The organism is Paenibacillus sp. FSL H8-0282 (assembly GCF_037963825.1).
In the GTDB taxonomy this organism is placed as follows: Bacteria; Bacillota; Bacilli; order Paenibacillales; family Paenibacillaceae; genus Paenibacillus_AQ; species Paenibacillus_AQ odorifer.
In genome coordinates this window covers 2,710,556-2,825,898 of sequence record NZ_CP150146.1, presented here as the reverse complement: position 1 = coordinate 2,825,898, position 115,343 = coordinate 2,710,556, and the positions used below count along the sequence as shown (strand labels likewise).

General features: G+C 44.6%; 102 protein-coding genes and 1 pseudogene (2 of these 103 running past the window's edge). 21 read left to right on the top strand and 82 right to left on the bottom strand.

The annotated features are described in order from the left end of the window. From NST94_RS12240 to NST94_RS12205, 8 genes are all read right to left on the bottom strand, one after another. Nucleotides 1–867, bottom strand: the 5' portion of a protein-coding gene (locus tag NST94_RS12240; protein ID WP_076125939.1) for a fatty acid desaturase. Its footprint begins 198 nt before the window's first position; 867 of the gene's 1,065 nt are visible here — the first part of the coding sequence; its start codon is at nucleotides 865–867; the stop codon falls past the left edge of the window. Between the two features lie 143 nt (nucleotides 868–1,010). After that, complete coding sequence (locus NST94_RS12235; protein ID WP_076125937.1) at nucleotides 1,011–2,207, bottom strand: hypothetical protein; 1,197 nt, start codon at nucleotides 2,205–2,207, stop codon at nucleotides 1,011–1,013. A 14-nt stretch (nucleotides 2,208–2,221) separates the two neighbouring features. Beyond that, nucleotides 2,222–3,820, bottom strand: a complete 1,599-nt coding sequence (locus NST94_RS12230) for a response regulator (protein WP_076301826.1) — start codon at nucleotides 3,818–3,820, stop codon at nucleotides 2,222–2,224. A gap of 17 nt (nucleotides 3,821–3,837) precedes the next feature. Beyond that, entirely contained in the window at nucleotides 3,838–5,157 is a 1,320-nt protein-coding gene (locus NST94_RS12225) for an extracellular solute-binding protein (protein WP_076126209.1), read from the bottom strand. Between the two features lie 62 nt (nucleotides 5,158–5,219). Then, nucleotides 5,220–6,944, bottom strand: a complete 1,725-nt coding sequence (locus NST94_RS12220) for a sensor histidine kinase (RefSeq protein ID WP_076125934.1) — start codon at nucleotides 6,942–6,944, stop codon at nucleotides 5,220–5,222. Nucleotides 6,945–7,026: 82 nt separating this feature from the next. After that, complete coding sequence (locus NST94_RS12215; protein ID WP_038570403.1) at nucleotides 7,027–7,890, bottom strand: carbohydrate ABC transporter permease; 864 nt, start codon at nucleotides 7,888–7,890, stop codon at nucleotides 7,027–7,029. Then, nucleotides 7,887–8,840, bottom strand: coding sequence for a sugar ABC transporter permease (locus tag NST94_RS12210; RefSeq protein WP_036686279.1), 954 nt, complete (start codon nucleotides 8,838–8,840; stop codon nucleotides 7,887–7,889). The genes NST94_RS12215 and NST94_RS12210 overlap by 4 nt, the downstream gene beginning before the upstream one ends. A gap of 97 nt (nucleotides 8,841–8,937) precedes the next feature. Next, a complete protein-coding gene (locus tag NST94_RS12205) occupies nucleotides 8,938–10,296 on the bottom strand; it encodes an extracellular solute-binding protein (RefSeq protein WP_076301825.1) in 1,359 nt (452 codons plus the stop codon). A gap of 270 nt (nucleotides 10,297–10,566) precedes the next feature. Here NST94_RS12205 and NST94_RS12200 point away from each other — a divergent pair, with 270 nt between their 5' ends. Then, nucleotides 10,567–10,779 carry a hypothetical protein gene (locus tag NST94_RS12200; RefSeq protein WP_076125931.1) on the top strand — a complete coding sequence of 71 codons (213 nt, stop codon included), beginning with the start codon at nucleotides 10,567–10,569 and terminating at the stop codon, nucleotides 10,777–10,779. Nucleotides 10,780–10,857: 78 nt separating this feature from the next. Here the strand turns inward: NST94_RS12200 and NST94_RS12195 are convergent, their stop codons facing one another. From NST94_RS12195 to NST94_RS12185, 3 genes are all read right to left on the bottom strand, one after another. Next, complete coding sequence (locus tag NST94_RS12195) at nucleotides 10,858–11,019, bottom strand: hypothetical protein (protein WP_172628809.1); 162 nt, start codon at nucleotides 11,017–11,019, stop codon at nucleotides 10,858–10,860. Nucleotides 11,020–11,188: 169 nt separating this feature from the next. After that, complete coding sequence (locus tag NST94_RS12190) at nucleotides 11,189–11,782, bottom strand: TIGR00730 family Rossman fold protein (RefSeq protein ID WP_076125930.1); 594 nt, start codon at nucleotides 11,780–11,782, stop codon at nucleotides 11,189–11,191. Nucleotides 11,783–11,871: 89 nt separating this feature from the next. Continuing rightward, entirely contained in the window at nucleotides 11,872–13,374 is a 1,503-nt protein-coding gene (locus NST94_RS12185) for a hypothetical protein (RefSeq protein WP_280775660.1), read from the bottom strand. A gap of 251 nt (nucleotides 13,375–13,625) precedes the next feature. Between NST94_RS12185 and NST94_RS12180 the strand changes: the two genes are divergently transcribed. Next, nucleotides 13,626–14,297 (top strand): tetratricopeptide repeat protein, encoded by a 672-nt coding sequence (locus NST94_RS12180; protein ID WP_076218208.1) that lies wholly within the window; start codon nucleotides 13,626–13,628, stop codon nucleotides 14,295–14,297. A gap of 81 nt (nucleotides 14,298–14,378) precedes the next feature. Here the strand turns inward: NST94_RS12180 and NST94_RS12175 are convergent, their stop codons facing one another. From NST94_RS12175 to rpiA, 5 genes are all read right to left on the bottom strand, one after another. Next, nucleotides 14,379–17,540: an MMPL family transporter gene (locus tag NST94_RS12175; RefSeq protein ID WP_280752791.1), complete on the bottom strand. Its 3,162-nt coding sequence runs from the start codon at nucleotides 17,538–17,540 to the stop codon at nucleotides 14,379–14,381. Continuing rightward, the gene (locus NST94_RS12170) at nucleotides 17,537–17,992 is read right to left on the bottom strand and encodes a MarR family transcriptional regulator (protein WP_038570382.1); all 456 of its coding nucleotides are present in this window, start codon (nucleotides 17,990–17,992) and stop codon (nucleotides 17,537–17,539) included. Before NST94_RS12170 ends, NST94_RS12175 begins: the two co-directional genes overlap by 4 nt. A 171-nt stretch (nucleotides 17,993–18,163) precedes the next feature. Continuing rightward, nucleotides 18,164–18,604, bottom strand: a complete 441-nt coding sequence (locus NST94_RS12165; RefSeq protein WP_076189899.1) for a GNAT family N-acetyltransferase — start codon at nucleotides 18,602–18,604, stop codon at nucleotides 18,164–18,166. Between the two features lie 3 nt (nucleotides 18,605–18,607). Continuing rightward, nucleotides 18,608–19,084 (bottom strand): VanZ family protein, encoded by a 477-nt coding sequence (locus NST94_RS12160; protein WP_081387717.1) that lies wholly within the window; start codon nucleotides 19,082–19,084, stop codon nucleotides 18,608–18,610. Further along, entirely contained in the window at nucleotides 19,081–19,761 is a 681-nt protein-coding gene (rpiA, locus tag NST94_RS12155) for a ribose-5-phosphate isomerase RpiA (RefSeq protein ID WP_139329845.1), read from the bottom strand. Before rpiA ends, NST94_RS12160 begins: the two co-directional genes overlap by 4 nt. A gap of 81 nt (nucleotides 19,762–19,842) precedes the next feature. On the opposite strand from rpiA, the gene NST94_RS12150 reads away from it, so the two are divergent. After that, nucleotides 19,843–20,040, top strand: a complete 198-nt coding sequence (locus NST94_RS12150; protein ID WP_076189897.1) for a hypothetical protein — start codon at nucleotides 19,843–19,845, stop codon at nucleotides 20,038–20,040. Nucleotides 20,041–20,191: 151 nt separating this feature from the next. Here NST94_RS12150 and NST94_RS12145 read toward each other — a convergent pair whose 3' ends face one another. Further along, nucleotides 20,192–20,647: a hypothetical protein gene (locus NST94_RS12145; protein ID WP_076189896.1), complete on the bottom strand. Its 456-nt coding sequence runs from the start codon at nucleotides 20,645–20,647 to the stop codon at nucleotides 20,192–20,194. A gap of 230 nt (nucleotides 20,648–20,877) precedes the next feature. Here NST94_RS12145 and fsa point away from each other — a divergent pair, with 230 nt between their 5' ends. Beyond that, nucleotides 20,878–21,525, top strand: a complete 648-nt coding sequence (fsa, locus tag NST94_RS12140) for a fructose-6-phosphate aldolase (RefSeq protein ID WP_036686257.1) — start codon at nucleotides 20,878–20,880, stop codon at nucleotides 21,523–21,525. A gap of 56 nt (nucleotides 21,526–21,581) precedes the next feature. Here fsa and NST94_RS12135 read toward each other — a convergent pair whose 3' ends face one another. From NST94_RS12135 to NST94_RS12125, 3 genes are all read right to left on the bottom strand, one after another. Next, entirely contained in the window at nucleotides 21,582–22,895 is a 1,314-nt protein-coding gene (locus tag NST94_RS12135) for an MFS transporter (RefSeq protein WP_081383235.1), read from the bottom strand. 132 nt (nucleotides 22,896–23,027) lie between these two features. Then, on the bottom strand, nucleotides 23,028–25,379 hold the full coding sequence (helD, locus tag NST94_RS12130) for an RNA polymerase recycling motor HelD (protein WP_076183442.1): 2,352 nt from the start codon (nucleotides 25,377–25,379) through the stop codon (nucleotides 23,028–23,030). 219 nt (nucleotides 25,380–25,598) lie between these two features. Next, nucleotides 25,599–26,642 (bottom strand): aromatic acid exporter family protein, encoded by a 1,044-nt coding sequence (locus tag NST94_RS12125; RefSeq protein ID WP_076125912.1) that lies wholly within the window; start codon nucleotides 26,640–26,642, stop codon nucleotides 25,599–25,601. Between the two features lie 184 nt (nucleotides 26,643–26,826). Between NST94_RS12125 and NST94_RS12120 the strand changes: the two genes are divergently transcribed. Further along, nucleotides 26,827–27,330 (top strand): hypothetical protein, encoded by a 504-nt coding sequence (locus NST94_RS12120; protein ID WP_076183438.1) that lies wholly within the window; start codon nucleotides 26,827–26,829, stop codon nucleotides 27,328–27,330. A gap of 68 nt (nucleotides 27,331–27,398) precedes the next feature. Here NST94_RS12120 and NST94_RS12115 read toward each other — a convergent pair whose 3' ends face one another. After that, nucleotides 27,399–27,953 (bottom strand): phosphatase PAP2 family protein, encoded by a 555-nt coding sequence (locus NST94_RS12115; RefSeq protein ID WP_339282009.1) that lies wholly within the window; start codon nucleotides 27,951–27,953, stop codon nucleotides 27,399–27,401. 198 nt (nucleotides 27,954–28,151) lie between these two features. Between NST94_RS12115 and hfq the strand changes: the two genes are divergently transcribed. Then, nucleotides 28,152–28,373 carry an RNA chaperone Hfq gene (hfq, locus tag NST94_RS12110; protein ID WP_036686247.1) on the top strand — a complete coding sequence of 74 codons (222 nt, stop codon included), beginning with the start codon at nucleotides 28,152–28,154 and terminating at the stop codon, nucleotides 28,371–28,373. Nucleotides 28,374–28,509: 136 nt separating this feature from the next. Here the strand turns inward: hfq and NST94_RS12105 are convergent, their stop codons facing one another. After that, nucleotides 28,510–29,616, bottom strand: coding sequence for a lactonase family protein (locus NST94_RS12105; protein ID WP_076217722.1), 1,107 nt, complete (start codon nucleotides 29,614–29,616; stop codon nucleotides 28,510–28,512). 207 nt (nucleotides 29,617–29,823) lie between these two features. On the opposite strand from NST94_RS12105, the gene NST94_RS12100 reads away from it, so the two are divergent. Both NST94_RS12100 and NST94_RS12095 read left to right on the top strand, forming a co-directional pair. Then, complete coding sequence (locus NST94_RS12100) at nucleotides 29,824–30,159, top strand: hypothetical protein (RefSeq protein ID WP_036686243.1); 336 nt, start codon at nucleotides 29,824–29,826, stop codon at nucleotides 30,157–30,159. A 185-nt stretch (nucleotides 30,160–30,344) separates the two neighbouring features. Continuing rightward, entirely contained in the window at nucleotides 30,345–31,502 is a 1,158-nt protein-coding gene (locus NST94_RS12095) for a peptidylprolyl isomerase (protein WP_076125905.1), read from the top strand. An 84-nt stretch (nucleotides 31,503–31,586) separates the two neighbouring features. On the opposite strand, the gene NST94_RS12090 is transcribed toward NST94_RS12095, so the two are convergent. Beyond that, on the bottom strand, nucleotides 31,587–31,781 hold the full coding sequence (locus NST94_RS12090) for a hypothetical protein (RefSeq protein WP_036686240.1): 195 nt from the start codon (nucleotides 31,779–31,781) through the stop codon (nucleotides 31,587–31,589). Nucleotides 31,782–31,852: 71 nt separating this feature from the next. Beyond that, complete coding sequence (locus NST94_RS12085; RefSeq protein WP_076125903.1) at nucleotides 31,853–32,452, bottom strand: nitroreductase family protein; 600 nt, start codon at nucleotides 32,450–32,452, stop codon at nucleotides 31,853–31,855. A gap of 272 nt (nucleotides 32,453–32,724) precedes the next feature. Between NST94_RS12085 and NST94_RS12080 the strand changes: the two genes are divergently transcribed. Continuing rightward, nucleotides 32,725–34,122 carry a metallophosphoesterase gene (locus NST94_RS12080; RefSeq protein ID WP_076279784.1) on the top strand — a complete coding sequence of 466 codons (1,398 nt, stop codon included), beginning with the start codon at nucleotides 32,725–32,727 and terminating at the stop codon, nucleotides 34,120–34,122. 97 nt (nucleotides 34,123–34,219) lie between these two features. On the opposite strand, the gene NST94_RS12075 is transcribed toward NST94_RS12080, so the two are convergent. Both NST94_RS12075 and NST94_RS12070 read right to left on the bottom strand, forming a co-directional pair. Next, nucleotides 34,220–35,737, bottom strand: a complete 1,518-nt coding sequence (locus NST94_RS12075; RefSeq protein ID WP_076125900.1) for a copper amine oxidase N-terminal domain-containing protein — start codon at nucleotides 35,735–35,737, stop codon at nucleotides 34,220–34,222. Nucleotides 35,738–35,829: 92 nt separating this feature from the next. Further along, a complete protein-coding gene (locus tag NST94_RS12070) occupies nucleotides 35,830–36,498 on the bottom strand; it encodes a TraX family protein (RefSeq protein ID WP_076125898.1) in 669 nt (222 codons plus the stop codon). 473 nt (nucleotides 36,499–36,971) lie between these two features. Between NST94_RS12070 and thrS the strand changes: the two genes are divergently transcribed. After that, a complete protein-coding gene (gene thrS / locus NST94_RS12065; protein ID WP_339248367.1) occupies nucleotides 36,972–38,885 on the top strand; it encodes a threonine--tRNA ligase in 1,914 nt (637 codons plus the stop codon). An 80-nt stretch (nucleotides 38,886–38,965) separates the two neighbouring features. Here thrS and NST94_RS12060 read toward each other — a convergent pair whose 3' ends face one another. The 12 genes from NST94_RS12060 to NST94_RS12005 all read right to left on the bottom strand — a co-directional run bounded on the left by NST94_RS12060 (nucleotide 38,966) and on the right by NST94_RS12005 (nucleotide 52,768). Beyond that, entirely contained in the window at nucleotides 38,966–39,955 is a 990-nt protein-coding gene (locus tag NST94_RS12060; RefSeq protein ID WP_076183424.1) for an aldose 1-epimerase, read from the bottom strand. 84 nt (nucleotides 39,956–40,039) lie between these two features. After that, entirely contained in the window at nucleotides 40,040–40,756 is a 717-nt protein-coding gene (locus NST94_RS12055; RefSeq protein ID WP_036686231.1) for an MgtC/SapB family protein, read from the bottom strand. A 181-nt stretch (nucleotides 40,757–40,937) separates the two neighbouring features. After that, nucleotides 40,938–41,729: an SDR family NAD(P)-dependent oxidoreductase gene (locus tag NST94_RS12050; RefSeq protein WP_076105002.1), complete on the bottom strand. Its 792-nt coding sequence runs from the start codon at nucleotides 41,727–41,729 to the stop codon at nucleotides 40,938–40,940. A gap of 112 nt (nucleotides 41,730–41,841) precedes the next feature. After that, entirely contained in the window at nucleotides 41,842–42,954 is a 1,113-nt protein-coding gene (locus tag NST94_RS12045) for a rhamnogalacturonan acetylesterase (protein ID WP_339282008.1), read from the bottom strand. A 57-nt stretch (nucleotides 42,955–43,011) separates the two neighbouring features. Further along, complete coding sequence (locus tag NST94_RS12040) at nucleotides 43,012–43,851, bottom strand: carbohydrate ABC transporter permease (RefSeq protein WP_038570347.1); 840 nt, start codon at nucleotides 43,849–43,851, stop codon at nucleotides 43,012–43,014. A 3-nt stretch (nucleotides 43,852–43,854) separates the two neighbouring features. Further along, nucleotides 43,855–44,775, bottom strand: coding sequence for a sugar ABC transporter permease (locus NST94_RS12035; RefSeq protein ID WP_076105030.1), 921 nt, complete (start codon nucleotides 44,773–44,775; stop codon nucleotides 43,855–43,857). 143 nt (nucleotides 44,776–44,918) lie between these two features. Further along, on the bottom strand, nucleotides 44,919–46,247 hold the full coding sequence (locus NST94_RS12030; RefSeq protein ID WP_248548093.1) for an extracellular solute-binding protein: 1,329 nt from the start codon (nucleotides 46,245–46,247) through the stop codon (nucleotides 44,919–44,921). A gap of 127 nt (nucleotides 46,248–46,374) precedes the next feature. Further along, nucleotides 46,375–47,943 carry a response regulator gene (locus NST94_RS12025; RefSeq protein WP_339282007.1) on the bottom strand — a complete coding sequence of 523 codons (1,569 nt, stop codon included), beginning with the start codon at nucleotides 47,941–47,943 and terminating at the stop codon, nucleotides 46,375–46,377. Then, a complete protein-coding gene (locus tag NST94_RS12020) occupies nucleotides 47,936–49,702 on the bottom strand; it encodes a sensor histidine kinase (RefSeq protein ID WP_248548091.1) in 1,767 nt (588 codons plus the stop codon). Before NST94_RS12020 ends, NST94_RS12025 begins: the two co-directional genes overlap by 8 nt. 223 nt (nucleotides 49,703–49,925) lie before the next feature. Further along, nucleotides 49,926–50,720 (bottom strand): ABC transporter ATP-binding protein, encoded by a 795-nt coding sequence (locus tag NST94_RS12015; RefSeq protein ID WP_339282006.1) that lies wholly within the window; start codon nucleotides 50,718–50,720, stop codon nucleotides 49,926–49,928. Further along, entirely contained in the window at nucleotides 50,713–51,636 is a 924-nt protein-coding gene (locus NST94_RS12010; RefSeq protein WP_036686219.1) for an ABC transporter permease, read from the bottom strand. The genes NST94_RS12015 and NST94_RS12010 overlap by 8 nt, the downstream gene beginning before the upstream one ends. A 61-nt stretch (nucleotides 51,637–51,697) precedes the next feature. After that, nucleotides 51,698–52,768: an ABC transporter substrate-binding protein gene (locus NST94_RS12005; RefSeq protein ID WP_076125887.1), complete on the bottom strand. Its 1,071-nt coding sequence runs from the start codon at nucleotides 52,766–52,768 to the stop codon at nucleotides 51,698–51,700. A 324-nt stretch (nucleotides 52,769–53,092) separates the two neighbouring features. On the opposite strand from NST94_RS12005, the gene NST94_RS12000 reads away from it, so the two are divergent. Next, nucleotides 53,093–54,028, top strand: coding sequence for an NlpC/P60 family protein (locus NST94_RS12000; protein WP_076301815.1), 936 nt, complete (start codon nucleotides 53,093–53,095; stop codon nucleotides 54,026–54,028). Nucleotides 54,029–54,118: 90 nt separating this feature from the next. On the opposite strand, the gene NST94_RS11995 is transcribed toward NST94_RS12000, so the two are convergent. Both NST94_RS11995 and NST94_RS11990 read right to left on the bottom strand, forming a co-directional pair. Next, nucleotides 54,119–56,815 (bottom strand): calcium-translocating P-type ATPase, SERCA-type, encoded by a 2,697-nt coding sequence (locus NST94_RS11995; RefSeq protein WP_339282146.1) that lies wholly within the window; start codon nucleotides 56,813–56,815, stop codon nucleotides 54,119–54,121. Nucleotides 56,816–56,941: 126 nt separating this feature from the next. Further along, nucleotides 56,942–57,355, bottom strand: coding sequence for a DUF2500 domain-containing protein (locus tag NST94_RS11990; RefSeq protein WP_339282005.1), 414 nt, complete (start codon nucleotides 57,353–57,355; stop codon nucleotides 56,942–56,944). A gap of 185 nt (nucleotides 57,356–57,540) precedes the next feature. On the opposite strand from NST94_RS11990, the gene NST94_RS11985 reads away from it, so the two are divergent. Together NST94_RS11985 and NST94_RS11980 are read left to right on the top strand one after the other, a co-directional pair. Further along, nucleotides 57,541–57,903 carry a hypothetical protein gene (locus NST94_RS11985; RefSeq protein WP_076301813.1) on the top strand — a complete coding sequence of 121 codons (363 nt, stop codon included), beginning with the start codon at nucleotides 57,541–57,543 and terminating at the stop codon, nucleotides 57,901–57,903. 972 nt (nucleotides 57,904–58,875) lie between these two features. Beyond that, nucleotides 58,876–59,736 (top strand): YitT family protein, encoded by an 861-nt coding sequence (locus tag NST94_RS11980; RefSeq protein ID WP_076125880.1) that lies wholly within the window; start codon nucleotides 58,876–58,878, stop codon nucleotides 59,734–59,736. 1,417 nt (nucleotides 59,737–61,153) lie between these two features. Here NST94_RS11980 and NST94_RS11975 read toward each other — a convergent pair. The 4 genes from NST94_RS11975 to NST94_RS11960 form a co-directional block, all read right to left on the bottom strand. Then, a complete protein-coding gene (locus tag NST94_RS11975; protein ID WP_036686212.1) occupies nucleotides 61,154–61,441 on the bottom strand; it encodes a stage VI sporulation protein F in 288 nt (95 codons plus the stop codon). Between the two features lie 66 nt (nucleotides 61,442–61,507). After that, nucleotides 61,508–63,559, bottom strand: coding sequence for an ATP-dependent DNA helicase RecG (gene recG / locus NST94_RS11970; RefSeq protein ID WP_076280818.1), 2,052 nt, complete (start codon nucleotides 63,557–63,559; stop codon nucleotides 61,508–61,510). A 9-nt stretch (nucleotides 63,560–63,568) separates the two neighbouring features. Next, entirely contained in the window at nucleotides 63,569–64,432 is an 864-nt protein-coding gene (locus NST94_RS11965) for a DegV family protein (protein WP_036686209.1), read from the bottom strand. An 83-nt stretch (nucleotides 64,433–64,515) separates the two neighbouring features. Beyond that, entirely contained in the window at nucleotides 64,516–66,300 is a 1,785-nt protein-coding gene (locus tag NST94_RS11960) for a DAK2 domain-containing protein (RefSeq protein ID WP_076179560.1), read from the bottom strand. Nucleotides 66,301–66,490: 190 nt separating this feature from the next. Here NST94_RS11960 and rpmB point away from each other — a divergent pair, with 190 nt between their 5' ends. Beyond that, entirely contained in the window at nucleotides 66,491–66,679 is a 189-nt protein-coding gene (gene rpmB / locus NST94_RS11955; RefSeq protein ID WP_036686205.1) for a 50S ribosomal protein L28, read from the top strand. A 102-nt stretch (nucleotides 66,680–66,781) separates the two neighbouring features. Here the strand turns inward: rpmB and spoVM are convergent, their stop codons facing one another. From spoVM to NST94_RS11875, 16 genes are all read right to left on the bottom strand, one after another. Beyond that, complete coding sequence (gene spoVM / locus NST94_RS11950) at nucleotides 66,782–66,862, bottom strand: stage V sporulation protein SpoVM (RefSeq protein WP_020431362.1); 81 nt, start codon at nucleotides 66,860–66,862, stop codon at nucleotides 66,782–66,784. Between the two features lie 177 nt (nucleotides 66,863–67,039). Next, nucleotides 67,040–67,705 carry a ribulose-phosphate 3-epimerase gene (gene rpe, locus NST94_RS11945; RefSeq protein WP_076280357.1) on the bottom strand — a complete coding sequence of 222 codons (666 nt, stop codon included), beginning with the start codon at nucleotides 67,703–67,705 and terminating at the stop codon, nucleotides 67,040–67,042. A gap of 4 nt (nucleotides 67,706–67,709) precedes the next feature. After that, nucleotides 67,710–68,615: a ribosome small subunit-dependent GTPase A gene (gene rsgA, locus NST94_RS11940; protein WP_076129151.1), complete on the bottom strand. Its 906-nt coding sequence runs from the start codon at nucleotides 68,613–68,615 to the stop codon at nucleotides 67,710–67,712. A gap of 96 nt (nucleotides 68,616–68,711) precedes the next feature. Continuing rightward, nucleotides 68,712–70,958 carry a Stk1 family PASTA domain-containing Ser/Thr kinase gene (gene pknB / locus NST94_RS11935; RefSeq protein ID WP_076129150.1) on the bottom strand — a complete coding sequence of 749 codons (2,247 nt, stop codon included), beginning with the start codon at nucleotides 70,956–70,958 and terminating at the stop codon, nucleotides 68,712–68,714. Next, entirely contained in the window at nucleotides 70,958–71,731 is a 774-nt protein-coding gene (locus NST94_RS11930) for a Stp1/IreP family PP2C-type Ser/Thr phosphatase (protein WP_076129149.1), read from the bottom strand. Before NST94_RS11930 ends, pknB begins: the two co-directional genes overlap by 1 nt. A gap of 6 nt (nucleotides 71,732–71,737) precedes the next feature. Beyond that, a complete protein-coding gene (gene rlmN / locus NST94_RS11925; RefSeq protein ID WP_036686196.1) occupies nucleotides 71,738–72,778 on the bottom strand; it encodes a 23S rRNA (adenine(2503)-C(2))-methyltransferase RlmN in 1,041 nt (346 codons plus the stop codon). 151 nt (nucleotides 72,779–72,929) lie between these two features. Further along, nucleotides 72,930–74,261: a 16S rRNA (cytosine(967)-C(5))-methyltransferase RsmB gene (gene rsmB, locus NST94_RS11920; RefSeq protein WP_256715957.1), complete on the bottom strand. Its 1,332-nt coding sequence runs from the start codon at nucleotides 74,259–74,261 to the stop codon at nucleotides 72,930–72,932. A 137-nt stretch (nucleotides 74,262–74,398) separates the two neighbouring features. After that, nucleotides 74,399–75,334, bottom strand: a complete 936-nt coding sequence (gene fmt, locus NST94_RS11915) for a methionyl-tRNA formyltransferase (protein WP_076301809.1) — start codon at nucleotides 75,332–75,334, stop codon at nucleotides 74,399–74,401. Nucleotides 75,335–75,339: 5 nt separating this feature from the next. Further along, on the bottom strand, nucleotides 75,340–75,819 hold the full coding sequence (gene def / locus NST94_RS11910) for a peptide deformylase (protein ID WP_036686193.1): 480 nt from the start codon (nucleotides 75,817–75,819) through the stop codon (nucleotides 75,340–75,342). An 85-nt stretch (nucleotides 75,820–75,904) separates the two neighbouring features. Then, a complete protein-coding gene (gene priA, locus NST94_RS11905; protein WP_076275857.1) occupies nucleotides 75,905–78,436 on the bottom strand; it encodes a primosomal protein N' in 2,532 nt (843 codons plus the stop codon). Continuing rightward, nucleotides 78,436–79,671: a bifunctional phosphopantothenoylcysteine decarboxylase/phosphopantothenate--cysteine ligase CoaBC gene (coaBC, locus tag NST94_RS11900; RefSeq protein WP_280752782.1), complete on the bottom strand. Its 1,236-nt coding sequence runs from the start codon at nucleotides 79,669–79,671 to the stop codon at nucleotides 78,436–78,438. Before coaBC ends, priA begins: the two co-directional genes overlap by 1 nt. 216 nt (nucleotides 79,672–79,887) lie before the next feature. Continuing rightward, the gene (gene rpoZ / locus NST94_RS11895; RefSeq protein WP_036686188.1) at nucleotides 79,888–80,088 is read right to left on the bottom strand and encodes a DNA-directed RNA polymerase subunit omega; all 201 of its coding nucleotides are present in this window, start codon (nucleotides 80,086–80,088) and stop codon (nucleotides 79,888–79,890) included. A gap of 51 nt (nucleotides 80,089–80,139) precedes the next feature. Next, nucleotides 80,140–80,709 carry a guanylate kinase gene (gmk, locus tag NST94_RS11890; RefSeq protein WP_076129144.1) on the bottom strand — a complete coding sequence of 190 codons (570 nt, stop codon included), beginning with the start codon at nucleotides 80,707–80,709 and terminating at the stop codon, nucleotides 80,140–80,142. A 19-nt stretch (nucleotides 80,710–80,728) separates the two neighbouring features. Beyond that, nucleotides 80,729–80,989 carry a DUF370 domain-containing protein gene (locus NST94_RS11885; protein WP_006209218.1) on the bottom strand — a complete coding sequence of 87 codons (261 nt, stop codon included), beginning with the start codon at nucleotides 80,987–80,989 and terminating at the stop codon, nucleotides 80,729–80,731. A 48-nt stretch (nucleotides 80,990–81,037) separates the two neighbouring features. Continuing rightward, complete coding sequence (locus NST94_RS11880; protein ID WP_076129143.1) at nucleotides 81,038–81,931, bottom strand: YicC/YloC family endoribonuclease; 894 nt, start codon at nucleotides 81,929–81,931, stop codon at nucleotides 81,038–81,040. 38 nt (nucleotides 81,932–81,969) lie between these two features. Then, on the bottom strand, nucleotides 81,970–83,838 hold the full coding sequence (locus tag NST94_RS11875) for a bifunctional homocysteine S-methyltransferase/methylenetetrahydrofolate reductase (protein WP_339282145.1): 1,869 nt from the start codon (nucleotides 83,836–83,838) through the stop codon (nucleotides 81,970–81,972). A gap of 185 nt (nucleotides 83,839–84,023) precedes the next feature. Here NST94_RS11875 and NST94_RS11870 point away from each other — a divergent pair, with 185 nt between their 5' ends. Further along, nucleotides 84,024–84,281: a hypothetical protein gene (locus NST94_RS11870; protein ID WP_036686181.1), complete on the top strand. Its 258-nt coding sequence runs from the start codon at nucleotides 84,024–84,026 to the stop codon at nucleotides 84,279–84,281. On the opposite strand, the gene NST94_RS11865 is transcribed toward NST94_RS11870, so the two are convergent. From NST94_RS11865 to NST94_RS11845, 5 genes are all read right to left on the bottom strand, one after another. Then, nucleotides 84,254–85,354 (bottom strand): GerAB/ArcD/ProY family transporter, encoded by a 1,101-nt coding sequence (locus tag NST94_RS11865; protein ID WP_248548081.1) that lies wholly within the window; start codon nucleotides 85,352–85,354, stop codon nucleotides 84,254–84,256. The genes NST94_RS11870 and NST94_RS11865 overlap by 28 nt on opposite strands. Before the next feature lie 22 nt (nucleotides 85,355–85,376). Continuing rightward, the gene (locus tag NST94_RS11860; RefSeq protein WP_081387714.1) at nucleotides 85,377–86,663 is read right to left on the bottom strand and encodes a Ger(x)C family spore germination protein; all 1,287 of its coding nucleotides are present in this window, start codon (nucleotides 86,661–86,663) and stop codon (nucleotides 85,377–85,379) included. Then, nucleotides 86,581–88,242, bottom strand: a complete 1,662-nt coding sequence (locus tag NST94_RS11855) for a spore germination protein (protein ID WP_076310393.1) — start codon at nucleotides 88,240–88,242, stop codon at nucleotides 86,581–86,583. The genes NST94_RS11860 and NST94_RS11855 overlap by 83 nt, the downstream gene beginning before the upstream one ends. 146 nt (nucleotides 88,243–88,388) lie before the next feature. After that, complete coding sequence (gene dapF, locus NST94_RS11850; protein ID WP_076129138.1) at nucleotides 88,389–89,225, bottom strand: diaminopimelate epimerase; 837 nt, start codon at nucleotides 89,223–89,225, stop codon at nucleotides 88,389–88,391. Between the two features lie 137 nt (nucleotides 89,226–89,362). After that, nucleotides 89,363–92,179, bottom strand: coding sequence for a calcium-translocating P-type ATPase, SERCA-type (locus NST94_RS11845; RefSeq protein WP_076189874.1), 2,817 nt, complete (start codon nucleotides 92,177–92,179; stop codon nucleotides 89,363–89,365). Between the two features lie 291 nt (nucleotides 92,180–92,470). Between NST94_RS11845 and NST94_RS11840 the strand changes: the two genes are divergently transcribed. Next, nucleotides 92,471–94,360: an NFACT RNA binding domain-containing protein gene (locus NST94_RS11840; RefSeq protein WP_280752780.1), complete on the top strand. Its 1,890-nt coding sequence runs from the start codon at nucleotides 92,471–92,473 to the stop codon at nucleotides 94,358–94,360. Nucleotides 94,361–94,447: 87 nt separating this feature from the next. Here NST94_RS11840 and NST94_RS11835 read toward each other — a convergent pair whose 3' ends face one another. From NST94_RS11835 to NST94_RS11790, 10 genes and pseudogenes are all read right to left on the bottom strand, one after another. After that, entirely contained in the window at nucleotides 94,448–95,335 is an 888-nt protein-coding gene (locus tag NST94_RS11835; protein ID WP_339282144.1) for a PHP domain-containing protein, read from the bottom strand. A 72-nt stretch (nucleotides 95,336–95,407) separates the two neighbouring features. Next, nucleotides 95,408–95,860, bottom strand: a pseudogene (locus NST94_RS11830) (GNAT family N-acetyltransferase); the annotation flags it as partial. Between the two features lie 23 nt (nucleotides 95,861–95,883). After that, nucleotides 95,884–96,783, bottom strand: coding sequence for a selenium metabolism-associated LysR family transcriptional regulator (locus NST94_RS11825; RefSeq protein WP_076129135.1), 900 nt, complete (start codon nucleotides 96,781–96,783; stop codon nucleotides 95,884–95,886). Nucleotides 96,784–96,943: 160 nt separating this feature from the next. Beyond that, nucleotides 96,944–97,381, bottom strand: coding sequence for a hypothetical protein (locus tag NST94_RS11820; protein WP_076129159.1), 438 nt, complete (start codon nucleotides 97,379–97,381; stop codon nucleotides 96,944–96,946). Nucleotides 97,382–97,545: 164 nt separating this feature from the next. Then, the gene (locus tag NST94_RS11815) at nucleotides 97,546–97,809 is read right to left on the bottom strand and encodes a YlbG family protein (protein WP_036686170.1); all 264 of its coding nucleotides are present in this window, start codon (nucleotides 97,807–97,809) and stop codon (nucleotides 97,546–97,548) included. Between the two features lie 40 nt (nucleotides 97,810–97,849). Then, a complete protein-coding gene (locus NST94_RS11810) occupies nucleotides 97,850–98,287 on the bottom strand; it encodes a YlbF family regulator (protein WP_076129134.1) in 438 nt (145 codons plus the stop codon). A 20-nt stretch (nucleotides 98,288–98,307) separates the two neighbouring features. Beyond that, complete coding sequence (locus tag NST94_RS11805; RefSeq protein ID WP_339282004.1) at nucleotides 98,308–100,233, bottom strand: helicase-associated domain-containing protein; 1,926 nt, start codon at nucleotides 100,231–100,233, stop codon at nucleotides 98,308–98,310. Further along, on the bottom strand, nucleotides 100,230–101,942 hold the full coding sequence (locus NST94_RS11800; RefSeq protein WP_339173554.1) for a DNA repair helicase XPB: 1,713 nt from the start codon (nucleotides 101,940–101,942) through the stop codon (nucleotides 100,230–100,232). The genes NST94_RS11805 and NST94_RS11800 overlap by 4 nt, the downstream gene beginning before the upstream one ends. A gap of 119 nt (nucleotides 101,943–102,061) precedes the next feature. Beyond that, entirely contained in the window at nucleotides 102,062–102,493 is a 432-nt protein-coding gene (locus NST94_RS11795) for a CBS domain-containing protein (protein WP_076129131.1), read from the bottom strand. Between the two features lie 62 nt (nucleotides 102,494–102,555). Continuing rightward, nucleotides 102,556–103,737 (bottom strand): M20 family metallopeptidase, encoded by a 1,182-nt coding sequence (locus NST94_RS11790; RefSeq protein ID WP_339282003.1) that lies wholly within the window; start codon nucleotides 103,735–103,737, stop codon nucleotides 102,556–102,558. Between the two features lie 239 nt (nucleotides 103,738–103,976). On the opposite strand from NST94_RS11790, the gene NST94_RS11785 reads away from it, so the two are divergent. Further along, nucleotides 103,977–104,324, top strand: a complete 348-nt coding sequence (locus NST94_RS11785) for a YugN family protein (protein WP_036686159.1) — start codon at nucleotides 103,977–103,979, stop codon at nucleotides 104,322–104,324. Continuing rightward, entirely contained in the window at nucleotides 104,321–105,562 is a 1,242-nt protein-coding gene (ftsW, locus tag NST94_RS11780; RefSeq protein ID WP_081390640.1) for a putative lipid II flippase FtsW, read from the top strand. Before NST94_RS11785 ends, ftsW begins: the two co-directional genes overlap by 4 nt. 88 nt (nucleotides 105,563–105,650) lie before the next feature. Here ftsW and NST94_RS11775 read toward each other — a convergent pair whose 3' ends face one another. Further along, on the bottom strand, nucleotides 105,651–106,016 hold the full coding sequence (locus tag NST94_RS11775) for an Asp23/Gls24 family envelope stress response protein (protein ID WP_019911482.1): 366 nt from the start codon (nucleotides 106,014–106,016) through the stop codon (nucleotides 105,651–105,653). Between the two features lie 153 nt (nucleotides 106,017–106,169). Between NST94_RS11775 and cax the strand changes: the two genes are divergently transcribed. Beyond that, a complete protein-coding gene (cax, locus tag NST94_RS11770) occupies nucleotides 106,170–107,240 on the top strand; it encodes a calcium/proton exchanger (RefSeq protein WP_036686157.1) in 1,071 nt (356 codons plus the stop codon). 87 nt (nucleotides 107,241–107,327) lie between these two features. Here the strand turns inward: cax and NST94_RS11765 are convergent, their stop codons facing one another. The 6 genes from NST94_RS11765 to NST94_RS11740 form a co-directional block, all read right to left on the bottom strand. Next, the gene (locus NST94_RS11765) at nucleotides 107,328–107,624 is read right to left on the bottom strand and encodes a YlaN family protein (RefSeq protein ID WP_036686156.1); all 297 of its coding nucleotides are present in this window, start codon (nucleotides 107,622–107,624) and stop codon (nucleotides 107,328–107,330) included. Between the two features lie 202 nt (nucleotides 107,625–107,826). Beyond that, nucleotides 107,827–108,072: an HPr family phosphocarrier protein gene (locus tag NST94_RS11760; RefSeq protein ID WP_036686154.1), complete on the bottom strand. Its 246-nt coding sequence runs from the start codon at nucleotides 108,070–108,072 to the stop codon at nucleotides 107,827–107,829. Between the two features lie 106 nt (nucleotides 108,073–108,178). Next, a complete protein-coding gene (locus NST94_RS11755) occupies nucleotides 108,179–109,294 on the bottom strand; it encodes an aminopeptidase (protein ID WP_036686152.1) in 1,116 nt (371 codons plus the stop codon). Nucleotides 109,295–109,389: 95 nt separating this feature from the next. Next, nucleotides 109,390–110,217, bottom strand: a complete 828-nt coding sequence (locus NST94_RS11750) for a hypothetical protein (RefSeq protein WP_143762422.1) — start codon at nucleotides 110,215–110,217, stop codon at nucleotides 109,390–109,392. Nucleotides 110,218–110,321: 104 nt separating this feature from the next. Continuing rightward, nucleotides 110,322–110,474, bottom strand: a complete 153-nt coding sequence (locus tag NST94_RS11745) for a hypothetical protein (RefSeq protein WP_339282002.1) — start codon at nucleotides 110,472–110,474, stop codon at nucleotides 110,322–110,324. A 601-nt stretch (nucleotides 110,475–111,075) separates the two neighbouring features. Next, nucleotides 111,076–113,079, bottom strand: coding sequence for a sensor domain-containing diguanylate cyclase (locus NST94_RS11740; RefSeq protein ID WP_339282001.1), 2,004 nt, complete (start codon nucleotides 113,077–113,079; stop codon nucleotides 111,076–111,078). Between the two features lie 399 nt (nucleotides 113,080–113,478). Here NST94_RS11740 and rpsD point away from each other — a divergent pair, with 399 nt between their 5' ends. Together rpsD and NST94_RS11730 are read left to right on the top strand one after the other, a co-directional pair. Next, nucleotides 113,479–114,078 (top strand): 30S ribosomal protein S4, encoded by a 600-nt coding sequence (gene rpsD / locus NST94_RS11735; protein WP_036686147.1) that lies wholly within the window; start codon nucleotides 113,479–113,481, stop codon nucleotides 114,076–114,078. A gap of 244 nt (nucleotides 114,079–114,322) precedes the next feature. Continuing rightward, nucleotides 114,323–115,343, top strand: partial view of a transglycosylase domain-containing protein gene (locus NST94_RS11730; RefSeq protein WP_339173536.1) — the start only. 1,895 nt of this gene lie beyond the right edge of the window; the window shows 1,021 of its 2,916 coding nt (coding positions 1–1,021); its start codon is at nucleotides 114,323–114,325; the stop codon falls past the right edge of the window.

Here is a 115,343-nt window from a genome sequence, read left to right as displayed (position 1 = left end):
TTTTTCCAAATTATAGTTTGGCACCTTTGGACTTAAATGATGCACATGGTGGAAGCCGATATTGCCCGTAATCCATTGCAGCACCTTCGGCAGCTTATAATATGAGCTACCTTCAACCGCGGCCATCACATAACTCCATTCAGATTCATTCTCGAAATAAGAGTCTTCAAACTGATGTTGGACGTAGAACAACCATATGCCGAGAAACCCTGATACAAATGCTACAGGCAGCTGCACCATAAGAAATGCCTGCCAGCCAATAGCCCATATTAGCAAGCCATAAAGCGCTGCGATTGAAATATTCGTCAAATAGGTATTCATCCGCTCTTTGCGTCTAGCACCTTTAACATTGAAACGATACTGAATCATAAAAACAGCAATCGGTCCAAGACCAAACATCACGATGGGATTTCGGTAAATCCGGTAATATAGACGTTTCCAGAAGGATGCCGCTGCGTATTCCTCGACCGTCATAATCCAAATATCGCCGATCCCTCTTTTATCGAGATTACTGGAGCTGGCGTGGTGAATGGAATGACTATGTTTCCACTGCCGATAAGGAACCAGTGTCAGCACACCTGTGATCGTTCCGATAATATCATTCGCTTTACGATTCTTAAAAAACGATCCATGTGTGCAATCATGAAAAATAATAAAGGTTCGAATTACAAATCCTGCTGCAGGAATAGCTAACAGAAGGGTGAGCCAATAGGAAACGGATAAAGAGAAATAAGCTCCGCCCCATAACAGCACAAGTGGTCCTAAAGTATTGATGAGCTGTCTTATACTTGCGTTGCGGTCATTTTTCTCGTAAGGGGCTACACTCTTTTTAAGGCTGGAGAGCTGTGATGTCTGTTTTGTAGTCATCTATATCGTTTCCTCCTTGATGTGTCCGGCTAAGGATCTTTTCATCTACTCTAAGTATAGAAGATAAAGTGTCATCCTATAAGTCATAAACATCAAGTAGAGAGTATGACAAATGTCATACTCTCCTTCTCATTTAAATTACGTTAGCATTGCAGCCAACATCCATCTTCCTTCACTTCGTATTGACCTTTGATCTCACCAATTCCATTAAGGATTAACGAATCTTTATTAAAAGTTGGAGGTTCATCTAGTACGAGGTGCAGTTTATTAATATTTCGAAGGTCAGCTGTATAGTAGCTAATCACTGGCTTTTCCAGAAAATACTCCGCATCATTGATTTGGATTCGTAAATTATTCTTATGAATGCATTTCTCATCTCCACCAATAATACCCATAGGATTAAAACCCGTAGATTTTATATCTCCTTCAATATACAGGTGGTACCCTTCCAGGCTGATAAAATCAATGAATTCCTTCTCCCTGATTGTTTTGACCGATTGCATAATATCTTCCGTTTCTTTGCTGATGGATATCTCCTCGAAGGGAATGATGACTTGATCCACAAATTGCTTAAAAAACGCATATAAACTTAACTCCGACTTCATAAACTCTTCTTTCCAATCGGTCCGAAGCTCATCTAGCAGCAAACATATAAACAGACCAGAACCGTAGCAGCTTCTTCTGATATTAGCCGAAGATTCAAGTTCATCTATTAAATACGAACTGAATTTGTGCAATACTTCCTCATTAGGTAGGGTGGATTTTTCGGCATAGGCATTTAATTCAACATACCAAGCGGGTCCTTCCAGCGTTTCAATAAGATATTCATTTAGCACGTACTCCCCGAGCAGTTGTTCTCTTTGTTGACGGATGGCAATAAATCTGTACATTGCGTGATTACGCTCTTCAATAGTAGCTGCCATTACACTAAGATATAAATGATGTCTTTCTTGAATCCGCAATTCCATATTTTCGAGGGATAAAGGGTAGGTAATCATCAATAATTCATCTGCATAACGTTCATCTCCCATCAGGAATTGATAACCGTGAAATAATTCGTGTACACAAATGGCGTACAAGTCTTCGAATTCTTCATGTAATTCCAGATTAACGATGGCTGTAGGGTGATCCTCATATAAAATGATGGTATCTCCTGAGAATTCATTACTCCAAGGAAGCAAATGTGGATGATATCCTACCGTTTTGAATTTGGGATGATTGTACAGATACACGTTATCCTTATTATAAAATGCAAAAGAAACAGCCTCGAACCCCTTCCAATATTTCTGCAGCTTGTGGTTCGTTAAACACTTAACAATCATCTCCAAATGAAATTCCATCCCTTACCTCCTCGTTAATGGCTCTGCTTAGTATGCTCTTCTCGGTATTCTGTTGGTGTTTGACCACTAGCCTTTTTAAAAACCTGTGTAAAATAACGCGGGTCCTGATAACCGACAAGAGGAGCTATCTGATACACTTTTACGTTGCTGCTCTGCAAAATATACTTCGCCCGCTCCATCCGGCAGTGTGTAACATACTCCAAAAAGGTATAGCCTGTTATTTGCTTATATAAAGTGCAGAAATGACTGATGCTGAGATCAGCCAGCTCCGCTACTTCCTCAATACTTAAATCTTTATGGTAATTACTCTCAATATAATGTTTCGCTTTCTCGATGGCGCTACGCGTATCCTCGCGGTTCACAGGCTTGTTCCCTTGCTCCAATCGCACACCAAACTCTTCTTTCAGAGCAGAGATCACTTCATTTAAAGTGCCGAGATTGTGCATCTTGCTAAGTAATCCATGCAAGGACCAATCTGAATTTATATTCAAATACTCATAATTTCTGTATAACACAACGATCAATTCAACAAGAAGACGTTCAGCCATATCCTTAGGAACAGCTTGTGACTCAATAAATAAAGCAAGCTCATCAAATAAAGACCACATCCGGTCTCTATTTAAGGTACGTATACTTTCAATCAGCGCGGTTTCCAGCTCTTTTGGGTATTTCACCTCTTTACTGCTTGGGAACGATATCTCTTCATCAATAAAGACCCCGGCAAGCCCCGAATAGAACCGTTGATATAAGGCCTTCGCGGCCAGAGGGTAAACCGTACTTAATTGATCAATGCCTTGTGTGGTGCGGCTGATGCCTACGGAACAAGACTGCTTGGAGTATCTCTTGATTCCCGCTATCAAATGTTCACCAAGTTCTCTCCTGCTGGCGCTTAAAGATCCAGGGAACAGTAGTATCCACTCTCCATTATGAAACGGGAAAACCGTCAGCACGCCATGCTCCAGTGACCATTCTTCCACAATATTGCGGATTGCAAACAGCCATAGCCGTTTTTCTTCTACACTCCATTGACTGCTCAGTGTGGTGTAGTCATCTAACTGGACAACAGCCATGAAATATCCGCTCTCCAGTTCACTGTTCTCCAGCCATTTCAGATGCTCAAGCGGCCTTGCATTTCCCAAAGTGATTTCTGCAAACAGACGTTCACGTGCAAGCAATGACAGCATCTGTACAGAATGAATCAGCTGATCATTTTGCTTCTGTTCATCCAGCTTGGTTCTGGCGCGGTTTAGCATTTCAACCAGTTCATCATGATCGATCGGCTTCAATAAATAATCAAAAGCGCCTTGACGTAATGCTTCTCTTGCATATTCGAACTCTCCGTACCCGCTTATAAAAATAAACACCAGCTTCGGGTTTTTAGACAATACTTCCTTCATCAACGTAATCCCGTCAATTACGGGCATGCGAATATCACTAATTACGATATGTGGTGAAGTGTCTTCTATCAAGCGGAGAGCTAATTCTCCATTTCGGGCCTCTCCCACAATCTCCATCTGAAGATCATTCCATGGAATGGCTGCTTTTAAGCTACGAAGAATAATCGGCTCATCATCCACGATTATTACTTTATATTTCTCTTGTAACTCATCCATTCCCTGCACCTCCAGGATCATTGTACACTTGAGCTTTGGATCAAATTCCAATATTGAATGGAGGATGCCTGCACTTGCTTTAACGCTTGCTCAGCAGACATTTCTCCGTTAATCATCTGTTCTATAACACTCAGGAACGTTTTTTTCACTTCTGGTGACAATACATTATCATAAGGGACAAAGCTCTTGCGGTTAACTTCCATCATATTCATGACTTGCGCGAATACGGGTCCTGTCTTCTCAGGATCAAAGGCGATGCGCATGGACGGAATTCTCAACCCTTCATATACAATCCGAGTCTGAACCTCCTGGGTGTAAAAAGCTTTCATTAGATCGAGTGCAGCCTCCCGCTTCGCTCCGCTTAGTTCGGAGGAAAGACCGATGCCAAATGTATAACCGCCGGCAATCGAAGGTTGTTCCCCCTTCTTCAATGTGGGAAACGGAATAACACCTACCTCATTTTGAAAATCCGTAGGAGCTGCTGTTCCGGCAAATAAATTGATATCCCAGTTTCCGTTCAGATACATCGCAGCCTTGCCGCTCGTAAATAGTCCCACCGCATTTTCTGTGGATAACGCATTCGATTTCGTGCTGAAGGCACCTTCTTTGATCCATTGCTCCAAGTGCTGAAAAGCCTTTAAATACGCCTCATTCTGAAAGCTGGCTTGATCTTCACCAGTGATCAGCTTCTCGATCAAGTCAGCACCGGCATAACGATCCATTAAATAATGTGCAAAAATCCCTGCGGGCCAACGATCCTCGTTGCCAAGTGCAAATGGAATATATCCTGCCGACTTCAGCTTTATTATGGCAGCATCAAGCTCTTGCAGCGTTTCTGGCGGCTTCAAACCCAGCTTTTCGAATATGGTTTTATTAAAATATAAAGGTTCAGCATTCCCTTCAATGGGCAAGCCATAAATATGGTTGTCAAAGGTCCAGAGATCCAGATCCTTGAATTGATTGGTTAGTGCATTCTCCCGGACGAAATCAGTCAGATCAATCAGACGCTTAGAGCGTACATATGGCTCAATCTCCGCTCCACCGAACAAAACAAACATATCTGGCGGGGTGCCAGTAACCATCTCGTTCTTCAGCTTTTGGTCACGGTGCAACGTCTGGTCTAAACCTTCAAAGTTAACTTTCACATTTGGATGCTCTAGCTGGTATTTGTCCACGATATCTTCATAAATAGTCAACAGTGGCCGATCATGCTCTTTAATCCAGAAATGACGGAAAGTTAATGTGATTTTCTCTGGTGAATCATCTTCAATGGGTTCTTGCTTTCCTAAAGTTATAAATAAAACCGCACCCGAAATCAGCACTAGATATAACCACATCCAGCCCCATTTCAATAACCATTTTTTGATAACATTCTCCCCCTTTCTTTCCGTACGGTCGATTACGGCAGTATTTTTGGTATTCGGATTCGGATGGTTGAACCAAAGCCGGGGGATGAACACACTAGTATGCCGTATGGACTGCCGAACCGAATATTCAAGCGTTCATGCACATTTTTAAGCCCCACGCCGCTATCACTGTATTTCTTCTGAGCACTTCCCTCGTTATCCCAAAGACTCATCATCTTGGCAAGGTCAAAGCCGGGGCCGTTATCTTTTACGATAATGATCATATCCATGCCCATTTCATAGGCCGTAATCTCAATGACCCCTGGGTCCTCCATCTGCTCAATCGCATGATACAGCGCATTCTCAACAATCGGCTGAACGATCAGCTTTTGTGTCATGAACGTCCTAAGACCATCCGAAAGATCTATGATATACGAGAATTTATCTTCAAAACGAAACTTCTGGATATCCAAATAATGACGGACATGCTCGAACTCCATATGCAGCGGAATCAGCTCCTGATTCTGACTGATACTGATTCGCAGCAGCTTGCCGAGTGAGATGACCATTTTGCTAATATCTTTATTGCCTTGCAGCACTGCCATCGAATTAATCGATTCGAGTGAATTATAAATAAAATGAGGGTTAATCTGTGCCATTAGCGCTTGCATTTCTGCTTCCTTCTTACGTCCCTGCTCAGTCTCCACCTGCACAAGCAGTTCATTGATCTGCGTGCTCATCCGATTAAAGCCATCAATCAGCAAATCACTTTCATCATCAGCACGATAGGGTGTAGTGATCGGCGTAAATATCCCTTGCTTCACCCGCTTCATCCCGTTAACCGCACTATTAATACTATGAACGAGCCTCCGCACGAAATAGCGGTCGAACAAAATGGCGGACAACAGCGAAACTGTACTTAAAATAATCGCAATATTCCGGATGGATACAGATTCTGACGAGATGAGATTCATAGGTGTAATGGCTACTAAATACCAGGCTGCATTATGAGAAGGTAGGAAGGTTATGAGTGATTTTTCCCCCTGATAGTTGTCGATGTAATAGTCATGTTCCTTAGCATAATCATTCTGTAAAAAGGGGAACTCTGTGCGTTGTCCAATATGTTCACCGGATTTATTAAAAACGATATTGCCTAGCTTGTTGACCAGCAAAATATCCCCCTTCTTGAGGGTTGCTGCTTCCCAGAAAATCTGATCCAATAAATCAGGTTTTACATTAACAACCAGATATCCGATATCTTCGAGAGAATATGAATCTTTGATTACTCTTGCTTGTACAAGTACCGGATTGCCGGAGATCTCCGAGCCATTTTCTCCCGGTCCTGACCACACGGGCCGCCCTTCGGCGCCTTCCATCGCGTCAAACCAGCTTTGTCTCTTCAAGTCCTCAAAAGACATCGATGCATTGTATTGATAAATTAAACGATCTTTACTATAAAAACTAAATGAAGTAATCATTGGATGATCAATGAGATAACTGCTAAGCTCCTGCTTTCGATCATAAGTGATTACAAAGTTCTTCTGCTTCAGTGATTGCTGAACAACCGGCTGCGTAATTTTTGAATTCGTGATCGAGGTGATTTCACTAAGCGCGAATTTAAGCTTTCGATCCGTTTCAAGCAGTGAAATCCAGTAGAAGTTGCTTGATTTTTTCTCCATTGCATTAGAAAAATTAACGTAAGTGACGATCCCCATCAGAATAACCGGAATAAAGACGAGAAGAATAATAGCGAACAAGATTTTACGGCGGAGTTTCATGATATTCCCCTTCCCCTGCTGTCTCTGTCCTCTAGTATTCTTCACAAAACCGCCTATTCCCTGTAAAGATCAAAAAGTAAGATCAGCTCTTAATAGCTCCTGAAGTTAGTCCAGCAATCACCCAGCGGCTAAATAACAGGAATACAATCAGCAGTGGCAAGGTTGCCGTAAACGTTGCTGACATGATCATTCCGTAGTCTAGACCATCGCGATTGGAGAACAGCTGCTGGAGCGCAATCTGAATTGTGAAATGCTCTTGATTCTTCAGTACCACTAAAGGCCAGAAGAAGTCATTCCAAACGGTCATAAAATTCAGTATACCTAGTGTAGCCATAGCTGGAGTAATGACCGGAATAGCGATGTTCCAGAAGATCCGGAAATGTCCGCCGCCATCGATCCGACCTGCTTCAATCAATTCCGTATGTACAGCTGTAGTGATATACTGCCGCATCCAGAAGATCCCGAAGGCATTAACCATCGCCGGAACAATAAGTGCCTTGAAAGAGTCTATCCAGTGGAGCTTGGCCATAATTACGTAAGTCGGTAATACACCAAGCTGTTGTGGCACAAATAATGTAGCAATTACAAAGTAGAACAGAAAATTTTTAAACGGAAATTCATATTTGGCAAAGGCATAACCTGCCAGTGTACAGAAAAACACGACTGATATTGTAACCATAGATGAGACAAATAAAGAGTTGCCCAAGGCTTGAAAGAAGTCTGTTTTGTCCAGTACCCGCTGGAAATTCTCAAAAAACTGGTCTCCAACCGTAAGCAAAGGTGGCACATGGAATACTGCGCCTCTGTCATTAGTGCCAACTACAAACATCCAGTAGAAAGGAAAGATGGACACGAGCGCACCAACAATCAACAGCAGATAAAATCCTAACTTGCCGATGATCCCTAGATCATCCGGATCTTTTTTAAATACACGCAGCGTACTCACGCTTTACCCCCTCCCGTATCTCCACCCATGCGATTTGAGACCAGCATATTGAGGACAGAGAAAATAATCGTGACCAGGAACAGCAAGACTGCCGTAGCTGCTGCCGTACCAAAAAATCCGTTGCGGAATGCTTCGCTATACAAATAAGTAACCATAGTGATTCCTTCCTGACGTGTAGATCCAGTTCCCGCTTGGCCCAAAAATACATAAGGCTCAGTGAACAGCTGCAAGGCACCTATAGTTGAAAGCAAGGTAACAAATACAATGAATGGCTTCAATAGCGGTAACGTTATAAAGGTTAGCTGTTGTCTTCTGTTCGCACCGTCAATACGTGCCGCTTCATATAGATCCGTAGGGATACTTTGCAAGCCTGATAGAAAAATAATGGCATTATATCCCGTCCAACGCCACATTACCATCGTAGAAATGGCGATTTTAACGCCCCACCAGCCAGAGTTGAAGGCCATACTATCCAGTCCCAAGCCGTTTAGAATCCAGTTGATCATTCCGTTGTTGCCAAACAGTGTGCTGAACACGAGCGTAACCGCAACGATAGACGTAATATTAGGCATAAAAAATAAAACCCGGAACGTCTTCTTAAAGCGAGTCATCGCCGAATTCAACAAAACAGCAATCAATAGAGCTAGTAATATCTGTGGAACAGTACCCATAAGCCCCATAATTAACGTGTTGCTAAAAGAAATCCAAAAGGTCGGATCACTTGTGACCAGATCGTAGTTTTTCCACCCTACAAATTTCATAGGATTCAGGGCATCCCATTTGAAGAACGAGAGATAGATCGTGAAAAAGATCGGATATAGTCCAAATATCGAGAACAGAATAAAAAAGGGCGAAATAAACGTGTAAGCAGTGATGCGGCTCCTTCTTTGTTCAGTTAAAAAGCGGCGCTTGCTCTCGGCATGCGGACTTGAAATAACAGGTTGTGCCATGTCACACCTCCAGGTAATCTAACGTGTAAATCCGAATTCACAGAGAATGTTTCACTCTATGAATCCGGACCTTCTAGAAATTGAATTTCATAGGTTTTTAGCTGCGTTCAGCCAATGTTTTCGCTTGTTTTACTGCTTCGTTCCATTCTTTGGTCGGATCTGCTTTTTTCTCCAGCACATTTTTCAAGGCGTTTTTGAAGAAGGTATCGGTTTGGTCATGAAGTGGACCGTAGTATACAGGTTTTACCCGGTTTGCTGCTTTACCGAATTCTACAGCGGTTTGTTGTCCACCGAAGAAATCATCTTTGAAATCTACGAATGCAGGATCTTCATACAGGGCAGGAATGGAAGGCATAAGGCCTTTGGTTTTGAAAGATTCCAGTTGGTTTTCCTTGTTATCCATCCATGCGATAAAGTCATAAGCTTCTTTCGAGTGTTTGCCTTCTTTTGGCAGCGTCAGGAACGAGCCACCCCAGTTACCAGCACCTTCAGGGAGCTGAGCAATTTTCCATTTGCCAGAGGAGTCTGGAGCATTACTCTTAACATTTCCCGCCATCCAAGCTGGTCCCATAACTACTGCAAATGAACCGTCGTTCATGCCTTGACCCCATTCAGGAGACCAGAGCATAACATTGCTGATCCAGCCTTCTTGAATACCTTTAACCGTGAAATCATAAGCTTTTTTGACTTGCGGATTGGTATCTCCGATAAAGCTGCCATCAGCTTTGCTGAAATAGATTTCATCGGCAGATTGGTCACGCAAAGCATTAAAGGTAAGATCCGTAAGGTCTACAAATGGTTTGCCTGTTTTATCTTTAAAAGCTTTGGCAACAGCTGCGAACTTATCCCAAGTATCAATAGCAGCGCCGAATCCTTCTGAATCACTTGGCAGCCCAGCTTCTTCAGCCAAATCTGTGCGGTAATATACAACCGTTGGGCCGATATCTGTTGGAAGACCTAGCTGGAAGCTGCCATCTACGGAAGAAGCTTGTTTCCATTTCCAATCCAGATAGTTGGCTTGAATATCTTTGGCACCCAGATCATTCAGGTTATAGAACTTGTCCTGAGCGTTGATGAAACGTTCCATGAAACCGATTTCAAGTTGGAAAATATCAGGCGCACCCGATCCAGCCGACAAAGCAGTGGTCAAATTATTATGGTGAGCGGTTTGGTCACCGGTATTTTGCACTTTGATCGTAATGTTTGGATGTTCCTTAGTGTACTCCTTCGCTAAATCCTCGTAGTTCACGTTACCCAGTGTCCAGAAAGAAAGTTCGATTTTCTCAGCCGGTTCTGTTCCCTCATCCTTAGTAGGTTCACTTGTGCTTTCTGCGTTGTTACCTGCATTTTTGTTTGATATGTTGTTGTTCTCGGCGTTGTTGCCTCCGCATGCTGCCAGTGAACCTACGAGCATGATAGCGACTAACGATAGCGCCAAGTGTTTTACTTTATTCATTCCCCTGTACCCCTTTCAAAGGTTTCTCTTACAAGAATTAGTGTACAGGGTTTAAATTCTTTTTTTGAGGAGGTAAACTTCCGATTTATGGTGGAAATAATTACGAAACCATTCATATCTATGTTATGTCTAAGGAGGGAATATAAAATTTCGTCCAAATATGTTCCTCACAGAATACTTGTACTTCATCTTAAATTGGATTTCTTGTGCTTCCGCAGGTATACTATTTTTATTTCTTACTTCATTACATGATCAAAGGAGTTTTTTCCCATGCCCATTAACCGCCCGCTGCTAAGCGACAGCGATTTCCAAGAAGCCGTTGACCGCAAATTACCTGTTCGTGTATTTCAGGACGATCATTTAGTAAATTCAGGAGCAACCGTTGTCCGCTTCACTGATTTCGATGTTGTTATTCAATCTAGAGTTAGTGATCTGACTTACTACTCACGCAAGAGCTGCGAATTTTTTGAGGTTAGACCCTAAAGAAAGCCGGAATGCAATGATCTCTAGGATCATCGCGTTCCGGCTTTCTTTAACAGACATAGGGTATAGCTTTCATCTTTAATTTTTGTTGTAGGTGCTGTACGCTTTCATTTTCTCATTCAGAACTTCCTGGAAACTCATTCTCTTCTTGTCTGCTTTTCCTTGCTTGGGATTGACCACGGGCTGAGGTCTAAAAAACTGATGATTGTAAGCCATAAGATTATGTACGATCACATTCATTGGATTTCAACCTCCTTCCGTGATGTTCCTGAAATTTGCATTTCTGCTTGGTTACTTACGGCTTATTTACCCATCTTCTCCAAAGTTTAAACAGTTTTATCTCTTCTAATGTCAAAAAACCTCCAAGCCATATAAAAATAGCTGGAGGTTGTTCATATTTCTTATTGCTCTAGCGCTGAGACGGGAACCTTGCTTTCCCCTTCTCATCATTATTATGATCCACTCGCCCTCTCATCAGTTCAAGCAGATATTCGGGTTCTGAGTTCATATGCAGCATTTGAAGTGCAGTTTTTGGTGCAAAACCTTCAGCCACACTATGGGAGATCAAGGCTTGCAGTGGATTAAAATAACCTCGAACATTCAGCAGCCCTATAGGCTTCTGATGAATACCAATCTGCATCCAGCACAGAATTTCAAATAGCTCATCGAAGGTTCCAAGACCTCCCGGCAAAGCAATAAAAGCATCCGCCATACCGCTCATTACCGCCTTACGTTCATGCATACTGGAGACCTCAATCAGATTCGTCAATCCGGAGTGTCTGATTTCATCTTGAAAAAGATCCACTGGCATAATTCCTACAGCTTCGCCACCATTAGCGAGTACCCCGTCCGCAACCTGTCCCATAAGGCCATTCCGCGAACCTCCATAGACCAACCTACAGCCTTGTGCCGCTATATGATAACCTAATTCCCTAGCCATTTCCGTATATTCAGAGTTAAGACCTGGATTCGATCCGGCAAACACACATATTGTAAAAGCCATTCCTATCACTCCAGACTGGTTATTATGGTGAAATTGAGATTAATTCACTTATTGTACCTCAGAATATTAATATATGTGTTAAATGTAAGTCATCTTTTTGTTTGTAATGTTAATTGGTACAGCGTACTATTCCACTCCGCAAATAGACCTGTAGCTTTGGCCAAAGCCGCTGCTGGCACTAGAGAAGTGTAGCTTACTTTAATGGATTCTGCTGACGGTAATGAAATTTTCTTCCCAGCTTTCGTCAACGTCAGTTCCCCCTCCAAAGACAGGGTATATCCCAGACTTTCTGCTACATCCCTAATCGGTACTTTTACACTTCCATCCATAAAAATAGCAGACTGTGCGGAATCCATTTTTTGACCATCTACAATTACAGTAACAGGCTTTAAAATAGGAGATATAGTAAAAGGACGTGAATCAACCGCGCTAATTCCGAGTTGACCAAACCTATTTGTTCCCCAAGCCACAGCTGTTCCATCCTTCAGGACTGCATACTTACTATTCTCACCCATGGCAAAAGAAACAGGATCACTCAATCCTTTTATTAACTTAGGCTGCGTAAAAACTAAACGGTTGTCGGTTGTTGGTTGGGTACTCCAAGTCCACACGGTGCCATCTTTTTTAACAGCTGCAAAGTTGTCTAAATCCAGCGTAAGTTTTGAGATCGTTTTTACGGCTGTAATCTTTTGCAGACCTTGTAGTGAGGTACCAGCTTTCCATACCCAGTATTCTCCTTTTTTATTGCCAACAAGATTGAACCCGTTTTTCGTCTGGACAGATACAATATCCGTAAGACCTGGCATCTTGCTCATCGTGACTTCGTTATAATTATTGCTGTCAATAGTTCCCCAGACGCTCCCGCTCTCGGTTAAAGCCAGTATACTGCGATCGCTCATAGAGACGGACTTTACATGGTATAAATCCTTAACTGGGGTCGGTTTCTTCATCACATTCGTGTTCTCTGTTTGCGGGATAGCACTCCAAATCCACAGCGTACCGTTAGTTCGAATGGCGGCATGATAAATACTGCTTCCGATCCACTTCACTTCGCTCAAACCCTGTACCTTAGTGGCAGCAGGCAGCTCTGTATAGCCCACATCTGAAGCTTCTGGAGGATTCCACTGGAGTAGACTTCCATCGTTTCTCAAAGCTAATGCACTATGCAATCCTGACGATATACTAACCACATCACTCATTCCTGAGATCCCTTGAGGAAGCAGAACCTTGTGTTGTTTAGCACTTGCCCCATTGCCAGCTTCTGCTACACTCTTATCCCGATAATCTCCCCAAGCCTTAACCGTACCGTCTTCGTTCAGCGCTACATAGTACGCTTCGCCGATCGCCAGCTGTTTCGTATGTTCAAGCCCAGCTATTTTATGGGGAGTAATCGTCCACCCCTCAGGCCCGGCGGTACCATTAGCAAATTGACCAAAAACATTACTCCCCCAGGACCAAACATCTCCGTCAGTTCCCACCGCAAAAGAGCTTCCACCCCAGAAGCCAGGCGAAGCAACAATCTCCTTAATCCCACCCAACTTTCCAGGTGATGGAGCCGCACTTATAACTTGAGGGACAGACAATGCAGTCACCAGACTTGAACAAACCAACAAACTAAACAGCCTTAGCTTCCTTGAAAATAAGTGCATCTTGATTTTCCCTTCTTATGATATTATTGTAATTATTATTTCTATTACACTAAGACGCTATAAAGCTGACAAAAGTTGTAGTTTATCTTAAATCCCGGGATTCAGATTGGTTTGAATTATGATATAATTACGCTGCCTTAGATCTACTCTTATTCAACCGCAATACCGGAACCAAATGATCATGGAGGGAAATCATGCTTAAATTTATAGGTATTATGATGCTTTTCAGATTAGTGGGCAACCCTTTTCTGGCTTTATTCATCCTGCTTGTTATCTTATATTTCTTAGATCGGCGATACGTGGGAATTTTCCCTAGTATTACAAAGCCCTTCAAACGGGTGCGGCAAATCTCCAAGCTGCGCACAACAGTATCATTGAATCCAAATGATGTTTCTGCTAAATTTGATTTAGCCCGGAATCTGTCAGAACGTAAAAAATACAAGGAAGCCAAGGATATCCTGCTGCAGATCGAAGACCGTTACGAACAATCTGCAGAATATTGGGTGGAGCTGGGTCATGTGAATCTTAAGCTGGGCGCTTTGGAAGAAGGCGAAGATCAGATGCTTCGAGGTCTAGAAATCAACCGAAAAGCCCAATATGGTCAGCCATATCTTCGGTTAGCGGAAACCTTTCGCCATACAAATCACGATAAAGCGTTGCATTACGTTACTCAATTTCAAGAGATTCAATCTTCCTCTAGTGAAGCCTATTATTTAGCCGGCTCCATGTACAAAGCACTGGGCAGAACTGAGGATGCTAAACGTGCTTTCGACGAATCCACCGCCATTTACCGTTCGCTACCCAAATATAAAAAACGGCAAGAACGCGGCTGGGCGTTACGTAGCTTTTTTGCCAAAATGAAATAAACTTTGTACTTATATTTTCACAAAAAAACCTCTAGCCGCCTATTTAGGCAAACACTAGAGGTTTTTTGCTGTGTAGAGTGATTACATGTTTACATCTTGTTTAGTGGGTTCTCCACTTTGTTTGACCGCAAATGGCCACCAGTTCCCACGGCCGAAGATCCGCACCATAACAGGAACAAAAAACGGCAAGAAGATTAGTGCATACAAGGCCAACCCTACAAGCACCACTGTTGCAATCTGCATCATCGACAATACCCCTGAAGGGTACATCGATGCGAAGGTGCCGCCCAAAATAACTACCGCCGAAAGAATGACTGTTCCCATATTGCGCATAGCATGCAGGATCGCTTCCCGTACATCCCATGTTTTATATTCGTTAAAGCGGGCCATTAAGAAAATACTATAATCTACACCAAGTGCAATCAGCATAACAAAGCTGAAGAATGGCGTTGTCCAGGTAATCCCTTCAAAGTGCAGAAGGTGAACGAATATAGCCTCTGTAACACCCAATGCTGAAAAATAAGTAATCAAAAGAGAAATAATAAGGTAAATCGGCATTACGATTGAACGAAGCAGCAACACCAAGATAATGAAGATCCCACCCAGCATCAAAATTACTGTACGTGTGTAGTCTTCGTTGGAAATATTACGTAAATCGTTCTGGCTGCTTGTAACCCCGCTGATTGCAGACTCTGCATTTTCCAGCTTCGTTCCTTTCACTGCACGATCTACTGCTGCTTGAATATCATCAACACTGTCAATAGCTTCTGAACTATATGGATTCTCAGTGAATACTACATCCAGCGTCATTACCTTACGGTCGTCAGACAAGTAGGTATTAAATACCTGCTCTATACCTTCAGCTTCAAGAGCCTCAGCCGGTACAAAAAATCCACTCAGCTCATCATCCTTAGCCGCTTGAATCTGATTCAAATAATCTTGTGCAGAGCCCAGCCCACTGGTAATTTGTTTCAAGCCGTTTGCACTGTCGCTTAAACCAGTAGTTAAGGCTCCTATCTGCCCAGTTAATTGACCAAAACCATCCGCAAGCTGCTGCTGTCCGCCTTGCAATTGATCTAGTCCACTAGTAATGGATGGAATTTTATCTACGATCTGTCCTTGGCCTGCTGCGGCCTGCTCCAGCCCATATTGCAGCTGACCGATGCCCGCAACAAGCTTAGCTAAACCTTGTGCGAGTGCGGTTTGCCCTGCCGAAGCTTTGGCATAGCCAGCATTCGCCTCATTTAAGCCAGCTGCTGCTCCTTTAAGCTGCTCTGAGATCTGCCCGAGACCCGCTGCCAGCTGTGCTGCCCCAGTACCACTCTGCGTTACGGTGCCTTTAATGGTCAGGTAATTAACATCCTGCAGAATTTCCGGATAACTGCTCTCAAGACCATTAAAAGAACCATCCAGTCCCTTCAACGCTTCTGCCACACCTTGCAGCTGCTGCGGAAGCTGCCCAAGCCCTTGATTCAGCGCAGTTAAACCGCTGCCGATTTTTTTATATCCCTCCAGCAGCTTCGTATTGGCATCCGCAAGCTGCTTGGCACTAGCAGCTGCCTGTTGAAGTCCTGCTTTGATTTCTCCTGCACCAGCTGAGCCGCTTTTTATTCCGCTCTCAATACGTGCCAGCCCATCGCCTAACGCGACGATCCCATCTTTCAGTTCTGCTGTGCCTTCCGTCAGCTTAGCGCTGCCTTGAGCAGCCTCTGTAAGCTTAGGTGCATTTTCACTCAGCTGTTTACTAGCTTCAGACAATCCCGTTTGAATCTTGGTCAATCCCTCACTGGTCTGATCCAGACCGTCAGATAAAGTCCCCACCTGATTCGGGATTAAGAAATCACTGATCAGCTCTCCCGTTGGACGAGACATGCTGCGCACCGATTTTACGCTGTCCACTTTTTCCAGCTCGCGGCTGATTTTTTCTGCAAGTCCAAGATATTCTGAAGTATCCATCCGATCATCATTTTTGATTACGATCTTGCCAGGCATGGATTCACCCGGCCCGAAGCTATCCGAAATGATGTTAAATCCTTTTACCGAGGCATATTCTGAGCCAATTTCCTCCAAGCTGTTGAAGGACAGCTTTCCGCTATAGGTAACAAGGAACGGAGCTACGATTACTGCAACAATTAGCAGCGCGGCCCATGGTCTTTTTAAGGAAAAAGAACCTGCTGCTCCCCAAATACGGCTCTCACTGTGCTCCAGCTTGCCGCGTGAAGGCCAGAAGAGCTTTTTGCCAAGTACCGCCATGAAGAATGGAACTATGGTTACAAGCGCCAGCAGCATAACCGCAATCCCCACGGCAACGGCTACCGCCGAGCGATACAGAATGAATTTGGATAATCCAATCGCTACAAAACCTACGAATACCGCAAGTCCGGAATAGAACACCGTTCCCCCAGCCTTACGGTAGGTTGCAATAATAGCACTTTTGGTATCTTCTGCTGTCATCATTTCTTCTTTAAAACGACTAATTAACAGGATACAATAATCCGTACCAATCCCGAACATGACCGCAACCATAAAGATTTGAGTAAATGTAGATAATGGAAAATCATAACGGTCCACTAAAAAAGCCACAACGGACTGAGAAACAATATAGCTGAGTCCTACCGTCAGTAGCGGAACAAACGGTGCCACGAACGAACGGAATACCACGAACAGGATAAGTAAAATAAAGACTACCGTAATATATTCCGATTTCTTAAGCCCGGCTTCCGAGCTAGCAATCATATCCTCAGTAATCAAACCCTCACTGGTTAAATAATGATCCGCCTTAACATCTGTGAGTAATTCATCCACTTTATCAGGAAGTGCGGTGACAGACTCTCCTCCGCCCTTGATAGACAACGCCACCATTATCGTCTTGCCATCCTTGGCAATCAACGTTTCCTTAAGCTCACTTTGTGAAAAAGGATCGGTGATGGAATCGATCTGCAGCGTCTCCTTATTCGCAGCCAACTTCTCAACGCCCTGCTGGATACTAGCTGTTTCATCGGCTCCGATTCCCTCTGGATTATTGAATACAAGAGCTACCTGATGCAGTGTCTCTCCGCCCTTATCATTCGCCGCTTCCTTTAAGATTTCTGCCGCTCTAGATGAGGAATAGCCATCAGGTACAGTAACCTGCCCCTTCTCACGTACAAGATCAGAGAACGAAGGGGCCGTCATGACCAAAACTACGGCCACAGCGAGCCAGATTGCGATAACCGCCCATCTTGCTTTTAGAATCGTCTTCATGGATTCTTCCCTCCATCATCATTCTGAATTAAATTCGCCAGCTTCTCGAACATCATGACGAACATTTCAATATCCTTCTCTTCAAAATGAAACAAATACGGGGAAATCACTTCATGTACCTGCGTCTCCGCTGCTTCAAAAACTTTTTTTCCGTGCTCAGACATCGACAAATACACCTGGCGGCGATCATTCTCGTCACGAGTTCGCTCGATTATACCCGCTTGCACCAATCTGTTAATGATTGCAGTAATGGAGCTTTTACCCACGCAAAAAGATTCAGCAAGATATGTAGACGTACATTGTTCCTGAGCATTAATCAACCGAAGAATTTGATACTGATCATTCGTTGTCTCCGCAGCAATACTATCTTTAATTCTTGCTGCTACTTGTCTTGTCACAATCAAATAAGCATCCATGTAGCGATTGATCCAATGTTGCACTTCGTTATCCAAAGCTTCCTACCTCCAAAATATAGTTCAACTATCGAACAGTTTCATTGTCAAACTATAATACCTGCTTTTATAAAAGTCAATTGGCTTTTTTTCGGGCATTTAAAGGCAAAACGCAAAAAAAACAGGCCGAGATTCTTCTCGACCTGCCATTTTATGACCTTCAAAGACTTTTTAGTCCTCATCCTCGGTCTCTTCAACTTCGTATACACATCTTAACATTTCAATTCCGGCTTCATTCTCTCCTAAGCTGTACACCATGAACCCTAGACTGCGATAAAAATCTGCGGCGATTTCATCCTCAGTCTCAGCTACCAGATAACGCGGCTGACAAGTAGCGAGCAGCTCCAGAATCATTCCCCGTGCATAACCTTTCCCTCTATTCTCTGGCAAGACGGCAATATGCCGAATGTCCAAAGAACCGTCTTCGGTTTCTTCGAAACCTACAAGACCAAGCAGGAGTTCTTCTTCTTCCCAGCCATATAACTGCAGCCCGGCTTGTTCGCTGTACTCAGACGATGTCTGCTCCAACGCGTTGGGGTCATCAATGACCGCATACGTCAACAGCTCGTTCACCTCAGGCGAACCAATAAGGGATTTAAGATCTACCAACATTGTTCACATTCCTCCTTCTCTGTTGCTTCTGTACCCGATTCGAAACATACAGTAACCTGTCCATATCCCTAACATGTTTAACAATAGATCATCAATATCAAAGCTTCCGACATGCAGCAGCATTTGCAGAGACTCCAAAAGCAGGATGCAAGGAACAGCATATAAAGAGATTCTTTTCCAAGAAATTGGCCGTGTCTTTGCAAGTGGAATTAGTATACCAAATGGAATAAACACAACAACATTTCCAAGCAGATTCACAAACCGGCTGATCAGCGATAACCCGTTATTCATGTCGAAATAAAGTGACACCGTACGTAATGGAATCAAATTGTACTGAAGCGGGCCACCTGTATGGATCTCACGCCCAAAACCGATGAACATCCAATAGATAACAGTAGCACTATACAGAGTCAGCCCTATCCGTGTCAATGCTCTCAGCTTCCGTAAACTGCTAGATTCTCCAGATCTACGAATGATCAATTGCCCGGTTTAGCTTCTATAATTTCAATACTTCCATCTTTTTTACCCACAATAGCCATTGCTGCAATTCCAATAAATAAGCCGTGTTCCACAACTCCCGGAATACTTTGGATGGTCAGTGCCAGCTTCGGTGCGGACTCAATGACTTCGAACCGGCAGTCTGCGATGTAATTGCCGTTATCTGTCTTGTACAGCTCTTCTCCGCTACGACGCAATTCAGGATTGCAACCCAGCTTGGCAAGTTTAGCCACAGTCCATTCCCATGCAAAAGGAACAATTTCCACAGGCAGCGGGAATTTGCCAAGTGTGTTTACCACTTTACTCTCATCAGCAATAACGATCATACGAGTACTGTTACTCGCAACAATCTTCTCCCGAAGCAGCGCGCCACCGCCACCTTTAATAAGCTGTAGACTACTATCCAGCTCGTCCGCTCCGTCAATGGTCAGGTCCAGACTATCAATATCTCCAAAAGCTACGATTGGAATCCCAAGTTCACGCGCCTGTTCTTCGGAAGCACGGGAGGTTGCTACAGCGGTAATCTTTAGACCTTCACTGACGCGCTCACCAAGCTTGTTGATCGCCCAATAGGCAGTAGATCCAGTACCAAGGCCGATCTTCATGCCATCTTTTACAAATTCCACTGCTTTTTCCGCGGCTAATTGTTTAACATTGATACTCATTTTATTACCCCCATGTTATCCGTTATAATGATCTATGATGATGTTGAAATCACCTATTGTTCAGGAGGATTCCGGATGAGAACCGAAAACCAAATTCAATCTAAAATCAACGAATTGACACTGCAGCGCAGATCTCTGGAATCAAGATTAGCTTCATTAACAGAGAAAAGCCCACAGCAAGATAACCTACAAACTCAGCTCACTAGAGTTGAAGATATGATCATGATGCTGGAATGGGTGCTTAATGCACCCGTAGGGAGATATCATGCCTAAGTGCTGACTGGCATCCATTATTTTACCAATCAATGTGCCGGTAGCTGTGTTTAACATAAAACGCGATTGCTTCCGGCTGTTTGATTTTTTTTATATCCAAATTTGTATTATGCTTTGCGCAGAGCAAAAAATCAATATCTTTCACCCTACTCTATGTATATTGTAAATTCACTGCATCCTCTAGATTGAGAATCATCTCTTTTTCTGTGTGATTAGCCGTCCTGTGTAAGTAGGCTTTATGCTCAGAATACGCATTCAAAGGCATTGGCCTACTAATCTTCTCAAGCATATTACGCTCGACATCGGCCAGTAAGTAATCCCCTTTTCCCGCAGCAACTCTGCACAAAATAATCATAGCTACAGGCTTGCTCACAACAACCGCTCCATTCGACCGCGCAAATACAGTGTATTGAAATAACGGAATGGCCTCAGGTTCTTCAACACCAGCTGCACTAGATTGGTCAAAGATAGAATACATAAGGGAAGGATCACTTGATGCAGTACCGAGTTTCTTCTGATTAGACACCAACTTGCTGTTCTGGTAGGCAAGGAATCCCGTTGCTGCCAGCACAAGCACAAGTAAAATCACCAATATCGCATACATCATCCCATCCCCACCTCCCAACCAAAATAACAATTCCGGTTATATATTATCATGGAGGGAGGCCTAAGCCAATCTTATATTATCTGAAATTCAGCGCATACAGGTAATACTGATTCTATAAAGTTATTTTGAAATATTCAAAATAACAGTTGAAACTTTGATTTGCATGTCTCATAATGTAAATATGAATGTTGCTTGTCAATCCATATGGAAATCAAGGGAGGAAATTTAAAATGAAGTTTTTCTTGGATACCGGAAACATTGAAGAAATCAAACGTATTACTCGCCTAGGACTAGTGGATGGCGTAACGACTAACCCTTCGCTGATCGCTAAAGAAGGAAGATTGTTCAAGGATGTTATCAAAGAAATCGTTGCAATCGTTCCAGGACCTGTAAGCGCAGAAGTAATCGGACTTACAGCAGAAGAAATGCTTAAAGAAGCATACGAAATTGCTGAATGGGCTCCAAACGTTGTAATTAAACTCCCTATGACTGAAGATGGCTTGGAAGCTTGTTATGAGCTTACTAAAAAAGGCATCAAAACTAACGTTACACTAGTATTTTCCGCGGCTCAAGGTTTGATGGCTGCTAAAGCAGGCGCAACTTATATCTCTCCTTTCGTTGGTCGTCTGGATGATATCGGTGTTGACGGAATGAAGCTGATCAAGGATCTGAAGACTATCCTGACTAACTACAACTTGAAATCCGAGATCATTGCAGCAAGTATCCGCAACATTGCTCATGTTGAGCAAGCAGCTATTGCTGGTGCACACATCGCTACAATCCCAGGTTCACTTCTGCCAACCCTCTGGAAGCACCCGCTGACAGATAACGGTATTGAACGTTTCTTAAAGGATTGGGAATCTGTTCCACAAGCCTAAGAATATCTTTTATTCTTTTATCTAGAGGGCTATCCCACAAGCTGCGGCAACGCAGCTTAGGGATAGCCCTTTTTTCCATCCAGAGACATTGAGGAGGTTTGGCGAATACGTTTCGGCCAGATTGGAGGAATTACCTTCTCTGTGTCTTTAACGCCTGGCTCCCCCTTTTCCCCCTTACTCGGAGTTACTGCAAACAAGGTCAGCAATCCACCAATTGCCCCTACTGTAGCCATCAACGCAAACAAGACCCAATGCCCGCTGCTTAGCAGCAACGATACCACCGGTGGCCCCAACGCTACCCCTATAAACCTCATACTACTATAAAGAGCGGTGATTGTGCCGCTGTTCTCCTTCTCAATCCCCTCCGTGATTAAAGCATCCATACAGGGAAGTACAATTCCGATTCCAACACAGCCTAAACCCATAAACCCTACTAAAAAATAAATGCCTTTGTTGAATCCCGCACAAATCATCGCCGCAGTCAGTAACACCATGCCCCCAAAACCCAGCCATTTCATTAGCGTTTTATTCTGACCAATGATCTTTCCTGTTCCATAGGAGGACAGACATAAGAGGGCAAGCGGTATCGCCAACACAAACCCCTTCGTCGCCCCGTGCATTTTATATTTAGTTTCCAGCATTTCTGATAAATAGAATTGGACACCAAAGGTCACAAACATACAGATGCCGCCTATGGCAAAAATAGCATACAACCAACGTCCCTTTTTGCGTAAAACGCTCACAATTCCAGATAAAAACGCTCGAAGTTCCTGTTTCTCAGGTTCATCCTTTGCTTCGGGCTTTCGGACCAGAAATAAGACTAACAAAAATGAAATTAGACATAAAATGGGAATTGCAATAAAAGGAGCAAACCAGAGCCATATCCCAAGATAGGCACCAAGAATTGGACTGAGTACTTTACCAAACGTATTGGAGGTCTCAATGATTCCCAGACTTTTGCTCACATCTTCTTCTTCCTTGAACAAATCGCCTACAAAGGGGATTACAATTGGAAAAGCACCCGCTGCACCAATTCCTTGCAACAGACGCCCTGCTAAGATCACCCAATAAGCGCTAACCCCCTTCATAAACCAAGCAGCCACCACGCAGACAGCACCACCAATTGCAGCAATGATTAAACTCGGAAGAATAACCTTCTTTCGCCCAAAACGGTCTGACAGATAACCTGCAATAGGGATCATTACAATTGCCATCAATCCATACACGGTAATCAGCATACTGACTTGAAAAGCACTAATGCCGAGTTCTTTGGAGATCTGCGGCAGAATAGGCAGCAGCATGGAGTTACCGAGGGTCATTATTAGTGGGATTGATGCTAAGGCAAGCAGATCCCATTTTCTTTCCTTCATGAACTGACCACCTTTGTCATTGTGTACAACATTCTTTATTGTGGTTTGTTCGCCCTTCTTTATTCATGAAAACAAAAAGACCGTCCCTCCGCTGCTTCGGAAAGGACGATCTTAAAATGAAGAAATCTATGGTTACAGCGACCCGGCGCTTAAAGATGCCACATTAGCGGACGGTATAAAATGGCTAGGTTCACCCAGACTAAAAATGTGCAGCAAGTGCATAGCCCGAGTGCACGCCGTATAAAACAATTTGCGTTCACTTTCTCTGCCATATTGTTCAGCCGAGCCATCATAGATGACGACCGCATCAAACTCCACGCCTTTTGCTAAATAAGCAGGCAGAACCAGTGTCCCCTTCTGAAAATTCGGTGTTTCCTTTGTAACAAGTCTCACCGGCAGGCTACGATTCAGTTCAGCATGAACCCTTGCGCTTTCCTCCGCTGTTTTGCAGATGACAGCCACATAATGATATCCCTCAGAATGCAGCTTGCGGATATCCTGTTCCACAGCATTCAGAAGCTCCTTCTCGCTGGATACCACACTTAGCTGGGGCTCTTCTCCCCGCCGATTAAATGGTACGATTCGTTCTCCTCCAGGGATCATTGACCGCGTAAACTCCACGATCTCATAAGTTGAACGGTAGCTTTGGGTTAACGAGATCACTTCTGTGTTCTCTTCACCATATATACTTACGAGACTAGACAAATCCCCCAGTACCTCACCTTGCGCATAAATGGCCTGGTTCAGGTCGCCTAATACGGTCATTTTTGCTCTTGGAAATAAACGGCGCATGAACTCTAATTGGAATGGAGAGTAGTCCTGTACTTCATCTACAATCACATGGCGGATCAGTGTGTTGGTCCGGAAACCTTGGCTTAACTCCTTCAGATAAAGGAATGGCGTAGCATCCTCATAAGCAAGCTCGTTCACTCCAATGGATTCCAATGTCTGCTCACAGATATCATCCCACACCTCTGGTAAAGGATAATCTCCATTGAGGCGCGCCATAAGCTCGCGATCTGTAAATAACGTGCTGTACAAGCCCTTAACGTCCACAAATCGACCCCGTTTAGTCCAACCACGCAGTGGTTTGAGCCGCTGGCTGACTACATAACGAGATAACACTTCTTTTTCCGTATCAAAATCATCAAAGCTATCCTGCGAAGCTTTCTTCTTCCGACGCAACATCTGATATGCACGGTGATAATCGCTGGAATCCAGCAGCTCGATCTGATCTTCGACCCACTTCGCATTTCTTTCCTCATGAGTAAAATCTGCAATTTTCTTAAGCAGCCAGCGGATCATCAAATCCACACGATTTGCAAGCTTTATGGCAGGATCGTACGCGTAGAACTGGCGTTCCATTTCTTCTTTACTGACCACTGCTTTCCCTTGAAACATTAAAGGCTTAAAAAGCATACCCTCCTGTTCCAACAACGTAGCATACCGCCGAATCACATCAAGGAAAGGGACGGACGATTTATAGGCAATGCCTTCTCTGCGTATAGCCACCTCAGGACCCTCAGGAGCATTAAGTAAACTTTCGGTCTGACTAAAGACATCTTCCAGCAGGAATTCATGTCCAAGACGATGTTCTAAATACATTTGGAACGTTGTTTGCTGCATATTTTCTTCGCCTAGCTCCGGGAGCACTGTAGATACATAGCTGTTAAACAGCGGATTCGGTGAAAACAGCAGCATTTGATCTGCTGATAATACTTCACGGTATTTATATAGAAGATAAGCTACCCGCTGCAATGCAGCAGAGGTTTTTCCGCTTCCCGCTGCTCCTTGCACAACTAGCATCCGGCTTTTGTCGTTGCGGATTATCGCATTTTGCTCTTTTTGAATTGTAGCAACAATACTTTTCATTCGATCGTCAGCGCTATGACTTAGCACCTGCTGCAGCAGCTCATCCCCGATCGTAACCCCAGTGTCAAACATAACTTCAATTACACCGTCAGCAATAACAAACTGGCGTTTAAGATTCATTGTTCCGGAGACTAATCCTCCAGGTGTTTCATAAGCTGCAGGACCTGGTGCCCCGTCATAATACAGACTGGAGATCGGCGCACGCCAGTCATAGATCAAAAAGGTGCCATCATCCTCCATCAAGGATCCAATCCCTAGATAAATCTTTTCCAGCCCGCCCGTTGGTTCCTCTGTGAAATCAATGCGGCCAAAGTAAGGAGAGACAACCAGCTTTTTATATTTTTTCAGTGCCTTGCTTGATTGCAAATGATGACGTTCCCGTTCATTGAGGATTTGGGACTGTTGGCGAAGACTTGTTGAGGTTTCTCCCAAATCATCCGGGCTACTGAAGTTTACGGTTACCTCTTCCCAGAAGTCTTTCCGCATATCCACTACATCACTGCGATGAAGTCCAAGCTCCTCTGATAAATTGCGAATATGGGCGGACAAAAGCTTGGTTACTCCGTCAACCCGTTCCTGTTCCTCTTTCCACTGACTTTCATTGTTATCCACTACATTTCATCCCCTTTTGGAAGGTTGACATTCCATTTGCATCATGATATGATAAATTTGCATATTTATGTTTTTAAATGCATACTTATTCGATATCTTATCATTTTAGCAATTTCAGTTTGAGATTTCAAGTATTCTCTTAAATAGATGATCCGGTCCCTGTGGAACCGGATTTTTTGCTGTTACAAAGCTTATATGTTGCTCTTCACAAGGTTATGTTTAGGCTTCATGCACAGATTCTTTATCCTCCGCTATACGATTCATCTGATCGGCCACTTTATCTAAGCGCTCCAATTGATATCCGTAATCATAAATTGCAGCAGCCACAACATATAAACGCAGCTGACCTATTTTCTCTGCATTATACCCCAAAATCGCAGTATTCAGGAATTCATCATTGTCTTCTCCCAAGGGTTCGGATTCATTGGCATTGGGCTTTAATTTGTCTTCAAACTTAAGTAAGATGTGCTGATGATATTTGATTAAATGTTCCAAATGATTATCAAATAGAGCATCTGTATGTTCGGTCCGATCCGCCTGGAAATAATGCCGATCTACGGCCTCGAGAACATCGTAACCTTTTTGCAAAGAAGCTAACAGGTTCTTATACACAACCATTTGTCTAGTCTGGCTATACTTGGCCCGTTTTAACTGCTTCTGCTCCTCCTCAAACAATGCATACTTATCAGCCAACGATTTTATGGATGAATGCAAAGCATTTTTTTCATCACGAAATACACTTTCCTTCATCTCATGAGAAACCGCTGTTCTTAGCAATAAAGAGAGGCTTGAAAAAACATTCTCAATTTGCTTAATGTATTGCTTACGAGGTTTTGGAGGAACGACAATAATATTGATTAGAAATGCAGAAACAATACCTGTCAAAGTTAATAAAAAACGATTAAGTGCGAATTGCCATTCACCCGAAGCCTCCATCACTGTTATTACAGTAACTAACGTAAGACTTATCGTATCCGCCCGGTTGATTTTCATACTGATCATAATGACTAGAATACAGACCAAACCGACTGCTATTGGGCTGTTGGATAACAGCATCCCTCCAAGTAAAGCCAGGACGGCCCCCATTGTACTAGTCGTGAGCTGGTCAAGAAAATAACGCCAAGAGCGATAAATAGAGGGCTGCATAGCGAAAATCGCCGCAATCCCTGCACCCACGGCAGAAGGAAATTGAAGCATTACAGCTAAATACAGGGCTAGCGTAACGGCCAAACCTGTTTTAAATATGCGAGCTCCTAAAGCCAAACCTATCCCTCCTAAAAATTAGCCCACGCTACAATATGAACATCAGCGAACCCTCGTACTTCTAATTACCCCAGCCTGGAGTTGATGAATTTTAAGAACATTTAAGCTCTCACTCATGTTTCTTTCAGCTTTCAGGGAATACTAATTCGAGTAGTGCCTATCACATAACATACGAGGTGAGTGAATGAATAACAATATCAAAAGATTAATGACTTTCACGACCGTTATTTTTCTCAGCCTGTCTCCAGCTCTTGCGCCAATCGGAAGTGCTTCTGCTGAGAAAGTAACCCCTACAGCCACCGCACCTGGTGCCCATCCTTCAGAGAAAGGTCACGGTCACCATCCAGGAAAAGACGGAAAGGTTAGGGCTGGTGGACATTTCATTATTTTTGAAACGGCTAAACTGCTGGAAATGGATCGTACAGAGCTAATCAATAGCCTGAAAGCAGGCAAAACGCTCCCGCAGCTTGCTCTTGAGAAAAAAGGCTGGACGGAAGATCAATATATTCAGAAGCTCTGCGAATCGGCAAACCAACGGCTGGATCAAGCCATCACCGAAGGACGTCTGACAAAAGACGAAGCCCAAAAGCTTAAAGCAGGACTTCCTGCGATGCTGAAGCAAAGAATAAGCAAAATGGGGCAATTCCAGGATCGCAAAACATCTGAACAACATGTGACGACTCCTTAAACAATCCTCTTACACATAAAGACGGATATCTTCATGCGTTATGAAAGATATCCGTTTTTGTATCTATCCTACTTCTTACGCGAGCTCTTGTAGATTTGAAATAAACAAATGGACAACATCAGCCAAGCGCCACTAGCCATATATCCCCCAATTACGTCACTCGGGTAATGAACACCCAGATAGATACGGCTCCAGCCAATCCCCACGGTCATGAATACGGCGAACATTATTAATAAGACCCGTTCATGCCTCCGCCGCAGATGACGCCACAATAAAAAGGCAATAACACCGTACAAAGAGAATGCTGCCATGGAGTGCCCGCTCGGAAAACTATAACCAATCTCTTCAACAATGCGATGTAAATTCGGACGTTCTCTGTGAAAACATAACTTCATTATTGTATTCAAGAGCTGTGAGCCTAATCCAACCCACAGGAACAAGATTAATTCAAATCGGTGTTTCAGCAAAAAAAAGAGCAGTGCCATGGTAACGATAGATAGGCCAATAGCGATCTTAGAGGAACCAATCAGAGATAAACCTTTGGCGAATGAGGTCAACCCCGGTGATTCCGCTGATTGTACCCCATCAATAATATAGTTATCAAAGGTTGATACCTTATTCATACTTACAAGGACAGCTATAACGGCGAAACAAGCAGCAAACCCTAAAAAAAAGCGAAAAGCTCTAGACCAGTTCTGATAATAAAGCATAAATACCTCCATGTCTATTCAGGTGACTGTTGATCTCATTTCCAGTGAGGGACTAACCCATGTTATAATTATTGAGAGAAAAAAATTCACAGAAGATGGAGTGCTGCCAAAGTGGAGAGTTTAAAATTGCAAGAACGATTGTTGAACCAGTTCATTTCCACAAAGGTGCCTGTGACGATTTTTACGACGAATGGTGTGAAAATGCAAGGGCTCGTAACCTCGTACGATGCTTTCACAATCACTTTACAAGGTCAAGGTGATGGCAGGCAAAATGTACTATTCAAATCTGCAGTATCCACTATTGTACCTCTTAAGCCCGTTTCGCTCAAATAGTCTACTCCCTCATTCACCTCATCAACCAGATAATCACAGGCTTTTATTTTCAAAAAAAGGGAACACCGGACTTTATATCCGGTGTTCCCTTTAGCATTTCCCAAGATCACTGATTCACTCTTCAAATGGAGTAACTTTATACAGGAACATTTACGGGCTTCACACATACCGGTTTGGATACTTCAGCTGTATTTCCAGTAAATTCGAGTCGGCCACTAGCCGCTTCAATTGAAAATACAACCAGATTATTCGCATCACGATTTGCCACGATAAGATAAGCTCCATCTGGTGTCAATGCGAAGTGACGTGGATGTCCCCCACGAGTAGATACATATTCCAGATGTGTAAGCTTAGCAGATGCATTATCCACAGCATACACAGCGATATTATCAGCCCCACGGTTTGAAGCGTACAGATATTTTCCGTCCTTGGAAATGGCGATTTCAGCGCAAGTATTCTCTTCGTTAAAATCATCAGGCAGCGTCGGCACTGTATCTACAGTATGCAGAGTGCCTGCGGCACTGTCATATGTAAACGATGTAATGGTGGAATCCACCTCGTTAATTACATAAGCAGACTTTCCGTCTGGATGAAAAGTGAAGTGGCGTGGTCCCGCTCCTGGATGCAGCGCCGTATCACCATGCACTTCTAGCTTGTTGGTTTCTCTATTGATTCTATAGGCACGAATTAAATCAAGCCCAAGATCAGATACAAACACATACTGCCCGTCCGGACTGAAAATAGCGGAATGGGGATGAGGGCGGTCCTGCCGTTCAGGATGCTGGCCATGACCTGAATGTACGGCCACATCAACTAATTGATCCGCAGCTTTCTCTTCATTTAATTTGATCAAACCAACGCTTCCACCATGATAACTACATACAACAACGTATTCATCATTCAAATCTCTATTGATATGGCAGGTGGTTGTTTGACGGTTGCCAGAAGCAGGCATGGAGGGAATGCGTTTCAGTTCACTCAATTTCCCGTCTTTTGGATCAATGGCAAAGGTAACAACCTCGCCTTCTTTTCCACCCTCACCATTCGGTTTTTCTCCTATAGCATATAGACGTTTTTCAGCGGTATCTACATTAACAAAGGTAGGATTAGTTAAGCCCTGCACCGAATCCAGCAGCTTTAGCGTACCACCTGCAGCTCCATCGAATTCAAACACCTGCACTCCGCTTTCCGCGGCACTTGCATAAGAACCTGTAAACAGCAATAACTTATTCTGCTCATTCATCTCTATATTCCTCCTCAAAAGTATTGCTACTTCACACTCATTAGATGTGATCATCTATATAATCTACAATTTTTAAACGTTAATTACAAACGATAAAGTTAGAAATGTACGAAACAATTCAAAAATGGGTCTTTCCAACGATTAACTGTTGTGATATAATGAAAGCGCTAACATTAGTCTTTTATTCCGTATAAAGGGGGAACATGAATGAGTAGCATCCTGCTGGAAGCCAGAAATGTGTACGAGGACTTCGAGGTGGAAACAGACATTCTGTTCTTTAAGGTCGGGGACCATGATTTGGTCATTTTTCACGGCAGAAACTATAACATAAAAAAGAGAATGACTGCCGAGCAATTAAATCGATTGTTGTCCAATTCAAGTTATTATCATGTGTACGGTGGCTGTTATGTCAACCTGAACAAGATCAGCTCTATCGCAGATGACTGCATTTATTTCGGTGAAATGGGCCTGTATGCTAAAAACGTACGTGTCCCAAGACGAAAACAAGAAAGCATTCGTCATCTTCTGAAAGGACTGAAGTAGACATCTTATTCCCATTAGCCGGAAGGGCATGTTACTGATGCCATTTCCGGCTTTTTGCTTTTTATTAATAGAAACTTAAAAAGATCCTGCCTTTTTTTATACTTTCTTAAGGTTTAGGATTAGGATTTCTGTTAAAGTTGTAAATAGACAAGCAACACCTATATTGAAGGGAGTCATTACTAATAATGGACAAAAAAGATCTGAATGGAAATGAGAACTTAGAAAACAACGGTACCACGGAAGAAGAATTGAACACTTCCGAGATTATCAATGAAGAGGTTGAAGTAGCGCAAGTTGCTGCTGAGGAACCTGTGAATACAACAAAAGCAGACAGTATTCCAGTAATGAACAAAGTCGGTGCGAACAACGCTACGCCACCTACACCTCCGACTGCTCCTAGAAGCAATAAAGCTTGGATGATTGCCTCTATCGTATTAGCTGCAGCACTAATCATTGTTCTGGTCGTCCAAAAAGACGACAGCAAAAAAGCTGTTGCAACAGTAAACGGAACAAAAATCACAAAAGAACAACTTTATGATAAATTGATCGAAGCAGGCGGAGAAAGCACGCTGCAATCTATGATTACAACTGAGCTTGTTGATCAAGAGGCTAAAAAAGCTAACGTAACTGTTACAGATGAAGACATCAACACTGAACTTGAAGATCTTAAAGCACAATTCGGCGGAGAAGCTGCCTTTAATGCTGCTTTGTCCCAAAGCTCAATGACTGTAGACGACTTGAAAAAGCAAATGCCGCTGCAAGTAAAGCTGCGTAAAATCCTTGAGCCACAAGTCACTGTAACGGATGATGAAATCAAAGAATACTATGACACAAATAAAGCTACTTTCAGTGAAGAAGAACAAGTTCGCGCTTCCCACATTCTCGTTGAGACTAAAGAAGAAGCAGATGCAATTCTGAAGCAACTGAAAGAAGGCGCAGATTTCGCTACTCTTGCCAAGGAAAAATCCTCTGATACGGGTTCCAAGGATAATGGCGGAGATCTAGACTTCTTCAAACGTGGCGATATGGTAGCTGAATTCTCTGATGTAGCCTTTAAGCTAAAAGTTGGTGAAACCAGTGATGCTGTCAAATCCGATTATGGTTATCACATCATTAAAGTAACCGACCATAAAGATGCTAAAGACTATACACTGGAAGAAAAGAAAGATGAAATTCGTAAAACACTAGTTTCGCAAAAGGTTTCCACTCTGTCCTCCACTTGGATGTCAGAAACAACTGAAAAAGCAAAAATCACGAACACACTTACTGACGCTAAAGAAGATGCAGCTGCAACAGCTGAGCCAACTGCAAGCGCAGCAGCAGGAAATGAATCCACTAAATAATTGTGCCCGTCAAAAAGCAGGACAAGCGTTAATAAACGCTGTCCTGCTTTTTTTCATTTCTATGTTCAGGCCTTTGATTAAGCCTTAATGGCCTTTTTTACGGATTTGTTTATCGTGGTTCTCCCCCCACTCTTTCGCCTGCGCTGTGGCAATTGAAATCGCCCGCCCCTCCTCATAACCATCTTCGAGGAGCGCATTCGCAATATCGATTGCCTTATTGCGAACAGGTGCTGTGAAGTTCTTCAATGATTCTGGATAATCCTCTTTGTTCCATGGCATACCAAAAACCTCCTTAACCAGTCTATATACATACTTAGCCTGGTTAAGGAGGTTTCAAACGCTTATTTCACTTATTTAAAGACTTTAACACGATCTTCAATCGGTTGGAATTGTTTCTCACCAGCAGGAGTAACTGTTTTACCAAATGGCAATTGAGCAATCAATTTCCATTCTTGCGGGATGCCCCATGCTTCTTTTACTTCATCATCAATCAGTGGATTATAGTGCTGCAAGGATGCACCTACACCTGCTTCAGAAAGTGCTGTCCATACTACAAATTGCAGAATACCAGAGGATTGGTTAGCCCAAATTGGGAAGTTCTCAGCATATAGAGCGAAGTTCTCTTGCAGGCTCTTCACTACCGTTTGATCTTCAAAGAATAGTACGGAACCGTAACCTGCTTTGAAAGACGCTAATTTTTGCGCTGTTCCTTCAAATTGTTCGGCAGGAACGATTTTACGCAATGTTTCTGTAGTGATATCCCATAGCTTATCGTGTTGTTCTCCAAGAAGAACAACGGCTCTTGAGCTTTGGGAGTTGAAAGAAGTTGGGCTATGTAGCACCGCTTGTTCAACGATTTCTACAATTTGTGCATCCGAAATCGTAGATTCTTTACTAAGGGCATATATGGAACGTCTTCCTTTTACTGCTTCAAAGAAATTGTTAGACATAAAATAACTACCTCCATTAATTTTAGTAACTTACTTTTGTATATCTTAGCACCTTTTTTCTGAAAACACAACAGTTATTCACAACTTATTTTGTCGGATATATTCGTTGCCAACTCTTATTGTCGCATTTATGGGCTTAATTATGCACCTGATCTATTAATCATTAATCACTTCAGGCGGGCTAGAAACTGCCCTCTTCCTTTTCCGATATACACCACGAGCTAAAATGCGCTACAATAGTGCAGCAAATGTATAGAAGGAAGGTTATAATCATGAAATTCCCAAGCGAGAAAGCCCTTGTTCGGCATAGAAAATCAGCCTTAATCTCATTATTGCTGCTCCTTTCAATGAGCTTGGCTCTAACTAGCTGTAAAGACACAAATTCGTCTAATTTAACCTCAACAGCACAAGATCCGAATGATCTTCACCCCCTCACTTTCTGGGTGGCAACGGACACTCACTTCTTAGATAAGAAGCTACAGGATGGCGGTACAGCTTTTCAAAAATATGTAACTGGCGGTGATGGAAAAATGCTGCCTTACAGTGATGAAATCCTTGAAACCTTGGTTTATGACGCTGAGCAGCAAAAGCCTGATTTTCTCATCCTGAGTGGAGATTTAACAAATAACGGAGAACGCAGCAGCCATCAGGAGCTAACCCAAAAATTAAAGCGAATCGAAGCACAAGGAACCTCTGTTTATGTCATTCCAGGCAACCACGATTTATTTAATCCTTGGGCCAGATCCTTCAGCGGGGATAAGCAGCTTGTTACGGATTCCATTACAGACAAAGACTTTACCAAGATGTATGAGGATTTCGGTTACAAAGAAGCTGTATCACGTGATAAAGAATCACTAAGTTACATCGTTAAGGCAGCGCCAAATTTATGGCTCCTTATGATTGACAGCAGCCAATATCATAACAATCAGAAATACGGTTTCCCCCAAACGGACGGACGCCTGACCGCCTCTACCCTATCATGGATAGATAATTCTGTTAAACTGGCTGCCAAGGAGCATGCTTCTGTTCTCACGGTTATGCACCACAATCTACTAAGCCACACCTCTATGTCTGTTTCAGGCTTTAAGCTTAACAACAGTCAGGAAACAATAAAGGTACTTCGTGAAAATGAACTTAATTTAGTCTTGTCAGGCCATATCCATATGCAGGACATCCGGGTAGACCCGGTAACTTCTTCGGAAGAAACGCCAATTTATGATATCGCAACAAGTGCAATGGCTGTCTATCCACATCAATACGGAGCGATGACCTTCGATCCCCTGAGCAGAACCGTCAATTATGAAGCAACGCCCTTAAATGTAGAGGGATGGGCTAAAGCTAATGGCAATACAGATCAGAATCTTTTAAACTTCAAGACCTATGCTGAGGATACTTTTGCTACAAACTCTTATAACAAAGCTATGGATGGTTTAAAGGAGAGTTCCTTTACGCAGTCTGAAAAGGCATCGATGGCAGAGGTAATGGCCAAGCTAAATGTAAGATATTTCGCGGGGACAGCCGGCAGCTCCTCAGAAGATATTAAAGTGATGCCAGGCTACAAGCTTTGGAAAGGCCTACAAGAAGGCTTCTTAGGTGGATACATCCAAAGTATGACAGAGGATAAAGAGCTTAGTAATATAGCTTTAGAGGTGGTATTAACGAAGCAATAACTGGATTATGTATTCATATGAAAAACCCAGCCTCCACCCGCATTTATGCGTCAGATGGAAGCTGGGTTTATTGTGTTAATTAATCGTTAAGATACAACTATTTCCGTACAATAGTAATCCAACCATCTTCATCTACCGACACAGTAGCATGAAGCGCTTCAGCAAGCAGACGCAAGGATACATATGCATCGCCATACTCGTCAACAAATACAGGTTGGGCAAGCTTTACAGCCGTGCCGTTAATCAAGGCTTCGGAAGAACCGATTTTGAATACCAGTTTATCTCCGTACACCCCATCAGTAACGTTAATTGCACGATTGGCCGTATCCCATTCTACAGTAGCATCTAAATCTTCTGCCAAATAACGCAGTGGGATATAAGTAGTGTTCTTGTCTACAATCGGGTAATAATATTCGTCATCAGGTTCGATAACAATGGTTCTCTTCGTAATGCCCAGATCATCCTTCAATATACGATATACATCAGAATCTGGGGCAAAGTTTCTCAAAGTCTCTCCAGGTGTAAGTCCGGAAGAAATATCAAGTGCACCTTCAGTGCTGATTGGATCAGCAGTTACAGCACCGCCAATGTTCCAAATCTGACTGGAAGCTTTAAGCGAGAGGCTCTTCAATGGGAAATCCTCGGTACCCGGAAGCGCCACTTTCAGATCAACATTCTGTTTACGCACATGCAGAGCACTATCAACGAAAATATCAACAGATAACTTCGTATCCTTACTCAACACGGTCTTCATCTCAGGAGTTGATTTGTAAAGACTGTCCACTTGATTGTCATATACTAGCAGCAATGCATCAACAGCCAATTTGGCAGCATCATGCAATACAGTTACGACAGCTTCTTTATCATCCAGTGGAATATCTCCGAATCCCAGATTGAAAATATCGCCAGAACCGTCTTCATCCATAGCTTTGATCACAGGGTACAGATAGTCGTAAAGACCACCCACCAATTCAGTAAAACCTTCTGTGTCTTTGGAAACAGACTTCAGGAAGCCTTTTAACAATGCAGGAAGCTCATCACCAGTCACTTCTGCATGCAGCTTCGTCATGTTCAACTGCTCACCATACACAGCATCACTAACCGGTGTAATGTTGATTACGCCAGGATTCGGAAGATTCTTAACAACGAATTTCGTCAACAGCTTACTGACATCTTCAGCTTTTGCCGTATCCAAGCCTACTTCACCTAAAATTTCATCGTATCCTTGTACAGGGAAGTAGAACGGTTGTTTTGCTCCTTCAACTGTAAAAGCAAGTGTTTGTTTGTCCATAAACAAGGTGAATGGAATATTCAATTGTTTATAACCAACAGTTCCTTGGGCCGATAAACTCCCATTATCTTGTAACTTAGCTTTACTAATATTCAAGGAAAAAGAATTAATAAGATCAACCATTTCCTTATCTTCCGCGCTAATTCCCTCTATGGGCTCAGCATTCATGGAAAAAGTCATACTGGATTCTGATGATTTAACATCAACATCCCCAATCAACGCCTTATTAACATCGAACCCCCCTACCGACTGACAGCCGGCAAGAACTAGCATCAGTGCGACAAAAGGCAAAAACCACTTCAATTTCGCTTTAACTCTACTCATAGCATGTCTCCTTCATCTTATTTTGTGAAATCAATCCATTATCTCAGCTAAGGTAAGTTTTGTAAATCAAAGTTCCTTTTATTGTAAAATGTTTAGATATTCAACAAACTTCGCCATTCGATCTGAGCCCAATCCTTGTAAATTACAGCCTTAACTATCGCCAACATCAGTAAATGTGCAGGATAAAATGACCACCACATCCAGCGCGGAACCCGGTGCCGCTCCAAGCGATCCCAAATTAAAGGCGTAAAAGCAATCAGCAAGGTAGGTAAAATACTGAGCATCTGTACAACCCAATAATTATAAAACATATAGAAAAGATTCAGTGCCAGATGGGCTCCAACAAGCCAGTACGATTTCGTATAACGAAAAATCAATACTAAGAGCAAACCGTACGCATTATAATCTATAGGGTAATAATCCATTAACACTATAGCAGCAATTACCACAGGTATACCAAGCCATAGTGAAGGCAGCTTGTCCAAAATTACCAGTACGATTGCTGACAGCAATAACGTAAACACCACGTTCCAGCCACCAGAATTTAGCGCTAGATTATAGGGAATCTGGGCAATAATCGCAATCAAGAGCAACCGAAATAAATATTTAGGTCTGGATGAAGTATGGATATGTCCCTGCACAAGCCCATAACAATAAATCGGAAAAGCTATTCTCCCTACATATCTCCAAGCAAGATTCTCCGGGAAAAAGATATAGCCAATATGGTCGATTAGCATCGTCAGCATGGCAATAATCTGCATTACAATCCCCCTTAAGCATGTTGAAATATAAATTCGCCAAGTCCATCCTCATTTCCTTTACCAATAAGCAAATGAAGACCGCGGAGAAACGATCATCCGATTTCTGTGCACCTCCCCCCTTGACTTTATCGAATACTATTGAGTAATATTAACTAGCAACAGAATATGGCAATGATCAAAGACATGATTTCCTACACGAACTGTCCAGAGAGAGAAGTCCAGGCTGCAAGCTTCTCCAGTTACCGGTTGTGAAGTTACCCCTTTGTAGCCGTGGCGCTGAATCCGTAGAACTTTGTTTTTTCGGTAGTATGCGGCACCGATTTATCCCCGATATCGGATACCAATGAGGTCCTGTCTATATGACAGGTCGAATTAGGGTGGAACCACGAGCTGAACGCACTCGTCCCTTTCTGGGAGAGATGCGTTTTTTTGCGTTCACAACTAACAATATTTGAGAAACGGAGGCTAAAATCATGAAGATCAAGGTAACACTGCAAGATGGAACAATTAGAGAGGTACTGCAAGGAACAACGATTAAAGAAGCAGCAGGTGCCATAAGTACCAGTCTGAAAAAAAATGCTGTAGCTGGAAAAATTGATGGAAAATCTGTTGATCTAAACCAAGCGATCGAATATGATTGCCGGCTCGATATTGTTACGTTGGATAGCAAAGACGGTCTTGAGGTTTATAGACACAGTACTGCACATATCATGGCGCAGGCCATAAAACGTATATATGGAGATAAAGCTGTCCAGCTAGGCATAGGTCCTGTTATCGAAGACGGCTTCTACTATGACATTGATATTGAGAAACCTCTATCCACTGATGATCTTGCTGCAATCGAACAAGAAATGGCGAAAATCATCCAAGAGAATCACCAGATTGTCCGCCGTGTGGTGAGCCGCGCAGAGGCCATTAAACTTTTTGAAGAGCTGAATGAGCCTTTAAAGCTGGAGCTTATTCATGATCTGCCGGAAGACACAGTATTAACTATTTATGATCAAGGTGAATTCTCCGATCTTTGCCGTGGGCCACATCTTCCCTCTACTGGCTTGGTCAAAGCCTTTAAGCTGTTGAATGTAGCGGGTGCCTACTGGCGTGGAGATTCCAATAACAAAATGCTGCAACGTATTTATGGAACTGCCTTTCCTAAAAAAGCGCAGTTAGAGGAACATTTACTGTTTCTTGAAGAAGCTAAAAAACGTGACCACCGTAAGCTCGGCAAAGAACTTGAGTTGTTCATGTTCTCAGAAGAAGCGCCAGGCATGCCCTTCTATCTTCCCAAGGGAATGACAATCCGTACAGAGCTTGAGAACTTTGCCCGGGAATTACAAAGACAGAGAGATTACGATGAAGTTCGTACACCGCTGATGATGAACAATCGGCTTTGGGAGCAGTCAGGACACTGGGATCACTACAAGGACAATATGTATTTCACAGATGTAGATGAAACAAAATTTGCCCTTAAGCCGATGAACTGCCCTGGGCATATGCTAATTTTCAAAAATAATCTGCATTCCTACCGGGAACTGCCTATCCGTATCTCGGAATTCGGTCAAGTGCATCGCCATGAATATTCCGGAGCACTGAACGGGATGATGAGAGTCCGCACTTTCTGCCAGGATGATGCTCACCTCTTCGTTTTGCCAGAGCAAATTGAGGATGAAATAAGACGGGTAATCTCACTGATTGACCATATTTATCAAGTGTTCGGCTTTGAGTATAAGATTGAATTATCTACTCGGCCGGCAGATTATATGGGATCTGAAGAATTATGGGATCAGGCTGAACAATCTTTACAAAATGTATTAGACAATCTCGGGATCGAATATCGTGTGAATGAAGGGGATGGCGCGTTCTATGGACCTAAGATTGATTTCCATATCTTAGATGCGTTAAAACGTAGCTGGCAATGTGGAACAATCCAACTAGATTGGCAAATGCCAGAGAAATTCGATCTTACTTACATCGGGGAAGATAATCTTAAACATCGCCCGGTCGTAATCCATCGCGCTGTTTATGGGTCGATCGATCGTTTTATGGGGATTATTACTGAACATTTCGCTGGGGCTTTCCCACTGTGGCTCGCACCTGTTCATGCGAAGTTATTGCCAGTCTCTGAGAACTATGTTGACTATGCACTGCAAGTGAAGCATCACATGGAGAAGGCTGGCATTCGTGTCGAAGTAGATATCCGAAATGAGAAGTTAGGCTACAAAATTCGTGAAGCTCAGCTTGAAAAAGCACCTTACATGCTTGTACTTGGAGAGAACGAAAAAAATTCCGATACTGTCTCTGTAAGAAAACGTGGTGAAGGTGATCTTGGTTCGAAGAGTATCCAAGACATCATTGAACAGATTAATGAAGAGATTATTAGTAAGAGATAAATTTAAGGGGCTGTCTAATCGTAGAAAAACTACGTTTGAGACAGCCCCTTCTTTATAACCTATTCATATTCACATGAACTCTATTTTACGTACAGGCGGCTGCTCTCTTCCCAATATTCGCCTGGTTTCAGGCTGAACAAGCCGATTTCATCAGCAGGAAGATCTACCATTGGCGCATTCACCAAGTTAATTTGTGGCTCAGGGCAGAAGAACTGTTCTGTAGCACCATTATTCCAGATCATCCATTGTTTGTACGAAGTCCCTACATCGTACACCAAGGTTACTCCAGCTTTGCTATCGGTAAGCTCCATCCGGTTGCGTCCGTTCTGAGGTACAGCCGTGTAGTGATTGTCCATCGATGCAAAATATGGATTCACACCTTCTTCACGAAGCTGAACTTCTCCTGGCTCCAACGCCTGGAATTTGCCTGTTGGCAGCATGCGGTCGTTGAGCTCCCAGCGCTCGCCAATAGTAGCTTTTACGCGGTAATCTTGTGCACTGCTTCCTGGTGCGAAAGGTGCGTTAATGGCAGTGTGGAATGCCAGCAAGCAAGGCATCACATCTTCTCCATCATTGTGCACCAGCACCTGTTGAGATAATCCTCCTTCGCCGAGGGTATAACGCAATTTGATCGTATACTTATGTGGCAAATACTGATAAGAAGGATGATTCTCATCCACCTTGATGAATACGGTTACGAAGCTTTCAGTCTTACCGCTGCCAAATTCTTCGACTTCCCAAGCTGCAGTATGTAAAAATCCGTGTAAATGGTTGCCCGTTGCAACTTCATTTACTGGGAATTGATAAGTTTGACCATTCCATGGAAATTTACCATCCTCATAACGATTTGGAGGAAATAATACAGGAATTCCGTGAATCCCCGGACTTGCCTTAAAGGCTTCCATCTCTTCAGCTCCAGGCTCATGCAGGAAGCGATATCCGTTTTCGGTATCACGGAAACAGATCAGGTTGCCGCCAATGCCTGGCAGAATAGCTGCCTCATAACGACCGGCTTTCAACCAGATAGCTGCTTCTCCTTCATATTGTCCTTCATACGCTGTGATTGACATAATATATTGTTCTCCCTTCCAGTGTCTGATAATTGTCTCCACTTGATAGATTACCACATCTAGTCATGAGGTGACATGCTCTTTTTACAATTGCTCCACTTCTACGCTCATTACATGTTCAATTTTCTTCACATCGTAATAGATTTCTGTTGCGTAATCCCGATCCGGTGCTGAGATCACCATATCGATCATTTGTCTGCCATCTTCCAAATCTTTAATTTTCATTCTTCGAATCGCTCGGGATGGACCTCTAGTACTACGCTGCGAGCTGACCTGAGGCCGCTCGATTTTTTGGATCACTTCTGTAAGCACAAAATTAGCTTCCATAATGATCCTCACTGAAACTTCATGTTTATTCAGTACTTCTGGTCCTAGCGAACGGATTAAATGAGGAACTAAATTCACAGCAAACATCAGCAGAATAACCGCATATGCTGCCTCAATATAGAATCCCGCACCCACAGCTATACCAATTCCAGAAGCTGTCCAGATGAGTGCTGCCGAAGTAAGGCCCGAAATGGCATCTCCGCCTCTACGCAGAATAACACCCGCACCCAAAAAACCAATCCCGCTGACAATCTGAGCCGCAAGCCGCATTGGGTCCATGTTGGGATGCTCTGGTCCTGCGAACTTATCAAAGGCATGGATAGACACCACTGTGACAAGACAGCTCGCAATGCTTATGACCATACTGGTCCGTATCCCCAGCGGTTTCTGCTTGATCTGTCGGTCAATCCCGATGAACAGCCCGAACAGCATGGCCACTAGTAACTTCATTAATGATTCCAATTGAAAATCCATATCGCAATCTCCTTTCTCCAGAGATACTCCATTATAACGGAAATTGGAGATAATGATTAGCTTTATTTTACAACAAAAAACGGCATAGCCATCCTCAGCGCAGATGCTCTTTCGACCCGTGTGGTCCGGCATAGCGACGAGGATGGAATCCGTTATGAGAGGCCAAGATTATGTTGAAAAATTAACCATGCAGAAGCGACTCTGCACCGTCACAATAAATTTCCGTCCCCGTAATATGATCTGAATCTTCAGACGCCAGAAACAGCGCCAGCTTCGCTACTTGATCAGGTCGCCCCGGACCTTCTTCCAACGGTTGATCTCCCTCAGGAAATTCTACTGGGATTTTCACTTCTTTCAGATCCTCTGATGGAAAAGTGTTGTCATCTATATTGGTCTTTATAGCCCCAGGACAGATCGCATTTACGCGGATTTGAAATTGAGCCAGTTCCAGTGCCGCCATTTTCATAAAAGCAACCTGTCCTGCCTTTGTCGTACTGTAAGCAGAAAAACCAACATTAGAAAATACACGATTTCCGTTAATGGAGCTGTTGATCAGGATGCTGCCTCCGCTTTCTTTTAGATGCGGTATCGCATATTTAACAGTCGCGAAGGTTCCACGCAGGTTAATATGAATGGTCTGATCCCAAGCTTCAATATCCATCGTTTCAATAGGCGTCATCGCCCCATTAATCCCTGCGTTGGCAAAAACAACATCAAGACGACCCCATTTCGCGGCCGCCTTATTTATCGCCGCTTCCACTTGTGGTGGTTCAGCAACATCACATTCGATAACTAGGGCTTCTCCGCCCTCTTTCTCCACTTGCTGTCTAACCTTTTCAGCGTTCTCCACAGTTCTGTCCAATAATACAACTTTGGCTCCGTTACGTGCGAACTCAAGCACGGTTGCCCGGCCAATTCCTGAGCCGCCTCCGGTTACAACTGCAACCTTACCTACAAGCTTTTTATCTGCCATATCGTGATATCCTCCTTCTAATCATGCAAGTCTTCCAGTTAAGTTCTTTCCTTAACCTTAACCTTGCATACAGAAGTTGAACCGACAGATATTTACTTTTCCTTTAGGATTATTATTCTCCCTGACGAAAATGAATGATGAGATCGGTTAATCCAACTTCCCGGATCCCTTCCACTATAAGCTCAGCTAGAAGACGAGCCCCTAAAATCTGAAAATGGGTATTATCCTGCACCCCACCTGGATGCGCAATAAATTCTCCTGGATAGCTCCACATGAATAAATCTTTTGAGCCCTCTGAGCCATAAGCTTCAAAGAGCTTGCGGCTCTTCTCGGCTAAATCAATCAGTGGAACCTGCTCGGTATCTGCGAGTTCCCGCATGGCGATTAAATAATCTCCATGCGTGTCTACAATTGCTTCTTCACTATCAAATCTTCGCCGATGTACAGAGCTCACAAGAACCGGATAGGCCCCCGCTTCTCGGGCGACTGTAATCAACCGGAGCAAATGTTCTTTATATGTAGTAAAGGGCTCGGTATGTCTTAAATCATCAGTTTTGGAATCATTATGTCCAAACTGGATGAACAGATAATCTCTGGGTCTGATATCTGCGGCAATGCCCTCCAAATACCCTTCCTCAATAAAACTCTTGGAACTGCGTCCAGAAAGTGCCCGGTTATCTACAGCTATTCCGGCTTTGAAGCAGCGTGGCAGCAGTTGGCCCCACCCCGCATAGGGGTAACCTTCTTCCCCTTGATCGGTCACCGTGGAATCTCCCGCCAGAAATAAGACTAGCGCTTCATTGTCCATCTGAATGTCCAAGGCGTTAATACGCGGTGCCGCACCCGAGAACGATAGCTTTAGCTGCCCATCCTTAACCCTAATTGCAAAGGATTCGCGCAAATATTGGCCCGCAGGCACATTTAGCGTGTCCAATACGAACTTGCCTTCTCCAGCTTTGATAAATGTGCTGGTATCTGCCAAAGCATCACCCAACAGCAGCGTAACACGGTAGATCCCATTCGGGAGATCCAGAAGAAAAACTGCTTTCTGTGGGATGCAGCAATCGCTTCGCAGTATATCTGTTCCCCCTCTGAAACGACCAAAGACGGAGGAATCAGAAGTGAAACCATACCCTATTTCCTTAGAATAAGATGTGTCCGGCCGAATTTTGGTGTAGCCAGGCTCAGCTTCCTTAATCCCAAAATCAAAACGATAGCTATCCAAATTCAGCCGCACCTTTCTTAATTAGAGATTTAAAACATTTATATTCGTTTGCTGAAATCAACCTTTCAAACCACTGGTGCTGATTCCTTCTACAATCTGCTTTTGGAAGATAAAGAAGATAATCATGACTGGTGCCAAACTTAGAACAGACATGGCGAACATTGGACCCCAGTTGGATACGGACTCACTGTCCAGGAACATTTTAAGCCCCATCGAAACTGTATATTTAGAAGGTGAGTTCAAGTACAATACCGGTCCAAGCAGGTCTTCCCAGCGCCAATAGAAGGAGAAGATCGCCGCAGTAGCCATAGAAGGACGAATGAGTGGAAGTATAATTCTGAAATAAAGTCCAAATTTCCCACAACCATCGATGGTAGCCGCTTCATCAAGTTCAACAGGAATGGTCCGAATAAACTGCAGCATTAGGAAAATGAAAAACGGGACACCGAAGAACTGTGGAACAACGATCGGTTTGATACTGTCGAGCCATTCCAATTTGGCATAGATAATGTATTGAGGGACGAGCACCACATCGGAAGGAAGCATCAGGGTCATCATCATGATTCCGAACCATAAGCCATGGCCTACAAATTTATTGCGGGCAAAACCGAAGGCAACCAGTGAAGATGAAATGACTGCGCCCAGTGTTGCGACAATAACAATTACAAAAGAGTTCTTGATGAAGACACCAAAGGAGTAACCTGCAATACCTTCCCAGCCTTTAGCATAGTTCCCCCATTCCCATGGATCAGGTATAAGGTGCTGCGCTGTAACAAACACAAGCCGGCTCTCTTTAAAAGAACTCATGATCATCCACAGAATCGGATACAGCATAACGATAGCGAGGCCACCTATAAGGATGTGATAAAGCGGCCATTTCAGTTTAATTTTCGCCATGGATTATTTTCCTCCTTCCGACTCGTAGAAGACCCACGATTTGGATGTCTTGAACAAGATTCCGGTCATGATGCCGACAAGCAACAACATTACCCAAGCCATAGCCGAAGCATAACCCATATTATTAAACATAAAGGCCTGACGGAATAAATAGAGAGAATACAACATAGTGCCGTCCATAGGTCCGCCTTCACCTTTAGAGATAATATAAGCTGGAACAAAGGTCATGAATGCGCTGATCGTCTGCATAACTAGATTAAACAGAATCACTGAACTTAAGAGTGGCATAGTAATCTTGAAGAACTTTCTGAAGAATCCGGCTCCATCCACACTAGCTGCCTCATACATTTCACCAGGAATATTTTTGAGACCTGCCAGAAAGATCAACATGGATGAGCCAAACTGCCACACAGATAGAGTTATCAACATGATAAGCGCAGCGTTCGGATTGCCAAACCAACTTACCGGTCCAATTCCGAAAAAGCCAAGCATGCCGTTAATAATTCCAGTATCACTAAAAATATTACGCCACATGATGGAAACCGCGACACTACCCCCTATAATAGAAGGTAAATAATAAGTTGTCCGATAGGCTCCTACCATACGTGATTTTGTATTTAGAATCATGGCCACAAATAATGCGAAGGTTAGACGTAAAGGCACACCGATAAATACGTAAAGCAGCGTAACCTTTAGTGAATGCAAATATTTCGGGTCATTTGAGAACATTTTGATGTAATTATCAAATCCAATCCACTTAGGTGGAGCGAATAAATTGTATTTGGTAAAAGAAAGATACAGCGAAATGATCATCGGGATCAGTGTGAAGCAAAGGAAGCCAATGACGAACGGACTGATGAAGGCATATCCTGTAAGGTTGCTTCGTAACCGCCGGCCGGTGAGGTTCTTTTTCTTAACAGCCAATGGATTCGAAGGTAGGGGATTCGTTAATGCCAAGGGTCTCCAACTCCTTTTTATGTGAATAATATGGGAAACGGGATGCCGCCTAGCGAAATGGCACGCCGTTTCCCATGTGAGACGCAGTATAGTTATCTGTTACCCTACGATTAACGGCTGGAGAGAATAGAGTTCGCTTCTTTTCGGAACTGTGCTGCTGCTGCTGCTGGATCGATTTTTCCGAAGTTCATTTGTTCAGCAAGGTCTGTAAGCAGGGCTACAACCTCTGGTGATCCTACCGGTGGACTCATAGGTGAAGTAGTAGGCTCCATGTCAGCAACAAACTTAAATACTTGCTTACCGGAATCAGTTAATTGTGTAGCTACAGATTCTTTGATTTTGCTTGAAATCGGTACTCCGCGTTCGCCTTTGATCAGGTTGTTAGCTTCCACATCATTAATCCAGAAATCAACGAACTTCGCTGCTTCTTCCTTCACTTTAGAGTTAGAAGTAATTGACCAGTACATACTTGGCTGCATGTAAAGCCCTTTATCCATATCTGGACCAGGCATTTGTGCCAGCTCCATAGGACGATTTACAGCGATTTGCAAAGCAACGTATTGGTTCGACCATTGCCATACACCGATACCTGTCCCTTTAACAATATCCGACTCTTCAATAACCCCTTTATTTTGGCTCAGTTTGTCTTGTGATGGGACCGCTCCATCTTTAATCAAACCAGACAACATTCCGAAAAAGTCAGTGAACAACGCATCGTCCTCATAACCAAGTGCGGAACCATCATTGTTATAGAGTGCCAGCCCTTTTGTACGCAGATAATAGTTGAAGAACACGTCTGCTGCCATGGAACCGTCCATATACAGTCCAGCCGACTTAGCTTTCGCGGCGATTTCCTTGTATTGATCCCAAGTCCAGTTCTCTGGGATAGAATCAACACCTGCCTTTTTCAGCAATTCTGGATCATATTGAAAACCAAGTACGTTAACCCCTAACGGAATTCCGTATTGCTTCTCACCGATCACTCCAGTACTCAGCACGTTCTCATTCACATCGCCGACTTGAATCTGAGAGTTCAAATAAGGTTTCAAATCTTCGAGCTGTCCGTTAGATCCATATTGATTAATATAGGAAATATCCATTTGAACGATATCAGGAAGTCTATTTGCAGCAGCTTGCGGAGCAAGCTTTTTCCAGTAATCATCAAAGGATGCATATTCAGGCTCAATGGTTACATTCGGATATTTGGCTTCATACATATCAATAACTTGTTGTGTATAAGAATGTCTTGTATCTCCACCCCACCATGCGATACGCAGGGTTACTGGTTCTGCTGAGGTCGTGGCCGCAGGTTTCGTCTCCGAAGGAGTATTTGTAGCGGAATCCGTAGCAGCAGCATTGTTATTGTTGTTACCTCCACAACCAGCTAACATCGACGACAGCAATAATGGTACGGCTAGTAAAGCGAATCTCTTTTTCAATTTCATGTCCCCTTTTCCTATGATAGTGTAAAGGCTCTGATCCCTTTAGGTAGCGCTTTCATTGGTTAAATTTTCTCAAATATTCCATGATTATTGAATACAAAAAACCGTCTTGTTTGTTCAATAATCAGTTCGCTTGAGTGGGTTTCATGAAATCTGTAGGGGTCTGGCCGGTTACTTTTTTAAATACCTGGCTGAAATATTGTGCATTTCCGCCGAAGCCGAACATTTCAGCCAGCTCAAATACTCTTACATCCCCACTTCTCAAAATATGCTCCGATGCTTTAGCAATCCGGTAATTGGTTACATAATTCGAGAATTTCTCTCCGGTAATTTTCTTGAATATTTTGCCTAGATAGTCGGGATTCATATATAACATTTCAGCAGCGACCGAGCTAAGCGACAGCTCTGCATTCTTGTAATCCTCTGCGATAATTTTGAACATTTTGTCTACAATAAGCGATTGCCGGGAACTAAAATGTCGGTCATACATCGCTGTTAAGCGAACCGCTGCCTCTTTGACGTATGCTTTTAAACCTCCCAAGGTTCTAATTTCGGCAAGCTCCGCCAAGCCCGATGTGAAGCTATTTCTTTCATCAGGGACTGCTAAACGAATCATAGCGGAATATAACTGTAAAACATAAGAACGCGTCACGTTAATATCTAACCGTTCATCAGCGAGCAAGTTGAATAATCGTTCCAATTCCAGCTCCACCGTATTTTGATCGCCTGCTTTTATAAGTAGACAAATATGCTCTTCATCTAGCTCGATATCATTTCTTCCACTTAGCTCATCACTTGGGATATCACTCCCGGTAATCAAACCGCCCGCCTCCAAATAAAAACGATGGTTTAGGCACTGCAAGGTCTGACGATACAATCTCCGGGAATGAATCATAAGGTCAGCATCACTAATCGCGATTGTCACATCCATTTTATAAAACTTGCAGAATACCTCTCTTACTTCAGCGATACGTTTAAGCAAGGGGCTATTCTGCACCGTATTTCCTTCGTCTTCCAGTAATATTAATAAATGACCGCCTATCGTCGCACTCAGGAGTGTTTCCTGAAGTACGTCCTGGGCAATATTTTGCAGAGCGAACAATTGCTCATATTCGTAAGAACCTTCTAGTCGGAACAGGAGCAAGCGTACCGTTTTGTCATTGAGTTCAATGCCGAATAATTCCTGATAGTACTCTAGATCCTGACTTCCATAAGTTTTGTTAGAGATCCATTCCTTCAAAAATTGTTCTTTCACATGGGGCAATACCTTCTGAAGACGTTGTTTCATGCTATTTACGAATTCGCCCCGGCTCTTCTGTTCATCGAGCTCCGCTACCAGCTCAACCAATGCATCATGGATCTGATTCTCATTGCACGGCTTTAAAAGATAATGTTTAACCCCGTTCTGCATAGCAATACAAGCATAATCAAAATCCTTATAACCAGTCAGCATAACGAATTTCACGTCTGGAAATCGTTCACTGCATTTTTGCACCAGTCCCAAACCATCTAAACCAGGCATAGAAATATCCGTAATCACTATTTCAGGGCTAAGCTCCTCTATTTTCACCAAAGCCTCAATCCCGTTCCACGCCGTGCCTACAAGCTCTGTTCCCGCTCGTCCCCAGTCCACAACCTGCGATATCCCTTCCAGAATCAAGCGTTCATCATCCACCAACAGCAGTTTATACATTCTCTAGCACTCCTTTTAAGTAAGGTATACGCACATGTATAGTTGTTCCTTGACCCGGTTCACTTTCTATGGAAGTGCCCCATTCAGGGCCAAAGACGATTTGAATCCGTTCCGCGATGTTAGCTAAGCCGATGCCTTCTCCACGGGTCTTAACTCTTCCCATCTGCAAATCTTTGATAAATTCAGCGCTCATTCCCGGTCCATTATCACTGACTCTGATATCGAGCCCCTGCTCATCTTCACTAACTGTTATAGAAATGGTACACGGTTCAATATTAGGCTCTAGTGCATAGCGGATAGCATTTTCGATTAAAGGCTGCAAGGTCAGCTTCGGAATCAAAGCGTCATGCAGATGTTCAGGTACATCCATCCGGAAATCAAGCCTCTCATCAAACCGTGTTTTCTGGATAATGACATAATTGCGCACGATAGTGATCTCTTTTTCAAGTGTAATCAGCGGATCCTTTAGACCAATAGAGCTGCGGAACAAGTAACCGAGCGCTTCTACCATTTCTGAGATTTTGGCTTGTTTGTTCATTTTGGCTAACCAGTTGATTGATTCCAGTGTATTGTACAAAAAATGCGGATTAATCTGGGCCTGCAAAGCTTTTAGCTCTGTCTCTCTAATAATCAGCTGCTTCGCATAGTTCTCATCAATAAGCTCTCTGATCCTGCGGATCATCATTTTAAAAGTCCGGTTTAGCTGACTAACCTCGTCCTGCGCAGTCTGTGAAACCACACCTAATGACTGTTCCTCCAGATTGTCCAGATCGCCCTTCTCGATTTGCTTCATTTTTTTGGTCAGCTTAGAGATCGGACGTACAATACTGCGAGCAAGCCTGTAGCCTAAAAGGAGACCAATTAATAAGATTAGTGCGAATATGATGACGACCAGCTTTTTGACAAAAGTAATATGTTTGAACATCTCATTAAATGGAGTGGCATTGATGTAGATCCAATCTATATAAGATGATTTCGTCTTGGTTATAAAATAAGTACCTTCTTGATATTTGGCCGTGCGATATAGCTCCGGACGTTCTGTCTCTTCTTTAAGCTCTTCTGGCAAAAGAATCGGCGCTTCAGGATAGATTGCCTGTCCCGTCGTGGCATCAACTGCGATTAATTGGTCAGTTTCGCTCGTACTATCCGCAATGATTAGATCGATCCGAATACGGATCACGAGTGTACCCAGATCATCCAGCGTAAACGTTGACCCTGTATAAGATTTAATCTGCCGAACCGCCAAAAGTGAATTTCTGTTTCCTTGCGGATACCACACTATACTCCCGCTAGCTTCCGCAGCTAACGGCTTTAACTGATCCTGCAGATCCTGTGATACTCCTTCACGATTGCCCGCAGTCATTACTCCGCCACTCGTATCCATCAGCATCATGGAATAAACGTATTTCTCTGCCCCTGCAAAAGCAACCAGCCTGTTTATGATCTTGTTATGTAGAACTTGTCTTTCATAAGGCTGTGGATCATTCTGCAATTGGCGCAGGCATTCCTGAATTTGCTCATCAGACACCACTGTAAAAGAAAGCTGATCCAATTCTCTTAGGGCATTTTCGATGCTAATGGAGGACATCCCCAGTACCTCAGAGGCCTTTTCATAAATTTGCTTGTCATAGATACGATACACATATTGTAAAACGGTCAAAGAGAATAAAAAGGAAAGTAGAAGCAAAAAGGAAATAATCAGTATCATTTTGTTGAAAATGCCCGAACTTCTGTAAGCGCTAACATTTTTCCAAATCATCTGCATTCTCCGCTCCCTAAATATGATAATTTTCATTTATTATCACTATAATTCCATTATAAACCATAATGTTCCATTTGGGTAAATTTACGTGAACTGAAAGATAAGGATAGTATAATGGCTCGGCGAAAAAATTCCTATGTAAAAAAGGGCTCGAAATGAAATCCAGAATCAGACTTCACTTCAAGCCCTTATATTGAGCTACCTTCACAGCTACAACTGACTAGCCCAGCATCATTCGGTCATCTGCCAATTTATGTCCGCTGATTGTCTCGAATTCTCCGAGCAGCCGTTCTACAGTAAGATCTTTTTTACGTTCCTCATCGATATCCAAAATAATACGGCCCTTATCCATCATGATCAGACGATTGCCAAGACGAATGGCCTGTTCCATGTTATGAGTAACCATTAGGGTGGTTAACTTCATCTCTCGGACAATGGACTCTGTCAGTTTAGTAATCAGCTCCGCACGAGAAGGGTCAAGGGCTGCTGTATGTTCATCTAAAAGTAAAATTTGCGGTTGAGTAAAGGTCGCCATTAGCAGACTTAGCGCTTGTCTCTCTCCCCCTGACAACAACCCTACTTTTGCCCGCAGGCGATCTTCCAGCCCAATCCCCAGACGGCTTAGCTCATCGCGAAACAAAGCTCTTTTAGCTTTATTTACGCCAAAGGTTAACCCTCTGCTTTTGCCTCTTTTATAAGCCATAGCTAAATTTTCTTCAATCGTCATATGTGGAGCCGTACCCGCCATTGGGTCCTGAAAGACACGGCCGATCCAACGACTCCGTTGAAATTCCGCCAAATGGCTGATTGAATTTCCCTCAATGCTGACTGTACCCAGATCCGGCTTCATGACACCGGAAATAATGTTCATCAACGTAGATTTACCAGCTCCATTACTTCCAATGATGGTGACAAAATCACCGGGAAGAAGCTCCAAGTCAATGCCGAGCAGCGCTATTTTCTCATCGGGTGTTCCGGGATTGAACAGCTTAGATACGTTCTCCAGTTTAAGCATCGATGGTGCCTCCTCTCTTGCTGCTTAGCGCCTGCTCAGCTAATTCAACGGAACGCCTCCGCGCCATATTCTTCTGCTTCAGGAAACGCTGAATCGACGGGAATACAAGAGCGAAAATAACGATAATTGCTGTGATCAGCTTAAGATCCGAAGCTTTCAGCCACGGTACCCGCAAGGCAAGTGCAACTACGATCCGGTAAACTATGGATCCGAGCACAACAGCCAATGTGGCCCGAAATACATTTTTAGCACCGAATATGGCTTCACCGATGATCACCGAAGCTAACCCGATTACAATCATCCCAATACCCATAGAGGAATCCGCAAAAGTAGAATACTGAGTGATTAACGCCCCCGAGAGCGCCACCATTCCATTGGATAAACTGACACCAAGAATAGTGGTATTATCCGTGTTCACACCCAGACTACGGATCATTCTTGCATTATCTCCGGTAGCCCGCAGCGCAAGTCCAAGATCTGTACGCAGGAATAAATCCATTACTATTTTCACAAAAATAACTACAAACGGCAGAACGAGCAGAGGATCAATGGAAGTGAACAAGGTAGTGTCGCCCATTAAAGACCAGTTCGGTTTGCCACCAAATATCCGCAGATTAATGGAATAGAGTGCAATCATCATCAAAATCCCGGATAACAGTCCATTAATCTTGCCTTTCGTATGTAATAGGCCCGTACACATTCCTGCCAGCATTCCACCAGCAATAGCGGCCAGGGTAGCAAGCCATGGTGCATAACCGTTAGTAATCATAACAGCGGCAATGGCACCACCAGTGGTAAAGCTCCCATCTACAGTCAAATCAGGGAAATCAAGAATACGAAAGGTAATGTATACACCTAAAGCCATAAATGCGTAAAGCAGTCCCATTTCAACGGCCCCGAGCATCGAATTTAACATAGATGACTTCCTCCTTCGAGCGGAAAGGGGCGTTCTCACGAAATCGCCCCTATATAATGGCTTATTGAATAATATTGTTAGCTTGATCGGCAACTTCTGCCTTCATTGCATCAGTCACTTCTATGCCTTGCGCTGCTGCAGATTTCAGGTTAAGAATGAGATCGAGTTTTTCTTGCATGGTTACTTTCATATCAGCTGGCTTTTTACCATTTTTCAAAATATCCACGGCCATTTGACCCACTTGATAGCCATGATCGAAATATTTAAAACCAACGGTGGCGAAAGCTCCCTTTTCAACCGTATCACGGTCACTGGAGAAGAAGGGAATTTTCTTGTCATTAGCTGTTTGAATAATGGTATCCACTGCACTTACGACTGTGTTATCCAAAGTAATGTAGAATGCATCTACACGACCCACAAGTGATTCTGCAGCTTGTTTGACTTCAGAGGTATTCGTGATGGCAGCCTTCACTAGCTCGATTCCATGTTTATCCAACTCTTTTTTAGCAATCTCAGCCATAATTACTGCATTTGGTTCACCTTCATTAATAACGATGCCCAGCTTTTTCACGTTAGGAAATTGGGTAGCTATAAATTGCATTAATCTGTTAATCGCTTCGGGATTGGTGTCCGATACCCCTGATACATTGCCACCTGGATGCTCCAGATCCGTGACAATCTTCGCGTCGAGTGGGTCAGTTACGGCTGCGAATAAAATCGGTGTATCCTTACTTGCTTTGCTGAGTGCTTGAACAATTGATTGAGCGGAAGGCGTTGCAATTGCCAATACCAAATCATTAGAGTCAGCGGCAATCTTTTGAGCAATGGACAAGTTATTCGCTTGATCAGCCTGAGCATTCTCAAGGTCAACCTTCAGGTTCTCACCTTCAACGATTCCTGCATCCTTCAAAGCAGCGAGAATTCCTTCACGTGTAGCATCAAGTGAGGGGTGCTCCACATATTGCGAGATCGCAATTTTGTACGTTTTTGAATCTGCTGCTCCTGCATTCGTAGGGGAATTACCGGAATTCGCTGCATTTCCTGCGTTTCCCGCAGTGTTATTGTTACCACAACCAGCTGCTACGAGCATGAAGCATAAGCTTAATCCCGCCAAAATGTTTCTCTTTTTCATCAAAGTACCCCATTTCATTAGTTTATTAACGCATACATCAAGGTGAGCGACTCAGCATTATCACTTTTATCGATAAAAGCATTAAAGCATAAGCTTACACGTACCTCACATTAATGATAGAAATCTATTAAACCTATATTATATGGAGGTTGTTTATCCGTCAATCACTTATCATATTTCCATAGATTTCAAATTCTGAAGAATATATGACATCAAAACAGGTAATGCTTGGTTGTCTCTTACAACGATTGCCTTCGTTTCTTTTACATAAAAAAAATCGCCCTGCACAAACTTAATTTACAGTTTGAAGATGGAGCGTGTTAAATGGCTAATAATCACAAAAGACTACTAACCACCGCTGCTGTATTGCTTGCTGTCGCTTTAACGAGTTCATCCTGCGGTTATTCATCTCAATCGCAAAAACCTAAGGTTAACGCGCTAACTCCTGATGGAACAAATGCCTCCAGTTATTATGAACAATCTGCAATTACTGACGCTCAGGGAAAGTACTGGATTCCACTTAAGCCTGCGGTTACTTCGCTCGGATATCGGATGAAAGATGATGGTTCAAGTGATGGATACACTAAAATCGGTTATAGCGATGTTATGTATATGCTGCGCCCTGGCTCACCACAGGTATTCTCACTTGGGGAAAAAATCACACTGCCACAGGCCCCTAGACGACAAGAAGGGCAAATCTATATCACCCCTTTAGCCTTGTCCAAATTTCTGCAAACAGAAGTAGGCTGGAATCCCCAGTCGGGTGAGATAAACATTGCTACACCGTCCGAACGTAAGACTATCGAAAAATTATCGACGGTCGAATCCACGAGTGAATCTAAATCTTTACGCATTCAAAGTATTTCTGAAGCGGATAAAAAGGAGTTAGTCGCTTTTGCCAAAAATTTCTTAGGTGTACCCTACGACTTTGGCGCTGGATCTTATGAAGAAACCAAAAAATTTGATTGCTCTTCTTTTACAAGGCATGTTTTCAAAAAATTCGGTGTCAGCTTACCTCGTTTAGCTAAAGATCAAGATAATTTAGGTACTCGTGTAAGTCGAAGCGAACTGGATGTAGGAGATCTTATCTTTTTTACCGTTCCCGGCCGATTTGAAAGTGATGCTATACCTGGTCATGTCGGTATTTACATTGGAGACGGAAAGTTTATCCACACTTGGGGCGAACCCGGAGTTCAGATCAGTGACCTCGACTCAGGTTATTGGAGTAATGTAATCCTCCACATGCAACGTGTTTTATAAGCTTCCCATACTTTAAAAGAAATCATTCAAAAAGCCTGAATCCCTATTGAAGGGATTCAGGCTTTTTGACTACAACTCTTAACCAAATTCTTAATCCCAGCTCTTGCCCCTTCCGCTTATCCGGACAAACAGCTTTACAAGTTCTACTATGACAATAATCGCTACAGCTGCTGCACATACTATTCCCCACTGTAATCCACTTAAATGTGAGACACCAAACCAGTCGTTTAAGCCCGGGATGATGATCACAAGCACAAGCATTAGTATAGAGATCAGCGACGCCCATAACATATACCGATTGCTGAACCAACCGATCTGGAATAGCGATTTTTTATTGGATCTGACGTTAAAAGCATGGGCAATTTGCAGTAATCCTAATGTGGCAAAGGCCATTGTAACCGCAATACCTTCATTGTAATGCGTATGCGCCCATTGGTACACCAATAACGTAAGCGCCGCTTCTATAATCCCTTGATATATAATCCCAATCCCCACGCCGCCGGCAAAGATGCTACTGCTTGCTTTACGCGGCTTCTTCGCCATTACATCCTCACCGGCTTTCTCAAGCCCGAGGGCAAGTGCAGGTAAAGTATCCGTAACGAGATTAATCCACAGGATATGGATCGGCTCTAGAATACGCCAACCAATCATAGTGGCAATAAATAATGTCAGCACTTCCCCAAGGTTAGCGGAGAGAAGGAACTGGATTGCTTTGCGGATATTGCTGTAAACTTTCCGTCCTTCTTCAACGGCAACAACTATAGTCGTAAAGTTATCGTCGGCAAGCACCATATCTGATACACCCTTGGCAACATCCGTTCCGGTTATCCCCATGCCCACACCGATGTCGGATGATTTAAGTGCAGGAGCATCATTTACACCATCTCCGGTCATCGCCACAATTTTTCCTTTTTGCCGCCAAGCCTTAACGATACGCACCTTGTGTTCAGGAGAGACGCGTGCATAAACCGAATAATCGGTAACCTTCTCCGCAAATTCCTCTTCGCTGAATTTATCCAGCTCACTGCCCGTTAATACACCTGATTCATCTTCAATAATCCCTAATCTTTTGGCAATAGCCGCTGCTGTATCACGATGATCCCCTGTAATCATTACAGGTCTTATTCCCGCTTTACGGCAGATGGCTACCGCATCCCGTACTTCCTCACGCGGCGGGTCTATCATACCAACCAAACCAATAAATACTAACTCTATCTCCGTGGTATCTGGTGAGAGATCGGTCGGCAGCTGCTCCTCATCTCGGAAAGCAAACGCCAACACTCGAAGTGCGTCATTTGCGAGCATTTTATTACTCTCCATGATATTCCGCTTATGTTCGTCTTGTAGAGGTACAATTTCTCCATCCACATAAATATGGCTGCATTTGGACAAAAGTACATCTGGTGCACCCTTTGTCAGCACACGATATCGACCATCTTCTACCTCATGAATCGTTGTCATCAGCTTGCGATCAGAGTCAAAAGGCAGCTCATTTTTACGTGGATATTCCTTTTCAAGCTCCCTTTTGTCAGTACCTATACTAAGCGCATAATCGACTAACGCGGTCTCCGTCGGATCGCCGATGATTGCTTTTCCGCTCTTGGTTTGGGGATCCTTGTTTCCAGCTTTTGCTTCAGTTTCACTAGGAGTCTTTCCTTCGTCAATGCTGGAGTCATTACAAAGCGTCATAGCTTGAAGCAATAACTCACCACCAGGAATCCCTTCAAGTCCTGCACTGGAATCAGTGGTCTTTCCGTTGACATGTACTTTTTCGACAGTCATTTTATTTAATGTTAAAGTACCTGTCTTATCGGAGCATATAATCTCTGTACTTCCGAGTGTCTCCACGGCAGGAAGCTTGCGAATGATCGCTTTTCGTCCCGCCATTCGCTGCACACCAAGCGCGAGAATGATCGTAACAATTGCTGGCAGCCCTTCCGGGATAGCCGCTACCGCAAGTGAGATCGAGGTGAGTAGCATATCCATTAGCTCTCTTCCCTCGAAGATCCCAACGGCAAAGATAATCACGCAAACGCCAAGAATAATAAAGGTGAAATATTTCCCTAGTTCATCCAGCTTTTTTTGCAGCGGTGTTACATCATTATCTTCCTCCGAGATATAACCGGCAATTCTACCGACCTCCGTCTGCATTCCTGTTGTTGTAACGACACCAACCGCCCGGCCATAAGTAACACTGCTGCTCATATAAGCCATATTGGTGCGGTCACCGATTACAATGTCGCTGCCTTCAAGCACACCGGCCCGCTTTTCTGATGGCAATGATTCTCCTGTAAGCGCGGCTTCCTCCGTCTTTAACGATGCGGCTTCCAAAAGTCTTATATCCGCCGGAACTACATTTCCGGCTTCCAGTAATACGATATCCCCGGGTACGAGGTCTTCACTTTTTATCTCAGTAACCTGACCGGAACGTCTTACTCTGGCATGCGGAGAGGACATGCTTTTAAGCGCATCGAGTGCCTGCTCCGCCTTATTTTCCTGAATAACTCCAAGCACCGCGTTCAGAATGACTACAAGCAAAATAATAATCGTATCCGTCCATTCCCCCAAAACTCCTGATAATACAGCTGCTACTAGCAAAATAAAGATCATTACATTTTTAAATTGTTCGATAAACTTTTCTAATAGCGATTTAGTCTTCGCTTCTTGCAGTACATTCTTCCCATATCGCTCCAGAAATTTAGCCGCTTCATCGGAAGATAAACCCTCTTTCCGAGTTTCCAGCCTATTCAGCACTTCTTCCTCGCTCAGAGTATGGAAGGGTACCAGCCCTTGCGATTGTGGATTATTTGAATTCAAGACCATAGCCTCCTTCCAGAATTGAGATCTGGTAAAACCTCTCATATGAGTTTTACCCAAAACAGGCATGGTGATTCTTGAATGGTATGTACTTTTTTAGAAATTTAGATGTTCTTTCTTCAAATCGCGATTGAAGCTTTTAAACCTAGTCCCTTGATACAGGAGTTCGCCTTGGTCACCTTCTACAATCAGGCCAAAATCCTGATCTCTTACCTGCAACTCCAATCGAGAGCCATCGGCAAACTCAAACGTAACGTAATAACTAGTATTTGCTCTCGATTCACCGGATCCCCCCCACACCTCGGTTCGTTTGGTCACCGCTGTGCAGTTTGCTTTTATCAAAGGACTTGCGTTATTGGACATCCAGATTCTCACTGATTTAACAATCATAAAAACGAAAAGGCCAAGAAAAAGCAAAGCAAATAATTTAAAAAATAGTGGCATCTCATGAATGAAACTTCCGAAAAAGCTGCGCTCATCAAAACCGTTAAAATCCTGCCATTCGCTCAAATTTATCCCTCCTGACTGAAACAAGATAATAAAAGTTATCTATGCTGCGAAATACGTCATTTTTCCCGTTCGGTTTCATGTTTTCATCATCTATATATGAATTTTTTTCACAAAACAATTTGGATTCAAAGGAAAAGGTATGGTATGCTTTTAAATACTACATACAGTTGGGAGGTGTTATTTCGGTGCAATATATAGCGCGTTTATCACTACATTGGTTTCTTCGTATCGTCCTAATTCTGGGAATGATGTTTTCTTTTCCACCTGCCTGGTCTGGAGGATTATTCACTACGGAGCAAGAATCAACGACATCCGAAATTGAACGCTACGAGCGAAAGTTTACACCTCCCGTAAGGATTGCACCTCAAATAACCCCTCAGGTAGGAGCCATCAAAATAACTGAACAGTGGGGAGCGAAGTCACTTGCGGTAATTGCAATACTCCCTGTACTTTCTTTACTGTTCCGTCCAGTGATTTATAAATTCCTGCTTCGACTGCGGCTGTACCTGTTAAAATTCACGTCTCATTTTCTAATATCACTACCTTAGCGAAGTTCACCTCTGCCCTAAATGAATGTCGGCTGAAGGGAATTTAGAACTTCAATTGATAAAAATCTTATGTATCATGAATTATAGAGATGCGGATTTACCGGTAGGTATACATGCTCGCATTGCTCATCATCCACCGGAAGAAAGCAAGTATCTTGGCTCAACCGTGTTCTGGATATCCGTTCAGGTGCGCTTTTACATTAGTAATATTCGCAGCACTATTCCTGATTGCTGGATTCACCGACACCATTCATCTAGCAGACAGAAGTTATTGGCGTCCTACTAGTGGACTTTTCCTCGCTGAAACCGAACATGTGAGACGAATTGAAAAGCTCGTGATCCTATTTCGTTATTTCTTAGGTGCCATCTTCTTCTTCAGCTTGAGACTGAGGTACATCCACCCACCTTAGGCGGTGAGGCGCTCTAGGCTCCCTTGCAGCAGTTATCGTTACGCTGATTGGCAACTTCGTTGCAGGCTTGCTGGCCGGACGTAGCGTTGGTCACAGCCTTCATGCTTCATCTATCATTGGATGCCTATAGTCTCACGGGATAAACTTTAAATTGTTTTAGCCAATTTGGGTAAAGAAAGCGGAGTGCTGGCTATTCTTCACTATTTCCAACCATTCGCAACCAATTGGAGCCTTTGCAACATTCTCCGTCATTTGCAACCATTTGCGGCCATTTACAGCTATTTGCAGATATTTGCAGCTATTTGCAGCTATTTGCAGCTATTTGCGGCCATTTTCAGCCTTTCGCAGAGATTTGCAACCATTTGCAGCCATTCGCAGACATTTACGTGCTGATCCTTGTTGTCCTTGGACATTGTCTGACGAAGGAATCTAAATAGATTTGTAAAATAACGGATAAAGTATTCAACTTTGAGAAACGACATGATGCACGAATATCAAAAAAAATCTGCCATAGCCACTGAAAATAAGTAAGGTCGTTTCCCCTGTTGAAGGAGGAAAAACTATGCAGAACAAAATAAATCAACGTCAACAGCTACAAAGAAGCTCTACCTTCCGAGTTCTCACAGTCATTGCCGGCGCATTGCTTGCTGCTGTAGGATTGGAATTATTTTTAATGCCACATGGCCTTGTTGTCGGCGGGATTACAGGTTTATCCGCATTATTCGCTCATACTACTGAAATGCAGCTTGGATTGTTTCTATTTCTATTCAATCTGCCCTTTATATTTATGTCGCGAAAACAAGTAAATCTCCGCTTTGCTCTTTACACTGTTTTGGGATTAACCTGCCTAACCATCGCGTCTCTTGCGCTGCATCGTTTTCCTGCTGTGATTAGCGATCCTTTACCTGCCGCAATGGCAGGAGGCATCTGTCTTGGAGTAGGTATTGGAATATCTGTGAGATTCGGCGGTGTAAATAAACAAGCCAGTGACCAAGGGTATTCTCTGCTGAGCGGCGGACCTCCAAAGTCAACGGAAGTCGTTATTATGATCCTGAACTGTGCAATTCTGCTTTTTGCAGGTACATTGTTCGGTTGGGAGCAAGCAATGTATTCTATTATTGCCTACCTGCTGGCTTTCGAAGGTGTTCGTATCTCACTACGAGGATTATCCCACTCCCGCACTGCTTGGATTACCAGCAGCCGATGTTTGGACATTCAGCAAGCAATCGCAAGCTCCCTAAACCGAGAAGCTGCGATTGCTGAAGGTTCAGGGCAAGATGGAGAGGTTAGCACGTTGTTTTGTCTGACGAACAGAATGGAAGAAGAGCATCTTCGGGCACTCGTTCTACAGTGTGATTCAGAGAGCCAAATTGTGTTCAGATCAGCCACTAAAGATCATAGACAAACACGCTTACACGAATAAAAAAAGGGAGCGCCCTTAAGCCATGAAAATGGCTGGAGCGCTCCTTTCTTTTTGAATTTAGCCTTTGATCGCAACCAATTTTTCTAAGCGAGACCTAATTTCTTGAGCGAAGACTCCATTTTTTTGTTTGAGAACCAAAACTTCTTGATCGAAGCCTCAAACTCCTTGTGTGAGGCCTCAAACTTCGCTTAATCTAACATGTTTGCGCGATTGAGGCAGCTATCGGACATAGGAGACCTTATACGCGAAATAACCCTGAATTTTGGATGCTATCGGACCCCATAGCTCCTATTGGCACAAAAAACGCCAACTATGAGCTTATTTCTTATGAATAACTGCACTGGGGTCCGAAACCTCGCTCCAAAGGCGATATATTTGCGAATAACGTCATTGGAGTCCGAAAGCCACAGCGGATGATCATGATTCGGCGGTAGCGACTTGCGGATGAACAAGATTCGGTGGTACCCGACAGCAGATGAACTTGATTCGGTAGCATCAGACGATGGATAAACATAATTCAGCGGTACCCCACGGCAGATGAATGGAATTCGGTGGCATCGGACACAGCGGACCTTATACGCGGAATTATCCTGAATTTTGGATGCTATCGGACCGCATAGCCCCTATTGGCACCAAAAACGCCAACTACGAGTCTATTTCTTATGAATAACTGCACTGGGGTCCGAAACCTTGCTCCAAAGGCGATATATTTGCGAATAACGTCATTGGAGTCCGAATGCCACAGCGGATGATCATGATTCGGTGGCATCGGACACAGCGGACCTTATACGCGGAATTATCCTGAATTTCAGATGCTATCGGACCCCATAGCCCCTATTGGCACAAAAAACGCCAACTATGAGCCTATTTCTTATGAATAACTGCACTGGAGTCCGAAACCTTGCTCCAAAGGCGATATATTTGCGAATAACGTCATTGGAGTCCGAAAGCCGCAGCGGATGATCATGATTCAGCGGGATCGGACGGTGGATAAACATAATTCAGCGACATCGTACGGCGGGTGAATGTGATTCGGGGTATCGGACGGCGGATGACTATGATTCGCTGGTATTAGTAGTAGGATGGATATAATTCGGCGGGATTGGAAAGCGAATGATCATATTTCTACGGTATTGGACAACTGTTGACTATGATTCAGTGGCATCTGACGAAGGTTGACCATGATTCGGTGGCATCAAACGATGGATGAACATCATTCAGCGGTACCGGACGACGAATGACCACGATTCGGTGGCATCGGTTGTCAAGAATAGAAACGTATTGCAGCTTGCCGTAACTGCGACCAAAAACGCAAAGCAGCGATCCTCCAGTAATAGGAGGATCGCTGCTTGCAGACTGTCACATACGATGAAAAAACCATCTATGGACAACCCCTACTTTTCATTTAATCCGCTACTTAACGGAACATTCCCCACAAGCGGATCAAATGAAAGGTGTTGTTCGGATCGATTTTCTGCGCGATGATAAACTTTACAATTTGTTCTTCCTGTGTCGAGGTCAATTTCTCGTTCAATACACCTGACGCTTTTCGTACCAATCTGCGAACAACCGCAGGATCCTGCAGCTCCTGTTTCGAGATGCCCTCAATCATACTTTTGATACGATCCTTCACAGTCGAGTTTTTCATCTTCAGCTTGATGCGATCCACCAACTGAGGGCTAATTCCGAATTGTTGATAACCCAAGTGTAGCACCTCCCGTCATATCCAATCTTTCACAGTATATGAGCCTTCGGTGCTACATGTGCCTAGTTAGTCAATTAATTCTCCTTGGAAGATCTGTTCACTCTGTAAATAATGCCGAAGAGCTGCATATTCAGGTGATGTCCAAAAGGCTTCATCCTTAAGCAGCTCAGCAACATCATCCCGCGCCTGCTCGAGAATTTCAAAGTCAGCCGTCATATCTGCCAGCCGAAACTCCGGTAATCCACTCTGCTTTGTCCCAAAAAAGTCCCCCGGACCACGCAGCTCCAAATCCCTTCGGGAAATCTCAAATCCGTCATCCGTATCGGTCATGGCAGTCATTCGCTCACGTCCGATTTCAGATTTTGGATCAGCTACCAACACACAAAAAGAGGCATGCTGCCCTCTTCCTACCCGTCCACGCAGCTGGTGCAGCTGTGACAGGCCAAAACGATCCGCATCCATAATGATCATCAATGTAGCATTAGGAACGTCTACACCCACCTCCACCACCGTAGTGGACACAAGCAGCTGCAGTTCATTGTTATAAAACGCTCGCATCACTTCATCTTTTTCAGCAGGAGTCATTTTACCATGTAAAAGCCCAACTTTATAGCTAGGGAAAGCTTGGCTCATCTGAATATGCAAATCAATAGCATTCTGCACATCCAGCTTCTCTGACTCTTCAATAAGCGGACAGATCAGATAAGCTTGACGACCGAGATCAATTTCACGCTTAATCAGATTCAGCACACGATCCATGAGATCATGCTTTACCCAGTAGCTAGTTATTGGCACCCGGCCTTTCGGCCTTTCAGATAAAGTGGATACATCCATATCGCCAAAAACAGAGATGGCTAGCGTACGAGGAATAGGCGTCGCCGTCATCGTTAGTACATCCGGATTATATCCTTTACGCCGCAATACACCACGCTGATTCACACCAAAACGATGCTGCTCGTCAGTTACTACAAGTCCCAGATCACGGAAAAATACATCCTCCTGAATCAAAGCATGTGTTCCTACCACGATATCAAGCATCCCCATTTGCAACGAGGCCAATAATTCTTTACGTTTTCGGCCAGTCACACTGCCCGTAAGGAGTCCTACAGTAATCCCAAACGGCTCAAACATTCTGGTAAGTGAACGCATATGCTGCTCTGCCAAAATCTCTGTAGGCACCATAAGTGCGCCCTGAAAACCAGATCTTACCGTAGCAAAAAGCGCCACTGCCGCAAGCACTGTTTTACCCGAGCCAACATCTCCTTGCAGCAGACGATTCATGCAATATGGTGAACGCAGATCATGTAAAATCTCCAGCTCTACACGTTTCTGTGCATCTGTAAGCTCAAAAGGCAGACTGCGAACGAACTGGCGTACCGTCGCGTTATCCACTGTGTGGACTACCCCATCCATCCGCCCGCGGTTCAGAACCCTGAACGCTTGCATCTTCAACTGGAACAGGAATAGTTCCTCATACACCATCCTACGGCGCCCCTGCTGCCCTTCACGAGTGTCCTCAGGCCTATGAATAGTGGCAATGGCCCGTTTACGCGGCATGAAGTCATATTCCCTCATAATAGAATGCGGTAAAATTTCTGGAATCAGATCCCCATACTGCTGAAGTCCCTGATTAATAACCTTCCTGATCCATGACTGCGTGATCTTACCACCTACTGAATAGACCGGCTGCAGTGTTCCCGTCTTCCCTTCACCACGATCCGGAAATTCATAATCAGTCACTGTAATCTGATTGCGCTTCTGATCCCATTTTCCGGTCAGCACAATTTCCCGTCCCACAGTGAGTTGCTCTCTTACGTAATGGCGGTTAAACCAGGTTGCTGTGAACATCCAGGGCTCTGCAACCATCTTACAGCTAAGACGAGACTTGCCGCCAAAGCGCTGCAGCACAGGGATACCGATCACTTTTGCCTCAACGGTCACTTTATCCCCGTGTTTAGTCTCGCTAAGCGAGCGGGGCCGATAATCCTCGTAGCGGAACGGATAATACTCTAATAAATCCTTTACTGTAAAGACGCCAAAGGCGTGAAGCTCGCTTTGCTTTTGAGCACTCACGCCAGTTATGTTTTTTACTTCAATTTGATTTAATGCCAGTGTCATATTTATCCCTCATTTTGCAGGCCAAATGAACACAGCTAATGTACCGTTACCGACATGGCTGCCCACGACAGGGCCGACGTTCGTCAGCACTTTTTCTTCCAAGGTGAAGTGTCCTGCAAGCTCATTCAGGAACTCTTCGCCGGAAGCCGGTTCAGCCGTATGACCCACGGCCACATTGATTTTGTTTACACCCTGCAGATCCCGCTTGAACAGTTCAATCATACGGGCGACAGCCTTCTTACGGCCTCTAACTTTCTCCACCGCATAAATAATTCCTTCTGCATCAATGGACAGGATCGGCTTAATATTCAGAAGTGTCCCCAGAATAGCGGAGGCTTTCCCAATTCTCCCGCCTTTTTGTAAATATTCAAGTGTATCTACTAAGAAGTAAAGCTTACGCGATTGACGTAGGCTTTCTACAGCCTCAAGTATCTCTTCAGGTCCTTTGCCCTCAGCAGACATTCTGGCAGCTTCCACTACCATAAATCCAAAACCATAAGAAGCGGAGAGAGAATCCACAACAGTGATTCCTTCTCCCTCTTCCTCCAGCATCGATTTAGCCAGCAATGCAGATTGATAAGTCCCGCTCAGTCCAGAAGAGATATGAAAGGAAAGGATAGAACAGCCCGGGTTACGCTCCAGAATACTGCGGTACACATTCATATATTCAACCGGTGAGGGTTGAGAAGTAGTCGGCAGCTGTGAGGTACGGGGAAGACGCTCATAGAACTGCTCCGGAGTCATATCCAGATTGTCCCTAAAAGCCTCTTCGCCGAACATTAAGGTCAACGGTACTACCTCAATTCCGTACGTTTCCGCCATTGCTGGCGGGATATCTGAAGTGCTGTCGGTGACGATAATGGTACGATTCATGGATTTTCTCCCCCAAGCTATAATTTTGCCAACTACGCAATAACAAATTTCTACTCCATTGTTAAAGAACCATTAATTCCTACCTATGGCTCTACAGAGAACAGATAATAATACAGGGGTTGGCCACCCTCATGAATCTCAACTTCCACATTCGGATAAGTCTCTTCCAGCCACTCACTCAAAGAATCAGTAGCCTCGGATTCTGTTTCTGCACCAATAAGGATCGTGACGATTTCGTCGCCATTCTCCAGCATGTTGGATAGCAGCGCCTGACTTGCAGCCAAAAGATCATCTGCCGCAGCAACAATTTTGGAATTAGAAATTCCAATAAATTGGCCCGATTTAATCTCCAGCTCATCAAAGCTTGTATCACGCACAGCGTTCGTTACTTGTCCGGATTTCACATGAGAGATTGCTTCCAGCATATTCTCAGAATTAGTCTCCACAGCATCTTCCTCTTGGAACGCAAAAGCTGCTGCTATTCCCTGTGGAATACTTTTACTTGGAATCACCGTAATCTCACGTTCGCCTTCTAGAAGATCTTTAGCTTGTTGAGCGGCAAGAACAATGTTCGAGTTATTCGGCAAAATATAAACATGCTTCGCAGATATAGAAGAGATCGCGTTCACGAAATCCTCCGTGCTAGGATTCATTGTTTGACCACCAGCTAGGACTACGTCCACTCCAAGGCTTTTGAAAATATCAGCAATACCTGCGCCAGAAGATACCGCAATGAAGCCGTAAGGTGCCAAATCATCAGCTGGTGGTTCAGCAGGAGACATTTGCACTGCACTCTTCTCATTCGGCATATCAGCGAATACATCAGGCATTGGTGCAATATCCATACCCGCAGTCAGCAGGTCACGATGCTGCTCTCGCATATTAAGAATGTGAATCTGCGTGATCTCCCCATAAAGAAGAGCCAAGTTCATCACTTCACCCGGAGCCTTAGAATGCACATGCACTTTAATCGTCTCATCATCCGAAATTACAATAATGGAATCGCCATTAACTGACAACGCTTTCCTAAAAGCTTCCTCATCAAAATTAGTTCTCACGTTAGCGCCTAACTGGCGATTAATGAAAAACTCCATATCATATAGAAATTCTATATCTTCAGTAGATAGCTGTGACTGCGCAGAAGACTGTACAGAAAACAGTTCATTTTCAGGTTTCGTTAACACGGGTTTAGGCGCTGGTGCAACTGGTGTGTGGGTTTGTCCTTGCACAGATTCAGACAGACCGGTACTTCCGTTCGTCAGATGCTGGTGAAACCCTTCATAAATGTAGACCAAACCTTGACCGCCAGAATCTACAACACCGACTTGCTTCAATACAGGTAATTGCTCAGGCGTATAAGCTAAGGCTTCTTTTGCTTTGGCTAATACCTCTGTCATCAGCTCCACAACGTCAGTAGTACGGCGGGCATAATAAACAGCATGTCTTGCAGCCTCTTTAGCTACAGTAAGAATAGTTCCCTCTACAGGCTTTACAACTGCTTTATACGCAGCGTCCACTCCGGTTTGCAGCGCAGCAGCGAACTGCTGTGTATTAAGCTCATCATGTTGAGCCGCATACCTGCTAAACCCTCTGAATAACTGGGACAAAATAACGCCGGAATTCCCGCGAGCTCCCATTAATAAGCCCTTGGAGAGTACACCTGCACATTGGCCCACAGAAGTGGTGTTATTTTTCTTTAATTCATTCGCACCTGCGGTCATCGTCAAATTCATGTTTGTACCGGTATCTCCGTCTGGGACCGGAAAAACATTTAGGGAATTGACGTGTTCTGCATGCTGTTGCAGCTTATCCGCTCCAGCCAATACCATAGCGGTAAAATCTGTTCCGTTTATAGAACGCTTACTCAATTGAGAATTCCCCTTCCTAACTTCATGCCTAATCATTCTATGATTAACAGGACATAATGCACTAATTTACATTGTACTATAAGTATTAAAAGAAATAAATGTTTTTGAATCGGTTGACGTAGCAAAATTTGCTGTGATATTATAGATAAGTATTGTTTATGCAGGTGTTAGGAATAAGGAGGTGTAATCTATGTCCCGCAAATGTGCAGTAACAGGCAAGAAACCGAGCAGCGGCAACCACGTGTCTCACGCTAATAACCGCAACCGTCGTTCTTGGGGAGTTAACGTTCAGAAGGTCCGTATCCTCGTGAACGGTAAACCAAAACGCGTGTACGTCAGCACCCGTGCTTTGAAAGCCGGTAAAGTTGAACGCGTTTAGTCTTTAGCAATTTTTAAGACCGAACGATAACTTATATGAAGCAAAAAGCACCCTTTACATTTGTAAGGTGCTTTTTTTCATGTTTTCTTTTCTGTTAGAGGCTTAACTCTTCTGAAATGTGTTCAATATTGCTTTAACAAAACCTCCCAAAAACCTTGGCAGCTTAAACGTGTAAAATTTCATGATTTACCCTCCCATCAATTCATGCCGTACGCAGGAGACTTTCCTCTTGTCAATAACGGAAACGAACTGCAGTCCTCCCTGCCAAAACAAAAAAAGGCTACATGAGATTTCTGCTCATGTAACCATATTTATGCACCGAGGACTTGGCCTATACCTATAGTCTCAATCGCCTATTTTTTAACGCAGTGCTGATTCGGCTGCTTCTCGAATTCCTCGGATCGCCGCAGCACGATCACTCCGGCCAAAAACTGCATTCCCCGCTACCAAAACATCGGCTCCAGCTGCCACAACCAATGGTGCTGTATCTTCCGATACTCCACCATCTACTTCGATCAATAAATCTGGATTCACTTCATTCGCCCATTCTCGAATTTGAGTGATTTTGCGCAAAGTGTTAGGAATGAATGCTTGACCACCAAAGCCTGGATTAACGGTCATCACCAGAATCATATCCACATCCTCCAGCACCTCACGCACCGCTGAAGCCGGAGTACCCGGATTAATTGCTACACTTGCCTTCAGCCCCAGTTCCTTGATCTGATGAACCACACGATGCAAATGAACGCATGCCTCAGCGTGAACGGTGATCACACTTGCACCAGCTGCAGCAAAATCAGGGATATAACGTTCTGGTGACTCAATCATCAAGTGAACATCAAGTGGCAGCTTGGTATGTAACGATACAGCTTTTACAATAGGTGGACCCAACGTGATATTCGGCACAAAATGACCGTCCATTACATCCACATGTATCCAATCTCCACCACTGGCTTCCGCCTCTGCAACTTCTGGACCTAAACGCGCGAAATCCGCCGACAATAAAGATGGTGCTATTCGTATCATGATGTTAGTACCTCCGCTTTTTATCTTTCATTTCATTAAAAAACAGTTTGTAATGATCATAGCGACTATCCGCAATTTTCCCTGCTTTCCAAGCCTCTATTACACGGCAGCCTGGTTCATGCTGATGACTGCAGCCCCGGAACTTACAATCGGATGCGTATTGAGCAAATTCACGAAAACAAGTGGACAGCTCTTCTACACCAAGCTCCAAGAAATCAAGCTGACTAAAACCTGGGGTATCTGCAACAAAACCTCCACCACCAATATCCATCAGCTCCACATGACGGGTCGTATGACGACCACGTCCCAATCGTAAACTGATCTCTCCAGTCTCCAGTTTAAGCCCTGGAACAATACGATTCAATAAGGTGGACTTACCAACCCCCGATTGACCCGCAAATACGCTGATGCCACCAGTAAGCCTTTGTCTTAGCTCATCGCTTCCGGCACCAGTAAATGAACTTGTAACCATCACTTCATATCCGATATCCTCATAAAGTTCTTTAACATAACGGGTAGCTTCACCATCATCATCCGCCAAATCCTGTTTAGTCAGAACAATTAGGGGTTCCAGACCCGAATGCTCAATATGAACTAGAAACTTGTCCAACAGATTCAGGTTCATATCGGGCTCCCGAACGGAGAATAAAAGCACTGCGAGCTTAACATTCGCTACAGGTGGACGAATCAGTTCAGATTCTCTAGGTAGAAGTTCATCCACCATTCCTTCTCCATGCTCAGTAAGGATATAAATAACCCGATCTCCAACTAGCGGAGCGATCCCTTTTTTCTTGAGAATTCCTCGGCCTCTGCATTGAACAGAATGCTCTTCAGTCGCAATTAATCCTTCGCGGAGCGGTTTCACATAATAATAACCGCTTAACGCCTTAACAATTATTCCTTCAGGCATACATAGTGAGCCTTCCTCTCCTGATTTTGCGAAAATGACCCAAGTCTGATATCCCCGGGTCATTTCGCTACGCCAACCGTTCAGGTTAAACCCTGTTTAGTTGTTGTTTTTATCTTTAGATTTATCCTTGCCTTTATTGTTGTGCTTATTATTGCCATTATTAGTCGATTCACTATTTATAGAACTATTGTTTACGAACCCTGTCTGATTCACCGCCCCGTTATTCCCTCCGTCATTCTCTGAACCTGAACCCGGCAAGATCTCCGGTTCAATCGTAGGTTCAATTGTAGGCGTAGGTTCAGCAGAAGGTGTTGGAGTTGGCTGTGGTGTTGCTATAACTGGTGGTTCAGGCTCCTGAACGGTTCCGTTCTTCGCATCGATATAAGGAATGACATAAGTGTCCAAAAGCACACCGTCACGGGTAACAATAACCGAACCATCTTTATTAGGAGCCAATACTAGATTAACGGATAACACTTGGCTCTTTCCAATGGTACGTGTTCCCCAATCCTGCTTCTCTCCATTATTGCGCGCATCCACGAATTCGATACGAATCTTGCTCTTTTTCCCATCCTGAGCAGGAGCGACTGGCACATTAAAGGTATAATTCAGGGCTTCAGGTGGATAACCTGTACTTAAGTAAATCGTAATCGCTGTTCCAGGTGGAACAGAAGTACCTGTCCCTTTATCAAATGCCCAAGTCTTTGTTACTTTACCTTCTTCAATGCTGAAGCTGGATTCTTTCTTCACTTCTCCAAGAACAAGCTTGGCACCTTCAAGCAGCGCCTTTGCCTCACTCTCCGTCTTACCGATGAGATCTGGCAACAGTACACTTTCTTCTCCTTTACTTACGTAAAGGGTGATTTGAACCGTCTCAGGATCGAATTCAGCATTTAATGCAGGGTCAGATTTTACAATGAGACCTTCATCTGTATTTTCGTCATAGAGAGGTTTATTATCAATCCTGTCCTGGGCTACACCCAGCGCCATCAATGCTTTAACCGCATCATCAAAGCTCTTGTTAACTACATCTGGCATCTTGGGTAATGGCTTAGCCGTATTCACAGTGAGTATAAGGGACGCTCCTTTTTTCACTTTGGCATCCTTTTCCCTACTCTGCTTAATGACCACATTCTCTTCAAAATTCGGACTGTAGTCATACAGAATAGGATCAGCAACCTCAAGCCCCAAATCCTCAAGCTCAGTTTGTGCTTGTTCTATCTGTTTACCTACTACATAAGGAACGGAAACCTCAGGAACAACTAGCTGTGATTTAACGTACCATACGAGACTGGCCATAGCCAACAGCAACAGTAAGGTAAGCCCAATCCATAATGTGGGTTTTGCCCATTGTTTTTTACCTTTGCTTGAAGGCACCGGTTCATCATCTTCATCACGAACCATCCGTTCCTCACGATGATTACGATTACCATTGCTTCTTTGAATCGGTTTTATCGCCGGGATAACCCGCGTACGATCCTCATCTTCTTCATCGTTGAACAGAATCTTCGCCTCACTGCGACGCTCCGGCAATAAGCATGTTTCCAAATCCTGTAACATTTCTTTGGCAGAGTCGTATCGCTCCTCCGGGTTTTTACGCATTGATCTCAGAATTACATTCTCAACGCTTTGCGGAATGAGTGGATTCAGAAGTTTTGGCTCTTCAAACTCTTCTTGCAGATGTTTTAAAGCTACACTAATCGGACTCTCTCCCAAAAAGGGCAGGCTTCCAGTAAGCATTTGATAAAGTACAATACCTAATGAATACAAGTCAGACTTTTCTCCTGTAGAGACACCTTTGGCATGCTCTGGCGAGAAATAATGTACTGAACCGACAACAGAACCGGTCTGAGTAATGGTTGTTGACGTAACTGCACGGGCAATCCCAAAATCGGTTACTTTCACCCGTCCATTGCGTCCGATCAGGATATTATGTGGTTTTATATCACGATGAATAATTTGATTCTGATGCGCATGATCTAGGGCATCACAGATTTGTGAAGCGATCCGTACGGATTCATCAACCTGCAATGGCGCTCGTTCTTTTATAATTTCATTAAGATTCTGACCCTCAATATACTCCATGACAATGTAATGAATTTCGTCTTCTTGTCCTACATCGTATATGCTGACGACATTCGGATGAGACAAAGATGCGGCAGACTGCGCCTCACGCCTAAAACGGCGAATAAATTCCTCGTCATGCACAAACTGATTGCGCAATACTTTGATGGCGACATTTCGGTTTAAAAGAATGTCATGTGCTCTATAGACGAGCGCCATTCCACCTCCGCCGATCCGTTCGATGACTTGGTAACGGCCGCCCAATTCGTGACCGATCATCAATCCCACTCCTTTGTTTCGGGCACAGCGGCCTCTCCATGATGTTCTAACAAAGCGACGCTAATATTATCGCCACCGCCGGCGAGCAGTGCCAGCTGAAGTAAACGGTCCGCTCTTTCCTCTAACGATATCTCATGTATACCTGCTACTTTGCCTAAATGCTCATTTGTGACAAAGTTGCTTAAACCATCGCTGCATAGAAGCAAAATTTCCCCTGGTAACAGAGCTATAGGCGCCATATCAACCTCAACCTCAGCATCTGTTCCAAGCGCCCTCGTCAGCACATTACGACGCGGATGATTATCCAATTCCTCCACACTGATCTGACCGTTCTTGAACAGCTCATTGACTAGCGTATGATCCTCGGTTAGTTGAACTGCCGCACTGTCTTTTATTAAATAGGCTCTGCTGTCTCCGATATGGCCAATATATCCGTTTGATCCATTCAAAAGAACAGCAACGACAGTAGTACCCATATTATGATACTTATCGTCACCGGAAGCCTCCCTGAACACAGTGCTGTTAGCTTCCAAAATAGCAGCTGACAACGCATCACGCAGAGCTTCGTCTTGAAGTTCAGGCTCTAACCCGTCCAGGTTATTCCTCATTGTCTCCAAAGCGAGCCTGCTTGCGGTTTCACCAGCCTGATGTCCACCCATCCCATCGGCAATAATACCGAGTGTATAACCGTGGCGCGTCGCGCCGATCCAGACCGAATCCTCATTGACAGAGCGCACTCGGCCAATATCGCTGGCATGAACTGTTCTGATCAAATATCCTCACCCCAACTCCATATGTTTGGCACGCAGCTGTCCGCATGCGGCCGCGATATCATGGCCTTGCTCACGGCGAATAGTAACATTCACCCCGTTATCAGCCAAAATACGTTGAAACTCAAAGATATCATTGCGTGAAGTACGTACATATTTTCGCTCAGGCACATGGTTTACCGGAATCAAATTGACGTGGCACAGCATGCTCTTAAGCACCCCAGCCAATTCCTCAGCATGCTCCGGTTGGTCATTTACCCCGCCGATCAAGGCATATTCAAAGCTGACACGTCGTCCCGTCTTAGCTTGATAATAACGCAATGATTCAATTACATCATCAAACGGAAAACGGCGGTTAACAGGCATTAGCTTTGAACGCAAGGCGTCGTTAGGCGCATGAATCGAAATCGCCAAATTAATCTGGGTATCTTCTTCTGCAAATTTATAAATGCTCGGTACAATACCGCTGGTGGAAACAGTAATATGCCGTTGTCCGATATTTAGGCCCTTCTCATGAATCATAAGACGCAGGAATCTCATTGTTGCATCATAGTTCTCAAACGGCTCACCAGTACCCATGATAACAATGCTGCTGACACGTTCGCCGCGCGCATCAAGGATTTGTTGGGAACGAACAACCTGAGCTACAATTTCTCCCGCTGTCAAATCCCGTTTTAATCCACCGAGTGTGGAAGCACAGAAAGTACAGCCGATTCGGCACCCTACTTGGGTTGTTACACAAACGCTATTGCCATAATTATGTTTCATGATAACTGTTTCGATAGCATGATCGTCATGCAATCCAAACAGGAATTTTACAGTTCCATCTTTAGATTCCATTTTAGTAATTTCTGTTAGCGCTGCAATAGAGAATTGTTCATTCAGCTTCTGGCGAAGCCCTTTGGACAAATTGCTCATTGCTTCGAAGTCATTCACACGTTTTACATATAGCCAATCAAAAATTTGTCCACCACGAAAAGCAGGCTCACCATTGTCTTTCGCCCACTGTTGTAACTCTTCTAAGGAAAAATCATATATTAAAGGTTTCATTATTATCTACACCTGTTCTTTCATAAGGATATGCGTATTATTTCTCATTCTTCCTATTTTAACACAAATTTCAGAGACGGTAAAAGAAAACGCCCGCCGTACGGTAGCCCGGCGGGCGGAGGATACTACAATTGTCAGAAAATTTGCTATATTACAAGACTCTCTGCAGCTTGGAAATATAGAACCCGTCGCTCCCATAATGATGAGGCAACAGCTGAATTCCCTCACCCTCAGCCAGCGCAGTACCCTCCAGCCTGTCCCATAATGGGGAGGCAAAAGTTACAGCGGTGAAGTCAGGATTCTGCTTCAAAAAGTCAGCTACTACTTCACTATTTTCCGCTTGTTCAGTAGTACAGGTACTATATACCAGAATGCCACCCGGTTTCAACAGTTTAGAGACCGACTGCAGCAATTCCCGTTGCAATGACGCTACGCTAGCCACATCTTCCGGCTGCTTACGCCATTTGAGGTCTGGCTTACGGCGAATTACGCCGAGTCCAGAGCAAGGTGCGTCGAGAAGAATTCTATCAAAGGATTGATGCTCTAAAGTGTGCTCCAGCTCCAGCGCATCTGCACTGCCTGTAGATACGCAATCAAGACCTAAACGTTCTGCTTGATCTGAGATCAATTTCGCTTTATGCAAATGCAGATCATTAGCGTAAATTGATCCTTCATCTTTCATGAGCTCGCCCATATGTGCTGTTTTGCCCCCCGGAGCAGCGCAGCAGTCAAGTACCCTCATCCCAGGCTCCGGAGCTACCGCTTCAGCTACAAGCATAGAACTCTCATCCTGAACGGAGAGATATCCATCACGATACCAGGAGGTGAGCGCCAGGTTTCCGCCGCCTTTCACAACAATGCCATAGGGACTAACCTCAGATGCTGAAGCTTGCAGACCTTGTTCAATCATCTGGTTCAGCAGAGCTTCACGACTGATCATCGTTGTATTCACACGTACACTGACCGCAGGCGGCTCATTATTAGATGCACAAATCGCTTCCGCCGTGTCGACACCGTACTCGGTAATCCAACGTTCCACTAACCACAACGGATGTGAGTATAATATCGATATCCGCTGCGCTTGACTCAGCCCCTCAGGCAGAACCGGTAGATCACCAGCGCGCAACACACTGCGCAGCACACCGTTAACCATCCCTGAGATTCCCTGGTGGCCTTTTTTCTTCGCTATATTAACAGCCTCATTAACAGCTGCATGGGACGGTATACGATCCAGATACATAATTTGATATAAACTTAACCGCAGTAAATTACGGACCCATGGCTGTAGTTTAGCTATCCCTTTACTAACAAATCCTTCAAGCACATAATCCAAGGTGTTCATCCGCGAAATAGAGCCATAAACAAGTTCTGTGACCAGTCCGGCATCTTCTTTGCTAAGTGTCGCCTTCTGTAGACTGCTGTTGAGCAGCAAATTGCTATATGCACCTTGCTGCTCAACTTTAACCATTATATCAAGCGCGATTTCCCGGGCAGAAGCAGGGGCAACCTTACCCTTATTGCCAGCTCTGCCGTTGTTGCCAACTGCTTTGGAATTGTTCCCCTGTCTCTTACCAGCGTTAGGATTTACTGCTGATCGGCCAACACCATTTCCACCGCCGCTCACCCTAACACCGTCCCTGGCTTCATAACAGCACCACGGCTAAAATCGGCCGCACTCATTGCTTTTTTGCCAGCAGGTTGAACCGTTGTCAGCAGCAGACTTCCGTCACCTGTTTTCACTTCGACACCTTGCTCGGTTACAGAAAGCACCGTTCCTGGAGCACTATCGCTTGCTTTCTGCTCTTCAGGCAGTTTAGAAGCCCAAGCTTTAAAGGTCTCACCATTCCAGAGCGTGAATGCGCCGGAAAAAGGAACTAATCCACGAATTCGATTATAGTTGTCATGTGAGGTAGCGTTCCAATCCAAACGTTCATCCTCGCGATTAAGGTTAGGAGCATAAGTTGCCTCACTATCGTCTTGCTGAACAGCTTGAACTTTTCCACTCACTAAACGTGGCATTTCAGACTTTAACAGATCTCGTCCCGCTAGGCTTAGCTTCTCAAAAAGAATTCCTGAGGTATCTTCAGCCTCAATAGCCACTTCGACACGAGAGATCATGTCACCGGTATCCAGCCCTTCCGCCATATACATCAAAGTAACGCCGGTCACTTTCTCACCATTGATGATACTACGCTGAATCGGAGCACCTCCCCGATATTTAGGAAGCAACGAACCGTGTACATTCACACAACCATTCCGCGGTAAGTCCAACACAGCTTTAGGCAAAATTTGACCATAAGCAGCCGTGACGATCAAATCCGGCTCATATGCAGCCAGCTCAGCGACTGCCTCAGGACGACGCATGCGTTCAGGCTGAAGCACAGGTAATCCAAGAGCTAATGCGGCTTCCTTAACTGGTGAAGGAGCCAAGATCTTTTTTCTCCCCTGCGGACGATCCGGTTGGGTGATGACAGCTACAACTTCATAGCCTTCATCTACCAGCATTTGCAAGCTTGGCACCGCAAAGGCTGGAGTTCCCATGAAAACAATCTTCATATTCCTCACTCCTCAGTCTCGTTAGCAGTCATCTCGTACACTTTTTCAGCGATATCTGTAAACAGAACTCCATTCAAATGGTCAATCTCATGCTGAAAAGCCCGGGCAAGTAAACCACTGCCGGTTATCGTAATCTCTTTTCCCTCACGGTTAAGGCCACGTACAGTTACAGTCTCCGCACGGCGTACATCACCATTCAAGCCAGGAATACTAAGACATCCTTCTGGTCCTAGCTGTTCACCTTCCATGCTGATGATTTCAGGGTTAATCATTTTGATCAATCCATGCTCTTCATCCGCATCCACCACAATTAGACGTTTCAAAATTCCGACTTGGGGTGCCGCCAGCCCTACTCCTTCAGCGTCATACATCGTATGTGCCATATCATCCAGCAATTTTTTAACATTAGGAGTAACTACAGCTACTTCTTTAGCTTTTTTGTGCAATACTTCATCCGGTTCCTTAACGATCAAACGTATAGCCATTACAAAACACCTTCCCGTTCTGAACATTTCTATATTTAAAGTCAATTTATAAAGCTCTTTTTTTACATTGTAACATGATACGGATTTACATCAACATCTGCGGATCCACATCAATGCTGATCTGAAGACCAGTATCCCGTACAGAATCCTCTAACTCTTCAGCCACTTGGCGGACAAGTCCAATTACATCGATGGCGCCGCGCCATTTTATCATACACTGGAATCTATATCTACCCTTTAATCGAGGGATAGGTGAAGCCACAGGACCCAACAGATCTAACACATCACTGGTTAGCTTATCGAGACTTCCATACCATCTTAGCTGTCTGGCTTTTCCTTGAAGATTCAGAGCATAATTCTCTGCCATCCGCAGTAGAAGCGGCAGCTGTTCATGAGACAATGTGACCAGGATGAGTCTGCAATACGGCGGATAATGGAGGCCTCTACGATGCTTCAGCTCTTCACGTACAAAAGAGAGATAGTCATGTCCGCTGGCATGAATAATGGAATAATGCTCTGGCGTATAGGACTGAACGACCACTTCGCCTGGAAGCTGATGCCGGCCTGCTCTGCCTGCAACTTGTGTAAGCAATTGGAATGTCTTCTCTGCTGCGCGAAAATCGGGCAGGTTCAATGCTGAATCTGCTGTGATTACACCAACAAGAGTGACATCTGGAAAATCCAGTCCCTTTGCTACCATCTGAGTCCCCAGGAGAACATCCGCTTTTTTGTCCCGGAATTGGTTCAGCAGCTTCTCATGTGAGCCTTTTTCTGTTGTTGTGTCCACATCCATACGAATCACTCGTATGCCTGGGAAGAGCTTACCAAGCTCTTCTTCCACCCGCTGTGTACCCGTTCCGAAAAACCGGATATGCTCACTCCCACACTCCGGACAAAGCTTAGGTGCTGGTTCAGCATGGCCACAATAATGACAACGCAAATTGTCACTACGGCTATGATATGTTAGTGAGATATCACATTCTGGACAACCGGCTACGTAACCACAGCTACGACACATGACAAAGGTTGAGAAACCTCTACGGTTAAGCAGCAGCACCGTCTGTTCTCCGCGTTCCAGCCTCTCTTCCAGTGCTGAATGAAGCTTTCGGCTGAACATCGAACGGTTGCCTTCTTTAAGCTCTTCCCGCATGTCTACTACGTTCACCTTTGGAAGTTCATTTCCAAGCGCACGGGTAGGCATTTCCAGCAGTACCGGTGAAAAATGAATATCACTCTGCGATCTTGCAGCATGATAGCTTTCCAGCGAAGGCGTGGCAGATCCAAGAATCACAGCTGCCCCACACTGCTCTGCTCTACGAATAGCAGCATCACGGGCATGATATTTCGGATTCTCCTCCTGTTTATAAGAGGTCTCATGTTCTTCATCCATAATAATCAACCCTAAGTTGGAGAAAGGAGCAAACACGGCCGATCTTGCGCCTACAGCTACTGTGGCCTTTCCTTCACGGATTTTACGCCACTCATCGTATCGCTCACCAACAGACAGCCGGCTATGCATAACCGCGACCCCGCTGCCGAACCGCCCCTTAAACCGCTCCACCATTTGTGGTGTTAAAGCAATCTCTGGTACAAGAACAACAGCCTGTCTACCCTGATCTAAACAACGTTTAATACACTGCAAATAGATCTCTGTCTTTCCACTACCCGTAACGCCATGAAGCAGAAATACTTCGTGAAGCTGCTCTTCTACGGTTCGAGAAATCCTTGTATATACGACCTCTTGTTCCGCTGTGAGCGGTAGAGGTGCGGTAGGTTTAAAGTCTCGCCCTTGATAAGGATCGCGATAGACTTCAATTTCACTGATCTCGATAAATCCTTTTTCTTCCAAGGCCTTTACAGTACTTGCCGTTACTTGGAGTGCAGACAAAACTTCTTTAAGGGCCATGGGGAGTGTAGCTTCCATATCAACTAAAAAGCTCAGAACTTCCTTCTGGCGTGCTGATTTTTTCGGAAATTTGTTCAAAGCCTCACGGGCAGCAGTGACACCTATCGCCAGATCGACTGCCTTGAGCTTTTTCTTACCCATTTTATCCTTAATGGATTGACTCTCTATAAGTACTCCACGCCGCAGCATGAACTTCACCGTCTCAGCAGCCTCAGGAAATGCACGAGTAAGCTGCTTCATGGAAACTTCGCCACTACGTCCAATAAATTCTGTGATTAGCCGTTCCTCATCCCCTGTGTCCGCAAACATTGGGAACAATTCATCCTCTGGAAATGCTGTCTCTTCCTGCACATCTCCAAGTGAAATCAGCCGTTCTGCCTTCCCTTTTAGAGCGGTGGGCAACATCGCCTGCAGTGCTGAAATTCGTCTACATGCATATCTTTTACTCATCCAGTCCGCAAGCTCAACTAATTCAGGAGATAAAGGCGGGAGCAGATCCAACACTTCTTGGATTGGCTTCAGGCTAGGATTCACTAGGGTCTCGCCTGATTCTAAAGAAACTACAAAACCTTGGACTGTCCGGTGCCCAAACGGAACGGCTACCCGACTGCCCACTTCAATCCATAATTTCAGGGATTCTGGAATACTATAGTCAAATGGCCGGTCAGTGCTGCGTACAGGCACATCCACAATGACCTTGGCGATATCCATTATAATGAAGCTCCAGTAATTCGCTCTGCCACGAGCGTCAGCAAACGACGAGCAACCTCATCCTTCGACAATTGTGGCAATTCAAGCACCAATCCATTCACATCATATATCGAAACGATATTCGTATCCGCTCCAAATCCGGCTCCTGCAGCCGCTACATTGTTAGCAACGATGAGATCGCAGTTTTTGCGGACCAGCTTGTCCTTAGCATAATATTCCGTATTGCCCGTTTCCGCAGCAAAGCCAACCAAAAACTGCTTGTTTTTGTTCTTACCGAGTGTTTCCAGAATATCCGTTGTCTTCACAAGCTCAAGCGTCATCGTCTCTCCGCTTTTTTTAATCTTGGAAGGCTCACTATGCTTCGGACGGTAATCCGATACAGCCGCCGCCTTGATCATAATGTCGCAGCTGTCCCACTGCGCGGTAACTGCTTCATACATTTCTTGTGCGGATTGAACACGAATGACTGAAATCTCTGGATCCTGTGGAGGAGCCTCATCTGTACGCGCAGCAATCAACGTTACCTCAGCTCCCATTGCGCGCGCAGCACGTGCTAATGCGAAGCCCATTTTACCTGATGAATCATTGGAGATATAACGTACTGGATCAATGCGTTCTACCGTTCCACCCGCTGTGATGACGATTTTTTTACCCTCAAGAGGTTTGGATGCGACGCTTGCTTGGTGTGCAAAAAAATTCTCAACCACACTCACAATAGCCTCCGGCTCTTCTAGCCGACCTTTGCCAACGTATCCACATGCCAGCAGTCCTTCACCAGGCTCAATAAACTGAATGCCCCGGCTAGCGAGAATATTCAAATTATTAAGTACAGCTGGATGCTGATACATATGAACATTCATAGCTGGTGCAACCATAATAGGAGCCGTAGTAGCAAGCAGCGTTGTAGATAACATATCATCGGCGATCCCGTGCGCCATTTTGGCAATCATATTTGCGGTCGCGGGTGCTACCAGCACAAGATCCGCAGCATCTGCCAGATCAATATGTGAAATGGAGGATGGATCTCTCTCCTGGAATGTATCACTGTATACTCGTTGCTTCGATAGTGACTGTAGAGTTAATTCTGTAATGAACTGCTTCGCCGAAGCTGTCATAATGACATGGACCTCGGCACCTTTTTGGACAAGCTTACTGGTCAAGGACGCCGCTTTATAAGCAGCAATTCCTCCTGTGATCCCAAGTAAAATAGTCTTCCCCTTCAAGCTCTTCAACATGATCTCCCCCCTGTTCCCTACTCTTACAACGAATGGCTATCTTTACGACGAGAAAAAAATAACAACCTTCCGGTTGTCATAAAGAGCCCGGTTCTGGGCTTTCATCATAAATTTAAGACCCGTAAATGCTCCATAACCCAAGAAGAAACGGCAGCGCCTCAAAACAAATAGGCGGCATCCGTTTCTACAATAGGTCATTATTACTTATGCTTGAGACTACTCTTCACCGCGGGTTAGAGTAATGCGATCTTCGTAAATTTCCTCAAGAGCAACACCAACAAATTTATGCGATCTAGGATTCTTCACATCTGTCTTGCCACCCTCACGCAATTGTCTAGCACGACGTGCAGCAGCGACAACGAGCGAATACTTACTGTCAACCTTAGTCATCATTTCATCAATGGATGGATATAGCACTGGGACACCTCTTCATAGTTTACTGTTAATACATTTGACCTTCAGCATAAATTATCTGACTTTACAATGTTCGGCGATAATAATGCTTTCTATTCTCTTACAAGCCAGATCAATCTCATCATTCACAACAGCATAATCATAATGCTGCATTAAGTTGATCTCATCCTCCGCTACAGTCATGCGGTGATCGATCACATCTGGATGCTCAGTACCCCGTCCGCGAATGCGGTCCTTCAACTCGTCCATGGATGGAGGAAGAAGGAACACAAAAATCCCTTCAGGAAATTTCTCTTTAACTTTGAGAGCGCCTTGAACCTCAATTTCGAGAATAATGTCTTTGCCGCTATTGAGAGTTCTCTCCACAAAATCACGTGGAGTACCGTAATAATTACCTACGTACTCCGCGTATTCAAGCAATTGATCGGCTTCGATCATTGCCATAAATTCATCTTTGCTTTTGAAAAAATAGTTGACGCCATCTTCCTCACCCGCACGCGGACTGCGAGTAGTAGCAGAAACTGAGTAGACAAGTTCGGGCATCTTCGGACGTAGTGCTGTACAAACAGTACCTTTACCTACGCCGGAAGGTCCGGATAATATGATGAGCAATCCTTTTGACATAATACACTCCATTTAGTTGTTATTCGTCGTTGTCGTCATCTTTACTGGATAAGCGATGCGCCACAGTCTCCGGCTGTACAGCCGATAGGATGACATGATCACTATCTGTAATGATTACGGCACGAGTCCGTCGGCCATAGGTGGCGTCGATCAACATATGCCGATCACGTGCCTCCTGGATAATACGTTTGATTGGTGCAGATTCCGGACTGACGATAGAAATAATGCGGTTGGCAGACACAATATTTCCAAAGCCAATGTTAATAAGTTTGATTGCCATGTTCCGGTAGTTCCCCCCATAAAGTTCTATGCTATTACCTATTCCCGATTACTCTATGTTCGCAGCTTGTTCTCGAATCTTCTCCAGTTCTGCTTTCATATCTAGCACAAGACCCACGAGAGTTAGATGATTGCATTTCGATCCGATTGTATTCGTCTCACGGTTCATCTCCTGAATGAGAAAATCCAGTTTGCGTCCTACCGGTCCTTTCCCCTTCAGGAGGGCTCTGCATTGCTCGAAATGACTATACAACCGGGTCAACTCTTCATCAATATTACAGCGATCTGCAAAAATAGCGATCTCCATCCCAAATTTATGCTCATCAAAAGCGAACGTCCCATCATTTAGTTCATTTAACCGATGTCGAAGTTTCTCTCGATATTCAATGATTACGACAGGTGCAAGTTCAACCATTTCAGCATGCATGTTCTCAAGATGGTTCAGGCGCTGTTCAATATCAGCGGCTAGAAAACTTCCTTCACGGGCGCGCATCTCCAGCAGAGACTGCAAACACTGCTCAAGTCCCGCCTCCAATACTTCGGAGTAGTCTTCTAATGTCGCAGACACGGCACCCGCAGCCTCGTCTTTGCTGTCCATAATACCGGGTATAGAAAGTATATCACGTAAAGTCAACTCACCACTCAAACCATATTCATTCTTAAGCTGCTCTGCTGCCTTTAGATAGGTCATTACAGCAGAGTGATTCAGAACCGGTCTAACAGTCGACTCATCGTGCTCTCTATTGATGGTAACATCTATTCTTCCCCGTTTGATGTGCTGTTGAACCTTTCTTCTCAACACATCCTCATAACCCGTCCAATCCCGGGGCATCCGCAGTACAACTTCGCAGTACCGGTGATTCACCGATTTCACTTCGAACATAATCTTGTAGCCGCCGAATTGCAGGGACGATTGACCGTATCCGGTCATGCTAAATGACAACGGAATCACATCCATTACACTATTGTAATTGATTATTACTAGCGAAACAAGGGGGACAATTTGCGTCCTGATTTCTCCCACACATACTCCATTAGCTGTGCGCTCATATCGTAGAACATGAACGGAGTCATCAGATAGATCCCATTAAAATGGGCAGTAGCAACATCTAACAGTTCCTTAGCGATAGCGACACCTTCTGCTCTTCCAGCTTCCCCTTCAAGTCCCTTCATGCGGTTGCGGACATCGTCCGTAAGCTGAATACCGGGAACCTCATTATGTAGAAACTCTGCATTACGTCCGCTTGCCAGTGGCATAACCCCAATGAATACGGGAATTTCCAGATGTGCTGTTGCCTCAGCTATCTTCACGATAAGTTCCTGATCATAGACAGGCTGGGTCATAATATAATCGGCACCAGAGGCAATTTTCTTCTCCAGACGTTGCACTGCCTTATCCAAATGTTTAACATTCGGGTTAAATGCAGCTCCGATTACAAAATTCGCTTTCTGTTTCAAAGGTTTACCTGAGAAGGAAATCCCGTCATTCAGCTGCTTGATCATTCTAATAATCTCAAAAGAGGTTAAATCATAAACCGAGCTTGAGCCGGGAAGATCTCCAAATTTCGCAGGATCACCTGTTACGGCCAGCACATGATCAATTCCAAGCGCATCAAAACCCATCAAATGGGATTGAGTACCAATCAAATTACGATCCCGGCAAGCAATATGCACTAGCGGACGAAGTCCAGTTTTAGCGTGCACCAAATGCCCCAAAGCCATATTGCTCATCCGTGTAACAGCCAGAGAGTTGTCGGCGAGTGTCAACGCATCCGCGCCTGCTCTTCTAAGCGCTTCTGCGCCCTGCATAAACTTTGCGATATCCAATTCGCGCGGTGGATCAAGCTCAACAATAACCGTATGTCGTTCCTTTACCAGATCAACCAGGTTCGGCTCTCTACCCTCTCTATCATCATCGCCAAAATTATCTTGCAGCGATACACGCTCCACAGTAGGTGGCAACGATTTAGGAAGCGGTTGCGGTACATAATTCTTCAGTGCAGACGAGATTTCTGCGATATGCTGCGGAGTTGTACCACAGCAACCACCGATTATCCGGCAGCCCATCTCCGCAAAAGTCTGCGCCATTTGCCCAAAATATTCTGGTGAAGCCCCGTACCTGTATTCTCCGTCTACATAATCCGCTACACCCGCGTTTGGATAAACAGAGGCTGGCAGAACCAGATTCCCTTGTACAGCTTTGAGCGCCCGCTTCATTCCGTTCGGGCCCGTGTTACAGTTAAATCCGATAACATCAGCGCCATCGCCTTCCAGAATACGAAAAGCTTCCGGCAAAGTTAATCCATCTAATGTGCGTGCTGTTTCATCGACAGCTAATTGGCAAACTACAGGAAGCGAGCTGATCTTGCGGAGTGTTCTTAGAGCTAAATGCAGTTCCTCAACATCGTAGAAGGTTTCCAGCATAATGCCATCTACGTCCTCTTCTAACAATGCAGCAATCTGCTGTGTAAAATATTTTTTCAGCTCTGTGGAAGAGAGATTCGCACGTTTGCCCGCACGAATAGATCCTACAGCTCCTAATACATACCCATGATCTCCAGCAGCCCGGCGAGCGATTCTAACCCCGGCTCGATTAATTTCCTCAACCTTGGATTCTAGACCATATTTGGACAGCCTGTCATAGTTCGCCGAGAAGGTGTTGCTTTCCAGCAGCACTGCCCCTGCCTCAATATAGCTGCGGTGAACATCTTCGATTACCCCCGGAGAGGTCAAATTCAATTCTTCATAGGAAATGCCGACCGGGAAACCCTTCTGATATAAGTAGGTGCCCATCGCTCCGTCTCCGACTAATACTTTATTTCCCCATGCGGAACGTAAATCCGGCTTCACAACAAGATCCTCCCCTGCCACATTAGTTTCTAACTTTAGTTTCATACTAATGTAACATAAATCGGTATGGATGATAAGCTTTCCAAAAGAAATGCATTTAGCCCAAAATATCCACCATGCATGTTCATCTATAAAAAGCTTCATACTAACGTTAATGCTGATATTTCCATAAAGGAGAGAATACTTTGAAGAAAAAAACAAGAAAGTTTCTGATCCGAAAATACGCTGTAACTTTACTGCTAGCCACTCTCTGCTTATTGTATATTTATTTGCTAGATTGGCTGTATGGCTATGGGCTGGGTAACGTCGGCTATATCCTTAATTATCTATTCTATACCGCCTCTGAGAAAGCAACGGCTTGTATTTTGCTGCTCTGCTTGTTCATCCCCGATATCTACTACTGGAAAACAGGACATCAACCAGAACGTGGCGGGGAAAGATGACTTCTTATCGCCGCAACAATGACAAGAATTACAGGGATCAACACCATAAAGAACGGGAAAATCGTATATAACAATCTCCCTCCCTCATTAATATGTTCAGTAAAGCTCCGCGCGTTCAACATCGAGCTGAACAGAATGATCAGAGCACAGGGATAGACCATTCTCCGGTAAGGAATTTTGAACAATTCGGAAATCCCTATAAGTGCCGCCGCAAAAAACACTGACATTTTGAAAAAAACGCCGATAATCAGCACCATAACTACTAGAATATCCACACGTTGAATAAAATCAGAGATTGAAATCTTGCTAATCGTGGGCATCAGAGGGAGGGGTGAACGTTTCACAATATCTGTGCCCAGCACGGAGATATTCAGCATCATAGTCAGACTTAAGAGCAAACCTGAAACAAATATCCCTGCTCCGATGACCCAAGGACCTTTTTTAGCATTGTTCAGATAGGGCATTAGCATGGTAAAACAAATCATTTCACCAAAAGGGAACATATAGTTCTGGCGAATGACAGATTCGATCACAGGCTGGAACCCATTCTCAAAAACAGGAAGCAATCGATTCAAATTAATGGAGCCCGATAACATCAGCATGATCGAGCAAAATATACCGATCAGCATTACGAGAGTTGCGAATACCAATGAAGTTCGGGATAATACCTCTACTCCTTTATGCAAAACATACGCAGAAGATAAGATCATCAACGTAGATATAACAAATAAAGGTGTGCGATGCATGGTAGCCATAACCAGCATGGAACTTCCATCCCGTAAATCACGACCCGCTAAATTGAGAAAAAGGATAATGTAGAGAACAGAAATCACCGTACCGATGGATCTTCCCAGCAGCTTGCGGGTATATGCCGTTAAGGGGAGATCCGGAAACTTTCTGTATAAATAAGTGTACCCCGAAAAAATAATCAAACCGATCAAATTTCCGAGCAGTATGGATATCCACGCATCTTTACCAGACTCCATCCCAAGATTCACTACCAGTGCTGTTCCAAGTTCAAACAACAAAGTCAACGTGAAAAATTGGAGTAGTCCTATTTTTATTTTTCCCATAGCTGCCCCTCCTTTATCGTCATTACTTATACTTGGACTGAAAGGAATCACTCCGCATATCCGTATGCCTGATCACAGCATCCGTATTGATATTAATCTGGCAGGTTTCAAATATACGATCCCAATGATCTTTTACTTGTTTCCAGCCACGTGGATTAGCTCTTTCTGCTGCTTCACCAAAACCTAGATAATCACTTTTTAACGAACGGGCAGTTGTTATGGCAGCGCGAATCTGTTCTTTAATATTCTTTTCCAAAAGCTTCGAAAGATTATTTAACACCGTTGGATCTGTTAGATCCAAGCCATTGGGCGATTCCTTTAATCCAGCCTGCTGAGTGACGTTAATCGTGAAGATAGGATGCTCTATGTCTTTCGCATCAGCGTGGATATGTACCTGTGATAAATACACATTAAACGATATATAATCATTCTCACCTATCGAGACCAGTACCGGCATCTGAGAGATTTTATTCTTAAGCAGAACGGTACCGATCGCATCCTCCCCTTGCAGCCACCCTTTAAGCTTGTCTTCTTTAAAAGCTGCAAGACCCGTAACTTTTATTATGGCCTCCGGTCTTATTTTTTTTAAATTATCATTACTTTCCCTCTGCTCCAAATCTCCAGTCACTAGCACGCCATTGATCACTGGCCCCCCACCAGGAACCTGTATCCCCCGGATAATATCATCCACTTCCATCCGATAGTTATATCCGAATTGCTTGGAGGTCGTCTGCAGCTTTTCCACCAAATCGTTGGATGGAATTCTTCCGAACACGGTCATAGTCGTCATACATTCACTAGCAGGCTGTCCCTTGGAAATAAAAATCAGGCTTGTCAGCCGGGTTTCACTTTCCCTTTCCAGCACATCCATGATATCCTTGATGCCTTCTTGCGCGAACTTCTCGGAAATGATGACTACCCGAATATGTCCTAAAGACAAAAAACGTGCAGTCTGACGTGAGGCATTGGCTAATGCTTCAAACATAGAGCGGCCGCTACCTTTATATACCGAAACAGGTGAAGTCCCTCTAGCGTTCTTCCCAGAGATTTCGTCAGCAACGATAACCTGAAAGGATACTACGTATTTCTCTTCTTCTGTAGGTCCTCTATCTATGGACACACCCGAAACGATGGCTCTTCTGTTTAATTCCACACTATCCCAGCAGCCTGTGAGACTAAGACAGATCAATACGCAAGGTAAAAGTCCTGCTAAGAAAAAATTGCATTTACTCAGAATCTTGCTTTCCTTTCTTATGCGACTGTGTCCCTTTAGTCTTATCAAGAATTTTTGGAGATAGGTTCTGTTCATGTCCGGTTGTGATCTCCTTCCCTTCTGAAATGTTCCCTTGCTGCGCAGTAGCAGGAGCTGGTTCTGCTGTGCCAAGCGCCCACAAAGGCAGCCTTAAGACAGCATCCTTCTGACCTCTGGATGACAAAGGCACGATTGGAGACAAATAAGGAACGCCAAAAGTCCGCAGACTGTTCATATGTGCAACCAGTACGATTAAACCCAATGTAATCCCGTAAAAACCAAACATACCGGCCAATATCAAAAAACCAAAGCGGATAATTCTGCCCGCAATCGCCATGTTATACGCTGGAATGGCAAAGCTCGCAATCCCGGTCAACGCGACCACAATCACCATAACGGGCGTAATAATTCCAGCCTCTACCACGGCCTGACCAAGAATCAGAGCACCTACTACAGATACGGTCTGCCCAACTGCACGTGGCATTCTTACTCCCGCTTCCCGGATGATCTCAAACGCACCTTCCATTAGAATAGCTTCGACAAAAGCGGGGAAAGGCACATTTTCCCGTTGCGATAACAGGTTGATCAGCAAAGTCGTAGGGATCATCTCATAATGAAACGTCGTCAAAGCTATATACACGGAAGGCCCTAGAATAAGCACAATAAAACTGATATACCGAATAATTCGCATCAGAATAGCAATATCGAACCTTTGCGCATAATCCGAAGCTGACTGAAAAAAAAGAGTGAAAACCGCAGGCAAAATCAATACAAAGGGGGTGCCATCAACGACAATCACTACCCTCCCTTCTAACAGATTCGTTGCAGCCACGTCTGGCCGCTCGCTGTTATTGATCGTTGGAAAAGGGGTAAAGGTCTTATCCTGAATCAGCTCTTCGATATAACCGGATTCCATGATGGCATCTACATTAATCTGCTGCAGCCGTTTTCTAACTTCTTCAACCAGCTTCTCGTCCGCAGTATCCTTGATGTACATAAAAACCACATCGGTCTGAGTTACCGCCCCGATCTTCACATGCTCGAGTCTTAGTTTGGGTGATCTTATTCTTCTGCGTATTAATGAGACATTCGTAGCCAAAGATTCAACAAAGCTATCCTTTGGACCACGCACAACTAGCTGAGTGGAGGGTTCAGTGACAGAACGAGCTTCCCCTCCTTCAGTCTCACACATGATGCCACTGTCATAACCTTCAATGAGAATCAGTGTCTTCCCAGAAAGAATTCCGAGCAGCACCTCGTTCCAATCCTCCTGCAGCTGCGCTTCACCTATTTCCAGGGCACGGTTTAAAATGAGGTCATTCAGATTATTTGCTGCAGTATTACTTTCCTTAAGCATCTCATCTGTTATGGAGAGCAATGAACCCATTACAAATTGATTCACGGTTTCTGTCTTAGCTAGACCATTAAGATGTACCGCAGCAGCCTCAACAAAGGATTGCTCACCAAGCTTTACCTGGCGGATTCTAAGATCCGGACTATCTCCCAGCTCGGTAATGATATTGTTTAGTGTCTGCTCCAGATGAATGGTTAATCTGGCTCCCGAACCTGAACCCGCCGGGTCTGCTTGCTGTCCCTTACCGGATTTATTTCTTTTAGTTAACCCGTTGATGTTCAACAAGCTCCCCTCCTTTCTCTCATAAACATTGTAGTATTATTCTCGGTTACTCCTTCCATTATTCGGCTGCTTAAAGTCACATCAGGTTAAAAACACAAAAAAGGCAGTCCAAGAATGCGCTCTTGGACTGCCTTTTTTATTATTTTTTATATTGCTACACTGCCCGTGAATACGACCTCAGCAGGTCCAGTCATATAAACATGATTATCCTCTTCATTCCATTCAATATAGAGATCGCCGCCCTTTAGACTAATCCAAGCTGCCCGGTCTGTAAGATCATTCAGCACAGAGGAGACAAGGGTTGCACAGGCTCCAGTGCCACAGGCAAGCGTAGGTCCTGCCCCACGTTCCCAGACACGCATATCCACTCTCCCCCGATCCAGTACCGTTGCGAATTCAACGTTTACTTTTCTCGGGAACAAAGGATGTACCTCAAGCTTAGGTCCCCATGTGGCAAGATCAAAATTCACTGCATCTTCTACGTAAATCACGCAATGAGGATTTCCCATGGATACCGCTGTGAACGTAAATTCGGTTCCGTCCGCTTCAATCGGCTGAGAGAGCACTGGCTCTGCATCAATAGATACTGGAATTTGCAGACCGGACAATACAGGTTCGCCCATATCTACAGTTACAGTCTCCACAACACCGTCTTTCACGTTTAATGTAACCTTTTGTTCTCCGGCACCAATCGTTTCTATTACAATCTGCTCTGAGCTTACCAGTCCGTGGTCATATACATATTTAGAGACACAGCGAATAGCATTTCCGCACTGCTCCGCCTCCGAACCATCAGAATTCATAATACGCATCATGAAATCGCCACGCTCAGAAGGAAGGATATATACCAGTCCGTCAGCACCGATTCCAAAGAACCGGTTGCATAGGGTTACAGCAAGCTCCGCTGCATTACTTGGCAGCTCTTGCTCACCGAAAACAACGATGAAGTCATTACCGAGGCCGTGCATTTTTGTAAATTCCATTAAAAGTCCACTCCTAAAGGTTATGTTATGTTAGCATTCGCTTAAGCTTAAGGTTCTGTGTAATTTAGCATTTCGCAAGCATATGAGCGGTTAACTGCAACAAGTATACCTTTAGGAATGGAGCATTAGTATTGACTTTATGCTGAAATTTTTGTACTTTTTATCATCGTACTGCCGCTGCGCCCCCGATTACGTTTGCCGCCCCAAACACTGCCGGCACCCATCAAGAAGGTTGGGATTCCCGCTGTTACAAACACCAGACACCATTCGCGGAAATTGAGCGGCACTGTTTTGAAGACAGGCTGGAGCACAGGCACGTACATTACGGCCAGCATCAGTAAGACTGATGACAATACGGCAAGCACTAGATACTTATTCTGGAACGGATTGCGGTGGAACACTGAGCGCGAGCTGCGGCAATCGAAGACGTGGATCAACTGTGCCATAACGAGTGTCGCAAAAGCCACCGACTGTGCGCGAATCAATTGTGCAGGATTCTCTGGTGCTATACGTAAAGTTAGCCAAAATGCTCCTAGCGTACATAAGCCAATTAAGAGTCCACGGCTTATAATTTTCCAGCCTAAGCGGCGGGCAAAAATATTCTCTTTCGCACCACGCGGTTTATGCTCCATCAAATCCTTCTCGGGCTGATCCACGCCAAGGGCCATCGCTGGCAGTCCGTCTGTCACCAGATTGACCCAAAGGATTTGAATGGGAACGAGCGGCAATGGCAGAGCGAGCATCATGGCAAAGAACATTGTCAGAATTTCTCCTACATTGGATGCCAACAAATAACGAATGAATTTACGAATATTCTCATAGATGTTTCTGCCTTCTTCGATGGCAGCAACGATCGTAGAGAAGTTATCATCTCCGAGAACAAGTGATGATGCTTCCTTGGTCACATCTGTGCCTGTGATACCCATGGCTATTCCGATGTCCGCAGCCTTAATGGCTGGAGCGTCATTCACTCCATCTCCGGTCATAGCCACTACGTGACCATGACGTTGTAGCGATTTAACGATCCGAAGCTTATGCTCTGGAGATACGCGGGCGAATACATACACATTGTCCGATACCTTATCCAGCTCATCATCATCCATCCGGGTTAACTGAGCACCTGTCAGCACCGTTCCCCCACGCTGCAGAATTCCCAGCTGGTGAGCAATAGCCTCGGCAGTTGTTCCATGGTCACCGGTAATCATAACCGTCTTAATCCCGGCCCGGCGTGTGACGCTGATGGCATCGCGGACTTCACGACGTGGCGGATCAATCATTCCAGCCAAACCAATAAAGACTAATTGATTCTCCGCATCCTTTTCACTATTCACATGTTCATTTGGTCGCATATCCCGGTAAGCCATACCTAGCACACGAAGGGCTCCAGAAGCCATCTGCTCATTGGCATCAAGCACCTTTTGCCGCAAAGTCGGCGTACAAGGCACAACACCGCCCTCCCAAAGCATGTATGAGCAGCGATTGAGCAGTACATCGGGCGCACCTTTTGTACATACCATCCGTCCTCCAGGATGGCCTACGATCACAGACATCAGCTTCCGTTCAGAATCAAACGGAAATTCCTGTTCACGAGTGTAGGTTACAGCAAGCGTCTGAGCGGTCAGACCCATCTTTCCTGACAGTGCCACGAGTGCTCCTTCAGTCGGGTCGCCCTTCAGTTCCCAAACGGAAGTGTTGTCTGCAGACTTTTCAAGAATAGCATCCTTATCCTTCCCTTTGCGTTTGCCTCGCACTTCAGACTGGAAGGTCTCGATGATTTCCGCGTTGCTGCATAATGCGCCGACCTGCAACATCCGCCGTAAGCTTTGATCATGTTTTAGATCCACTGCTTTACCTTTCTCCAGAACCTGTCCATTTGGAGCATACCCTTCGCCTGTTACCTCAAGACCACGTCCACCCGTCCATAATCGGGTCACCGTCATTTTATTCTGCGTTAAAGTTCCTGTCTTGTCTGAACAGATTACCGAGGCACAGCCCAGCGTTTCCACTGACGGCAATTTACGAACGATAGCTTTGCGTTTGATCATCCGCTGCACACCTAGCGCAAGCGCAATAGTTACAATAGCGGGGAGCCCTTCCGGAATCGCGGCAACTGCCAAGCTCACACCAGCCAAGAACATGGAGGTGGCAGGCTGTCCATGCAGAATACCTGCTGCCACAACTACAATTGTCAATCCCAGAGATACGTAGATCAGAATCTTTCCTAGTTGCTCAAGCCGATGCTGCAAAGGTGTTTCCTGAGAATCCGTATTCTGGATTAGATCTGCTATCTTACCCATTTCCGTATTCATACCGGTACGGATTACAACAGCTCTCCCTGTTCCTCTGGTTACCATAGTGCCCATGAAGCCTAAATTCTTCTGATCACCAAGCGGAATCTCTTCTGCACGGATCGCTTCCGAATGCTTCGAGACAGGTAATGATTCCCCAGTAAGTGCGGATTCTTCCACATATAGAGCACTGCATTCCAACCAACGTACATCAGCAGGAATCCGATCACCACTCTCCAGCAAGACAATATCGCCTGGCACCAACAGCTTGGCTGGGATAATCTCGCTATTCCCTCCACGTAGCACTTTCGCAGAAGGTGCGGAGAGCTGCTTTAAAGCTCTGAGCGAACGTTCGGCGCGAAACTCCTGAACAAATCCAAGCGCTCCATTCAGTAGGATAATCGCGATGATCGTGATGGCATCCAAGTATTCGCCTAGCAACCCGGATACAAGCGTTGCACCCATGAGCACAAGCACCATGAAATCCTTGAACTGGTTCAACAGCAGGGTAAACGGAGATACTGTCTTTCCTTCCGACAGCTCGTTGTACCCGTTCTCCTTTCGTCTCTCCGCGGCTTCCTCATCACTGAGGCCCGTCCTTGGCTGGACATTGAACATTTTCTGCAGCTCTTCTGCACCGAGACGGTGCCAACTGTTTTGTTCCATGACTTTTCTTTCCCTCCCGGTCGTTTCTTTACTTCCGGCGGCGCACAGCTTTTCCACCTGTTCATGACAAATGTATTCAAGGTCGTCCAATAATATCACCCCTATCCAATTCCCCTTTTGCGCGAATGTCCTAAAGTATGGCATCATAGAGAGGTAAGCATAAACGTCTTTGGCGTCCTTATAAGGACAGGTAGGCGTTTGAACGAGAAATATAAGACATAAAGTATTGTGTGAAACTTTTACTTTCTTATATTTAAGAAATTCATTTCACGGCGACAGGAGAGCTTTATCATGGCATTAGACGGCATTGTTACCAAAGCTATCGTGCACGAATTGCAATCATTCATAGGTGCACGTATAGGAAAAATATATCAACCGAACAATCACGATTTAATTTTTAACCTGCGCGGCGCAGGTGGCGGCGGCAAGCTGCTGCTCTCTGCTAATCCTACGTATCCTCGGGTGCATTTTACCGAAAGAAACAGCATTAATCCTTCGGAAGCCCCCATGTTCTGCATGCTTATGCGGAAGCATTGTGAGGGAGGGACCATTGAAAGCATTACGCAGGTAGGCATGGAACGAATTATTCACATAAACGTCAAGACTAGAGATGAGCTTGGTGACGTATTTGCCAAAAAGATCATCATAGAGCTGATGGGTCGGCACAGTAACATCATTCTTACTGATCTCAGCTCTGGAACGATCATAGACGGCATTCATCATGTAACTCCATCGATTAGCAGCTATCGGATTGTGATGCCCGGCATCGCCTACACAGAGCCGCCTCAGCAGCATAAGCTGAACCCTTTGGAAATCGGCCAGGAGCAATTTCTGAATTTAATCTCGGCTGCTGAAGAAGCTGCGCTGATAGAGGATGTTGAGGAGGAAGCTGAGCCAGAAGAAATCATTGAGGGAGAGCTTGCTAATCTGATCACAAAAGAAGCAGTAGAGCAAAAACCTGACGGTTCTGGCGGTCCATCTCCCTCAGCTGACCCGGTGGGCTGGATGGTACATGCTTTCAGCGGAATGAGCCCGCTGATTGCTGGTGAAATTGCTCTTCGTCTGAGAAACACCTTGGATAAAGGCGAAGTTACAGAAACCGAAGCAGCGTTTCCAACAAAATTATGGGTTGCCTTCCATTCCGTAATGGGACCCGTATGCGATAACGAGTTTTCTCCTGTTGCAGGTGCAAACGCAAAAGGTAAAATGATTTTTTCTGCGATCCCCTTAACACTTCTGGGTGAGAGTGCGAAACATTACAACTCCATCAGTGAATGTATGGAGGATTATTACGGGGATAAAGCCGAGCGCGATACTGTAAAGCAACGGGTGAGTGATTTGATCCGTTTCCTCAGCAATGAACGGAGCAAAAACGTTAAAAAACTCGCTAATTTGCAGAAGGATCTCGACGAAGCTCAGGATGCTGATCGTTACCGCATTTGGGGTGAGTTGCTTTTCGCTTCATTACACGCGGTATCCAAAGGGGATAAAGAAGCCTCCTTGGTCAATTATTATGATGAAAATCAGGCGGAAATGGTGGTTCCGCTCGATCCGTTATTAAATCCTTCGGACAATGCACAACGTTATTTCAAAAAATACAACAAATATAAAAACAGCCTGCTTGTTATTAATGAACAGCTTTTGAAGACGCATGAGGAAATTTTGTATATGGAGAGTCTGCTGCAGCAACTTGCCCACGCTTCCCTCAACGACATTGAGGAGATCCGCGACGAACTTGTAAGCCAAGGTTATCTGCGTGACCGGAGCAAAAAGGGTAAAAAGAAGAAAAAGGCCACCAGACCCACATTACAGGTCTTCACCTCTTCGGAAGGAATCGATATTTATATCGGCAAAAACAATTTGCAGAACGAATACGTCACCAATCGGCTGGCTTCTCCGAATGATACTTGGCTGCATACCAAGGACATCCCCGGATCACACGTGGTCATCCGAAGTGAGCAATTTGGAGATGCAACGCTAGAAGAAGCCGCTCAGCTTGCCGCTTATTTCAGCCAAGCCAAACAGTCCAGCAGTGTGCCTGTGGACTGTACATTGATCCGCTATGTACGTAAGCCAAGCGGCTCCAAGCCGGGATTTGTAATCTATGATCATCAAAAGACACTGTTCGTCACACCTAATGAGGAAAGAATTAAGAGTCTTCCAAATACTTTGAGAAGCTAACTACTAGATATAAAGAAACCTCCAGCTGCAGATGTTGAACATCTAAGGCTGGAGGTTTTTATAATTTGCTCCGCAAATCGACTAATTTCATGCCTTCTTGTTTAAAAACTTCAGTACTTCTGTAGAAACCGTAACACTGCCGATATCCCCGTGAAAAATTACGCCTTGACGGGCACCATGAAAGTCAGAACCTCCGGTTATTAACAGATTATAATCCTCAGCCATAACTTGATAACGTTCTTCTTCCGCAGGTCCATGATCAGAGTGATAGACCTCAATCCCTTTAAAAGCGCCTTGCTCCAGAATATCTCGCACCAGAAGGTCATCCCCGTACAAGCCCGGGTGGGCTAATACTGGAGACCCTCCTGCCTCAATGATCCACTCGCAAGCTTCCTCCGGTGTGATTCTGGGAGGAGACACATAGGCTGCTGCACCCTCGGCCAAATACTTGTTGAAGGCATCTCTCATATCGGTAGCTGCCCCAAGCCGAACCAGCTCGTCGGCAATATGTGGCCGGCCAATGCTTTCATCAGGCTTCAATTCCCGCCCGATCCCCGCTATAACCTGTTCCAAGGTAATCGCAATCCCAAGGTCTTGCAGCTTGGTGATTATCGCTTCATTCCTAAGTGCCCGGGTATCTCTTAGCCCTTCCAAACGTGAGAGAAATTGTTCATTCTCAGGATCAACAAAATAGCCCAGCACATGAATGTCTTTGCCACCAGCACGCGTACTGATCTCTACACCAGGCACAACGGTTATTCCGTACTTCTCTCCTGCTTCACAGGCTTCCTTCACGCCAGCTACTGTATCATGATCCGTAATGGCAACAGCGCTTAGCCCCTTCTCCTTAGCAAGCCGTACATTCTCCGCTGGCGGCTGCATGCCGTCAGAGGCTTGAGTATGGGTATGGAGGTCACATACATCCTTAGCAGATAGGTTACCTGCATTCTCCCACTCTTCCCGCAGAATCCCCATTTTTATGGCATCATAGTATTCTCCTCGCACGATTCGTGCTTTACGGATGCGAGCTTCCTCCACCATGCCACATTTCGCTGCCAACCCGATCATTCTTTTATTCCCTGACCAGGTGCCTATTCCAAGACGGACTGTATCAAGAGAATTAAATAAATAATCTATCCACATCTTAAACGCTTCCGTACCGTAACCACCTGACCAATAACTAGAATCAAAGATTACTATACCAATCTCCATCCAGTTGGTTTCTTGCGATATCCAGTAGCGCCCTACTTTCCCCTTTACCTTGCCGTCTATTTCTATGATCAACAGGTTACGCGGGGTTTCCGTCTCAACTAACGCCAAATGACCTATGTAGTCCTCGGTAAACTTTTCGAATCTTTGATGTGCCAAAGATTTATAGGGACCATCCCATTTCAAGTGTTCACGGTCTTCAGCTTCATGATAGTGATAATAAAGCTTCTGAAAATCAGCCTCTGTAATATCGCGCAATACTAGCTTTTCTCCACGTAGAACAATTGACATTGTAATATCCCCCGCTTTAACTATCAGATTTGATTCGAATGCTCACGCAAATAAGTCAGGAAGGTTACTGCAGAAATTGGCAGCAGTGTTGATTTTAGATGAATGGCGTAGAATTGTCTTTTAAAAGAGGCATCGGAGATATTCACAATTTTCAACAGTCCCAGCGCAACTTCATGCTTGACCGAAGAGGTCGATATGATCGTTATGCCAAGACCTGCTTCCACCGCTGATTTCACAGCTCCCGTACTTCCAAGCTCCATCACGATCTTCATAGTTCCCGGATCAAGTCCCTTGGAGAACAGCTGCTCCTCCATCACACGCCGCGTTCCTGAGCCCTGCTCACGCAATACAAAAGGATGCTGAAGCACTTGCTCCAAGGTAACCTCTTGCTGCTCCGCAAGTGGATGATCATGTGGCACGATCAACTTCAGTTCATCCCCCATCACGGGCTCGATCTCCATGTCCGGATGTGTGACCGGGGCTTCAATTAAGCCAAAATTCAGTTGATGCTTGAGGATTTCCTCCATAATTTGCGAGGTGTTCATCACTTTCATCATAATTGAAATGTTAGGATATTGCTTTCCGAAAGGGCCTAACAGCCGTGGCAGCACGTATTCTCCTATCGTAAGACTCGCCCCAAGCTGCAGCCGCCCCTCCAGCATATGTGTGAATGCTGACATCGCTTGATCCGTCTCACGCATCAGCTGAATACTGCGCAGCGCGTATGGCATCAGGGTGTGCCCTGCTTCGGAGAGTACGATTTTTTTGGTGGAACGGTTAAACAATTTGGTGCCAAAATAATCCTCCAGTGCCTGTACCTGCATGGTCACAGCTGGTTGAGTCATATGTAAAGTCTGCGCCGCCGCCGAGAAGCTTCCCCGCTCGGAGACCGTATAAAAAATATGCAGCTGATGAAAGTTCATGCTTCGCAACTCCTTATATTACAAAAAGAACGTCCTTTAAAGACGACAATCGTTTCTCGTAGAAACTTAAGAATATTATAATCGTGCAGTATATAAATTCTTATATTTTTAAAAAGGACATGCAGACTCGCCGCATGCCTCTTGCCCGTTTCTTTATAGACTATTTGCGTCTTCGTTTCTTCTTCGACAGCTTTGTGCGGTGAGAATTACGCAGCAGTGAAAAATAGGTCTTTAAATCTCTCAACTGTGGCATCTCCGAGATTCTCCCAAGAAACGAAACGATGATCATAGAATATAATGGCTGGCCTGAGAGATCTCTCTCACCTGTCAATTCCGTAAACTCAGCGATTACTACAGAGTCATCGTCAATTAAATATGCGTTATAATCACTGCTTGAAAAGGGCTTGATCCGATTCTGCATTAGGCACTGCCACATCCATGCAGCGACCTCTTCGGCATTGCTTGCACCATTGCTGATGCGGTCCATATAACGGCTCTTCGCATGATTGGTTATAACGATATCGGCGACCCTGTAATCGTTCAGCATGATGTGGAAGGGCTCATAAGTGCTGGGCCAATCCGTCCCCTTGTTGCGCATCATCATCACACTCCACCATAAGGGTCTTAGTATGCACTTAATGTTGTCATCTTACCTCATTGCCGAAAGTTGTACAAGTTTCTACCGTCGAGAGTAATGGCGTTTTTTTGTAAATAAGCATAAAAAAAACAGACGCTGTTTAAGCGCCTGTTTATCTCCTGGAATCACATACTGTAATTACGGGACTTGTCCGGTCCATTACTAGTATACTCTGTCTTAATTTCGTTACGATAAGATCTTTCAATCTTTCGCACATAGGAGAGTCTGCGGACATTCTTCATAACTTCCTCGGCCCGTTCTGCATTTACATACATAACTGCATAATGCATTTTCCGAGAAACATAATGTAATGTTCCGTATTTCTCAAGGTTACGTGCCGCTTTAACGTCACTTACCCAAATGATGTATCCTGTCCGTTCCGCAAACATAAGCTAAACCGCCTTTCTCTCTCTAAATCCTAAGGGAAGCTTATCCGCAGGAGCATTTTCCCCCGCTGCCGCATCCACCTTTAGGGGAAGGATCATTACTTGGTACTTTAATGCTATCGGATACTGAAAAAGCAATCGCTTCCGACATGGAATGCAGAATGTCGTCAAGGGTCTTCTCTGCCAGCTTGAAACGAACAACTTCTTCGAACCGCTCCAGTTCCGCTTCTACTGCCGAAACCTCATCCTTTGCTGAATGATAATTCGGGTGGAAATGTCCGAATCGCTGTGTTTCTTCAAACAACTCCTTCTTAGTCTGAAGTCGTTTGACCATGGCCTGAATTTCGGGGTTCGTATCAACCCGTCCTTTCCAGTATAAGTAATCCGACACCTCGGCGGATTGATTAATCATATCGCCTAATTCATAGGCGTATGTCAGCACTTCAGCCATATCGACCGTATTTATTTCAGCTACGCTCATGAACTCAGCTCTTTTCTTCGTTAATGATCTACCGATTCAGTAGACTTTTCTATCATACCATAATCACTCGCTTGAGCAGAAGAGGAATTTCTTCGTCCTTTGGGAATAACTAACTTCATTTCCTTCCAGTCTTCCGGAGTGAGCTCTATATCTTCAACCGTTTCACCATCGTGATAGAGCAGCTGTCCGGAAACTCTCCATGGATTTCCGCTTATGCGGGAAGGGATAAAATCTAACATCTGATCTTTTAGTGCAAAACGCACTTTGACTCCCCATCTTAACCCTTGCTCCATCACCTTTTGTGCAGTCGAGCTATGATAATGCCGCCATTCTTTGCTCCAGATCTGCGGTACATTTTCTCCACCGAAGAGAATCTCCTCCTCTTGTTCAGGAGCAATAACCGGCAGGTTAAGAAAAGGATTCCCTTTGGACAGCAATCCTAGTTCTACATTCAGCTCTGGAAGAACATACGTTGCCTCGGGGTTTCCTGTTTCATGAGGAAACCAACTCCACCCTACGTTTGGATCCTCCCCTTGTCCTCCAATGATTCTGGAAGGCGCTAGCCCCGCGGAGTACAGTTCTTTTCGTATCTGTTCCATATATTCCGGGTCCACTATGAAATGTAAAGGACCGATACGTTCAAGATTCTCCTGTAAACGCGGGTGAGCTGCGATAGCAGCTCCATCGGCTTCCGTCTGACAGGTCAAGAGAATTACTTGCGATAGTGAAGTACGGCCAATGCTTTTTGCCCATTGCTCAAGGGACATTTGAACCACCGAAGGAAGCCCGCCCAGAGCATGCTCGCTTATCCAGGAGATGATGTCATTCGGTGACATTCCACGCTCAGCTGCAAGTTCCAACCTCTCTTTCGTCAGCCGGAAGCTCCATATCGTATCACTTTGCTGGAGCTCAGCGCAGCCAGCCAGTGTCCATCGTACAGAAAAGGGGACCTCCGGTGGAACCAGTACCTCGAAATCCGGCTGCACAATAAACTGTTCCTGTGTATCTCCAGACCCAACAGCAGCGAATGATCCCCTCTCAGCAGATAGCATTGGCTTAGCAGCGGTCCAGCGAAAACACAACATGCCCTCAGCGGTTTCTCCCAGTTCACACCAGCCAAAGCCTGTTAAACAACGTAACCAGTTCAAGCTTGACTTCTCAAGCTCATTACGGGCAACGTTACCTGTGAGATTAGAAGCCATCATCCAGTCTAATAGTGCGGGCAGCATTATCCATTTCCCGGGGATAAAATCTGCATTAGAAATTATATAACGAAAATGTTGATCGGCTGGGCCCACGCTTCCAGAGCGATTAATTACAATCCCATAAAGAATGTCACTCATCGTCGCTTCAGGAAGCTGCAGCCAACGATCCAACAGCTCCAGATCAAGCGTGTATCCGGCACTCTGCCTGCGAATAAGTCCAAGACACAGCAGAATATCCACCGTCGCTATGACAGAAAGTGTTTTCTGTTCCTCTAAAAGAGAACCTACGTAGAGCCCTTGCAAATGCTCCTCCCCAAAAGAGAGCTGCGCCGCTAAGCGGTTAAGATGCTTTTTATGAATAATCCCCTTGGCTGTCAGCGGCAACCCTTCCCAAGCGGTGAACAGCAAAGCCCGAAACAAATCTATCGCCAGTCCGGCTCCTGCTTCCATGGTAAGACTCACTAAATGCCCGGAAATGAATTGCGGCTGATATGGGAAAAATTCTTGTTCAATTGCCGGCAGCTGATCAACAGGAATCTGGTACAGCTTTTCGCCTAATATTTTATGCCTTGCAGTTAACAGCCCCTCGCGGCGCAATTCGTTCATTGCAAGCTTTTGCTCAGCACGACAAAGCGCCACAGGGCGCAATCGTTCTTCCTTCCCTTCCTCAAACGGCTGGGCAGCATAAGCTGCACATAATCGCTTTAAGACCTCTAATGCTTCTGTAGACAGCTGGTTCAATGGATGGTTCGCTCCTCTCCACTCGGCATCTTTTTAACGACATATTCATAGCCCTGCTCAGTCAAAAACATCCGGCGGCGCAAAGCGAAATCCTGTTCCCGGCTATCTTCAGATACCAGTGTATAGAAATAGGCTTTATTCTCCCCCGCTTTGGGACGGAGGATTCGACCTAGTCGCTGGGCTTCCTCCTGCCGTGATCCATAAGCTCCCGAGACTTCAATAGCAATTGACGCGTCAGGTAAATTCACCGCGAAATTCGCTACTTTTGACACCACCAGTACCTGTATATCTCCCTCGTTAAAAGCCGCATATAGCTCGTCTCTTTCACGCTGCTTCGTTTTGCCGGTAATTAAAGGCGCCCCGATCCTGTCAGCCAGTTCACTTAACTGGTCGAGATATTGTCCAATAACCAGCACCGAAGAACCTGTATGGACCTTTAGAAGCTTGGCTACAATTTCAGCTTTGGCAGGATTGCATGAAGCCATACGAAATTTTTCTTTTGCCGCCGCGTACATATATTCTTGTTTAAGCTCCGGATTCATGGGCACAATGATCTCTACACATTCCACTTCAGCGATCCAGCCCTGCTGCTCCAGCTCCTTCCAAGGCAAATCGTAGCGTTTCGGTCCGATTAAAGAGAACACATCCCCTTCCTTCCCGTCTTCTCTAACCAAAGTGGCTGTAAGCCCCAGTCGACGTGTAGCCTGAATGTCTGCTGTAGCCCGAAATACAGGCGCTGGAAGCAGGTGAACCTCATCATATATAATCAAGCCCCAATTGCGTTCGTTAAACAGCTTCATATGGAGAAACGGACCGTCTTTGGACGAACGATGCGTTAATATTTGATAGGTGGCAATGGTGACTGGCCGCACTTCTCTTTTTTCACCAGAATATTCCCCCACTGCCTCCCCAGCCAAATCTGTTCGCTCCAGCAGTTCATCCATCCATTGCCTTACGGACGTTGTATTTGAAGTTAAAATTAGGGTTTCACATTGGAGACTTTCAAGTACTGCTACTCCTACAATTGTCTTCCCTGCGCCACAAGGCAGCACCACCACACCGCTTCCCCCTTGTCCTTCTGTCCCTTGAAACAGCTGAACGGCCTCCTGCTGATATTCACGTAAGCCAAATGAATCGTTTGCCGAATCAGCCTTGCAGGTATCGAGATTCTCCTTCCAGGTCAAGCTAAGCGCTTGCCCTTCATGATATCCGGCGTAGTCGAGAACTGGATAACCCAATCTCATCAGCTCTTGTTTCAAAAGCCCTCTATTCTCCGCAGGGCACGCGCATTCCAGAGGATTTATTCTCAGTAGACCCAGCGATTTTAGACCTTGTTCATCACTCAATTCATCCAAAAGCTCAGGAGCATCCGCTCTTAACATAACGACCTCATTCTGAGTCTCTTGGCCATGAAGAGTCAGCTTTCCATATCTGGACAAAAGAGTTTCGATTTCCTCCTCCAGTCCTGTGGGAACACCCCAGCGTGCAAGGTGATGCAGGCTAGTGATAATCTCCTCAGCAGTATAATTAAGCGCAGCTGCATTCCAAAGAGATAAAGGGGTAATTCGGTAGGTATGGTAAGCAGGAGGACTTTTTATCAGCTCCGCGAAGGTCCCTAGCTTTTTCCTTGCCACCTCAAAATCCGGATGAGCACATTCCAGTAAAATTGTCCGGTCCCTGCGTACGATGCACGCTCCTGATCCATTCATAGCTTTTCCTCCCTAGTGTTCAAGTAATTTAAGCTTGCGCTATGTAATTTTGTTTATTTTCATATAACAGGAAAAAGCCCATCCCCGCATAACGGTCATGAGCTTCCCTATCTGACTATTTAATGTAAATGCTGCTGCGAAATATCATGGAGGGCTTCACCAGCTTCATCCGCAAAAATGTCGCGCACAGCCAGATCTCCAATCGACACTACGCCCACCAGCTTCTGGTCACGTGTCACCGCCAGCCTGCGAATTTGCCAGCCAGCCATTAACTCTGCAGCCTCATCTACTGAAGTATTCTCCGAGACGGCCTGAATCTCTTTACTCATTACAGTTTCCACTGAGGTTGAACCAGGATGTTTAGCCGCATAACCTCTAATCACGAGATCGCGGTCAGTAATTACACCGAGCAGTGTCTTATGTTCTTCATTATCAACAACAGGTATAAATCCAGTGTCATAATCTCGCATTTTCACGGCAACTTCATACACATTATCTTGCAGCGTAACCGTTGCAGGCTCCTTCGTCATAACCTCTTTCACTGTTTTCAAGAATGAACCCTCCTAATCATGGTCTCATGTTATGGGAATAGGTTCTCCTCTATGAAACGAAATTATACGATTGTGTTCTCACGCATACAGGAATTCGCCATAGCAATGAGCAGCTTCATTCCGTGCAGCATGGCATCTTCGTCAAAATCAAATTTGCTATGATGATGTGGATAGTCAGCCTCTTTATCCGGATTTCCGGCACCCACAAACATAAAGCAGCCTGGAATCTCCTTAACATAATAGGCAAAATCCTCAGCTGGCATCAGCTTTTCCATCCGAATCACTTCAACAGATTCTCCTAAAGCCGCTGGAGCCACCTCGAAAAACCGCTGCACTTCACCATCGTGATTTACGAGGGGAGGATATCCCATAACGTAATCTATCTTAGCTTCTGCCCCGTAAGCGCTGGCAATAGAAACGGTCATTTCTTCGATTCGCTGGCGTATCAAATGCCGTGTCTCCTCGTCGAATGCCCGCACTGTCCCTGTGATCCGGCATTGCTCGGCAATGACATTCTGGGCGAACCCCCCTTGAATGGTTCCTACACTGAGTACAGCGGGCTCCAGCGGGTTCACAGAGCGGCTTACAATGCTCTGCAGCTGGGTCACCAGCGCCGCTCCCGCCACGATGCTATCAATGGTACGGTTCGGCATGCCGCCGTGTCCGCCTTTGCCAATGATATCTATAAAAAACTCGTCCGCAGACGCCATCAACGGTCCCGGAGCACTCCCAACAGTTCCCATAGGCAATGGAGTCCACAGATGCAGACCATACACCGCATCCGCTCCTTCTAACATGCCTTCGGCAATCATCCCCTGCGCCCCTCCTGGGCATACTTCCTCTGCGGGCTGAAAAAGAAAACGCAGCTCCCCTTCCAGCTCCTCAAGCCGGCTGCTGTAGTAAGAGGCTACACCGAGCAGTATGGAAGTGTGGCCATCATGTCCACAGGCATGCATTACCCCTTCATTTTGCGAAACGTAATCCTTCTTGTTCTCCTCTTTAATAGGTAGGGCATCCATGTCCGCACGAAGAACCACAGTTTTCCCCGGCCGCTTTCCCCGTAGTATGCCAAGCACACCATACCCTTTCCCGCTTTTTCTGACTTCAATTTCGAATTCGGCTAACTTATCTGCTATAAATGCTGACGTTTCCTTTTCATGAAAAGACAACTCCGGATGACGATGCAAATGGCGTCTCCATTCCACGATCTCCGGCATGAGCGAATCAACCGCTAAGCTCTTCATAAGTTCTCCATCCCCTTCTCGATAAACCCGCATCCATAGCAAGCGATAGCAGTCCTGTTCACTTTGTTCCAGCCGCGAACGACTATAATTCTTTTATTGTAGCAGAAACGCAAAAAACTGGGTATTGTTAGGCACTGCCTACTCTTGCACAACCTTTAGAAACATACTATCATGAGGTAGAACATCAGCAATCGGATCAGAAATTCATCATTATACTTCATAAGGGGGATATGCGTGCTATGATTTTTGAGAACACGGGCCTCGTAGGATTGAAGAGTGATCTTCTCTATCTGGACGAGAGTGCCACAAAAGCTGGCTTCATCCGCTGGCAATGGGAATACTATCGTGCCACTTACGACTGCAAAATTGAAGACCCACAGGATGGTGGCGAATACTTCCTACGCATTAACACTCGCGCTGTCGAGGGAAAGCTAGAGAAGTCTGATGCCGTACTTGCAATTGAAGCCGTATACTTAGGAAAAGCAACCTTCCCTCATGGCCTGGAATATGAATCTCCGGTGCCAAAACCAGTATTGGACACTGCTGCTAAGCGGATTCTTGAATTAAAGCAGCTGTTAGAGGCTTGAGTAACAAAAAGGGAACGACGAAACAAAATGTCAGCCTGCCCAAAAGAGGAACACCCGATTTCCAACTACTTATCTTAACACTACTACTTGTGGGTTTCGGTCTAGTCATGGTCTTCAGTGCTAGCTCAAGCTTAACCTTAGCAAGCTCGAAGTTCGGTAATGACCCTCTATATTTCATTAAACGCCAAGTGATCTGGATCGTACTCGGAACCGTTGTTATGTTTATAGCTATGAACATTCACTACAGTAAGTTTAAGAAGTGGTATGTACCTATTTTTATCATCACCGTTATACTTCTGCTCGTGGTAGCCTTCTCTGAAAAAATTAATGGTGCCAAGAGCTGGCTTAGTATCGGAAAACTTGGAATTCAACCCACCGAATTAGCCAAAATATCGATTATCCTGTATATCTCAGCACTCATCACCAAAAAAGGTGAACGGTTTAGAGATTTCCGTACAGGATATATCCCTGTAATGGTCATCGTGGGTATTGTTGCCGGACTTATAATGATGCAGCCGGATTTAGGTTCTTGCCTCATTCTCGTAGCTACCAGCGGACTTGTTATTTATGCCGGCGGTGCCAGCATGAAGCATATTCTGGGCTCTATAGCACTGCTAGTGCTGGGTGTAGGACTAGTTGTAGGCGCCAAAGCAGCGATTGATTCCTTATCTCCATCCGATAAAGCCACTGACACTCAGGATTATAGAAAAGGTCGTATCGTTGCCTTTTTAGATCCTTATCAGGTTGCTGAGGGTGATGGTTATAACATTATTCAATCCTTAACCGCTCTTGGCCAAGGTGGAGTAAGTGGTTCCGGCTTCGGCAAAAGCATTCAAAAGCTGGACTATCTAAAATACCCTTATACGGACTTTATCTTCCCCGTAATTGGTGAAGAGTTCGGCTTTCTGGGGACCTCCATATTTTTGATGTTATATCTGTATTTTATCTGGCGAGGTATTCTAATCGCTTTAAGGTGTAAGGATCCCTTTGGTACGCTCGTCGGAATTGGGATTATGGGCCTCATAGCCATTCAGGCCTTTGTCAATATCGGCGGTGTAACCAATACAATCCCTCTTACCGGCGTTACCTTGCCGTTTATCAGCTATGGGGGCTCTTCACTCCTTGTCAGCATGCTGTGCATGGGAATTATGCTAAGCATCTCAAGAGAAACCAACCTTCCTGCCAAAGAGGAAGTAACGAAATCTGTAACAACGGTTAGACAGGTTCGTTCCCGGTAAGCTTTATAAAGCCGGAGGTTAGGGAATTTACACATAAAAAAGCAGCCCAGGGAATTAACCTTGGACTGCTTTTTTGTGTACAAGTTTTTTAAGAGATTTCATCATTCTTGAAAGCTACGCCTTCAACTTTGACATTTACCTCAACAATATGAAGTCCAGTCATGCTCTCCACAGCTTCACGTACGTTCTGCTGAAGCATCCGGCACACTTCGTGGATCGGTGTTTCATAGAGAACGATAATTCGTAGATCTACTGCTGCTTCCAGCTGTCCTACTTCAACGGTAACGCCCTTCTGAACGTTCTTACCGCTTAGACGTTTAGCCCAGCCTTCTGACAGGCCACCAGACATGGCTGCAATTCCCGGAGTCTCCAAGGCAGCCAAACCGGCAATTTTTGAGACGACGTCATTTGAAATTCGTATATTTCCCATTTCCAGTTGAAGTTGTTCTGCCATGCCATATCCCCCCTACACTCATTATCAATTATTGTAATTCCAAAACAGGCTAAAAAGCAAATCACTTTATCGCTTTCTCGTTTACACCTAGGAACAATTTGGGTATATTGATTATGAATTCAATCTAAATACATAGATAGGAGTGCCTTCACATTGAAAAAATGGATTTCACCATCACTGATGGGTATCGCCTTTATCCTTAGTGCGATCGGCCATTATGCCGATTGGGATCATACCCTGCAGTTCATTCTCTCAGCAATCGCTGTGGTGTTTGTGGCTGGATTTCTCGGCCGGGCCACTGAAAGTGTAGCTCATTATGCCGGACAACGACTGGGCGGCTTCCTAAACGCCACCTTCGGCAATGCTGCTGAGCTAATCATTGCCTTCTTCCTGGTTAAGGAAGGATTGTTCGACATGGTCAAAGCCAGTCTTACCGGTTCTATTATCGGCAACCTGTTGCTTGTTCTAGGATTGAGTATTTTCGCCGGCGGGATGAAGTTCAAAGTTCAGAACTTCAACGTAACCCTTGCCGGAATGAATGGCTCCCTGATGATCGTTGCCGTCATTGCCTTATTTGTTCCCGCTATGTTCTTTACCACCCACTCTATTACGGAGAAGGATACCGATGTGCTCAGTTTAATCGTTGCCGGGCTGCTCATCGCTTCGTACATAGCTTGGCTAATCTTCTCCATGATCACGCATAAGAAACATCTAGAGGACGTTACAGAAGAGGGTAAAGAAGAATTAGCTCATGAACATGCCCCTGCTTGGTCCAAAAACAAATCCATCCTTTATCTCGTGCTTGCCACTGTAATGGTAGCCTTCGTGAGTGAGTGGCTGGTAGGAACGTTAGAGACTTTGACAGAACGTTTCGGATTCAGCGAGCTGTTTGTAGGTGCGTTCCTCGTAGCTATCATCGGTAATGCCGCAGAGCATAGTGCAGCCATTATGCTGGCCATGAAGAACAAAATCGGTGCGGCAGTAGAAATTGCGGTTGGAAGCAGTCTGCAAATCGCCCTGTTCGTAGCACCTGTCCTAATCTTCGCCAGTTATTTCATGGGTGATACAATGGACATAGTTTTTACGACCATCGAAATTGTCGCCATCGGTGTAGCCGTCTTTATTGCCAAATCAATTACTCAGGACGGCTCAACTAACTGGTATGAGGGTCTCTTGTTATTAACGGTCTACCTGATTTTAGGAGTCTCCTTCTATCTCGTATAATCATTATTAACCATTGTACACAACAAAAAGCGCACATGAGCGATTCGTCCTCATGTGCGCTTCTATAAATACTTAAGAAACCGATATTTATTCTTCCTTCGCTTTGTTGTTCAAAGCCTCGTAGAGTACTGCTAAGTTACGCTCCAGCTTACTTAGTACCATCTTACCAGTAATCTCTGGGACCAAACCTGCTCTAACCGCAAAATCCACTTCTCTGGAGAAACCGTACATCTGGGTATCCAGCACTTCCTCATAGAGAGGGCAGTAGCGTGTTGCCAGATTCTCCATCTGCACTTCTATAAGTTGCTGAATTTTATCGGCATCTTCTTGTAGAAGATTGATTGCTTTAAGATTATACTGTTCCTGTAATTCCGATGAAGTCATGCCTCTATCCCCCCCATGTCCAAAAGTTAAGCTGCTTTTACTATTTTACTTAATATTAGACGAAATCCGGTATCAATACAACAATTCAGTTTATACTAACCATATATTTAAAAGAACCTGCTGCGTTATCCTATCAAGTTTCGTATCTACTTCTAGAAAAAACGCCCCACCGAAAACCGGTAGGACGTTTTTAGCACGACTATTACTCAGCAACAACTGTGAATTTCAAACCGTGTTTTGCAAACACTTCAGTCATTGCCTTCTTAGCTTCTTCAGCATCTGCCCCATGAACATGAAGCTCATAGCTTTGGCTGGATACCAAAGTAGTGAACAAACCAAGGATACTTTTAACATCAATGTACTTGTTGTCCGCTTGAAGAACGATTGAAGAGTTGAACTGGCCTGCCGTTTGGGCAATATCGACAATTGCCGCATTGTTACTGGACATAGAAATCCCTCCGCAACTTGATTATAAAACTTTAGTCTTTTGTTATCATTTCTTATGATACATTGAATCCGCTTACTTGTGCAAGGAGTTTTCTTGTTATTACATTTTATTTCAAGTTTTCAGGATTCAGACCTTCGAGTTCCGGCAACACAAAAATTCCATCCTTACGGATCAATACATCGTCAAAATAAATTTCACCGCCGCCATAATCGGGACGTTGGATCAACACAAGATCCCAGTGAATGGAGGAGCGGTTACCGTTATCTGTAACATCATATGCTTGTCCTGGCGTAAAGTGCAGGCTGCCTGCGATTTTTTCGTCAAAAAGAATATCATTCATCGGATGAAGAATGTAAGGGTTAAAACCAATAGCGAATTCGCCAATATGACGCGCGCCGTCATCTGAATTCAAAATTTCGTTCAAACGGGCGGAGTCATTGCTGGTGGCTTCAACAATTTTTCCGTTCTCGAATTTGAATTTGATATTTTCAAAGGTCACTCCATTATATACTGACGGTGCATTATAGCTGATCGTTCCATTTACAGAATCGCGAACTGGGGCGCTGTAAACCTCGCCATCCGGAATATTTTTTTGCCCGGAGCATTTCTCTGCACCGATTCCTTTAATCGAGAACTTAAGATCTGTTCCAGCACTCAAAATATGTACCTTATCCGTTCTGCGCATGAGATCAGCTAAAGCATCCTGAGCCTTGTCCATCTTGGCGTAATCCAAATTACACACTTCGAAATAAAAGTCCTCAAACGCTTCAGTGCTAATATTCGCAAGCTGAGCCATGCTCGCATTCGGATAACGCAGTACTACCCACTTCGTATGCTTCACACGTTGTTCGCTATGCACTGGATGAGAGTACAACGAGTTATACAATTTCATATTTTCTTCAGGAACATCGGACAGATCGTTCACATTCTCACCTGCACGAATCCCGATATAACAATCCATTTGCTTCATCCGGTTCAAGTCAATTTCAGCCCATGTCTGAAGACTCTCACGAGTTGCGTATTTAAGCATGCTGCGCAGGACTGTACGATCTGTTAATTGTACAAAAGCATGACCGCCGGCCTTGCCGATTTCCTCTACAACAGCTTTGATTAAATCTCTTTCATTGCCAATCATTTCGACGAGCACGTTCTCGCCTGGCTGGACATTTACGGAATAACCGACTAGGTTAGCTGCCAGCTTTTGAATTCTGGGATCTTTCATTGTGTATTCTTCCTTCCTCTGTCTAAAAAATAAGCAAGCTTTTCTATTGTAGCACGCCCTGTATGGAGCGCAAGACCTGTGGGATAATGTGAAAATCAACGAAAGCCTGAAAAATTCACCTGTGATACATAAGTTTCATTATCAGATTCATTCCCCGCTTCCGAATAGGTAACCTTACGATTTAAGGTGAGTTTTCTCGGCAGATTATGTTTTGTATCAACGGTTAAATGGTAGACAGTCTCAACATTAGCTTGTTTCAGCTTTTGCTGTAATTCATTATTTTTCTTCTCCCATAGCTCCACTAAAGCTTGCGTAACCGCCTGATCGTTCTTTGTTATTTTTCCAGCAGAATCTGGTGTTTCAGGTCGAAGGTCTTGCATCTCTTTTTCCAATTCAGCAGTCAGCTGCTTTCTGGCCTCAGCAGGCGTCAGCTCGATCCGTAGCACATTTGTCCCTCTGCCTGCACCCGCATCTTCAGTCACATTAGCCTCCATGGATTGCAGCTCCTCCAGCTGTTTCAACGGATTAAGCAAAGCAAGCGGATTTCCGTCCTCAGAGGAACCTTCAGTAGTCAACGCTACCCATTCCCCCTCTTTTTTCTCTAGCTGACTATGGAAAGCTTTCATAGAAGTGATGCTGCTTTTTAAATCTTTAGCGCTATTTGCTGATTTTTTTGTGGATGAGGATTTATCAGGAAGCAGTGTATACAGATTGACCTTCTTATGGTCCTGTACTGTGCCTTCGTAAAATATCATGGATTCCGGAACGGTCTTTCCACCCTTTGTAAGCATGGTTGACCCTTTAAAAGTAACCCCATCGCTGCCCGTTATACCCGCTAACACCAAACTTAGATCTTCCTTGGCTGGTTTGTCTCTAATAACACTGCAACCGCTGTTGAACACGCAGGACAAGGTAAAAATCATAAGAACTAACCCCTTCAGTAATAATGACTTTCTCACGGTCATCAGGCCTTTCTTGGAGTATTTTACTTTACAGCCCACTATAGGGTTCTCCCTTCCTGCGCGCCTTATACAGATGCAAATACGTTGCTGTAATCGGTTTCCATACATTGCTCTAACTTATGCGCGTTCGTCGCTTGCTTCTGAATGTCAATACATACCACCTTCAGACTCACGAAGTTACCGCTGCCAGTCGCCGCGCCGTTGTCTCTAACGGACACAGCTGACCCTTAACGCAGCATTTCCCGATATTCCCCATACCAACGGACTCCAGCGCAGCTATTGACCCGAAATGCGCCCGATATGCCCCTCTTACTAAACAATAGCGTCTCTGGTGTCCGAAAACATGCCCCAAAGGCAAAATACACGCCAATAGCGTCATCTGAGTCCGAAGGCCTCGCAGCATGATGAATACACCAGTCGAAGCAGCGAGCCAACTAACAAAACAATGACCAGCAACTCCTTATTACGGGAGAACCGCTGTTCAAATGCTAATGCGCGAATATGACCGTTGCAGTCGCCACGCCGTTATCTCTATCGGACACAGCTGACCCTTAACGCAGCATTTCCCGATATTTCCCATACCAACGGACTCCAGCGCAGCTATTGACCTTAAAAACGCACAAAATGAGTCTTTTTCCAAGCAATAGCGTCTCTGGAGTCCGAAAACATGCCCCAAAGGCAAAATACATGCCAATAACGTCAGCTGAGTCCGCAAGCCTCGCAGCATGATGGATACACAGTCGAAGCAACCAGCCATCTGCCAAAACTAAAAGCAGCGACTCTCCAATAACGGGAGAACCGCTGCTCTGCTATCTTTTTTTACTTATGAGGCAATCCCTTCACACCGCCGCCATTCTCTTTAGTGTCAACGATCACCTGGTTACGCCCATTGTTCTTAGCTTTATACAGTGCCATATCTGCTCGATAGAACAGGGATTCGACGCTTACACGTTCGTCCATCCAGCTCCATTCTGCTATACCGCAGGACACTGTTACATTAGGTTCGGTCTCATTCATCACTCGCTTACGAATACGTTCAGCCACATTTACTGCCTGTTCTACTCCCATTAATGGTAAATAGACCGACAGTTCTTCTCCACCCCACCTCGCAGCAATATCCCCTTGACGGATGGAGGACTTCACAATTTCACTGACCTCTTTTAAGATCTTGTCGCCCTTTTGATGACCATAGGTATCATTCACCATCTTGAACTGATCGATATCCACAACAATTAAGCAACCGCAAAAATCTTTAGACTGCCGTTCCTTTATTTCTTCGTCCAGATAATGACGAGCATAAAGTCCAGTTAGGCTATCTCTGTTCGCTAAACGTCTAACTTCGGCATGCAGCCTTGCGTTCCCTACAGCTAGTCCAATGTGTCCCGCCATCGCTTGAAGCAATCTGTAATTGTCATAAGAGAAATAATGGGCATCGCGATGCGCCAACATGATAGCACCACGCACTTCACCACCTACACTTAAAGGTGTGGCAATCAGCGACTGCGACCCGGTAGCATTCATTAAACGAGAAGTAGTATTAGGATTATCTATGTAGTTAGACATGATTAATGATTCCCCAGTAGTATAGACCTTCCCGCCTAAACCTTGTCCTACTTCTAAAATTTCATTTTGCAAGGAGGAATGATTGCAAGCAATAACCTCTAGCCCGCCCTTTTCTTCGTTCATATGTAAAATACAGCAGTAGTCTGCACCAAACATTTCCAACAGCTCTTCAAACGCAAATTGAAAAATATCCCCTAAACGCAAGCTCTGATTCAGCCGTTGTGTAAGTTCGTTACTCATACGCAGCTCACGAATGAGCTGATTGGAGCGTTCATACAGCTTGGCATTCTCAAAGGCAGTACCTGCGGTATCCGCCACCATCGAGAGAAACCGTAAATCTACATCCATAAAGATCGAGTTATCCATCACCATGTGGAATACGCCATAAACCCCTTGCTTCCCGCCTAGCGGAAGACCAATTTCTACAATATGTTGATCTTCAGTATTGGTGTTCAGAGCAACACGGCCGTCTTTAAATGCTCTAGCGCAGACATCATCACTGGACATCTGAAACGGTAAAGGTTTGACCTGCGGATGAGTGCTGCGGTGATCTTGCGACATAAACAGCTCAAGCCTGGCACCAGGGTACATTGCAGAAATGCTATCTATAACCTCCGTAAGCACAGCGTTCACATCAATATTGTCATGCATCCGCTGAACGATCTGAAATAACAAGGAGCGGCGATTGCTCTCACGTTCTGCATGTTGATGAACACTCGCAAGATCAGTTACAAAAATATGTTCAAACTTATGATAGAATATGGTCCGGTACTGCAAAGATATAGCCTCAGCAGTATCTCGTCCACCCATTAAATATTGTTGTGTCGGCATAGCACAACCCAGGAAGGCAAAAATTTCTTTGTCAACGCGAGTGATGAGCGGTATAGTAAAAAAGCTCATATCCTGACCCTGCACCGTAAGTTGAACAGATGAGGTTGTGCCAGAAAGTAAACTAGCTGCAGCCGCTTGCTCCCATTGGTGCCTCCATCGTTCTTGCTGATCGGCAATATTAGCAAAATATCTGCCTTCAAAATTCAGCACACACCAATCCCATGATTTAGCGAATGGTAGAGCCTCTAGCCCATCGATCCATTCCTCGAAGCTGTCTGCAATCAGATTGGCCAAATATGGGAAGTCATGGGACACTATTTCCGTTTCCCTAAGCCAGGCGGTGGGATCTTCGGAATCTCTACTAGCGTGCAATTTGTCCTGTATCAGCATACGACTGTCTTGAGAAGCGTATGCTTTCTGTTCTGACATAACGAAGATCCCCTTTGCTTCTCAATTAAGAAAAAAACCTTCCCAATTAACATCTAATTAACTATATTTTACTCCCTTTCTTTGTGTATTGCATTATATTTTCCTTATTTCCGGGATTTTTTTTAGGACCAAAGAACTAACGACAAAGAATGACAAAAACTCTTTTAATATGCGCTTGACTTTATATGCTACTTTCATATAATATTTATTGTTGAACAAGACTGTAACAAGTCTTACTTGGGCGTAACGTTGTGTCACCCTCACGCATTTCGTTACTGCCAGGGCAGCGGCTGAACTTCCCTGGTAGTGTGGAAGCCAATAATGCTAATCACGGATACGAAATGCGGCGCAAATAGAGCCCTAACCTGAAATTTCAAATATAAAGGAGTCTACTATAACATGGCACGTTACACCGGACCTAAATTCAAACTCAGCCGCCGTCTGGGCATTTCCCTTAGCGGTACAGGCAAAGACCTGAAACGCCCTTTCCCACCAGGACAACACGGCGCTAACCAACGCAGAAAAGTAAGTAACTACGGAATGCAGCTTTTGGAAAAACAAAAACTGCGTCACATGTACGGCTTGGGAGAGAAACAATTCCGTACTCTCTTCGCTAAAGCACAAAAACTTCCAGGTCTTGCGGGCGAAAACTTCATGTTCTTGCTTGAAAGCCGCTTGGACAACCTAGTTTACCGTCTTGGATTTGCTAACTCCCGTGCTGGAGCACGTCAGTTGGTATCCCACGGACACGTAACTGTAAACGGCAAAAAAGTCGACATCGCTTCTTACCGTGTAAGCTTGGGCGACGTTATCGGTCTTCGCGAGAAGAGCCAAGGCATGGCTTCCATTAAAGAAGCTCTTGCTAACCGTAACCACCTTCCAGCTTACCTGGAATATGCTGAAGGATCTTTCGAAGGTAAATATATTCGTTTGCCAGAACGTTCCGAGCTTTCCCAGGATATCGATGAGAAACAAATCGTCGAGTTCTACAACCGTTAATATCTCGCTTTTAGCGGGTATGACCGAAGCCTCCGGATTAATCCGGGGGCTTTTTGTTATGTCAATATCCTAAATTCCATGCCGTTGGTAAAAGGTTTCGCTTCCGCAAATCATACCCTAAATTACTTTATTTATAATTTTTGCACAAAAGTCGAATCTTAAGACCATGAGAATCAGGTAGAAGCGCATTCATAAACGCCAATTTATGCTATAATAATTCCGTTAAAAGGAGGAATTATCGTCGATGGCTCAAGAGAACAAGAAAAAAAACGCTAAGAAGCCTTCACCCCGCAGATCCGCCCTAAGCAGGTTCGGTTCTGTAGTTAAGTGGATGTTTATTCTTGGAATAATAGGCGTTCTATTTGCCGGTGGTGCTGTAGCAGGCTATGTCGCTTCCATTGTGAAGGATGAACCTGTTCGCTCCGAAGAAATGATTCAGCAGCAGGTCAGTCAAAATGCGATCACCGGATTCGCTTATTTCCGAGACGGCGCACCGATCGGCCAGCTTCGGACAGAAGAAGACCGAAGGCTCATTGAATTCAACGATATCCCCCAGCTTATTATCGATGCAGTTCTCGCTATAGAGGACAATAATTTTAATGAGCATAATGGCGTGGATTTCAAAGGCACCTTGCGTGCCGTCAAACAAAAGCTTCTCAATGAATCCGTTCAGACCGGAGGCAGTACACTCACCCAGCAGCTCGCAAGACGTGTATTCCTGAATCTGGATCGGACAGAAGATCGCAAAGTAAAAGAAATTCTACTTTCTCTTAGATTGGAACGCTTCTTGACCAAACAAGAAATATTAACGGCTTATCTGAATAAGGTTCCTTTCGGCAATGGTTCGAATGGCTACAATGTATTCGGAATTAAAGCAGCAGCCAAAGGGATATTCGGTCTAGACGATCTGGACAAATTGAACGTGGCTCAAGCAGCTTATTTGGCTGGTCTTCCGCAGCTCCCTTCCACTTATTCTGCATTTAATGGCATAGGTGAATTCAACGAAAAAGCTTTCAACAGAGCTATGGACCGTCAACATCTTGTACTTCGTCGTATGCTTGAGGAGAATAAGATCACTACCTCTCAATATGATGAAGCCCTTCAATTTGATATCAAGAGTTCTCTGGCGCCGCACACCAAAAAAGCCTATGCTACCTATCCATATCTGATGATGGAGACTGAGCGTAAAGCATCCGAGATCCTTCTATCATTGAATGAAGAGAAAAATGGCACAACGGATGCCAATAGCACTACTGACAATGCCG

Coding starts and splice junctions, on each gene's coding strand:
- NST94_RS12235 (WP_076125937.1), bottom strand. CDS start 2,207: ATGGAATTTCATTTGGAGATGATTGTTAAGTGTTTAACGAACCACAAG.
- NST94_RS12230 (WP_076301826.1), bottom strand. CDS start 3,820: ATGGATGAGTTACAAGAGAAATATAAAGTAATAATCGTGGATGATGAG.
- NST94_RS12225 (WP_076126209.1), bottom strand. CDS start 5,157: ATGTGGTTATATCTAGTGCTGATTTCGGGTGCGGTTTTATTTATAACT.
- NST94_RS12220 (WP_076125934.1), bottom strand. CDS start 6,944: ATGAAACTCCGCCGTAAAATCTTGTTCGCTATTATTCTTCTCGTCTTT.
- NST94_RS12210 (WP_036686279.1), bottom strand. CDS start 8,840: ATGGCACAACCTGTTATTTCAAGTCCGCATGCCGAGAGCAAGCGCCGC.
- NST94_RS12205 (WP_076301825.1), bottom strand. CDS start 10,296: ATGAATAAAGTAAAACACTTGGCGCTATCGTTAGTCGCTATCATGCTC.
- NST94_RS12200 (WP_076125931.1), top strand. CDS start 10,567: ATGCCCATTAACCGCCCGCTGCTAAGCGACAGCGATTTCCAAGAAGCC.
- NST94_RS12195 (WP_172628809.1), bottom strand. CDS start 11,019: ATGAATGTGATCGTACATAATCTTATGGCTTACAATCATCAGTTTTTT.
- NST94_RS12190 (WP_076125930.1), bottom strand. CDS start 11,782: ATGGCTTTTACAATATGTGTGTTTGCCGGATCGAATCCAGGTCTTAAC.
- NST94_RS12180 (WP_076218208.1), top strand. CDS start 13,626: ATGCTTAAATTTATAGGTATTATGATGCTTTTCAGATTAGTGGGCAAC.
- NST94_RS12175 (WP_280752791.1), bottom strand. CDS start 17,540: ATGAAGACGATTCTAAAAGCAAGATGGGCGGTTATCGCAATCTGGCTC.
- NST94_RS12165 (WP_076189899.1), bottom strand. CDS start 18,604: ATGTTGGTAGATCTTAAATCCCTTATTGGTTCGCCTGAGGTGAACGAG.
- NST94_RS12150 (WP_076189897.1), top strand. CDS start 19,843: ATGAGAACCGAAAACCAAATTCAATCTAAAATCAACGAATTGACACTG.
- NST94_RS12145 (WP_076189896.1), bottom strand. CDS start 20,647: ATGATGTATGCGATATTGGTGATTTTACTTGTGCTTGTGCTGGCAGCA.
- fsa (WP_036686257.1), top strand. CDS start 20,878: ATGAAGTTTTTCTTGGATACCGGAAACATTGAAGAAATCAAACGTATT.
- NST94_RS12135 (WP_081383235.1), bottom strand. CDS start 22,895: ATGAAGGAAAGAAAATGGGATCTGCTTGCCTTAGCATCAATCCCACTA.
- NST94_RS12120 (WP_076183438.1), top strand. CDS start 26,827: ATGAATAACAATATCAAAAGATTAATGACTTTCACGACCGTTATTTTT.
- NST94_RS12115 (WP_339282009.1), bottom strand. CDS start 27,953: ATGAATAAGGTATCAACCTTTGATAACTATATTATTGATGGGGTACAA.
- NST94_RS12105 (WP_076217722.1), bottom strand. CDS start 29,616: ATGAATGAGCAGAATAAGTTATTGCTGTTTACAGGTTCTTATGCAAGT.
- NST94_RS12100 (WP_036686243.1), top strand. CDS start 29,824: ATGAGTAGCATCCTGCTGGAAGCCAGAAATGTGTACGAGGACTTCGAG.
- NST94_RS12095 (WP_076125905.1), top strand. CDS start 30,345: ATGGACAAAAAAGATCTGAATGGAAATGAGAACTTAGAAAACAACGGT.
- NST94_RS12090 (WP_036686240.1), bottom strand. CDS start 31,781: ATGCCATGGAACAAAGAGGATTATCCAGAATCATTGAAGAACTTCACA.
- NST94_RS12085 (WP_076125903.1), bottom strand. CDS start 32,452: ATGTCTAACAATTTCTTTGAAGCAGTAAAAGGAAGACGTTCCATATAT.
- NST94_RS12080 (WP_076279784.1), top strand. CDS start 32,725: ATGAAATTCCCAAGCGAGAAAGCCCTTGTTCGGCATAGAAAATCAGCC.
- NST94_RS12075 (WP_076125900.1), bottom strand. CDS start 35,737: ATGAGTAGAGTTAAAGCGAAATTGAAGTGGTTTTTGCCTTTTGTCGCA.
- NST94_RS12070 (WP_076125898.1), bottom strand. CDS start 36,498: ATGCAGATTATTGCCATGCTGACGATGCTAATCGACCATATTGGCTAT.
- thrS (WP_339248367.1), top strand. CDS start 36,972: ATGAAGATCAAGGTAACACTGCAAGATGGAACAATTAGAGAGGTACTG.
- NST94_RS12060 (WP_076183424.1), bottom strand. CDS start 39,955: ATGTCAATCACAGCGTATGAAGGACAATATGAAGGAGAAGCAGCTATC.
- NST94_RS12055 (WP_036686231.1), bottom strand. CDS start 40,756: ATGGATTTTCAATTGGAATCATTAATGAAGTTACTAGTGGCCATGCTG.
- NST94_RS12050 (WP_076105002.1), bottom strand. CDS start 41,729: ATGGCAGATAAAAAGCTTGTAGGTAAGGTTGCAGTTGTAACCGGAGGC.
- NST94_RS12040 (WP_038570347.1), bottom strand. CDS start 43,851: ATGGCGAAAATTAAACTGAAATGGCCGCTTTATCACATCCTTATAGGT.
- NST94_RS12025 (WP_339282007.1), bottom strand. CDS start 47,943: ATGTATAAACTGCTGTTGGTGGATGATGAACGCTTGATTCTGGAAGGG.
- NST94_RS12020 (WP_248548091.1), bottom strand. CDS start 49,702: ATGATTTGGAAAAATGTTAGCGCTTACAGAAGTTCGGGCATTTTCAAC.
- NST94_RS12015 (WP_339282006.1), bottom strand. CDS start 50,720: ATGCTTAAACTGGAGAACGTATCTAAGCTGTTCAATCCCGGAACACCC.
- NST94_RS12010 (WP_036686219.1), bottom strand. CDS start 51,636: ATGTTAAATTCGATGCTCGGGGCCGTTGAAATGGGACTGCTTTACGCA.
- NST94_RS12005 (WP_076125887.1), bottom strand. CDS start 52,768: ATGAAAAAGAGAAACATTTTGGCGGGATTAAGCTTATGCTTCATGCTC.
- NST94_RS12000 (WP_076301815.1), top strand. CDS start 53,093: ATGGCTAATAATCACAAAAGACTACTAACCACCGCTGCTGTATTGCTT.
- NST94_RS11980 (WP_076125880.1), top strand. CDS start 58,876: ATGCAGAACAAAATAAATCAACGTCAACAGCTACAAAGAAGCTCTACC.
- recG (WP_076280818.1), bottom strand. CDS start 63,559: ATGACACTGGCATTAAATCAAATTGAAGTAAAAAACATAACTGGCGTG.
- NST94_RS11965 (WP_036686209.1), bottom strand. CDS start 64,432: ATGAATCGTACCATTATCGTCACCGACAGCACTTCAGATATCCCGCCA.
- rpmB (WP_036686205.1), top strand. CDS start 66,491: ATGTCCCGCAAATGTGCAGTAACAGGCAAGAAACCGAGCAGCGGCAAC.
- spoVM (WP_020431362.1), bottom strand. CDS start 66,862: ATGAAATTTTACACGTTTAAGCTGCCAAGGTTTTTGGGAGGTTTTGTT.
- rpe (WP_076280357.1), bottom strand. CDS start 67,705: ATGATACGAATAGCACCATCTTTATTGTCGGCGGATTTCGCGCGTTTA.
- rsgA (WP_076129151.1), bottom strand. CDS start 68,615: ATGCCTGAAGGAATAATTGTTAAGGCGTTAAGCGGTTATTATTATGTG.
- pknB (WP_076129150.1), bottom strand. CDS start 70,958: ATGATCGGTCACGAATTGGGCGGCCGTTACCAAGTCATCGAACGGATC.
- rlmN (WP_036686196.1), bottom strand. CDS start 72,778: ATGAAACCTTTAATATATGATTTTTCCTTAGAAGAGTTACAACAGTGG.
- fmt (WP_076301809.1), bottom strand. CDS start 75,334: ATGAAGATTGTTTTCATGGGAACTCCAGCCTTTGCGGTGCCAAGCTTG.
- def (WP_036686193.1), bottom strand. CDS start 75,819: ATGGCTATACGTTTGATCGTTAAGGAACCGGATGAAGTATTGCACAAA.
- priA (WP_076275857.1), bottom strand. CDS start 78,436: ATGGATATCGCCAAGGTCATTGTGGATGTGCCTGTACGCAGCACTGAC.
- coaBC (WP_280752782.1), bottom strand. CDS start 79,671: ATGTTGAAGAGCTTGAAGGGGAAGACTATTTTACTTGGGATCACAGGA.
- gmk (WP_076129144.1), bottom strand. CDS start 80,709: ATGTCAAAAGGATTGCTCATCATATTATCCGGACCTTCCGGCGTAGGT.
- NST94_RS11885 (WP_006209218.1), bottom strand. CDS start 80,989: ATGGCAATCAAACTTATTAACATTGGCTTTGGAAATATTGTGTCTGCC.
- NST94_RS11865 (WP_248548081.1), bottom strand. CDS start 85,354: ATGGGAAAAATAAAAATAGGACTACTCCAATTTTTCACGTTGACTTTG.
- NST94_RS11860 (WP_081387714.1), bottom strand. CDS start 86,663: ATGAACAGAACCTATCTCCAAAAATTCTTGATAAGACTAAAGGGACAC.
- dapF (WP_076129138.1), bottom strand. CDS start 89,225: ATGGAATTTACAAAAATGCACGGCCTCGGTAATGACTTCATCGTTGTT.
- NST94_RS11845 (WP_076189874.1), bottom strand. CDS start 92,179: ATGGAACAAAACAGTTGGCACCGTCTCGGTGCAGAAGAGCTGCAGAAA.
- NST94_RS11840 (WP_280752780.1), top strand. CDS start 92,471: ATGGCATTAGACGGCATTGTTACCAAAGCTATCGTGCACGAATTGCAA.
- NST94_RS11835 (WP_339282144.1), bottom strand. CDS start 95,335: ATGGGGATTCTGCGGGAAGAGTGGGAGAATGCAGGTAACCTATCTGCT.
- NST94_RS11825 (WP_076129135.1), bottom strand. CDS start 96,783: ATGAACTTTCATCAGCTGCATATTTTTTATACGGTCTCCGAGCGGGGA.
- NST94_RS11820 (WP_076129159.1), bottom strand. CDS start 97,381: ATGCGCAACAAGGGGACGGATTGGCCCAGCACTTATGAGCCCTTCCAC.
- NST94_RS11815 (WP_036686170.1), bottom strand. CDS start 97,809: ATGTTTGCGGAACGGACAGGATACATCATTTGGGTAAGTGACGTTAAA.
- NST94_RS11810 (WP_076129134.1), bottom strand. CDS start 98,287: ATGAGCGTAGCTGAAATAAATACGGTCGATATGGCTGAAGTGCTGACA.
- NST94_RS11800 (WP_339173554.1), bottom strand. CDS start 101,942: ATGAATGGATCAGGAGCGTGCATCGTACGCAGGGACCGGACAATTTTA.
- NST94_RS11790 (WP_339282003.1), bottom strand. CDS start 103,737: ATGAAGAGCTTAGCGGTTGATTCGCTCATGCCGGAGATCGTGGAATGG.
- NST94_RS11785 (WP_036686159.1), top strand. CDS start 103,977: ATGATTTTTGAGAACACGGGCCTCGTAGGATTGAAGAGTGATCTTCTC.
- NST94_RS11775 (WP_019911482.1), bottom strand. CDS start 106,016: ATGGCAGAACAACTTCAACTGGAAATGGGAAATATACGAATTTCAAAT.
- NST94_RS11765 (WP_036686156.1), bottom strand. CDS start 107,624: ATGACTTCATCGGAATTACAGGAACAGTATAATCTTAAAGCAATCAAT.
- NST94_RS11760 (WP_036686154.1), bottom strand. CDS start 108,072: ATGTCCAGTAACAATGCGGCAATTGTCGATATTGCCCAAACGGCAGGC.
- NST94_RS11755 (WP_036686152.1), bottom strand. CDS start 109,294: ATGAAAGATCCCAGAATTCAAAAGCTGGCAGCTAACCTAGTCGGTTAT.
- NST94_RS11750 (WP_143762422.1), bottom strand. CDS start 110,217: ATGATTTTTACCTTGTCCTGCGTGTTCAACAGCGGTTGCAGTGTTATT.
- NST94_RS11740 (WP_339282001.1), bottom strand. CDS start 113,079: ATGTCAGAACAGAAAGCATACGCTTCTCAAGACAGTCGTATGCTGATA.
- rpsD (WP_036686147.1), top strand. CDS start 113,479: ATGGCACGTTACACCGGACCTAAATTCAAACTCAGCCGCCGTCTGGGC.